The organism is Mesorhizobium sp. WSM3860 (genome assembly GCF_002294995.1).
Lineage (GTDB): Bacteria > Pseudomonadota > Alphaproteobacteria > Rhizobiales > Rhizobiaceae > Mesorhizobium.
In genome coordinates this window covers 335918-447873 of sequence record NZ_NSGF01000001.1, presented here as the reverse complement: position 1 = coordinate 447873, position 111956 = coordinate 335918, and the positions used below count along the sequence as shown (strand labels likewise).

Below are 111956 nucleotides of genomic sequence, written 5' to 3'. Positions count from 1 at the left end.
AATGGCAGCTAGCCTCTCTCGTCTTTGACCATTCACAATTCACCATCGACCATTCACCAGAGGAGGAACTTCATGAGCAAGGTAGCAATCGTCACGGGCGGATCGCGCGGCATCGGTGCGGCAATATCGGTGGCCCTGAAGAATGCCGGCTATTCGGTCGCCGCGAACTATGCTGGCAATGACGAGGCGGCCCAGAAATTCAAGGCCGAGACCGGCATCCCCGTCTACAAATGGTCGGTCGCCGATTATGACGCTTGCGCCGCCGGCATCGCTCAAGTCGAGGCCGATCTCGGCCCGGTCTCGGTGCTGGTCAACAATGCCGGCATCACCCGCGACACCATGTTTCACAAGATGACCCGCGAACAGTGGAAGGAGGTCATCGACACCAATCTTTCCGGTGTCTTTAATATGACGCATCCGCTGTGGAACGGCATGCGCGACCGCAAGTTCGGCCGCGTCATCACCATCTCCTCGATCAACGGCCAGAAGGGCCAGATGGGGCAGGTCAACTATTCGGCATCGAAAGCCGGCGACATCGGCTTCACCAAGGCGCTTGCCCAGGAAGGCGCCCGCGCCGGCATCACCGTCAACGTTGTCTGCCCCGGCTACATCGCCACCGACATGGTTATGGCCGTGCCGGAAAAAGTTCGGGAATCGATCATCGCTCAGATCCCGGTCGGCCGTCTCGGCGAGCCGGAGGAGATTGCGCGCTGCGTCGTCTTCCTCGCCTCGGAGGAGGCAGGCTTTATCACCGGCTCGACGATAAGCGCCAATGGCGGCCAGTATTTCGCCTGAGCTCTTATTCGCCTGAACGGCACCGATGGCAGGCGGCCCGCCCAAACGGGCCGCCTGTTTTTGTCTGCGCTCCCGACGGCACCGAGTGAGGCATGCCTCATTTCGGCACGCAAAAGTTAACGGCTCCCCGCGCGCTGTGCGAAACCCGGTTCACAAGCTGTGAATTTTCGGTGCACAAGCTGTGGACCACACCATATCTAGGGGTGAACAAAACAGGAAATTTTGTAGATCGCTGATTCGTCGCCGATTCGTTCCGGCTTTGGCCGAAAAGTTAACGCGCCAAGCCGGAAATAGCGCCAAAAAGATTAACGGCGATTAGGAAAGATCAACCATTTCATAATGTTGGCGGCCGCGCTCGAGTCCGTCGCGGTCGCTCTCCCGCAAAGGTTAACGACGCTCCAAAGCCAGTGCGAGCCAAGCACGAAACGGGCCAGTTCACAGATTCAGCATGTGGTGAGACTCATCGTCAAAAAATCCACATATAGCCGTGAACAAAACCTGAATCAGAGCGAGTCAGTGATTCGTCGCCGATTCGTTCCAGACTCGTTCCAACGGTTAATCGACAGCGGATTTTGACCTTGCCTGTCCGTCGCGCCATCTCTTGACGGGAACATTCCGCTTTCGCTTCGCGTCTGAAATCCCTATGTGTCGCTAGTCACACGCGACGGCACCGCCGCGTCCCCGACAACAAGCGGCAGAAAGCCTCATTTCCGAGCCGATGAATATCCAGCCGAAACCCTCCCAGCCGCTAATCCTTTCCGGCCGCGACGTGACGGCCGTGCTCGGCCCCACCAACACCGGCAAGACCCATCTCGCCATCGAGCGCATGGTGGCGCACGAGACCGGCATCATCGGTCTGCCGCTGAGGCTCCTTGCGCGCGAGGTCTATACCCGCGTCTGCGAGAAGGTCGGCGCCAACAAGGTGGCGCTGGTCACCGGCGAAGAGAAGATCGTGCCGGCGAGCGCGAGATACTCCGTCTGCACCGTGGAGGCGATGCCGCGAGAGACCGATGCCGCCTTCGTCGCCATCGACGAGGTGCAGCTCGCGGGCGACCTCGAACGCGGCCACATCTTCACCGACCGCATCCTGCATCTGCGCGGCCGCCAGGAGACGCTGCTGCTGGGCGCCGCCACCATGCACGGCATTCTGCAGCGCCTGCTGAAGGGCGTCTCGGTCGTGACGCGGCCGCGGCTGTCGCATCTTGCCTATGCCGGCTCGAAGAAGCTCACCCGCCTGCCGCGACGCACGGCGATCGTCGCCTTCTCCGCCGACGAGGTTTATGCGATCGCCGAGTTGATCCGCCGCCAGCAGGGGGGTGCTGCCGTCGTCCTCGGCGCGCTTAGCCCCCGCACCCGCAATGCCCAGGTCGAGATCTTCCAGTCTGGTGACGTCGACTATCTCGTCGCCACCGACGCCATCGGCATGGGCTTGAACCTCGACCTCGAGCATGTCGCCTTCGCCCAGAACCGCAAGTTCGACGGCTACCAATACCGCAACCTGACCGCCGCCGAGCTCGGTCAGATCGCGGGGCGTGCCGGACGACACCTGCGCGACGGCACCTTCGGCGTCACCGGCCAGGTCGATCCGTTCGACGAGGATCTGGTCAAGAAGATCGAGGGGCACGATTTCGACCCGGTGAAGGTGCTGCAGTGGCGCACCGCCGATTTCGATTTTGCCAGCCTCGATGCCCTGAAACGCTCGATCGAGACCAACGCGCCGGTCGAAGGGCTGACCCGGGCATTGCCGGCGGTCGACGCCCAGGCGTTGGAACATTTGTCGCGCGACGCGGACATCAGGACGCTCGCCACCGGCAGGGAGCGCGTGGCGCTGCTGTGGGAGGCTTGCGCGCTGCCGGACTACCGCAAGATCGCGCCCGCCCAGCATGCCGACCTCATCGCCTCGATCTACATGGACCTTGCACGCCATGGCCATGTCGATGAGAATTACATGGCCGAGCAGGTGCGGCGGGCCGACACCACGGATGGTGATATCGACACGCTGTCGCACCGCATCGCCCAGATCCGCACCTGGACCTTCGTCTCCAACCGACCGGGCTGGCTGGCCGATCAGCTACACTGGCAGGAAAAGACGCGCGAAATCGAAGACAGATTGTCGGATGCGCTGCATGAGCGGTTGACGAAACGCTTCGTAGACCGCAGGACTTCCGTCCTCATGCGGCGGCTTAGAGAAAATACCATGCCTGAAGCTGAAATCAGCCCAACCGGAACCGTGCTCGTCGAAGGCCACCACGTCGGCGAGCTGCAGGGATTCCGCTTCACCGCCGACCAGAGCGCCGGCGGCGAGGATGCCAAGGCGGTGCGCACCGCTGCCCAGAAGGCGCTCGCCGCCGAATTCGAAGCGCGCGCCGAGCGCTTCGCCGCCTGCGCGAACGGCGATCTGGCATTGGGCTCGGACGGTGTCCTGCGCTGGATCGGCGTGCCGATCGGCACGCTGGTTGCCGGCGACGAGGCCTTGAAGCCGCGCCTTGTGCTGCTTGCCGACGAGCAGCTCACCGGCCCCGCCCGCGACAAGGTCGCGGCGCGCGCCGAGCGTTTCGTCAATTTCCAGATCGAGTCGCTTTTGAAGCCGCTGGCCGATTTGAAGAACGCCGAGCAGCTCGCCGGCATCGCGCGCGGCATCGCCTTCCAGCTCGTCGAGCATTTCGGCCTCATGAACCGCCGCGACATCGCCGAGGAAATGAAGTCGCTCGACCAGGAAGGCCGGGCGGCCCTGCGGCGCCTGGGCGTGCGCTTCGGTGCCTACCACGTCTTCGTGCCGGCGCTGATCAAGCCGGCGCCGGCCGGGCTGGTGACGCTGCTCTGGGCGCTTCAGAGCGACGGCAAGGACAAGCCAGGCTTCGGCGACGTGGTGCATGCGCTGGCATCGGGCCGCACCTCGGTGGTCATCGACCCGGCTTTCGACAAGACGTTCTACAAGCTCGCCGGCTATCGCAATCTCGGCCGCCGCGCCGTTCGGGTCGATATCCTCGAGCGGCTGGCCGATCTCATCCGCCCCGCGACCAACTGGAAGCCCGGCCTCGGCCAGCGACCCGACGGCGCCTATGACGGCCACGCCTTCATGGTGACGCCGCCGATGATGTCGATCCTCGGCGCCACCGCCGACGACATGGAAGAGATCCTCAAAGGCCTTGGCTATCGCGCCGAACCGAAGCCGGCGGCGGAGGTGAAGGCCAAGCTCGACGCGCTGGACAATGCCGCCCGCGAGGCCGCCGCTGCGAAGCTTGCGGCGGAAGAGGCCGCGCGTGCTGCACAGGCGGCAGAGGCGGAAGCTGTGGCAACAGACACGGTTGCAGAGGCAACGATCGAGGGATCCGAGCCGGCTGCCGCTGTAGTTCCTGCCGAGGCCGTCGCGGAAGCCGCGACGGAGCCTGACGCGAAAGATCCGGCGGAAGCTTCGGCTGCGGGCGCGGAAGAGACTCCGCCTGTCGAGGCCGCCGCAGCAGGGGACACTGCAGCAGTGCTTGAGTCGGCTGAAAGCGCCGACGCCTCCACCTCCCGCCCGATGGGGGAGGTCGCGGCGCGAAGCGACGCGGGTGGGGGTGACGCTGCCGACGATGGCGACGGCACCAACACCGCCGAAGCCGGCGCTCCCCACGAGGGCGAAAGCGGCGAAGGCGCGGAGCCCCCCGCCGAGCCGGAAGAGCCGAAGCCGATCCTGCTGTGGCGGCAGGCGCGCTTCGACCACCAGCGCCCGCGCCACCGCCATGACAATCGCCGCGACAATCGTCCGCGCAACGGCCAGGCGGCACGCGATGGCCAGGCAGGTGCCACGGGTGGCCAAGTCGGCGATCGGCCAGCCCAAGAGGGCCGCCGCGACCAGCGCGACGGAGCCGGCAAGCCGCGCTTCGACCGCTCGAAGTTCAAGCCGAGACCGGAACGCGAAGGCGGCGAACGGCGCGAAGGCAGGCCGCAGGGCGAGCGTGCCGACCGGCGCGAGGGTCGGCCGGACTGGAAAGGCAACAGGCAGGACGGCAAAGGCAATGCCGCGGGCGGCAACAAGCCGGCCTTCCAGGGCAAGCCGCGCGAGGAGCGTCCGCAGCGCTTCGATCCGGATTCGCCCTTTGCCAAGCTCGCCGCCTTGCGCGACCAGCTGAAGAAATAGCATCGGCCGGTCGCGATGGTTGGAGAAGGCCGCCAGCGCATCGACAAATGGTTGTTCTTCTCGCGTGCGGTGAAATCCCGGTCGTTGGCGGCGAAGCTCGTCGTTGCCGGCCGCGTCCGCATCAATCGCGACAAAGCAGCGCAGGCCTCCGATCTGGTCAAGGCCGACGATGTTCTGACCATCACGCTCGACCGCCGTATCATGGTCTGGAAAGTGCTGAGCACCGGAACCCGGCGAGGTCCGGCCGAGGAAGCGCGCTTGCTTTACGAGGACATGTCTCCGCCGCCGACGCCTAAGGGCGAAGCCGTTCCCGACGCCATTCCGGCGCTGCGCGAGGCCGGCACCGGCCGTCCGACCAAGCGGCAGCGGCGGCAGACCGACCGGCTGCTCGGCGAGGACTAGAAGCTACGACAGAACCTCGTCGCGGCAGGCGCGCATAATTCCATTCCGCGATGCCGGCTCAGGCGGCAAGTCCTGCCCTTGCAAGCGGCGGGCAAAGGCGTTACCTCACCAAAAAAGCCCAGCAAAATACGGGACGTCCCGGAGCCTGCGATGACCTATGTCGTGACCGACAATTGCATAAAATGCAAATACATGGACTGCATCGAGGTCTGTCCGGTCGACTGTTTCTACGAAGGCGAGAACATGCTCGTCATCCATCCTGACGAGTGCATCGACTGCGGCGTCTGCGAGCCTGAATGCCCGGCCGACGCGATCAAGCCGGACACCGAGTCCGGTCTCGACAAATGGTTGCAGGTCAATTCCGAATACGCGGATAAATGGCCCAACATCACTGCCAAGAAAGAGCCGCCGGCCGACGCTAAGAACTTCGACGGTGAGACCGGGAAGTTCGAGAAATATTTCTCGCCGGAGCCCGGCGAAGGCGACTGACGGCTGGGCCGGGCAAGCCGGCATGACGCGACGTAACAGGGCCGATACGATTGCTGTCTTGACAGGCAGCGATGGCGCATGGCGTTAGCGAATGCAGCAAAACCTTGATTCTTCCGACTTTTTGTGTTATATCCGCGAAACATGCCGGTGACACAACGTCGATTTATGGCGCTAACGCCCCAAATCACTGAAAGGTGAACTTTTCAAATCCGGACCAGAGCGATCTGGGGCAGGCGATCGCATTCGTGCGGTTTGTCGGTCCCGGCTTATTCCGGTGAGTTCGCTTGTGTGCGGCTAAAGGTCGGCTCCGCCGATCGTCTGAGTTCAGCCGGCGCCGCCATGCCGGCGCTACAACTAAGGAGTTCAGGGCGTAATGGCAACGATCACCCCGCAGAAGAAGTCCACCGCGGCCCGTCACGGGTTCAAGACCGGTGAGTTTATCGTTTATCCGGCGCATGGCGTCGGCCAGATCGTGGCCATCGACGAGCAGGAAGTCGCGGGTCACAAGCTGGAGCTGTTTGTCATCGATTTCCAGAAGGACAAGATGCGGCTTAAGGTGCCGGTCGCCAAGGCGACTTCTATCGGCATGCGCAAGCTGTCGGAAGAGGACTATGTCGATCGGGCGCTGAAGGTCGTGCAGGGCCGCGCCCGGATCAAGCGCACCATGTGGTCGCGCCGCGCGCAGGAATACGATGCCAAGATCAATTCCGGCGACCTGATCTCGATCTCGGAAGTGGTGCGCGACCTCTATCGCGCCGACAACCAGCCGGAGCAGTCCTATTCCGAGCGTCAGCTCTACGAAGCCGCGCTCGACCGCATGGCTCGCGAGATTGCCGCCGTAAACCGCATGTCGGAAACCGAGGCGGTGCGCCTCATCGAGGTCAACCTCAACAAGGGTCCGAAGCGCGGCGCCAAGGCCGACAACGAGGAAGCCGAGCAGGAAGAAGCTGCCTGAGCTTTCGCCAGCCGAATAACGAAGAACCCGGCCATTGCGCCGGGTTCTTTGTTTCTTGGGACTTTACTTTCCCGTTGTTGGGGTGAAGCAGCGGGGGGAGGTACGGCGCCAACCCCACCGCACCCTCGATCCGAACTCTTCGATCCGAACTCCAAGGGGGAGGTAGAAGGCTCAGCCCCCGCCTTCCTTCCGCGCCTCCTCCTGCCGCAGCGAGGCGATGAAGCGCTTGGTCCGCTCGCGCTCGGGATTGTCGAACACGATCGAAGCCGGGCCCTTTTCGACGATCGAGCCGGCGTCGAGGAACACCACCTCCTGCGCGATCTTGGAGGCGAGTCTCAGATCATGCGTGGCCATCACCATGGTCGTGCCCTCCCGGGCCAGCTGACCCAGCACGTCGACCACTTCCTGCGCCAGCTCCGGATCGAGCGCCGAGGTCGGCTCGTCGCAAAGCAGCACGCGCGGCGACGGCGCCAGCGCCCGGGCGATCGCAACGCGCTGCTGCTGGCCGCCGGACAGGGTCGCCGGCCAGGCATCCGCCTTATGCGCCATGCCGACCTTCTCGAGCAGCGCCATCGCCCGCTCGCGCGCCCGCGCCTGCGGCCATTTCAGTACCGTCACCAGCCCTTCCATGACATTCTCGATCGCGGTGCGATGCGGAAAGAGCTGAAAATTCTGGAACACCATGCCGGTCTGCAGCCGCACGCGCTGGATGTCCGCTGCCGGCACCTTGGCGCCCGGCCGGAATTCCAGCGTCTCGTCGCCGATGCGCAAAGTGCCGGAGGTCGGAATCTCCAAGAGGTTGATGCAGCGCAAGAGCGTGCTTTTTCCCCCGCCCGAAGGCCCGACCAGCGCCGTGACGCTGGCTTCGTCGATGCTGACGGTGACACCTTTCAGGACAAGATTTTCGCCGAACCGCTTCTCGATGTTGGTGAGGCCGATCATGCATTGGCCTCCAGGAAGCCGCCATAGCGGTTGAGCCGCACCTCCAGCCGCGCCTGCAGCGCCGACAGCACCGAGCTCAGCGCCAGATAGAGCGCCGCCGCCTCGACATAGAGGATCAGCGGCTCGTAGGTGGTGGCGACGATGCGCTGCGCTGCCTGGAACATTTCGGGCACCGTTATTGCCGCCGCGAGCGAGGTGTCCTTGACCAGCGATATGAAGGTGTTGGAGAGCGGCGGCACCGCGACGCGGCCCGCTTGCGGAAGGATCGTGCGCCGCATCGCCTGGCTCCAGGTCATGCCGATCGAATAGGAGGCCTCCCACTGCCCTTTCGGCACCGAGCCGATGACGGCGCGGATGATCTCCGACGTGTAGGCGCCGATATTGAGCGTGAAGCCGATCAGCGCGGCGGGAAAGGCGTCGAGCAGGATGCCTACCGAGGGCAGGCCGTAGAAGATCAGGAAGAGCTGCACCAGGAGCGGCGTGCCGCGAAAGATCCAGACATAGAAGCGGACAAGCGCGACCAGCGGCTTTGGGCCGAACAGCCTGATCAGCGCCGTGACCAGTCCGGCGCAAAGCCCCAAGGCGAAGGACAGCAGCGTCAACGGCACGGTGAAGATCAGTGCCGCCCATAGCAGCGTCGGCAGCGACTCCAGCATCAATTGCAACCAGTGCGGCACGGAGCCCTTCTCCTTTCCGGACGCTGCGACCCTCTGGCCGCATTGCCGAACGACTTTCAGGTAAAAATCGGCGGGCCGTCAAAGACGGCCCGCCGGAACTCAAGCAAACGGGATGATTGGGCTTACTGCGAGACGTCCTGGCCGAAATATTTGTCGGCAATCTTCTTGTATGTGCCGTCGGCCTTGATGTCGGCCAGCGCCTTGTTGATCGCCGCGACCAGTTCCGGATCGCCTTTGCGCACGATCACGCCGGAATAATCGGCATTCTCTTCCTGCGCGGCGATCTTCACATTGGCGTCGGGCTTGTGCTTCTTGAAATCGAGGAAGGACAGGCTGTCGTTGATGGTGGCGTCGGCGCGGCCGGTGAGCAGCAGCTGGATCGACTGGTCGAAGCCGTCGGTGCCGACCAATTCGGCGCCATTGTTCTCGGCGAGCTTGCCGAAATTCGAGGTCAGCGACTGCGCCGCCTTCTTGCCCTTGAGATCCGCGAATGTCTTGATGTCGCTGTTGTCGCCGCGCACGATCAGCACCGCCTTGGAGGCGATATAGGGATCGGAGAAATCATACTTGGCCTTGCGCGCGTCGGTGATGCCGACCTCGTTGATGACGGCGTCGTAGCGGTTGGCGTCGAGGCCGGCGATCAGGCCGTCCCACTTGCCCTCGAGAAACTTCACCTTGACGCCGAGCTTCTCGGCGATCGCCTTGGCGATCTCCACGTCGAAGCCGACCAGCGCGCCGGATTCGTCATGATAGGTGAAGGGCGCGTAGGTGCCCTCCGTGCCGACCTTGATCACGCCTGCCTGCTTGATCTGGTCGAGATTGGCGCCGGCATGACCGGCTGTGACTGCCAGAAACTGCAGCGTTCCGGCGACGAGAAGCGATTTGAGCCATTTCATTTTTCTGTGATCCCGTTTTGACCGGTGCCCCGGCGCATTGTGAGAGCCGCAAACTGGCAGATGGAAGCTTGAGAAATAAGGAACCAGATTTCAAAAATCGACCGTTCTAGAAATCCAGTTCTCAGAACCGGCGAATAATCCGCGAAGCCAGGACTCACGGATCAATAACAGAAACGTTTTCGGCAGGGCATATGCACCGCCGGCACTACGGAACCATTCGCGCTTCTGGCACGTTGCTGGCTGTTGTAGGGCGCTGCGGCGTCATTTCAACCGTCATCAGTGCAGCGACCGCCAAAAGGAGCCGGCATGATCGAGGATGTGGCAGGACGGACACTGGTCCGGGCGGCGATGAAGGCTCCCTATCTCGAGCGCGACGAGGAGCATCTCCTGGCCATACGCTGGAGGGAAAAAAAGGATCAGGATGCGCTGCACCTGATCACCGTCGCCCATATGCGGCTGGTGATTTCGATGGCTTCCAAATTCCGCCACTACGGTTTGCCGCTCGGCGACCTCATTCAGGAAGGCCATGTCGGCCTGCTGGAGGCGGCTGCCCGCTTCGAGCCCGCCCGCGAAGTGCGTTTCTCGACCTATGCCACCTGGTGGATCCGCGCCTCGATGCAGGACTATATCCTGCGCAACTGGTCGATCGTGCGCGGCGGCACCAGTTCCGCGCAGAAGGCGCTGTTCTTCAATCTGAGGCGGCTGCGCGCACGGCTTGCCAACGGCGCCGAGCCGCTTTCCAATGCCTCGCTCTACCGCGAGGTTTCGGCCGCGCTCGGCGTGCCGGAAGCCGACGTGGCGATGATGGATTCGCGTCTTTCGGCCCCCGACAGCTCCCTCAACACCCCGCTTGCCGACGAGAACGGCGCCGCCGAACGGATGGATTTCCTGGTCTCGGAGGATCCGCTCCCCGACGAGGTCGTCGGCGAAACGATCGACGTCGAGCGCCGCGCGGTCTGGCTGAAGAGCGCGCTCGGCGCGCTCAATGCGCGCGAGCTGCGCATCATCGAGGAGCGCCGGCTGAGCGACGACGGCGCCACCCTGGAATCGCTCGGCGAGGCGCTCGGCATCTCCAAGGAACGCGTCCGCCAGATCGAAGCCCGCGCCATGGAGAAGCTACGGGCAGCGCTGGTGAAGCAAAACCCCGAATTCCTGGCGGAAGCCGCCTGAAAGCCGAGGCAGCGACTTGAAGTCGTCAGGAGGCCATCAGCCAGCCATCCCGGCGGCTTTTCTGCATCCATAGCCATGGATTGTGAATTCTTTAACAGACCCTCGCGGCGTAAACTGTCTTCCTGACCGCACCAACTTTAGCGGATGGGGGTTTGCCATGCTGCGATGCTGCGCGTTCCTTGCAGCCCTGGTTCTCGTGTGCTTCACCGCGTTCGAGGCTCACGCCGATCGAAGGGTTGCCTTGGTCATCGGCAATGCCGAATACCGAAATATTCCGGCTCTCAAAAACCCGGACAGAGATGCTCAGGACGTCGCCAACACGTTCCGGCTGGCCGGCTTCGACGTGTTCGTGGCCCAGGACTTGACCAAGCTTCAGTTCGAGGAGCGGTTCCGCAACTATCTCGCCGCGGCGGACGGTGCGGATCTGGCCGTCGTCTACTATTCCGGCCATGGCTTTCAGATCGGCGGCGAAAATTTCCTGATCCCCGTCGATGCCTCGCTGAAGGACGCCGCCGACGTCGAGGTCCAGGCGATCAAGCTCGACGACGTGCTGGAGCAATTGCGCTCGAAAGCGAAGATCCAGGTCATCATCCTCGACGCCTGCCGCAACAATCCTTTCCCCCGCCAGGATTACTGGCTGAGGGACCAGCTGATCGTCGCGGGCGACGCCGGCCTTGCGCAGGTGAAGAGCTCGCTGAACACGCTGATTGCCTTCGCCACAGAGCCGGGCGCGGTCGCTTATGACGGGCGCGGTGCCCTCAGCCCGTTCTCATCCGCCTTTTCGCGCCACGCGTTGACGCCCAACCAGGAGATCCGCACGGTGATGGCGGCCGTTCGCCGCGACGTAGTCAAAGCCACCAACGGCAAGCAGGTTCCGTGGGAAAACTCCTCGCTGGTCGACGAGGTGGTGCTGCTGCGCCACGATGGAGCCGAGGGTCAACAGGCCATGGCCGATCAGAAGCAGCCGGATCCGGAGAGCGGCATCCACGTAACCGGCGCCGCAGAGGCGATCGAAAACCGCGATATCAGCATCCCGGTTGGCGTCGGCCCGGTTCCGCTGAAGCTCGATTTCCCGAGCAACGACCCCGCGGTGAGCCTGAAGCTTGCAAGCTATCCGGCAACGGGAACGCTGTCGCTGCCGGACAGGACCTTGTCTCCGGATTCCAGCCTGACGGCCGGTGAAGTCGACAATTTGCGTTACGAGCCGCAGATCGGCTCGGCAGCTCCGGTCCAGATCGGCTTCCAAATCCGCGGCGGCAACGCGTCCAAGGCAGCGACGATGAAGCTGTCGCCAAGCGTCGACCCCTGCGACCAGGCGGCGGGCGCGCCGCTCGACCTGCAGGGCGTCGCCCCCGGCCGTTTGCAGAACGAGATCGCCGGCGAGGCCGCCGAAGCCTGCGAGGCGGCGGTGAGGGCCTACCCCGATGTCGCCCGGTTTCGCTACGAGCTTGGGCGGGCGCTCCTGGCATCCGGCAAGGTCGACGAGGCCAGGAAAGCTATCCAGGAAGCTGCCGACAGGGGCCATGTCCGGGCCATGTTCGAGCTCGGCCATATCGCTTCGTCCGGAATAGGACCGGCCGCGGACTCCGCGAAAGCGATCAGCTTCTATTCAGAAGCATCCGACAAGGGAGACCCCTATGCGATGGCCGCTTGGGGGCGAGCCCTGTTCAATGGTGTCGACGTCGAGCGCAATACCGGCAAGGGATTGGACCTGCTGCTCAAGGCGGCGGCGATGGGGCACGTCAACGCGATGAACGATCTCGCCGTGATCTTCAAGGATGGCCGCAACGGCGTGCCCGCCGACGAGGCCCGCGCCTTGGCTTTTCTAAAAGCCGGCATCGAGCGGCAAGAGGCGTATTCGATGAGCATTCTCGGCCTTCCTGCGCGCAGCGCCTTAACGGTCGCAGTGTGCAAGCCCAAGGTCGTGACGAAAATAGTCACCAAGGTAAAGGTTGTCCGCATACCCGCGCCAAAGACGCCAACGGTGACAGTCCCGACAGTGGTCAGACCACTGCAGACCGATACCGGACCGGCGCCCTGGCGCGGCAGTAGCGGCGATCATTCCGGGCCCCGCGGCGGCGGCCAAAGTGGTGAGGGCAGCGGGGGCAGCACCGGCGGCGAGAGCAGCCCTGAAGGCGGCAGCAGTGACGGGCTCTGATAGCAGCGGCAGGGGCCGGGCGCCCGGGTTGACCGAATAGAAGCGCGGGGCCGATTCCTGGCGAGGCACTAAACGCGGATGCCGACACTACTTGTCGGTGACGATCTTGACCTTGTCGCCGGCCGACACGCTCGCGCCCGGCGACATTGCGTTGAGCACCCGGAACAGGTCGAGCTTGCGGTCGACGCCGACCATCTGAGCGGCAAGCGTGCCCATGTTCTGGCCGGGCTGCACAGTGACCACCCGGATATGCAGCGGCTTCAGCGCCGCCTTCTCGGCCGCGCTCAACGTGCGGAATGAGCCGCTGACGGAGCGCGCGACCGGCTCCAGCGCGGTGCTGGCCGAGGGTGCTGCGGTCAGAAGCCGGTAGACCTGTCCGCCGGCCCGGATGACCGCGATATCGAACTGCCACCCTTGCGCGCTGGCATGCGCCATCGCCGCCTCGTTGCCGTTGACCGTTTCCTGGCGCACGCTGGCATCGTCCAGTCCGGCGACCCAGCCGCTGCGGATGTAGTCTGTGAGCGACGCCGACTTGTCGATCGCCACGCCATCGAAGCGGATGGCGATATCGCCCGGACCGGTCGCGGTCACCGCCGCGGCCGAATTGTCGATGACGAAGCCGTCAGGCACCGAGAACGACACGCCGAGACCGGGATGCAGGAAGGTCTGGCCGCGCACATAGCCCTCTTCCGGCGTGTCGCCGTAAAGCAGGCCGTCTATGCCGGCGAGGAAGGCATCGCGGTCGCGCGTGCCGACGCCGGGCGGCCCGAAGTTACGGGCGAGCCGCTGCGCCAGCTCGATGCGCTGCGGCGTGTTGGGATGCGTGGCCAGGAAATCGAGGCTGGCATCCGTGGCGCCGCTGACGGACCGGAAATCGGTATAGGCCGACATAGACTGCAGGAAGCGGCCGGCCGCGTAGGGGTCATAGCCCGCCTCGCCGATCGACTTGATGCCGATCGCGTCTGCCTGCAGTTCCTGGTTGCGCGAAAACTGCGCAAGCCTCAGCTTGCCGCGGATGAGCGCGGCCTTGGCGGTCGGGCTGTCGCCGAGCACGTCGGAGACGACCTTGGTCGCCAAACCTTCTTCGGCCTCGAGCTGCTGCCGCTGCAGCCCGTGATTGGCGGTGACGTGACCCATCTCATGCGCAATGACGGCCGCGAGCTCGGAGGAATCGTTGGCGAGGGCCAAAAGCCCGCGCGTGACATAGAGATAGCCGCCCGGGAGCGCGAAGGCGTTGACATTGGGCGAGTTGAGAATGGTGATGCGATAGGTCTGGCTCGGATTGGCCGAGACCACCGTCAGGTTGCCCACCACCTTGGCCACCATGCGCTCGAGCTTCGGATCGGAATACTCGCCGCCATAGGTGGCGAGAATCCGCGGATGCTGCGCTTTGGCCATTTCGGCCAGCTTGGCGTTGGCGGCGACATTGTCGACGGTGATCGGCTTGTCGGAGGGTTGGAAGCCGGACTCCTGCACGTCCGGCGGCGTGAACATCTGGCAGCTCGCCAGCGCCACGGCAAAGCCGGCCATCGCGAAAAATCGCGCCAGCGGCTTAGTCCACACTCTCTCGATGCCGGCCGTCAGATCGGCTTCCTTTCGTTATCTTTCGGCAAATCACGGCCCACCCGGACCAGCATGGCCGGACCTAGCCACACTCCCTCGGACAAGGCAAGCAAACGCCTGATCACCCGCAGCCGGTTTGGCCGTAAATTATGTCCGCTTCCGGGCAATGTGTTGTCATCCGGCAACGCTGCCGCCTCGATCGCCGATATAGCGCCGGAAGGCGTCGGGTCCAGCACGGTCGAAGAAATCGGCGGCCGACCCTGTTGCCGCGACCCTACCCTCGTCCACAAACGCGATCTGCTGGCCGATGCGGCGCGCGTCCTGCGGCTGGTGCGTGACGAAAAGCACGGTCATCCGTCGCTCGGTGTGGATGCCGGCCATGAGATCGAGCATGTCTTCGCGCAGCGCCGGGCCGAGCGAGGCGAAAGGCTCGTCGAGCAGAAGCACAGGACGGTCACGTATGAGCACCCGCGCCAGCGCGACGCGCTGCCGCTCGCCGCCGGAAAGCTCGCGGGGCAGCCGCTTTTCCTTGCCGGCAAGACCGACACGCCCCAGCGCTTTCGCAACCGCGTGTTGGTCGTCGGCGGTGAGCTTGAGCGATGGCGAGCGGCCAAGCCCGACATTGTCTTCGACCGAAAGATGGGCGAACAGGTTGTTTTCCTGGAAAACCATCGACACCGGCCGCGCCGAAGGCGGCGCGTTGCCGACATCGATCCCGCCGATCAGCACCTTGCCGGCGCCGGGTGATTCGAAGCCGGCCACCAGATTGAGCAGCGTCGACTTGCCTGAACCGCTCGGCCCCATGATAGCGGTGATCCTGCCGGCGGCGAATTCGACATCGAACCGGAAGGATGCCTCGCCATAGCTGAACGATACGCCGTCCAACGTGACGGCCAAGGCCTTCGTGGCCGCGATGCCATTGTTCGCCGTCGTCATGCCTTTACCTCCCGCCCCAGCCAGTCGGCGGCGATAACCAGCATCAGGCAGACGAGGCCGAGCAGCAAGGCCAGCCCCGCGGCGTCGGCGGTCCGATAGCTGCCCATGCGCGCGAGCAGAAGATAGGGCAAGGTCTGGACGGAATCGCTGCCGAACAGTGCGATCACGCCGAGATCGCCGAGCGACAGCGCCATGGCGAACGCAAAGCCGGTGGCCAAGGGCCGCCGGAGCGACGGCCAGTCGACCAGCCGCAGCCGGTTCCAACCGGAAATGCCGAGCGCCCGGCAGAGCCGCTCATGGCGCTCGCTCGCCGCATCGTAGGCAGGGCGAACGGCGCGAATGGCGAAAGGCATCGCCATCACCGCATTGACGGCGACGACCATGACGGGTGCGATGGCGAACACATCGGTGATCTTGCGAAGAACCAGGAACCAGCCGGCGCCGATAACGATGGGCGGCACGACCAGGACGAAACCGGCGCCGGTGTCGGCGGCATGTTCGAGCAGCGACATGGCGCTGCCCGCGCGGCGATGCAAGGCCAGCGCCCGTCGGGCGGCGATCAGCGAGAGCGAGAGCATCACACAAAGCAGCGCCGAGAGAAAGGAGAGCCCGGCGCTGGTGAGCGTCGCGCGGCGCACGGCGCCCTCGCCGGCCAGTCGAGCGAGATCCGCCTCCAGCCCGGCGAGCACCGTCGCCGCCATCGGTCCGGCGACGAACAGCAGCGCAAGCACGATCAGGCCGGCATTGAACACCGCCTCGGTCGTGCTGGTCGCAAGATAGCGGCGTGGCGGCACGGGCAGATTGGCGTCGCCAACCGTGTTGGCGCCGAGCCGCGTCAGCATGGCGACCACGACGAAGGTCAGCACGATCTGCAGAAACGTTAGTATTACGGCCCGCGCTGGATCGAAATCGAAGCGCAGCGCCTGGTAGATCGCAACCTCCAGCGTCGTCGCCGCCGGCCCGCCGCCCAGCGTCAGTACGATGGTGAAGGAGGTGATGCAGAGCATGAAGACCAGCCCGGCGACCCCCGGCAGCGCCGCGCGCAGCGCCGGCCATTCGATCAGCCGGAAAGCCGACCGACTGTCCATGCCGAGCTGGCTCGCCAGCCGCCACTGGTCGACCGGCACGGTGCCGAGCGCCTCGAGGAATAGGCGCGTGGCCAAGGGCAGGTTGAAGAAGACATGCGCGACCAGTATGCCGGAGAGGCCGTAAATGCCCGGCCACTCCCCACCGCCGAACTTGCCGAGGATGTTGGCAAGATAACCGGCGCGGCCGTAGAGCGCCAATATGCCGAGCGCGGCGACGATCGCCGGCAGCGCCAGCGGCACAGTGAAGAGCTGCAGGATAAGACGGCGGCCGGGAAAGTCGGGATGCCGGGACAGCGCCCGCGCCACGAAGAGCGCCGGCACGACCGACAGCAGCGTCGAGAGAGCCGCCTGCCACAGCGTGAAGCGGGCAACGCGGAAGAGATAGCTGTCGAACGCCGAGGCGACACCGGAAAGGTCGTGCGCGCCCTCCAGAGCAAGGCTGGCAAAGGCGCCGCCGATAAGCAGGGTTATGGCGGCGAGGACGACGACCCCAGCGGTGATGCGGGAGTCACGCGCCGAGTGCACGCTGCACATGCAAGGTTCGAGTTAACGCATGCCGCGTTCCTTCGCGCCCCCCTCTGTCCTGCCGGACATCTCCCCCACAAGGGGGGAGATTGGCTCGGGCGCCCCGCTCGATCCTACAACGTCGGCGATTGGCGAAAGCCGGCGTGACGGCCAATCTCCCCCCTAGAGGGGGAGATGTCCGGCAGGACAGAGGGGGGCGCCGTAGAGCGATCATCTTCGACGAATAGCCAAACCTACTTGCTCATCGCCGCCAGCCACTCATCCACCCAGGCCTTGCGGTTGGCCGCCACCTCTTCCGGGCTGAACAGCAGGGTTTTGGTCGGCTTCACCAGCTTGTCGAAGGCCGGGTTGAGCGGCTTGTCGGTCTTGCCGGCCGGGAACATCCAGTTGGTCTCCGGGATGACGTCCTGGAACTTGGGCCCGGTCATGAAGGCTATGAATTTTTCTGCCAGCGGGTTCTTCTCGCCGGTTTTGGTGATGCCGGCGACCTCGATCTGCAGATATTCGCCCTCCTCGAAGGACGCCGCCTGATAGCGCTCGGTGTTCTCGGCCACCATGTGGTAGGCCGGCGAGGTGGTATAGGAGAGAACCATCGGCGCCTCGCCCTTGGTGAACAGACCATAGGCCTCGCTCCAGCCCGGCGTCACGGTCAGCACCTTCGGCTTCAGCTTGGCCCAGGCTTCCGGCGCCTTGTCGCCATAGACCGACTTCACCCACAGCAGCAGCCCGAGGCCCGGCGTCGAAGTGCGCGGATCCTGGATGACGATCTTGTCGGGGCCGGCACCCTCGACCAGTTCCTTCAAGCTCTTCGGCGGCGTCTTCAGCTTTTCGGTGTCGTAGACGACGGCGAAATAGCCGTAGTCGAAAGGCACGAAGGTGTCGTCTTTCCAGCCGCCGGGCACATTCAAATCGGGCACCGCGCCATGCGGCGCGAATAAGCCGCTCGCCTTGGCATCCGCGGTCAGGTTGGTATCGAGACCGAGCACGATATCGGCCTTGGTGCCGGTGCCCTCCAGCTTGACGCGGTTGAGCAATGCCACGCCGTCGGCAACCGAGACGAATTCGAGATCGCAGCCGCATTCGGCCTCGAATTCCTTCTTCACCGCGGGGCCGGGACCCCAGTCGGCGGTGAAGCTTTCGTAAGTGTAGACGGTAAGCTTGTCTTTCGCCTCGGCAGGCCCGCCTGCCAAAAGCGAAACAAGCCCGGTTGCAAGAACAAGCTTGGACAATAGCGAGCGCATCGGCGCCTCCTTCGTTCGCGTTAAGGAATTGAGGCGTCGGATGGTCCGAAACGTCTAATCCCTCCGCCGGTACAAACCGGATCAGGTTCAGCGGGTTGGCCTTCTTTTGCCTCTCAGCCGGTTCGCAAAAATTCAGCGTCCGGCACCCCGTTAGAGCGTTCCGAGACATAGGCCCGGCCGATGCGGCGCGCAAGCGGAAGTTTGCCGGGCTTCCATCATGGTTCACCGCGGTAACGAAGCGCGATTCCGTTTGGACGCGCCCGCTTCCGTTTCGTGGGCCGGGCTGGTAAGGGCGACGGCCATGGGCACATTCACCATCCTGCTTGGCGGCGATCTCGTCCGCACGCCTCGCCTCGATCGCCAGATCGAAGGCTCCCGCATCATCGCCGCCGATGCCGGTATCGGCCATGCCGATATGCTTGGCCTGTTGCCGGAGCTCTGGGTCGGAGATTTCGACTCGGTACCGGTGAACCTGCCGGAGAATCTGGCCGCCGTGCCGCGCAAGATTTTCCCTGCCGAGAAGGACATGACCGACGGCGAGCTCGCCATTGCCGAGGCGCTGGCGCGTGGCGCCACCAGCCTGGTGCTGGCCGGCGCCTTCGGCGGCAAGCGCGCCGATCATGCCTTTCTGCATTTGGCCCTAAGCGTGCGGCTGGCCGAGGCAGGCACGACCGTGCTGCTGACCAGCGGCGCGCAGGAGGGCGTGCCCATCCTGCCGGGCAAAGCCGGCTTCGACTACGCCGACGGCATGCTGTTCTCGGTGCTCGGCTTCTCCGACCTCGCCGGCCTGACGGTCTCAGGCGCCAAATGGCCGCTGGTCAGTGTCGAGGTGGCGTTCGGCTCCTCGCTCACTATATCAAATGAGGTCAAGGGCCGGCTCGAGATCGCGCTCGAGCGTGGCCGGGCGCTGCTGCTCGCCCACCCTTATCCTCTTCCCGAAAGCTGACATGGCCCCGCCTCTTCTCAATCTGGATGGCATAAAACTGACTTTTGGCGGCACGCCGCTGCTCGACGGCGCGGCACTGAGCGCCTCCGCCAGCGAGAAGATCGCGCTTGTCGGCCGCAACGGTTCAGGCAAGTCGACGCTGCTCAAGATCGTCGCGGGGCTGATCGAACCGCAGGACGGCGAAGTATTCCGCCAGCCCTCGGCAACGGTGCGCTACCTGCCGCAAATGCCCGATATGGATGGCTTCGCCAGCGTGCGCGCCTATGTCGAGGCCGGCCTCGGGCCGGCCGACGATCCGCATCGCGCCACCTATCTGATGGAGCATCTCGGCCTGACCGGCGAGGAACGGCCGAACGACCTTTCCGGCGGCGAGGCGCGCCGCGCAGCACTCGCCCGCGTCATGGCGCCGGAGCCCGATATCCTGCTCCTCGACGAGCCGACCAACCATCTCGACCTCTCGGTCATCGAATGGCTGGAAGAAGAGCTTGCCCGCACCTCCTCGGCCGTGATCCTGATCTCGCACGACCGCCGCTTTCTCGAGCGCGTCTCGCGCGCCACCGTATGGCTCGATCGCGGCCAGACTCGCCGGCTGGAGAAGGGGTTCGCGCATTTCGAGGAATGGCGCGACCAGGTGCTTGAAGAGGAAGAGCGCGAACAGCATAAGCTCGGCCGCCAGATCGTGCGCGAGGAACATTGGCTGCGCTATGGCGTGACCGCCAGGCGCAAGCGCAATATGCGCCGCCTCGGCGAGTTGCAGGCCATGCGCCAGCGTTTTCGCAGCCATCGCGGCGCCGAGGGCTCGGCGACGATGGTGGCAAGCGACGCCGCCGAATCCGGCAAGCTGGTGATCGAGGCCAAGGGCATCGAGAAGAGTTTTGGCGACCTCATCGTGGTGAAGGGTTTTTCGACCCGTATCCAGCGCGGCGACCGTGTCGGCCTTGTCGGGCCGAACGGCGCCGGCAAGACGACGCTTCTTAAGATGCTGACCGGCGAGCTGGCGCCGGATGCGGGCACAGCGCGGCTTGGCGTCAATCTGGAAATCGCAACGCTCGACCAGAAGCGCGAGGCCGTCGACCCGCAGGAGACGCTGGCGAATTACCTGACCGACGGGCGCGGCGAGAACCTTGTGGTCAATGGCGAGCAGCGTCACGTCGTCTCCTATATGAAGGATTTTCTTTTCAAGCCGGTGCAGGCGCGCACGCCGGTGCGCGAGCTTTCGGGCGGCGAGCGGGCGCGACTGCTGCTGGCCCGGGTGCTGGCTCGGCCGGCGAACCTTTTGGTGCTCGACGAGCCGACCAACGACCTCGACATGGAGACGCTCGAGCTGCTGCAGGAACTGGTCGCCGGCTTTGCCGGAACGGTGATCCTGGTCAGCCACGACCGCGATTTCCTCGACCGCACCGTCACCAGCGTGATCGCGCCGGACGGCGGCGGCCGCTGGATCGAATATGCCGGCGGCTATTCCGACATGCTGGCGCAACGCGGCGGCTCCAGGCTAGAGGACCGCAAGGCAAGGCCGAAGGCGGAAGCTGCGGATGCGATGGCGACAGCCAAAGGGGATCAGCCGGTCGCCAAAGGCCCGGCGAAGAAACTCTCGTTCAAGCAGAAATTCGCGCTGGAATCCCTGCCCAAGAAGATCGAGGCGGTGACCGCGTCGATCCAGAGGCTTGAGAACAATATCGCGGATCCGTCCTTCTACGAGCGCGATCCGGTCTCGTTCCAGAAGACCATTGCGGCGTTGGACAAGGAACGCACGACGCTGGCCGCGCTCGAGGAAGAGTGGCTGGAACTGGAGATGCTGCGCGAGGAAATGGAGGGCTAGCGCCTTTCAGCCACTCCTCACAAACAGGCCTCGCAGATCGCGGCGATATGGCGCCTGTCGGTGCCGCAGCAACCGCCAAGCACGGCGATGTGGCCGAAACGGTCGCGCATGGCGCGATAGCGCCGGCCGAGGTCGACCGGGTCGCCGGGATCGAGTTCGGTCGCCGCGTCCAGCTCGGCATGGCTTTTGGCGGAAGCGTTGGCCCGCACGCCGCGAATGCGCCTGATCCAGGCTCCCTCGCCGGCAAGGACAGCGTCAAAATGGGTCGGATGAGCGCAGTTGATCATGAAGTAGGCGGGCGCTCCGTCGGTTTCGTCATCGACGGTCTCGATCGCTTCTCTAATGCTTTCCCCGGAAGGCAAGCGCCCGTCTGTCTCGACGGTGAAGGAAATTACCGACTGCAGCCCCGCGCCCATGGCGGCGCAGGCTATTCCGGCAGCCTCCTGCGAATAGGTCATGGTAATAGCGCTGACCAGATCGGCGCCCGCATCGCGGAACGCCTTGGTCTGGTCGCCATGATACTCCTCGGCTTCGGCGGACGTCATCGCCGCATCCACCCGGTAGCCGTCACCGCGCGGCCCGACCACGCCATTCACCAGGACGGCCATGCCCCGCGCCACGTAAGGCGCCGACAGCGCCCGCGCCCATGAGACTGCCTGCCGGTTTGCGGCCGACAGCGCCTGGGTAGAGAAGCCGAGCTTTTCGCCCCAATCGGCATTGGCGCGCCATGTCGGCGTGTCGAGCACGAAGCCGACGCCGTGCTGTTCGGCGATGTCCAGATACTGGCGGAAATAGCGGGCGAGCCTCTGCCGCCCCTGCTCCTCGCCGACCAGGGGAAAAGCGGCAAAGCATGGCAGATCGAGGCCATCCAGGAAGACGAGCGACGTTTCGAGGCCGCCATCCGTCAGGAGAACGGTTTCACCCAGCTCACGAAGATCGATCTTCGTCATAGTCATCGCCACGTGCCCGGTTTCGACCTGCTGTTTACGCGGTTGTAGCGCCTGAGGGCGGCTTCATCATGTCGCCGGGAAGCGAACCCTGTAACGCGGTCGTTTCCAATGCCATCCTTGCGATCGCCGTGAATACGCATATTCTATACGCATATTGCGGAGCCCATCATGCGCAAGATAGCAGCAAACGCGGTCCGTCAGCCGGCGAATCTGTCGATCGATTCACAACTCATGAAGGAAGCAAAAGGGCTCAATGTGAACGTATCCCGCGCCGCCGAGGCCGGAATCGCCGAAGCCGTGGCTGCCGAGAAAACGCGCCTATGGAAGCTCGAAAACCGCGCCACGATGGAGTCCTGGAATGATTATGTCGAAAAGCATGGCGTTCCACTCAAGGAACATCGGCAGTTCTGATGGCGCGCTATGACGTCTTCGCTGCTGGCGGCATTGAAGGCGGCTACCTTCTCGACGTTCAGTCCGATCTGCTGGACCAGTTCGAGACACGCGTGGTCGTTCCGCTTCTGCCGCTCTCGTCAGCGCCGCCGCCAATGCGGAAGCTACACCCCGTCTTCGAAATCAACGGGCGCAAGCTGGTCATGGCCACCCATTTGATCGCGACCGTGCCGGCGAGAGAACTCGCCGAGAACAGAACCAGTCTCACGAACCATCACGACGAAATCGCCGCGGCGCTCGACATGCTGTTTCAAGGCTTCTGAACTGCTAACGACGCCTCGGCATCAACCGGACGTCTTTGCCGCCCAGGCTTTCAGCGCCTCATCGAAGACCTTCTCGCCGGGGATGCCCTTTTCCATGGTGAGCAGGGCACGGCGTCCGGTCTTGTAGACCACCGGCACGTCGATCCAGGCCTGCCCTCTGAGCAGCGTCAGGTTGGCGTCCTCGTCGGCCTTGGTGTCGTTGAGCGCGACGAGGAAGAAGCCGTCGGCGATCTTGGCCGGGATGCCGATCAGCGGGCTGCCGGCGTCCTGTTCCGAGCTCTTCATGGCGATGCGCAGGATGTTGTCGACGCCGCCGCCGTCAAACCCTTCCGGCGTCAGGAAGATCATCTCGATGATGTGGCTGGCCGGCAGCGTCTGGTCGGTGTTGCGCCGGATGGTCATGCGCAGCTGGATGTCCTTGCCGGGGATCGTCGCCTCGGCGCGGATCGCCGGCTCCGGCGGCAGGTCGCCGCCCGGCGATTCCTGCACCAGCGACCAGACGATGCTGCCGGGCTCGGCGGTGCCCTGCTGCGTGCTGGTGCGCTCCTCATAGAAGATCGCTTTCTGGCCGACTGGCACGGTCGCTTGGGCCGTCGCAGGCGCAGTACCGGAAGCGGTTGGCGTCGTCGTGCCAGCGGCAGGCGGAGTGGCCGCCGCGGCGGGAGGCGTGGTCCCGGCGGCCGGCGCAGGCGGATTGGCGGCGGCATCGGCGGGCGCCGGCGGCGTCGTCCCGGCGGAGGGAGTCGCGGCCGGCGTTTGCGCAGCCGGCGGCGTGCCGGCGGCGGGCGGGGTCGCGGCCGGAGTTTGCGCAGCCGGCGGCGCGCCAGCGGCGGGCGCAGGCGTCATCGCAGGCGCGGCTGGCGGCGGCGTGGTCAGCGCGGCGACGGATTCGCCCTCGCCGATGGTGCTCTGGCCGCCGGCGGGACCAGGATCGACTTCCTTGCCCTCGGACGTCAGGCGCTGGGTGAATTTCGCTGTTTCGGCTGGCTCATTGGCTCCAGTCGCGTTGTTGCCCGCGGCCGGCGGCGCGGCTGCCGTCTCGGCGGTCGGCTTTGTCGGAGCAGGCTTGACCAGAGGCTCGGTCGAGACGGTCTGGCTGCTGCCGCCCTTCAAGCCGAGCATAGTGCTGAACGCATCCTTGTTCAGCCAAACGCCGTAACCGCCGCCGGCCAACACCAGCAATGCGACAACGGCGGCAATCAAGCCGCCATAGCTGCGCTTGCGTGGAGCAGGCCGCAGCCGCTGGAAAGTATCGGCCGGCTGCTCGTCATTGGCAAAGACATCGCTGTCGTCGTCCGGTTCGGCGGCGTTCCTGCCGGGCAGGCCGACATCGTCCTCGCGCGGCGAGGGCATGGGCGGCGGTGCCGCGGGCACCTTGTGCCAGCCGCCGGGCTCAGTCTTCGTTGCCCCTTGCCAGCTTGGTTCCGTCTTTGATGCGCTTTGCCAGCTCGGTTCCGACTTCACCGGCGCCGGTGCGGGAGCCGTCTTCAAGGGCTCTGGTTTGGCAGGTTCGGGCTTCGCCACCAACGGCTGCCGGACGTGGCTCGGCTGGTTCTTGTTGCGGTCGATCGATGAGAAAATATGTTCCAGCTCCGCCAGCGGATCTTCCGCTGGAGCGGGCTTGGGCGCCGGAGCGGGCTTGGCATACTCCCTCTCGACGCTGGCAACGGCATCTTCGAGCGAACGTTTCTGCTTGCTGATGACGTCGGCCGACAACGGCGGAGAATAGTCCGCGAGTTTCTTCGCCAGCATCTCACGAGCATTCTCGTAAATCCGCTTGCGCAACTCGGGCGAGGGCTCGCTGTGCTTCGCAAGCTGTTTTTTCAGAACACCAACGAAATCTGCCATGCGTCAGTCGACCTGCAATTCTTTCCCGGGCCGGCCGCAAATCAGCCGTAGCCCCTGGAACGGCTGTGAAACTAGTCTTGAAACGGATCGGTCACAAGTATCGTGTCGTCCCGCTCCGGGCTGGTGGAAAGCAGCGCAACCGGGGCGCCGATCAGCTCCTCGATGTGGCGGACATATTTGACGGCTTGCGCCGGCAGATCGTTCCAGCTCCTGGCGCCGGCCGTCGTTCCCTTCCAGCCTTCGAGCGTCTCGTAGACCGGCTCGACGCGCGACTGGGCGCCTTGGCTGGCCGGCAGATAGTCGATCAACTCGCCATCGAGGCGGTAGCCGGTGCAGACCTTGATCTCGTCCAGCCCGTCGAGCACGTCGAGCTTGGTGAGCGCGATGCCCTTGATGCCGTTGACGGCCACCGCCTGGCGCACCAGCACAGCGTCGAACCAGCCGCAGCGGCGCTTGCGGCCGGTGACGACGCCGAATTCGTGGCCGCGCGTGCCGAGGAACTCGCCGACCTCGTTCTGCTGCTCGGTCGGGAACGGCCCCTCCCCGACGCGCGTCGTATAGGCCTTGGTGATGCCGAGCACATAGCCGATGGCGCCGGGGCCGGTGCCGGAGCCGGCGGCCGCTTGCCCTGCCACGGTGTTGGATGAGGTGACGAAGGGATAGGTGCCGTGGTCGATATCGAGCAGCGTGCCTTGCGCGCCCTCGAACAGGATGCGCTCGCCCGCGCGGCGCTTGTCGTCGAGCACCTTCCAGACGCGGTCCATGTAAGGCAGGATCTCGCCGGCCACCGAGGTCAGCTCCTGCATGATCGCCTCATGCGTCGCCTCGGCATGGCCGAGCCCGCGGCGCAGCGCATTGTGGTGCGTGAGCAGCCTGTCGACCTTCAAGGGAAGCGTTTCCAAATCCGCCAGATCCATCACCCGCACCGCGCGCCGGCCCACCTTGTCCTCATAAGCGGGACCGATGCCGCGGCGGGTCGTGCCAATCTTGGTTCCGGAATTCGAGGCGGCGTCCTCGCGGAACCCGTCCAGCTCCCGGTGCAGCGATAGGATAAGCGCGGTGTTTTCGGCGATTTTCAGGCGCTCGGGCGTCACCTCCACGCCCTGCTCCTTGAGCTTCTTGACTTCCGCGACGAAGGCATGCGGATCGAAGACCACGCCGTTGCCGATGATCGACAGCTTGCCCTCTCTGACCACGCCGGACGGCAAGAGCGAAAGCTTGTAGACCTTGCCGTCGACGACCAGGGTATGACCTGCATTGTGACCGCCCTGGAAGCGCACGACCACGTCGGCGCGTTCCGACAGCCAGTCGACGATCTTGCCCTTGCCTTCGTCGCCCCACTGCGAGCCGACGACCACCACATTGGCCATGTTCTTTTCCCTTGAGATGCCGCTATTGGCGGCTTGAAACGACAGGCCTCTATAGCCTCATGTGCAGGCCGATGCGACCCTTTCTTTGTCCCCGAAACCACCCAGGGCACAACAAACCAGGCACAACAAATTCCGGCTTTCGCATCATTTACTTGGCCTCGCCATCGCAATAGGCCGGCATCCTTCTTCCCTCGCGCCTGCGCGCCCCGGATCAAGCGATGCATCGAGCCGCCTATCTGTTCCTTCTCTCCACCATGCTGCTGTGGGGCGGCAATTCCGTGGCCGGCAAGCTTGCCGTCGGCCATGTATCGCCGATGACGCTGGTCTTCCTGCGCTGGGTGATGGCGGTGCTGATCTTGCTGCCGGTCGGCTGGCGGACGTTTCGCGAGGACTGGCCTGAACTTCGCCGGCATTGGCTGCTGGTCGCCGGCCTCGGCGCCTGCGGCTTCACGATCTTCAACGTCATCTTCTACACGGCGCTGAACTACACGACCGCCATCAATGTCTCGATCGAGCAGGCCGCCATACCGATCGTCATCATCCTTGCCAATTTCGTGCTGTTTAGGCTGCACGTGCACCGCCTGCAGATCGTCGGCGTCGCGCTGACCATCCTCGGGGTCGCCCTCACCGCGAGCCACGGCGACCTCGGTCAGTTGCTGAAGATCGAGCTCAATTTCGGCGACGCCATCATGCTGGTCGCGGTCCTCTGCTACAGCCTCTATTCGGTGGGGCTGCGCCTGAAGCCGGCCATCCGCTGGCAAAGCTTCATGCTGGCTCTGTCGCTCGCCGCGCTTTTGACCTCGGTGCCGTTCTTTGTTTGGGAAGTGGCGGCGGGCCGCGTCATCGTCCCGGACGCGCGCGGATGGGCGGTCGCGTTCTACACCGCGCTCGGCGCGTCCGTCGTCTCGCAGATCTTCTACATCAAGGGCAATGAGCTGATCGGCGCCAATCGCGCCGGACTGTTCATCAATCTGGTACCCATCTTCGGCACGCTGCTTTCAGTGCTGATCGTCGGCGAGCAGTTCCAATTCTATCAGGGCCTTGCGCTTGCGCTCGTGCTCGGAGGCATCGCGCTGGCCGAATACAGCGGCAGCAGGGCCGTTCTGTAGGCGAGATGCCCCGCACGCCGAAGCACGCGGGACATGAGCTTTCAGGCGGCGCCGACATCGAAGTGCAGCGGTTTGGCCGAATCGATCGATTGGTGCGCCCGCAGCTGATCGAGCACCTTTTCCGGGAAGGGTGCGTCGAGGTAGAGCAGCGCGATCGCATCGCCGCCCGGCCGGTTGCGGCCGAGCTGGAAGTTGGCGATGTTGACGCCGTTCTCGCCGCAGACGGTGCCGAGCAGGCCGATGATGCCGGGCGCGTCGGCATTGGTCGTGTAGAGCATGTGCTGGCCGACTTCGGCATCGAGGTTGATGCCCTTGATCTGGATGAAGCGCGGCTTGCCGTCCGAGAAGCAGGTGCCGGCGATCGAGCGCGTCATGTGCTCGGTCTTGACCGTGAGCTTGATATAGCCGTCGAAGACGCCCGATTTGTCGCGCTTGACCTCGGCGACGATGATGCCGCGCTCCTTCACCATGATCGGCGCCGACACCATGTTGACGTCGGAGACCTGCGGCCGGATCAGGCCGGCAAGGGTGGCACTCACCAGCGCGCGTGTGTTCATCGTCGCGGTCGAGCCGTCGAACAGGATCTCGACCTCCTTGATCGGATCTTCTGTGACCTGGCCGACAAAGGCGCCGAGCACCTCGGCCAGCTTGACGAAGGGTTTCAGTCGGGGCGCTTCCTCGGCGGTGATCGAGGGCATGTTGATGGCGTTGGAAACGGCGCCCTTGATCAGGTAATCGGCCATCTGCTCGGCCACTTGCAACGCAACATTCTCCTGCGCCTCGGTGGTCGAGGCGCCGAGATGCGGGGTTGCCACGACATTCTCCATGCCGAACAGCGGATTGTCCTCCGCCGGCTCGGCCTCGAAAACATCGACGCCGGCGCCGGCCACCTTGCCGCTCTTCAGCGCCGCGACCAGGTCGGCTTCGACGACCAGCCCACCGCGCGCGCAATTGATGATGCGCACGCCGTCCTTCATCTTGGCGATCGCGGCCGCATCGATGATGTTGCGCGTCTTGTCGGTCAGCGGCGTGTGCAAGGTGATGAAGTCGGCGCGCGCGAAAAGCTCGTCGAGTTCGACCTTCTCGACGCCGAGCTCTTCAGCGCGGCTGTCCGACAGGAACGGATCAAATGCCACGACATGCATCTTCAGGCCGACGCCGCGCGTCGCGACGATCGAGCCGATATTGCCGCAGCCGATCACGCCCAGCGTCTTGCCGGTGATCTCGACGCCCATGAAGCGGTTCTTCTCCCATTTTCCCGCATGCGTCGAGGCGTTGGCCTCCGGGATTTGGCGCGCCAGCGCAAAGATCATCGCAACGGCATGTTCGGCCGTGGTGATCGAATTGCCGAAGGGCGTGTTCATCACGATGATGCCCTTGCGGCTCGCCGCCGGAATGTCGACATTGTCGACGCCGATGCCGGCGCGGCCGACGACCTTGAGCCTGGGGGCGGCATTGATCAGCTTCTCGGTGACCTTGGTAGCCGAGCGGATGGCGAGGCCATCATAATGGCCGATCACTTCGAGAAGCTTTTCCTTGTCCTTGCCGAGATCGGGCAGGTAGTCGACCTCGATGCCGCGGTCCTTGAAGATCTGCACGGCGGTGGTTGAAAGTTTGTCCGAGACGAGAACGCGGGGCGCCATGGCGGCCTCCTTGAAGAATGGGATTGATCCGTTTGGGATCGGCGGCCCGAAGGCCGCCGCGAATGAGTCAGGCGGCCGCTTTCAGCGACGCCTTCTGCGTGGCGAAGGCCCAGTCGAGCCAGGGCAGTAGTGCTTCGAGATCGAAGGTCTCGACGGTCGCGCCGCACCAGATACGCAGGCCGGGCGGCGCATCGCGATAGGAGCCGATGTCGTAGGCGACACCTTCCTTGTCGAGCGTCGAGACGATGCCCTTGGCGAAAGCCACCTGACCATCGGCACCAAGCGCCGCCACGTCCGGATCGGTGAAGGACAGGCAAACGGAAGTATTCGAGCGCGTCGCCGGATCGACGGCCAGATGGCCGAGCCACGACGACCTGTCCACGAACCGGTCTAGCACGGCGGCGTTGGCGTTGGCGCGGGCGATCAGCGCTTCCAGGCCGCCGATCGACTTCGCCCATTGAAGCGCATCGAGGTAGTCCTCGACGCACAGCATCGACGGGGTGTTAATGGTCTCGCCCTTGAAGATGCCCTCGATCAGCTTGCCGCCCGAGGTCAGCCGGAAGATCTTCGGCAGCGGCCAGGCCGGCTTGTAGGTCTCCAGCCGCTCGACGGCGCGCGGGCTGAGGACCAGCATGCCATGCGCGCCCTCGCCGCCCAGCACCTTCTGCCAGGAGAAGGTGACGACGTCGAGTTTTTCGAAGTCGAGCCGCTGCGCGAACGCCGCCGAAGTGGCGTCGCAGATGGTGAGACCCTTGCGGTCGGTCGGAATGAAATCGCCGTTCGGCACGCGCACGCCGGAGGTGGTGCCGTTCCAGGTGAAGACCACGTCGCGGTCGAAATCGATCTGCGTCAGATCGGGCAACACGCCGTAACCGGCCTCGAACTTGCGCACGTCGGCGAGCTTGAGCTGCTTGACGACATCGGTCACCCAGCCGGAACCGAAACTTTCCCAGGCGACCATGTCGACGCCGCGCTCGCCAAGCAGCGACCACAGGGCCATCTCGACCGCGCCGGTATCGGATGCCGGCACGATGCCGATCCGGTAGCCGGCCGGAACCTTGAGGATTTCGCGCGTCAGCTCGATCGCCTGCTCGAGCTTGCCCTTGCCGATCTTGGCGCGGTGGGAGCGTCCGAGCGCGGCAGCTTTCAGCGCCTCGGCCGACCAGCCGGGGCGTTTTGCACAGGGACCTGAGGAGAAATTGGGGTTTGCCGGACGGAGTCCGGGCTTGGTAAGCGTCGTCATTGTGGTCTATCCTTCCAGATAGTGGCCCCTCGTTGGGGAGGGGTGGCCCACGGACGGCGATATGCTTTCAACCTTCCGGCGTCAAGAGCAAAGTTTTTGTCGCTGTCGGGATATTTGTCTCACGGCACCAAGCGCCGGAAACGAAAAGGAACGGCGGACCGCTCGATCCGCCGGCTGCAATTTCCGAATTCTCTCGCTCACCAAAGATCGTAGCGCAGACCGAGCTTGACCGTCTGATAGTCAATGCCCTTGCGGATATTGAAAGCGCCACCGTCATAGGCGACGTATTTCGCCGCTGGGACCGAAAAGTACTCGTAGCCGAGATCGACCGAAACATTTTTCGTGACCTGGTAGGACAGGCCTGCGCCGATTGAATAGGCCAGGTTGAACTTCGCCGCAGTATCAGTCTGCCCTTCATAGCCGGCCGGATCGTCGCAGAAAAATCCTCCGGTGCCGGCACTGTTCGTCGGAACCTCCACGCAGTCGCGCGCGCCGATGCTTCTGTAGTATTTGTTGTAAGCGAGACCGACACCGCCGCCGATATAGGGCGTGAGCCCGACATAGGTGCCCAGGTCCATATAGCCATTGGCCATGATGCTGTAGCCCTTGTTGGAGGCGTTGTCGGAAAGGTCGCAGGCCTGGCTGGTCGCGACGGAATTGATCGTTCCGAAACCGTCGTCCACAAGCGTGTGCCCGTCGCAGGTCGCTCCCAGTCTGTCATGGGCGGCGAATTTGTCGGTCGGCAGGATTCCACCGTTCAACTCGACCCGCAGGTAGTCGTTGACGTGATAGCCCATGCCGATGCTGCCGCTGAACAAGCTGGCCTCATCGCTGAAGCTGTTGAGCGGTCCCGACGAGGTTTCCTCATGCTTGAACGGGTGGCTGAAAGCGTAGCCGACGTCGCCGCGAAGGTACCATCCGGAGCCCACCTCGACCGGCTGATAGTCCGGCGCCTGGTCGACATAGATCGGCGGATCGTAGTCGGCCGACACCGCCTGTGTCGCCGGCGTCAGCACGATTGCTGCGAGCGCCAGTGCGATACGCGATTTTGAAGTCATGGTCCCCGGCTCCTGAGATTGGCACCAGTCGCAAACGCGAGCACAGCTGCCGTTTCAGGAGCATTGTTAACCATAGTGGTTAAGTGCCGGTTAAGGATAACAGGCGGTTACCGATTTGATTTCGATGCGATTTTACCGGCCAACGGGCCAAAAGAAAACCGCCCGGCGGGCGCCGGGGCGGTTGGTAACTTTCAGGATCTTCGAAGCGACTACTTGGTGTAGATTGGCTCCGGCTCCGGCTGGTAAGCCACCGGTGTGGTGCACCCGTTGTTGCCGCCGAACTGGTAGCGCAGACCGCCACGCACCTCATGCGTGTTGATGCCGTGGTCGAACCCCGGCCCGGAACTGGTCGAATCGAACTCGAACATGCGCCCGCCTTGGATATGAGTGAAGCGGTAGCCCGCGTCGAGGATCAGCCTGTCGGTCAGGCAGTAGGAAGCGCCGGCCATGAGCGCGTAGGCGAAGCGCCAGTTGGATGAGCCAGGGTTGGTTTCGGGGGTGTTCGGATCGTGGACCGTGTCCCACTTGACGTGCGCGCCACCGATGCCGGCGCCGACGTAAGGCGTGATGCCGTGATAGGTGCCGATGTCGACATAGGCATTGGCCAACAGCAGCAGCGCGCTCATCCTCGACACCTCGGTTGATGTCGTGACGAGGTCCGAGGTCTGGCCGTTGAAGTCCGACTTGAACCAATAGTCGGCCGTCAGATCGGTACGGAAGTAATCGTTGATCTTGTAGCCGACGCCGCCGCCGAGCGAGAAGCCGCCCTTCAGCTTGCCGAAATCGAAGTCGTTGGTACCGGGCGGTGGGCCGTATGTAATGTAGTCGATACCGCGCAAAGTCGACTTGTGGTAGTCGATGTCGCCGCGAATATACCAGCCGCCGAGGTCGATCGGCTGAGCCTCGACCACCGGCGGTGGAGCTTCCTCCACCGGTGGTGGTTCCCCGAGGTCGGCCGCGAGGGCCGGTCCGGCCACTCCCGCCAACAGCGCGGCAAACAGTGCCATTCTTGCTGTATCGAACATGCTGTCACCCCTAAGAAGCCTCGGGACGACCTCGCCCGAAGATGAACCTCGGCGTGGATAATGAATTGCAAAGGTTAAAAGCCGTTTAACCGTACCGATTAACCACGAATCTCTACAATTTTAGAGGGTATGTCGTTGTCTGGGGTGTTGGGTGCGAAAAAGCCCGCCTGGCGGCGGGCTTGCAGAGGCGATTGGCCGGTTTGCGGCGGCGATCAGGCGGCGCTGCGGGTATCCGAGATGATGCCGACGATCTCGTTGACGACTGCCTCGACCAGCTGCGGATCGTCGCCTTCGGCCATGACGCGGATCAGCGGCTCGGTGCCGGACGGCCGGATAACCAGACGGCCGGCCTTGCCCAGGCGGTTGCGCCCTTCCTCGATGGCTGCCTTGACCGGCGCCTCCTCCAGCGGCTTGCCGCCGGAGATGCGGACGTTCTTCAGAAGCTGAGGCACCGGCTCGAACTTCTTCGACAGCTCGCTGACCGGCCGGTTCTGCCGCTTGATGCAGGCCAGCACCTGCAGCGCCGAAACCAGGCCGTCGCCGGTGGTCGAGAAATCGGACAGCACGATATGGCCGGATTGCTCCCCGCCGACATTGAGGCCGTGCGCGCGCATGTGCTCGACGACATAGCGGTCGCCGACCTTGGTGCGGTGCAGCTGCAGCTTCATGTCGCCGAGGAAACGCTCGAGACCGAGATTGGACATCACTGTCGAGACGACGCCGCCGCCGGCCAGCCGCCCGCTCTGGTGCCAGGACTCGGCGATCAGCGCCATGATCTGGTCGCCGTCGACGATGGCGCCGTTCTCGTCGACGATGACGACACGGTCGGCGTCGCCGTCGAGCGCGATCCCGATATCGGCGCGCACCTCATGCACCTTTTTCTGCAGGCCCGCAGGATGAGTCGAGCCGCACTCCTTGTTGATGTTGAAGCCGTTCGGCTCGACATTGATGGCGACCACCTCGGCGCCGAGCTCCCACAGCGCCTCCGGCGCCACCTTGTAGGAGGCGCCGTTCGCGCAATCGACGACGATCCGAAGCCCGGAAAGCGACATCGAGCGCGGCAGCGTGCGCTTGGCGAATTCGATATAGCGGTCGTGGACGCCGTCGACGCGCTTGGCGCGCCCCAGTCCGTCGGAATCGGCAAGCGACAACTCGATGTCCTTGTCGAGCATGCCTTCGATGCGCTCCTCGATCTCGTCGGAGAGCTTGTAGCCGTCGGGGCCGAACAGCTTGATGCCGTTGTCGTAATAGGGGTTATGCGAGGCCGAGATCATCACCCCGATGTCGGCGCGCAGCGAGCGCACCAGCATGGCGACCGCCGGTGTCGGAATCGGTCCGAGCAGGAACACGTCCATGCCGGCGGCGCACAGCCCCGACACCATCGCGTTCTCGATCATGTAGCCGGAAAGCCGCGTGTCCTTGCCGAGCACGACACGGTGCCGATGGTTGCCGCGCTGGAAGGAAAGGCCGGCGGCCATGCCCACTCGCATGGCGACCTCGGCCGTCATGGGAAACTTGTTGGCCCGTCCGCGGATGCCGTCGGTGCCGAAATACTGCCCTGCCATACCTGCCAAATCCCCGTCGGTTTCAGCCGCCCGTATTGCCACAATTGGGCCGCACCCGATGATCACGTTTCGTGATTATATATTACCGTTCCTTAGAAAATCATTGTCGCAGGCGGGTCAAGTGATTCGGCAGCCGTCACGACCTCTCGTTGTAGTGGCAATATAGAAGCCGAGACAGCTTTTCCGCCCGACACGCTTGAGAAAAACCTTATTCGCTCGCAATGAGCGCAAGCATTTTATCACCATTGTCGGCAGGAACACACTTTGTGAGGGCATCCGCACGGGAAGCATCTGGCGCAGCCCGAAGTTGAGAGCTATTGATTTGGCATAGGGACCATTTGGCGGCAGCAAGGGAGAAAAACGCCATGCTTATTCATAGACTTGCAACATTGACGGGCATCGCCGTCGCAACCCTGTTCCTGGCGGCGCCGGCCAACGCGCTGACCATGGCCGAGTGCAGCACCAAGTACAACGCGGCCAAGGACGCCGGAACACTCAATGGCCAGACATGGAACCAGTTCCGCAAGGCCCAGTGCGGCAGCGACGCTTCCGCCGCGACCGACACCAAGGCGACCGACACCAAGGCGACGACTGAGACCAAGGCTGCGACCGAAACCAAGGCCGCTGACACCAAGAAGGCAAAGACGGCAGCTGCCTCCGACGACACTGCCAAGGGCCTGACCGCAAAGGAATGCAGCACCAAGTATCAGGCCGCGAAGGCCGCCGGCACGCTGAACGGCATGAAGTGGAACGATTTCCGCAAGGCTGAATGCGGCCCCGGCGCCACCGCCGCTGCGACCGGCGCCAAACCTGCCACCACCAAGACTTCCACCGTTGCCGGCGGTTCGGCCAAGGGCCTGACCATGGCCGAATGCAGCACCAAGTACCAGGCGGCCAAGACCGCCAACAAGCTGAACGGCATGAAGTGGAACGATTTCCGCAAGACCGAATGCGGCGTCGGCGACGACGACGAGACCGTGCCCGCTCCGACCGAGGCGACTTTCACGAAGGAGCCGGCAAAGCCCAGCGTCGCTGCGCCGAAGGGCGTGACCTTCCCGACCGCCATCTCGCCGAAATTCGCCAACGAGACCCCGGCCAAGGCCCGCATGCATACCTGCCTCGAGCAGTACTATGCCAACAAGGATGCCAACACGCTGAACGGCCTGAAGTGGATCCAGAAGGGCGGCGGCTTTTACAGCCTGTGCAACGCCAAGCTGAAGAGCTGATCACTTCTCAATATTTCCCGGACAAGGGCCCGCGCATCGCAAGATGCGCGGGCTTTTTGTTGCGGGCGAAGACGCCCGCGGCCTTGCTCGCATCTGCATATCGCGGACTGTCGGCATCATCGATTCGCCCACACACTGCTCGCCGCCAGACCTATCGGCAGTTTGCAAAGATTCTGATTGAACATATGGGGAACAAACAGTATACAAAAAGACGTCGAGGTTACTATCAATCAGGAGGGTCTTATGTTCAATTTGAAATTGGCGGCGTTGGCTGTCACGGCACTGGTCGCTTGGAGCACCACGCCTGCGAGCGCACTGACGATGAGGGAATGCGGCGAGACCTATCGGGCAGCCAAGGAAGGCGGCACTCTGAACGGCATGGACTGGGCCGCTTACCGCAAGGAGAAATGCGCGACGTCCGCCGCGGAGAGTGTCAGCGCGGATGCGGTCAAAACGGCGGAGCCAGCAGAAAAGGACACCAGCGCGGCGGTCGCCCCTACTGTAGCGCCGGCGGGCGTGACATTCCCGACCACCCTCGCCGCCGAGTTCAAGACCGAAAAGCCCGCGAAGGCCCGGATGAAGACTTGCCTGCAGGGTTACCACGACAACAAGAACGCGGGTACGTTGAACGGCCTTCGCTGGATCCAGAAGGGCGGCGGCTACTACAGCCTCTGCAATGCGCGGCTGAAAGCTGAATCATAAAAATCGAATGCGCGGATAAAGCGGTTCATCGCTTTTCCCGCAGACGTTGAGCCATCATCCTCGGGAGTGTCCGAGGATCTGCCGTCGGGCGATATCTGGACGCCGGGACGAGGGAAGCCTTGCCTTGTCTCCAATTCCCAAACAAAAACGCCGCGGACCAAGCCGCGGCGTTTCTCGATCGGTCTTTCGCGCACCAACCTCAGCTTGACGGCTGCGGCTCCATGCCGCCTTCGGGTTCGGGGCCCTTCTTGCGGCGGCCGCCGGTGCCGGCCTTCGGCACGGCCGAGCCGCGGCTGGGCGGCGTGTCGTCGCCAAGGTCGCGGGCGGGCTTGTGGCCGGCGATCAGCTGCTTGATCTCGTCGCCGGTCAGCGTCTCGTATTCGAGCAGCCCTTCGGCCAGCGCGATCCAGTCCTTCTTCTTCTTGGTGAGGATGGCCTTGGCCGTCGAGTAGGCGTCGTCGATCAGACGGCGCACCTCGGCGTCGATGATCTGTGCGGTCTCTTCCGAGATGTTCTGGGTGCGCGCCACCGAATGGCCTAGGAAGACCTCTTCCTGGTTGTCGCCATAGGCGACATGGCCGAGCTTGTCGGAGAAGCCCCAGCGCGTGACCATGGCGCGCGCGAGCTTGGTCGCCTGCTCGATGTCGGAGGAGGCGCCGGAAGTGATGTTCTCCTTGCCGAACTTGAACTCCTCGGCGACGCGGCCGCCCATCATGATCGCGAGCCGCGAGATCATGTATTTGTAGCTCATCGAATAGCGGTCGCCTTCCGGCAGCTGCATGACCATGCCGAGCGCGCGGCCGCGCGGAATGATGGTCGCCTTGTGCAGCGGATCGGCCGTCGGCACGTTGAGCGCCAGGATGGCATGGCCGGCCTCGTGATAGGCGGTCAGCTCCTTCTCGGCCTGCGTCATCGCCGACGAGCGGCGCTCGGCGCCCATCATGATCTTGTCCTTGGCGTCCTCGAACTCGGCCATGGTGACGAGCCGCTTGTTGCGGCGCGCCGCCATCAGCGCGGATTCGTTGACCAGGTTCATCAGGTCGGCGCCGGAGAAGCCCGGCGTGCCGCGCGCGATGACCTTGAGGTCGACATTGGGCGCCAGCGGCACGTTGCGCACATGCACCTTGAGGATCTTCTCGCGGCCGACGATGTCGGGGTTCGGCACCACCACCTGGCGGTCGAAACGGCCGGGCCTGAGCAGCGCCGGGTCGAGCACGTCGGGCCGGTTGGTGGCGGCGATCAGGATGATGCTTTCGTTGGACTCGAAGCCGTCCATCTCGACCAGCAGCTGGTTCAGCGTCTGCTCGCGCTCGTCATTGCCGCCGCCGAGGCCGGCGCCGCGATGGCGGCCGACCGCGTCGATTTCGTCGATGAATATGATGCAGGGCGCGTTCTTCTTGGCCTGGTCGAACATGTCGCGCACGCGGCTTGCGCCGACGCCGACGAACATCTCGACGAAATCCGAGCCGGAGATGGTGAAGAACGGCACGTTGGCCTCGCCTGCGACGGAGCGGGCGAGCAGCGTCTTGCCGGTTCCGGGAGGGCCGACCAGCAGCACGCCGCGCGGGATCTTGCCGCCGAGCCGCTGGAACTTCTGCGGATCGCGCAGGAACTCGACGATCTCCTCCAGGTCCTCCTTGGCCTCGTCGACGCCGGCGACGTCCTGGAAGGTGACGCGGCCATGCGCCTCGGTGAGCAACTTCGCCTTCGACTTGCCGAAGCCCATGGCGCGGCCGGAGCCGGACTGCATCTGGCGCATGAAGAATATCCACACACCGAGGATCAGGATCATCGGCAGCCACGAGATCAGATAGCCGAACAGCGAGTTCGAACCGTCGGTTTCAGGCCGCGCATTGATGGTGACGTTCTTGTCCTGCAGCCTGGAGACCAGCGACGGATCGCCAGGCGAATAGGTCTGGAAGCCGTTGGCGTTGTCCGTGTAGTTGCCCGAGATACGGGCGCCGGCGATCGTCACGCTCTTGACCCGGCCGGAAGAGACATCCTGCAGGAACTGCGAATAGGCAATCTCGCTCGAAGCGCCGCGCGTCTGCGGCGTCTGGAAAAGATTGAACAGGGCGATGAGCAGGACCGCTATGATCGCCCAGAGCGCGAGGTTGCGATAATTCGGATTCATCTATTGTCCTGTTGGTGTCCGCGCGCGGACCCACGATGGTGATGGAGGCTTGGGCCTAACATAGGGAGAGCGCCTCCCCTTGCCAAGCATAACAGCGCGCCTCGGTTAAGCTTTCGCCCATGCTCCGTCGCGATCATGGCCGCTAAAAGGCGACGGCGGCAACGGCGGCGCGCCGATCAGCGCGGCGACGGCGGCAGCGGGCCGGAGATCGAAGGACGGCAGGAAGCGGGCGAAAGGCGACACCGCAGGAACGATTGCCGTCGCCGGCGGCGCGGCATCACGGCCAGCGAAATCAAGGCGTTCGCCGCCCTGCCACAGCGCGGGTTCAGCGGCCAGCGCCTTGCGCAGCAAGCTCGCCGGAACGTCGCCTTTCGCGGTAAATCGTTTAGCGGCGGCGGGGCCTGCTGGCGCGATCACCAACCCGCTCGGCCTGTCGCTCAATGTGATCCTGCGCCGACCGTCCCAAAGGACCTGCTCCTCCGCCGGAACCGCGGGCAGATTGCGGCCCTCGCGGTGAAGGAAGATGCCGGCGCGGCGCGCTTCGACCACCGTCCGCGACAATGTGGCGCAAAGCGTCCCGGACCGCAGACGCACGAACAACGCTCGGCAACGCGCCTCGTCGACGAGGAACGGGACGCCCCCGACCGTGGCGAGCAGGATGCGAAATGCATAGACGGCGGCTTCGCTGTCTTCACCATTGACGAAATCGCCATCGAGGCGGACGAGCCCCGAGGCCGGCTGGCTAGCGAAGGCACCGATCAGCGCCGCCGCGCGCCGGCCGAGGCTCTCGCGCTCGGCGGCCGCCTGTCCGGCCTTCGCGATTGCTTCCATGAAGCGCGCTTCTCCGTCCCCGCCCGTGAGCGAGATGCGCAGGCGCGGCCGCTCGAAGCGCCGGTCGACATTGGTCGGATCCTCGGTCCAGCCGATGCCGCGCCGCTTCAGCATCTCGCGCAATGCCGCGCGGCGCGTGCCGAGCAGGGGCCGGGCGATCCATACCCGCCAATCGTAGAGCGTCGCGGGTGCCATGCCGGCGAGACCGCGGCCGTCGCGTGGATCCTCGTCGCGGGCCTCCGCTTCACGAGCTTGCCGCATCAGCACTGTCTCGGCCTGATCATCGGCGGTATGGCCGGTCACCACCGCGCGGATGCCTTCCGCTTCGGCCGCCTCGGCCAGCAGCCGATAGCGCGCCTCGCGCGCGGCGGCCGGCAAGCCCGTCGACGGCTTGCGGCCGGACCAGACGAGCGTGCGATGCGCGATGCCGTGCTCGGCGCAGAGCCGAGCCACGGCCTGCGCTTCAGCTGCCGAGCTTGGTCTGAGGTCATGATCGATTGTTACCGCAAGCAGCCTTGCCGCGGGCAGGGTTCGGTCGAGGTGGCGCTTGAGGAGTATGAGAAGGGCGGTCGAGTCGCTGCCGCCGGACACGGCCGCAACGGCGCCGTGGGAGAAGTCGAAATCTTGGAAAAGGCGATCCGAAAGGTCAGTCTCGGTATCGAACATCACTGCACGTCGTCCAAAAGCGGGCCCGGTTCTGGGACAACGACATGCAAGCTAGCACGACGCCAGCGCCTTTTCCTGCTTGATGCGTTCCTTCAACGTGCCGGAAACATCCGGGTAGCGCTTGCCGATCTCGTTGAAAGTGGCGCAGGCCACGTCGTTCTGCTTGAGGCCAACCAGCGATACGCCGAGCTTGAGCAGCATGTCGGGCGCCTTCTTGGCCTTCGGATAATCCTTGCTGGCGGCCAGGAAAACCTCCGCCGCGTCGCGATATTTCTGCTGGCCGAGCAGGGATTCGCCCAGCCAGTAATGCGCGTCCGCCGCCTTGGTGTCCTTGGGGAAGCGCGAGATATGGTCGCGGAAACCCTGCTCGGCGGTGGGATAGTCGCCCGACAGGATGAACTGGTAGGAGTTGCGGTAGAGCTCGTCCGGATCGTTGGTCGAGGGCAGCGAGGCCATGACCGTGCCGCCGGACTTATTCTTGCCGCTTTTGGCGCCGGTCTCGGCGGCAGGCGCATTTGCCGTAGCTGCGGGAGCTTCCGTTTGCGAGCCCGCCTGCGGGGCGGGATCGGCGTTGACGACATTGCCGTTCTTGTCGACGGTAATGGTGCCGAAGGTTTTCGGCGGCGCGCCGGTGATCAACTTGCCCGGCTCGCCGGTCTGAGACTCGACGATGACGTCGCCGACGCTCTTGCCGCCGCCGTCCTGCGCAGCCGTGCCGGCCGGAGCTTGCGTCGCCGGAGCTGTGGCGACGTTGGTGTCGGCGCCGCTCTCGCCGGCGCCAGCATCCCCCATGTTCGTGTTGCCGTTGCTGCCGTCCTGCGGCGGGGCCTCCGACTTCTTCTGGCCGGTTGGCTTCGCGCCCTGCGAGCCGCCTTCGAGCTGCTGGAAGCGGAACTCGTTGTCCTCCTGCTGCTTGCGCATCTGCTCCTGCATTTGCAGGATCTGGAAATTGAGCTCCTCGAGCTTGCCGTTCATCTGCCGGATTTGATCCTCCAGACCGGTCATGCCGGCGCCGTCCTGCTGGGCGACTTGCGCCTGCTCGGACTTCTTCTTGTCGCCGAAAATGCCGAGCGTCGGCAGATGGAACGTGAACCCGCTGTCCGAGGATTGCCCGCTGTCCGCCGGGGCGGCGACGCCTGCGATGCTTGATACGAGCAGCAGCGCAAGCGTGCCGCTCAGGACCGTTCTGAAATGCATTATGTCTCTCGCCGTGAAATCTGTTGGCCCGATGCGCCTTTCCAAATCGGAGGGGGAGAAAGCGCCCTCGCGCTCTTAGCAGGACGCGAGACTTCGGCCAAATTTTGTTTCAAGCTGTCGCATATGAAAAAGGCGGCCCGGAGACCGCCCTTTCGTTCCGCGATGTTGTATTTTTGCCGCCCGCAGCGCCGCGCGTCGTCAGACGCGCAAAGGAAGCTGTGGCGCTTATGATCGTGTCCGAAAATCGATATCGATTTTCGGCGCGGCGCGTCAGGAACCGGCGCCCGAGAGCGTGGTGACGGCGCGGCGGTTCTGCGACCAGCACGAGATATCGTCGCAGACCGCGACCGGGCGTTCCTTGCCGTAGGAGATCGTCTTCAGGCGGTTGGCCGCGACGCCCTTCGAAACCAGGAAGTCGCGGGTGGCGGCGGCGCGGCGGGCGCCCAGCGCCAGATTGTATTCGCGCGTGCCGCGCTCGTCGGCATGGCCTTCGATGACGATGGCATACTGCCTGTACTGGTTGAGCCACTGCGCCTGGCGCGAGAGCGTGGTCTGCGCGTCGGCGCGGATCGACGAGGAGTCGGTGTCGAAGAAGATGCGGTCGCCTATGTTGACGGTGAAGTCCTGCGCCGAGCCCGGCGTGGCGGAGCCGGCGCCGTTCAGGCCGAGATCAGCCGCGCTGTTCGGCGTTTTCTTCGAGGCGCAGCCGGTGATGGCCAGAGCCGCCACCAGCGCGATCATCGCCGGATTTCTGGTAAGTGCTGCGATACGGCCCATGCCGCCTCTCCTTCGCATTCGAGTGATTTCGTTGATCACCCAGTAACCACGTTTGGGTTAACCGGCATTCAAGAAACACGGTTAATTTTTCGTTTCGAGCCGCCGTCCTCGGCCGATTTCGCTGGGCTCACAATGCGCGGGGACCGTAGGCGGAAATGCGGCTAAAACGCGACGAGGGGTGGAAAAGAGGGAGCTGAAGCGACAAGGAACCCGTCTTTTCCTCAGTTCCTCACTTCTTCAGTTCCTCTACCTACTCCAGCAGCGGCGACCAGGCCGGATCCGAGGCGAAGTTCGACGTCGGGATCTGCTGCTCGTTGCGGCCCGTCAGATCGACCGTGACCAGCTTCGGCCCGCCGGCGGAGTCGCGGAAGAACATCAGCACGCGGCCGTTCGGCGCCCAGGTCGGCCCCTCCTGCTGGAAGCCGGAGGAAAGGATGCGCTCGCCCGAACCATCGGTCTTCATGACGCCGATCTGGAACTCGCCGCCCGACTGCTTGGTGAAGGCGATGAGATCGCCGCGCGGCGACCACACCGGCGTGGAATAGACGCCGTCGCCGAACGAGATGCGGTGCGGATTGGAGCCGTCCGCGCCCATGACGTAGATCTGCGAGCGGCCGCTGCCGCCGCCGCGGTCGGAGGTGAAGACGATCTGCGAGCCGTCGGGCGAATAGGAGGGCGACGTGTCGATCGCGGTCGAGTCGGTGAGCCGCGTGGTCGAGCGGCTTCTCAGATCCATGGCGAAGATGTTGGAATTGCCGTCATCGCGCAGCAGGCTCATGATCACCTTCTGACCATCGGGCGAGAAGCGCGGCGCGAACGTCATGCCCGGGAAGTTGCCGACCAGCTCGCGCTGTCCGGTCTCGATCTGCAGCAGATAGACCTTGGGCTGTCCGCTCTCATAGGACATGTAGGTGATTTCCTGCCGGTTCGGCGAGAAGCGCGGCGTCAGCACGATCGAGCGGCCGTCCGACAGGTAGCGGACGTTGGCGCCGTCCTGGTCCATGATGGCGAGACGCTTCTTGCGCGCATTCTTGGCGCCGGATTCGTCGACGAAGACGACGCGCGTATCGAAATAACCCTTCTCGCCGGTCAGCCGCTCGTAGATCGCGTCGGCGATGATATGGGCGACGCGCCTGGTATTGGCGTCATTGGCGAAGAACTGCTCCCCGGCCATCTGCTGGCCGGCAAAGGTGTCCCATAGTCGGTACTGGGCGCGGATGCGGCCGTCGGCTTCCTTGCCGACGCTGCCGGTGACCAGCGCCTGCGCATTGATCACCTTCCAGTCGTCGAAGCGCGGCGTGGCGTCCGGGCCGGAGATCTTCTCGATGAAGGCGCTCTTGTCGATGGGCGCGAACAGGCCGGAGCGCTTGAGGTCGGCCGTGACGATCTCCGTGATCTGAGCGCCGAGCTCACCATTGGACTGGAAGTCAGTGATGGCGATCGGCAGCGGCTCGACATTGCCCTTGTTGACGTTGAGCTCGACGAGCGCCCACGCCGGCAAGCTGGCGGCGATCGTCATGCCCAGCGCCATGGCTGCAATCGTCAGGAGCGGCTTGAGGAAAGATCTCATGTCTTCTCGCTTCTCTTCTTTGATGGTTCAGACGCAAGGCCTATAGGCCAAGCATCTCCCTTGGGTCGAAGGTGACCCGGATGTCGTTCCAAATATCCTGCTTGCCGGCGGGAACCTGCAGGCCGGCCACGTCGCATTTTTGAACCGCGCGCACGGCGCTTTCGTCGAACTGCCGGTTGCCGCTCGACTGCTCGACCGCCGGGCGGCCGTCGAGCTTACCATTGGTATCGAGATTGAACCGGACCACGACGACGAAGTTCTCCGAACCTTCCAGTCCTACGGGCAAGGTCCAGCAGCCGCCGAGCTGAGCTTCGAGCGCGCCTTGCTCCGACTTGGACAGCTTCTGGCCCTGATCCTTCTCGCCGCCGAGCGACGACTGCTGCGTCGAGCGCTTGGCGCCGCCGCCGGACGGCTTCTGCTTGTCCAGAAGTGCTGAAATCTCATCGGCGTTGAACTGCTTATCGTCCGACTTCGGCTTCGAGGAAGCTTCCGTCACCGGCTTTTCAGCGTCCTTGCGTTCCGGCGCCTTGGCGCTCTCGGCGGGAGCGGGCTGCGGCTTCGGCCGCGCTGCAGGGGCGGGTGCCGAGTCCGGAAGCTTTGCCTCCTCGGTCGGCTGCTCCTTGGCGATCGCCTCGGCGACGGCGTCCGGCTTGACCTCTTCCTTCTGGATGGCGGCGGTTGTCTCTTTCGGCGGCGTTGGCGTCGGCTCCTTGGCGGGCGCCGGCTTGGGATCCGTCTGCTTGACCGGCTCGGGCTTGACCTCTTCCTTAGGTGTCGGCGTCGGCGCGACTTCCGTCGCCGGCGTCGGCTTCGGCTTTTCCTGCGGCTTCGGCACGTCCTCGACGGCTGGCTTCTCGGTCGGCGTCGGCGCCGGCGGCGGCGCGGATGTCTTCTCGACCGGCTTCGGCTTGGCCTCGTCCGTCACCGGCTTGTCGGTGTCGACGCTGTTCTCGCCGACCTTCTGGGCGTCGGGGACGATATCCGGGCGCTTGGTCGGCAGCGGCGCCGGCTTGTCATGCATGACCGCTTTCTTGTCGCCCTGCTGCGTCTGCGCGATCGCTTCCGTCGGCACGATGTCGACCGCCACCGACTCCACGTCGGAAGCCGGCATGGCGGGCGGCGAGGACAGCGTGAACAGCCCGAAGGCCAGAGCCACCGCATGCAAAATGACCGATGAGGTGAGGCCGGTCCGCATTTGGCGACTACTGATCCTGTTCCTGCAGGGAGATCAGGCCGATATTCTTGTAGCCAGCGGCCTGGATGAGGCCCATCACCTTCAGCGCGGTGCCGTAGTTTGTCGCTTTGTCACCGCGGATGAAGATGCGCTCGTCGTAGCCGGTCTTGGAAATCGCCTGCAGCTTGGCGACCAGCTCTTCCTGTGGGATTTCGGTCTCCTGCAGGTGAATCTTGCCGGCGGCGTCGATCGAGACTTGGATCGGCTGCGTGTCGGCATTCATCGCCTTGGCTTTTGTTTCCGGCAGATCGACCGGCACGCCGACGGTAAGCAGCGGCGCCGCGACCATGAAGATGATCAGCAGCACCAGCATCACGTCGACCATTGGCGTGACGTTGATTTCCGACATCAGCGCGTGATGACGGCCACGCCGCCGGTGGCCGCGTCCGCCTCGCCCTATGCCACCTGCGCTAGCAGCAGACATACCCATGATCGTACCTCAGGCCTTCTGCGCGACTTTTTCATCGATTTGGCGCGAGAGTATGGCGGAGAACTCATCCGCAAACCCTTCCATGCGCACGGCGAGCTTGTTCGCATCCGATGACAGCTTGTTGTAGGCGATGACGGCCGGAATGGCTGCGAGCAGGCCGATCGCCGTCGCCAGCAGCGCTTCCGCGATGCCGGGCGCCACGACCGACAGGCTGGTGTTCTTCGAGGCGGCGATCGCCTGGAAGGAGGTCATGATGCCGATGACGGTGCCGAACAGGCCGATGAAGGGCGCGGCCGAACCCGTGGTGGCGAGGAAGCCGAGCCGGCCCTCCAGCCTTTCCATCTCGCGGGTCAGCGCGAGATCCATCGCTTTGTCGATGCGGGTCTGCAATGCCAGCGCCGATTTGGCGCCCTTCTCGAAGCTCTTCTTCCATTCGCGCATGGCGGCAACGAAGATCGCGCCCATGCCCGTGGTCTTGCGGTCGGCGAGCGTGCGGTAGAGCTCCTCGAGCGACTGTCCCGACCAGAACACCTGCTCGAAGCGGTTGAGCGCCATCCGCATGCGGCTATAGGCGACGAGCTTGTCGATGATGATCGCCCAGGTCCAGATCGAGGCGCAGAGCAAGCCGATCATGACCAGCTTGACCACCCAGCCGGCCTGCATGAACAAGGCCCATATCGACAAATGCGCGCCCGGGTCGGCGAGTGCGATGTTTTCCATGACTACGTCCTTAAGATTTTTCCGGGCATCGCTGGCGGCTGGCCCATGGGCATCCCTTTGGTCCGATCGCGCGAAGCTTGAAGCTCGCGGGACAAGCCCCGAATGCACCGTTTCGCGGCCTTTTCGGGGCAAATATTGGTGAAAGGAAGGCACACGAATTGCGCCAATCTTCACCAATTCCTTCATGAACCGTTATGGTTAAGGATGGGTTAGGATATGAAGCGCGGCGCATTGCCGCGCCTCGGTTGGATCGCAGTCGGCAAGGGCATGCTGAGATCCAGGTCAGGCCGCGCCGAGAATGGTGGCTTCCGAGAACCGGCCTACGCCGACCGTAGCCTTCACAGGGCGAAGACGCTTATGAGGGCTTCGGCCGGCGAAGGCCGGAGCGGAGCGTACTCAAGTACGTGAGCACCGGAAGCGCAGGAAGCCGCCGGTCGCAGGCCGGCCTCACCTGGATATCAGCTTGCCAGGGGCATGAAGGCCGCGATCCATTCCTTGGGAAATCTGCGCGGCCGGCCGTTCTCGCCGATGATCGCCGCCTCGACCTTTGCTTCGACCAGCACCTCGCCGCCACGCTTCAACTGCTGCGCCATGAAGATGCGGGCACCCGAAATGTCCTCGGTGCGCGTGTCGATGGTGAGGATGTCGTCCATGCGGGCCGGCGAACGGAAGTCGATCTCCATGTGCCGCACCACCCAGACGATGCGCTCGCCATGCTTGCCATCGGCAAGCTCGGTGTGATGGACACCGGCGAGCCTGAGATAATCCGAGCGCCCGCGTTCGAGGAATTCGAGATAGCGCGCATGGTAGACGACGCCGGAGAAATCGGTGTCGGCATAGTAGACGCGGGCCATCAGGCGATGGCCGGATTGCGTCAGCGCCCCCGAAAGCCCGGCGCTGAGCGCTGCGGATTCACCATGATCGTCCATCGCGCTTTCCTTTTCAGGCCCGAACAGGCAGGTGTTTGGCGCGGGAACCGGATGGCACTGTTAGGCGCGATGATCAAGACCTTGATGGCGGGGCTGCTGGCGCTTGGCGCCTCCATATTACCGTGCCAGGCGGCGACATTCTCCATGAAGCGCGGCCTCAATCTCGACCAGTGGACGACCTGGACCGGCGAGGAGAAGTGGAACGACCCGAGCGCCATCCTTCCCTATCCCGAATGGCGGAAATTCCTGAAAGCGGATGACCTTAAGGCGCTGAAGGATGCCGGTTTCGATTTCCTTCGCATGCCGGTCGATCCCTCACCCTTCCTATCCGACGAGACGATTTCGCTGCGCGATGACCTCTACGCCAGCGTGCTGGACTCGGCGCGCATGATCAACCGGGCCGGGCTGAAAGTGATCGTCGATCTGCACCTGATCCCGGCCGGCGGCAACCGCAAGATCGGCATGCGCGAGGTGATGGACAATCCAGCGACCTTCGACGCCTATGTCGCGGTCGTGCGCAAGATGGCGCATACGTTGTCGGGAGAAGACCCGGGCCAGGTTGCCTTCGAGCTGATGAACGAGCCGATCGTCGATTGCGACGAGAACGGCACGAATCTCTGGCCGGTCCGCCAGAAGAAATTGTTCGCGGCGGCGCGTTCCTCCGCCACCAGGCTGACGCTCATCCTCACCGGTGGCTGCTACTCCAACGCGGCCTCGCTGGCGAAGATCGATCCGAAGGCGATCCCCGACGACAACATCATCTGGGCTTTCCATTCCTACGATCCGTTCCTTTTGACGCATCAGGGCGCGACCTGGGCCGGCGACTTCATCCGCTATGTCACAGGCCTGCCGTATCCGCTGACCGCGCTGCCGCGCGTCAGGCTCGATGTGGCGCTGGAGACGATCCGCGACAGGATAAGGGCCGAGGCGCCGTGGACGCGCCGCGGCGGCATGCTTGCCTATCTCGACCAGCAGGTCGCCGGCATGGACAGCCCAGAAAAGCTCGTTGGCCTGATGGATGCGCCTTTCAATATCGCCGAGGGCTGGGCCAAGGCCAACGGCATCAAGCCGCAAAACATCACGCTCGGCGAGTTCGGCATGATCCGCCAGGAATACGGCAATGCCTATGTCATGCCCGCCGACTACCGCGCCGCCTATGTCAAGGACATGATCGCGCGCGCCGAGGCGCACGGCTTTTCCTGGTCGGTATGGGGCTATGGCGGTGCCTTCGGCATCGTCGACGCCTTCGACGGCGCCAAGGCCGAACCCAATGTGATGGACGCGATCAGGTCGCTTCACTGAGCAATTGCGGGAAAACTGCGCGGTTTTCCGTGCGCGAAAAAGATACCCGGAGCTACCCGAGGTCGATCTGCAGGATCTCTGGCGGCATGCCGAAACGCACCGGCATGATGCTGAAGCCAAGCCCGCCCGAGACGATCAGGTTGCGATCGTTCTCGACGACATGGCCATAGGCGTAGCGGTTGCCGAAGTCGGACGGCACGACCGGCGAATAGCCGAACAGCCGCACCTGTCCGCCATGCGTGTGTCCGGAAAGCGTCAGCGAAACCCGCCAAGGCACTTTCGGAAAGATGTCGGGCTCATGCGCGAGCAGGATGATCGGCTCGTCGCCTTGCACCTTGGCAAGCGTCCCGCCGAGGTCGTCCAGGCCCTTGAAGCCGTGGCGGCCCAGGGCTTTGCTCGGCCGGATTGCCAGCTGGTCCGCAAGTCCGGCGATCCAGAAGCCATGCCCGTCCTTCTCCAGCCGCACCACGTCGTTTTCCAGCACCGGGATGCCGACGCTCTCCAGTGCCTTGCGCGCGGCCGTAGGCCCTGCCATGGCCAGTTGCGCCACATGATCGTGCCACCAGTCGTGATTGCCGAGGATCGAGAGCACGCCAAGCGGCGCCTTCAGCCCTGACAGGGCGGCGGCCCACTCCGGTGCAGACACTTCGGCCGTGACGAGGCGCATTCCATCGACATAGTCGCCAAGCAGCACGATCAGGTCTGGCTGCAAGGCATTCGTCCTCTCGACGAGCGAGGCGATCCGCTCCGACGTCATCCAGGGGTGGCAGGCATGAATGTCGGCCAGTGCAGCGACGCGCAGCTTGAGGCCTGCAGGCCAGCGCGGCGGCGTCAGAGAATAGCGTTTCACATGAGCGAGCAGCATCGGCTCGATGCCGACCGCATAGGCGCTCAGCGACATCATGGACAGGAACGAGCCGCCGATGAGGCGCAGAAAGCCACGTCTGGTGATCATCGGTCAGCCCCGACCCCTGGGAATGCGTCAAGCTTGCCTTAGAGGCTGCAATTGTGCCTTCAGCTTGGCAGAGCCGGGGAGATTTTGCGCAGGCAAACCGTTCCTCGCGCGTCCGACGAACAAATGTCCGTTACTCTTCCTGGAACAGGCCGATCTGCTGTTGCGCCAGGTCTTTTGGCGCTTCAAGGCCGAGATGCCGCCAGGCATTGGCGGTCAGCATGCGGCCGCGCGGTGTGCGCTGGATGAAGCCCTGCTGGATGAGATAGGGCTCGATGATGTCCTCGATGGCGTCACGCGGTTCCGACAGCCCAGCCGCGATCGTCTCGATGCCGACCGGTCCGCCGCCGAAGTTGCGGGCGATCATCGAGAGATACCGGCGGTCGAGCGCGTCGAGGCCGAGCCCGTCGACTTCCAGCCTGGTCAGCGCCTCGTCGGCGATGCGTTTGTCGACATGGCCGTTCCCGGCGACGGAGGCGAAGTCGCGCACCCGGCGCAACAGGCGTCCAGCGATGCGCGGTGTGCCGCGGGCGCGGCGCGCGATCTCCAGCGCGCCGTCGTCGCCGAGCGGCATCGAGAGGATGCGGGCGCCGCGGCGCACGATCTGCTCCAGTTCCTCGACCGTGTAGAAATTGAGCCTGACCGGGATGCCGAAACGGTCGCGCAGAGGATTCGTCAAAAGTCCGAGCCGGGTTGTCGCCGCAACCAGCGTGAAGCGGGCGAGATCGATCTTGACCGAGCGCGCCGCCGGCCCCTCGCCGATGATGAGATCAAGCTGGAAATCCTCCATCGCCGGGTAGAGGATTTCTTCCACCGCCGGATTGAGCCGGTGGATTTCGTCGATGAAGAGCACGTCGCGCTCCTCGAGATTGGTGAGCAGCGCCGCAAGGTCGCCGGCCTTGGCGATGACCGGCCCCGACGTCGAGCGGAAATTGACGCCGAGCTCACGCGCCATGATCTGCGCCAGCGTCGTCTTGCCGAGCCCCGGCGGGCCGACGAACAGCACATGGTCGAGCGCCTCGCCGCGGCTCTTGGCGGCATCGACGAAGACCTTGAGATTGGCACGCGCCGCAGCTTGGCCGACGAACTCGTCAAGCGATTGCGGCCGCAAGCTCTGGTCGGCATCCTCGCCGCGCTTGTCGGGGGCAATGAGACGGGGCGAAAGGCTCATGCGGCCTTCCTTGCATACGGCAAGGACCGGGACAAGCGGCACCTCACCGCGCCAGCTCCTTCAGGCCGAAACGGATCAGCTTCGAGGCATCCGCCCCGTCGCCGGCCGACTTTAGGGCCGCGGCCACCGCATTGGCCGCGATGTCGCGCGAATAGCCGAGATTGACCAGCGCCGAGACCGCGTCGGTGATGGGTGCTGCCGCCACGCCTTCGCCAAGCTCCTGCTTGAGGCCGATCGTGCCGGTGGCGGCGCCCGCATAGGCCGGCGCCTTGCTGCGCAATTCGGTGACGATGCGCTCGGCCACCTTCTTGCCGACGCCCGGTGCGCGGGAAACCATGGCGATGTCGCGCAACGCGATCGCATTGGCGAGGTCGGGCGGCGCCAGCGTCGACAGCACCGCCAGCGCCACCTTGGCGCCGACGCCCTGCACATTGTTCATCAAAAGGCGGAACCACTCGCGCTCGAGCGGGGTCTGAAAGCCGTATAGCCGGATCATGTCCTCGCGCACATAGGTCTCGATGAACAGCACCACCGCCTCGCCGGGCGACGGCAGCGATGCCAGTGTGCGAGCCGAGCAATGGGCGACATAGCCGACGCCGTGCACGTCCACGATGCAGGAATCCTCGTCGATCTCATCCAGCGTGCCCTTCAGCTTGCCGATCATGTCCGAGAGCTTTCTTAAGGATGAGTGTCAGGCGCGATAAGCTCGACGTCAGGAAAGTATTTTCTAAAGCCCGCCGGATCGCGCGTCAGGATGGGATAGCCCCGAATGACGGCGTGCGCCCCGATCAAAAAATCGGGCATGATCTTTTCCCGTGGACCTCCTTGCCGACGATAGACCAAGAATGCCCTCGACGCCGCGAAGGCAGCTTCGAACGGCAAACCTTCGCGCCGGTACTCATCCTCGGGCAACACGTCGTCGACTTCATCGATTGCGTCGTAGCGCATCGAAAACTCAGCATAGATGATCTGGTTGATGACCAGACTACCTTGCCTGCGTGCAGCTTCTATTTTCGGCCGCGACCATGTCAACCAGACAGGGTCGCGAACGGCGACATCGATAAGCACATTGGTATCGACAAGCGTCGCCAAGATCAGCGATCCCGTGTCAAGGCCATGACGTCGTCAGCATTCATCGTCTGGTCCCCGCTACCCTCCAGGCGGTCAAGCGCCGCGAGAAACCGATTGAGTCTTTCGCGATCCGCCTGCCGTCCTCTGTCGTGCCGGGGCGTGATCGTGATCTTGCCGCCTTCGATGCCGAAGATGACTTCGCTGTTTGCATCGATGCCGAACGTCTCCCGCAGGTCACGCGGAATAGTCACCTGGCCCTTGCTCGTCACGCGCATTGGATTTTCTCCATTCTTACCAGTAAGAAATATTCCAACCGTGAGAACAAGTCAAGAACACTACCCGGCCAGCGCCGCCATTCGGTAGGCGACGCTTTGACGGTGATGCGCATGACATATGGCTATGGCCAGGGCGTCGGCGGCATCGTCGGTCTCGAACACCGCTTTCGGCATCAGCACTTTCACCATCATATGGATCTGCTTCTTCTCGCCGTGACCGACGCCGATCACCGCCTTCTTGACCGCGTTGGGAGCGTATTCCGCGACCGCCAGCCCGGCGCGCGCCGGCACCAGCATGGCGATGCCGCGCGCCTGGCCGAGCTTCAGCGTCGCTGTGGCATCCTTGTTGACGAAGGTCTGCTCGATCGCCGCCTCGTGCGGCATGGCCTGGTGCAGCACTTCGGCCAGTCCATCATGCAATTGGCAGAGCCTCGTTGCGAGCGGCGCCTTGTCGTCGGAACGCACGGTGCCGGAGGCGATGAAGCGCAGCGAATTGCCGAGGCTCTCGACGATGCCCCAGCCGGTGCGCCTCAGGCCCGGATCGATGCCGATGATGCGAATCGCTTCCCCCATGCGCCAAGTCTAACCGCGGCGCATGGCGAAGCCAGCGAATTGTGAACAAACCAGAAACGGCCTGTGCAGGGATGGAGTGCTTCAGAATTCGGTCTGATGAGTCATATGGCGTCGTTTTCAAGAACCGGTGCGGAGGGTGCTTTAAGTACGCGAGCACCGGAAGCGCAGAAAACGCCGCCAGATAACCATCAGAGCGAATTGTGGAGCGGCCTGTTAGCCGCGGGCGAAGGCCGTGTTCAGCAGGCTGATCTGATCGGAGACCGGGTTGGAGCGGCGGCCGGCAGCCGGCATTTCGTTCATGGCGCCGCCGTAGATCTCCTCGTCCATGCGCTTCACCAGCGCCTGCAGGCGCAGTGACCGGCTCACCAGATCCAGGAAGTCCCTTGGCAGTTCGCTCCAGCCCAGCGCCTCGTCATGCGCGGAAGCGGTATCGAGCCGCACCTTGGATTTTTCCGAGGCGACCTGGTCGCGCGTCATCTCGCCGGAATTCGCCGCCCGCTGCAACAGCAGCCAGGAGGCGACCTGCATCAGCCTCGTGGTAAGGCGCATCGATTCGGCCGCATAGAGCGTCGCCGCCGTGCGCGACAGCTTCTTGGCTTCGAGCCTTCCCTTGCCGTCAAGATACTCGGCCGCCTGTTCGACCAGGCCCATGCCCTCCTGGTAAAGCGGCTTGAAGGATTGGGAGAAAACCCGGCGTTCCGCGAGCTTAATGGTTTTCGCGCTGCCCTTCGAAGGCTCGTTCATCGATACGCCCCTGCACTGCCGCAAGCCGATTCGGCATCCTTGCCGATACGTCCTGCACCCTTAAACGACTGAGGCTTGAAAATGCGCTTCGCTGCCCATGAAGGCAAGCGCATGTTTAACAAACGGTTAACGCCGAGGCGCGCTGCCCGCCGGCGGCCAACGGGCAAAAAAAGAGCCGCGGATAAGGCGGCTCTCAGGAGTTTAACAGGGAGGCGTCAAACAAAGTGGCTCCAACCACTCGGTAAGAATCCAGACAAACTGGATGGTCCTAGTAAACGCCTGTAAAGCTTAATGAAGCCTTAACGCCGCGTGGAATTTTTAAGCGAACGGACTTTTCCTGTGCCGGAACGGGACGGCCCGACTCCCTCCGAGCCATCAAGTCCTTGGACGCATATTGTGGCACCGAAACATCGGCCCCGCCGCCGCGACATCGTTTCGAAACACGCTCCGCGCTAAACGCCCGCTCCTCTCAATGGCTGGCGCAGTCGACGCCGCCACCAACAAGAAATGCAGGAGCACACCATGGACTGGTATTCGATCGTCAAATTCCTTCACGTCGTCTCGGCCATCCTATGGGTCGGCGGCGGCTTCGTCCTGTTCCTGCTCGGCGTGCTTGCCGAGCGCGCCGGCAACATCGAGCACAAGCTGCAGGCGATGCGGGCGAGCGGCGAGCTCGGCAGCCGCTTCTTCGCGCCGATGTCGATGCTCACCCTGATCTTCGGCCTCCTCATGTGCGGCTTCTGGGTCGGTTTTTCCGACCTGTGGATCGTCATCGGCCTTGTCGGCTACGCCACGACCTTCTCGATCGGCATGCTCGTCTTCAAGCCGACCGGCGAGCGGATGGGCGCCATGGTCGCCAAGGAAGGCGTGACGCCGGCGGTTCTCGCCATCGGCCAGCGCATGATGCGCTGGGCGCGTTTCGACTATGCGGTGATGCTGGTGATCATCGCCGACATGGTGCTGAAGCCAACGCTTCACGACGTCGGCATCCTCTCCTGCATGGTGCTGGTGATCGCGGCCGGCGCAGCGCTTGCGCTAGGCGGCAGCCGCGAGCTGGTGCCGAGCGCCGCTTGATGCTTCTGTGGCGGGCGGCCGGTGCGCCCGCCATCACATCAGGCCGGCGATACCGTCCCAGAGCAGCTTGAGCGCCACCACCGCCACCGTCGCATATGTGAACGGATAAAACACCTCCGGCCGCATGCGGCGCACCAGCCAGGCGCCGGCGATGGTGGAAAGCGGCGCCAGTGGCATCAGCGCGAACGATGCGGTGAGATTGGTGCTGTCGAACTGGCCAAGCGCGAAATAGGGAATAAGTTTCAGAGCGTTGGTGGTGGCGAAGAAGATCGCCGCCGTCCCGGACAGCACCTTCGGGTCGAGCCGGATCGGCAGCGCGTAAACCTGGAAGGGCGGACCGCCGACATGGGCGACGAAGCTGGTGAAGCCCGCAACCGTGCCCCAGAACGCCGCCGCGATGCGGTTCGGCTCTACCTCGTGGTCGGCGCCGTGGCGGAACTGCAGATAGATCCAGCGCAGGACGAAGACCAGCGCGATCGCGCCGACGATCAGCCGCACCATTTCCTCCGTCACCAGGGCCGCCGTCAGCCAGCCGAGGCCGATGCCGATGACGGCGCCGGGCATCATGTCGACCAGCATCTTGCGGTCATAGACGCCCCACCAGGTCCACACTGAAACGGTGTCCATCAGGCAAAGGATCGGCAGCAGGATGGCCGCCGCCTGCACCGGCGGGATGGCCAGCGCCATCAGCGGCACGCCGACGAAGCCCACGGCGCCGCCGAAGCCGCCCTTCGACAGACCGACGAGGATGACCGCCGGAATGGCGGCAGCATAGAACCACGGATCGCTGAGCAGGCCTGACATGGGAGAAACGGGGACAAGAAACGGCTGGGGGATGGCGGGAGACCTGCAATAGACCACAAAGCGAAAGACCGCGATAGCCGAAGCGCCCCGCCAGCCGGCCGGCGCGATCAACTGTCCGTAATCTGCTGGCGCGGCCAGATCGAGGCGGTGCGCGTCGCGGCGAGCCGGGCGCGGAGACGGCTGGGGCAGCGCGTGCTGGAATCGGCAATCGAAAGATACTGCGAGCGCGGCTCGTTCGGAAATTCGCGAACGACCTCGTGGTCTCCGGCTCTCGATCCCGTTCCCCAGTTCCTTGGCGTCGAAGGCCCGCAGCGCCTCTTCGACCCCATAACGAAGGCCAGCCGGGACAACCGTTCGGACAATCGATCCCCGTCCGCCGCATAGCCTCCTGTTCAAGCCGGACGCTTTGCTCTATGCCGCAATGCAACCATGTTCGCCCGGCATAGGCGAAAACCGGGATCGAAGACCGATGAATGAAGCAACCCCGCCCAATCGCTGCCGAATCGTGCTGATCGCGCCACCGCTTGTGACGCCCGAGCACATCTGCACCGCGTTCGACGGTGGCGACGTCGCCTCGCTGATCCTGCCCGAAAACGGCATGGATGACGCCGCCTTCCAGGCCTTCGCCGAGAAGATCGTGCCGATCGCGCAAGCCGCCGGCGTCGCCGTCATCATCGTCGGCGACAGCCGCATCGCCGGCCGCGTCCACGCCGACGGCATCCATGTCGAGGCAAACCGCCGGGAACTGGCCGAGACGATCGAGCGCTTGGCCGGCAAAATGATGGTCGGCGCCGGCGGCGCCAAGACCCGCGACGACGCGCTGGAACTCGGCGAGGAGCGGCCCGACTATATGTTCTTCGGCCGTTTCGGCTATGACAACAAGCCGGAGCCCCACCACCGCAATCTCGCTCTCGGCGAATGGTGGGCGCAGATGATCCAGATTCCTTGCATCGTGATGGCCGGATCCGAGCTTGCCTCGGTGGAAACGGTAGCGGCCACCGGAGCCGAATTCGTAGCGCTCTCCAGCGCCGTCTTCGCCGACGGGCTCGATCCGCGCGCGGCGGTCGCCGCCGCCAACGCGCTGCTCGACCAAACCGCGCCGCGCTTCGAGGTCTGACGTGCGCTGGTCCCGGCTTTCCTTCGCGGCGTTCGCCGCTGCCTTGGCGATCCAGCCGGCCGCCGCGGTGGCCGCCGAGACCGTCCCGGTGCCGCAGCCTAGACCGGACACGACCACACCCGACACGAGCGCGCCGGATAAAAACGCCCCTGCTACCGGCGCCCCGAACACAAGCATTCCGAATACAAGCGCCCCGAATTCGAGCGGCCCGAATATTGGCGCCCCGAATACTGGCGCGGCCCATGCCGATAAGCCGATCGAAACACCGCTGCCACAGCCGGCAACTCTTCAACCGCCATCGGCCGATACCATCAATCCCGATCGCTTCGGCGCCAAGCTGCCGGATGCCGCCTACGGCGCGTTCCAGCGCGGCCTCTATAAGACCGCCTACAACCTTGCCATGGTGCGGGCCAACAATGGCGACCCCGCGGCGCAGACACTGGTCGCCGAAATCCTGTCGCGCGGGCTGGGCGTGCCGCTCAACGCGGCAGAGGCCGCGAAATGGTATGGGCTCGCCGCCGAGCAGGGCGTGCCGGAGGCGCAGTTCCAATATGCGCTGATGCTGCTCGACGGCCGCTATGTGAAGAAGGACGACAAGGAAGCCTATGCGCTGATGCAGGCGGCCGCCGAGGCAGGCAACCGCCTGGCCCAGTTCAACTTCGCCCAATTGCTCGTCCAGCAGGATCCGGGCGCTGCCGGCATCGCCAAGGCCGCTGTGTATTATGAGCGCGCCGCCAGTACCGGCCTTGCCGACGCCGAGTATGCGATGGCGCAAATCTACGCCAACGGCGCCGGCGGCAAACCGCGCGACGACGCCAAGGCACGCACCCTGCTGGCGCAGGCCGCCCGGCAGAACTACGACACCGCGCAACTTGATCTCGCCGCCTGGATGATCGAAGGGCGCGGCGGCGATCGCGATCTGAAATCGGGCTTTGCCTGGATGAGGCGCGCAGCCGAAGGCGGCAATGTCGCCGCCCAGAACCGCCTCGCCAAACTCTATATGGGCGGCATCGGTACGGACCCCGATCTGATCCTGGCCGGAGCCTGGTATATCGTCGCCCGGCGCGCCGGCCTCATCGACCCGCAGATGGACGATTTCCTGCAGGGCCTGGACGACGGTCAGACCAAGCAGGCGCTGCAGAAGGCGAACCGGCTGCCCTGAAAAGACGGGTCACGGCAGCGGCCATCTCCATGAGCGTCCGCGACGACCTCCCTTGCCACTCAATGCGATTTGTGGTCTTGGAGGCGCCAAAGCGCGCCCCGCGCCAAAAATCTCATTCCGGATCAGTTCAACATGGCCAAGATCAGTGGCAGCGAAATCCGTCCCGGCTATGTCATCGAGCATGATGGTGGCCTCTGGGTCGCGGTCAAGACCAACACCGTGAAACCCGGCAAGGGCGGCGCCTACAATCAGGTCGAGCTGAAGAACCTGATCAACGGCACCAAGCTCAACGAGCGCTTCCGCTCGGCCGAGACCGTCGAGCAGATCCGGCTGGAGATGAAGGATTTCTCCTTCCTCTACGAGCAGGGCGACGCGCTGGTTTTCATGGACACCGAAAGCTACGAGCAGCTCGAACTGAACAAGGATTTCGTCGGCGAGCGCGCCGCCTTCCTGCAGGACGGCATGATGGTCACGGTCCAGCTTTATGAGGAGCGGCCGATCGGCATCTCGTTGCCCGACCAGGTGACGCTGACCATCACCGAGGCCGACCCCGTGGTGAAGGGCCAGACGGCGGCGTCCTCTTACAAGCCTGCAGTGCTGGAAAACGGTGTTCGCGTCCTGGTGCCGCCCTTCATCTCGGCCGGCGAGCGCATCATCGTCGACACCAACGAGATCACTTACGTGCGTCGCGCAGAATAAAACGGCCAACACAGGAAGAAGACGAATGGCGCGTTCCGCTCTCCTCAATGTCATGGTCCAGGCCGCGATGAAGGCCGGCCGGTCGCTGTCGCGCGATTTCGGCGAGGTGCAGAACCTGCAGGTCTCGATGAAGGGGCCTGGCGACTATGTCAGCCAGGCCGACCGCAAGGCCGAAGAGATCGTCTTTGCCGAACTGTCGAAGGCGCGGCCGGGCTACGCCTTCCTGATGGAGGAGCGCGGCGCCGTCGAAGGCGAGGACGGCCAGCATCGCTGGATCGTCGACCCGCTCGACGGCACCACCAACTTCCTCCACGGCATACCGCTCTTCGGGGTCTCGATCGCGCTCGAGCGCCAGGGCCAGATCGTCGCCGGTGTCGTCTACAATCCGGCTATGGACGAGCTCTATACCGCCGAGCGCGGCGGCGGCGCCTTCATGAACGATCGCCGGCTGCGCGTCGCCGGACGCGCCAAGCTCACCGATGCCGTGATCGGCTGCGGCGTGCCGCATCTCGGGCGCGGCCAGCACGGCAATTTCCTGATCGAGTTGCGCAACGTCATGGCCGAGGTCTCCGGCGTCCGCCGCCTTGGCTCCGCCTCGCTCGACCTCGCCTATGTCGCGGCAGGCCGCATGGACGGCTTCTGGGAAACGGGCCTTTCGGCCTGGGACATTGCCGCCGGCGCCCTGCTCATCCGTGAAGCGGGCGGCTTCGTTTCGGATATGGATGGCGGGCAGGACATGCTGGAGGCCGGCTCCATCGTCGCCGGCAACGAGCTTATCCAACGCGCGCTCTTGAAGACGGTGAAGAAGCCGCTGGCTGCGCGCTGAAGCGCCCCTATCGCATTGCCCCAAAATCGGAATCGATTTCGCTGACCTCCGGTTCGGAACAGATAACTGCCAATCAAAGGGCTGCAGCCTCCTTTGCGCGTCGAAAGGACGCGCGCCGCTCTCGTCGCAAAACCGCAACCGAAGCTTGAAATACTGATCCGCGACTGCCCAGATTATGGTTGCAGGATCATTCATGAACGACGCTCGCGCAAATACAACGATCGAAATTCCCTTTGTCGGCCGCTGGCACTATTCGCGCGCCGAGATGATCGCCGATGGCATCGTCCATGCGGTGGGCATCGTGCTGGCGATCGCCGCCGGCTCGGCCTTCCTGGCTTTGGCCGCTTTCCATTCCGGCCCAGGTGAGTATGTCGCCGCCGTCTTCTACGTTGTGTCGCTGCTCACCGTGCTGTCGGTATCGCTGGCCTATAATTTGTGGCCGATATCGTGGCCGGCGAAGTGGATCCTGCGCCGCTTCGACCATGCCGCGATCTATCTGCTCATCGCCGCCACCTACACGCCTTTTCTAGCCCAGCTTCACACGTCCGCGCTTGCCGTGCCGATGATCGTTATCGTGTGGAGCGCGGCGGCAATGGGCATCGCGATCAAGATGTTCCTGCCCGGGCGCTACGACCGGGTGGCGATCCTGTTCTATCTCGCCATCGGCTGGAGCGGCGTCGGGCTCGCCGGACCGCTGGTCGCGACGCTGCCCACAGCCTCCATCATGCTGCTGGTTGCGGGCGGCATCGTCTATTCATTGGGCGTCATCTTCTTTGCCTGGAAAGGCCTGCGCTTTCACAATGCCGTCTGGCATGGCTTTGTCGTCACCGGCGCCGGGCTGCACCTGGCCGCCATGGTCGACTGTCTGGTCATCAGCCGGTTTTGAAACGACCCGCGCGGGGCGATATTGCCAAGCACCATTCAATTTGGTCACAATTCCGTTTAGAGTCGCGGCAATTCTGCGGCGGGTGGCATCGGAAACGGGGCACGGATGGCTTTTCTCAGATCCTTCGGCAGGCGCTCGGATGTCCTGGTCTACGATCCGCACAAACTGTCGAGCCCGCAGGTCTTCCTGCTCACCATGGTGATCTTCCTGGTCATCGTCGCCTTCATCGCCGCCATCCTCACCCGCCAGATCTCCACCGCCTTCTCGAGCAATCCCGGCCTCAACGGGCTGATCATCGGCGTGCTCGCCGTCGGCATCTTGCTCGCCTTCGCCCAGGTCGGCCGGCTGTTCAGAGAGGTGCGCTGGGTCAATTCCTTCCGCGCCGGCTCCGAGACCACCGAGCCGGTCCTCCTGGCGCCGATGAAGGCGATGATCGGCCGCTCGTCGACGATCGCCTTCTCGACCTCTTCGATGCGCACCATGCTCGATTCCATCGCCACGCGCCTCGATGAAAGCCGCGACACCTCGCGTTATCTCGTCGGACTGCTGGTGTTTCTCGGCCTGCTCGGCACCTTCTGGGGCCTGCTCAACACCATCGCCTCCATCCGCGAGACGATCGAGGCGCTCGACCCCGGCAGCGGCGATGCCGCCGCCGTGCTCGACGCGCTGAAGCAGGGCCTGTCTGCGCCGCTCGCCGGCATGGGCACGGCCTTCTCGTCCTCGCTGTTCGGCCTCTCCGGCTCGCTGGTGCTCGGCTTCCTCGACCTGCAGGCCGGCCGCGCCCAGACCCGCTTCTACACCGAGCTCGAGAACTGGCTGTCCTCGGTCACCGATCTCTCGTCCGATATCGTCGTGTCGGATTCGGTGCGCGCCGAGCCGTCGGAGGAGATCCGCCTGCTGTCGGAACGGCTGCGCAGCCTGCAGGAGAATGGCGGCGGCTCCAACCCGCGCGTCGCCACCGCCATGGCCAACCTGGCGGACGGCATTTCCGGGCTGGTCAAGAACATGCGCTCCGAACAGCAGATCATGCGCGACTGGGTTGAGGCGCAGTCGGACGAACAGAAGGCGATGCGCAACACGCTGGAAAAGATCGCTGACGCCCTGAAGAAGACCGGAGTGCACTGACGTGGCGCTGGCAAGGCGGCGCGCCGATCGCCGCATCGACTATTGGCCGGGCTTCGTCGACGCGCTGTCGACGCTTCTGCTCGCCATCATGTTCCTGCTGACGGTGTTCGTGCTGGCGCAATTCCTGCTCAGCCGCGAAATCTCCGGCAAGGACACGGTGCTCAGCCGCCTCAACTCGCAGATCAACGAGCTGACGCAGTTGCTGGCACTGGAGCGCTCGAACAGCCAGGACAAGGAAGATACGCTCGCCAATCTGCAGGCCTCGCTATCGGCGGCGGAGGCGGAAAAGAGCCGTCTTCAGCAATTGCTGGAGCGGGGCGCCGGCGCCGGCGACGCGGCCAACAAGCGGGCAGACGCGCTGTCCGGCGAACTCAGCAGCCAGCGCCAGATCAGCCAGCAAGCGCTAAGCCAGGTCGAGATCCTCAACCAGCAGATCGCGGCACTTCGCAAGCAGATCGCAGCACTCGAGGATGCGCTCAACGTGTCCGAGCAGCGCGACCGCGAGTCCAACACCAAGATTGCCGATCTCGGCCGCCGTCTGAACGTGGCGCTGGCACAGCGCGTTCAGGAGCTCAACCGCTACCGTTCCGACTTCTTCGGTCGGCTGCGCGAGATCCTCGCCGACCGCGAGAACATCCGCATAGTCGGCGACCGCTTCGTCTTCCAGTCGGAGGTGCTGTTCCCGACCGGCTCCGACGAGATCAACGATGCCGGCAAGGTCGAGATGAAGAAGCTCGCCGACGCCGTCATCGAGCTGCAGAAAGAAATCCCGCCCGAGATCAGCTGGGTACTGCGCGTCGACGGCCACACCGACAACAAGCCGTTGTCCGGCACCGGCCGCTATCGCGACAACTGGGAACTGTCGACGGCTCGCGCGACCTCGGTGGTGAAGTTCCTGATCGAGAACGGCGTGCCGGCGAACCGGCTGGTAGCCGCCGGCTTCGGCGAATTCCAGCCGCTCGATCCGGCCGACACGGATGAGGCGCGCAGCAAGAACCGCCGAATTGAACTGAAGCTCACCGAACGTTGATCCGGCATCACGCGAACTCACGCGAATTTGTTCGCCGGCTCAACTCTAGCGCGCAGCGGCCCGTCGGCAAGGCCTGAAAACATTATCTTTTTTTAATTACACTCGGCGACTTGGCGGCCCTAATTTGCTGCGCAGGGCCGGGAACCGCCGGCGATGCCTCCCATCGCGACGCGACGGAACCGGACGGCCCACTAGCTCGGAAGCAGAGCGGGATGGCCGCTCCTTCCCCAGCAGGAGGATGCGCCGTCATGCGCGCTTTAACATCTCTCAAGACTGCAACTCTCGCCGCGGTTCTGATCGCCGCTCCGCTCGCCGGCGCCTACGCCGCCGGACATCACAAGGGCGCTCTCGACGCAACCGATCCAACCGACTTCACCGGACCGCGGGTGACCAGCCTCATCGAGCAGGTCCAGGGTGTGGATCAGGGCATCGCCGACGCGCGGCAAGCAAACGACATCTCGGCCTCAGAAGCGCAGCAACTGCATATGCGCGCCGCGCATATCAGCCAGGTGGCCGAGCACGTAGCCGCTTCGGATCACGGCAGGATTCCCGCCGCGCAATATCACGACCTGCTGCGCCGTCTCGACAATGTTGACCAGAAGCTGAGACTCGATACCGGCAGCGGCTTCCTGATGGGCGACGGCGCCGACGGCGGTCACTATCCGAACGGCTGAGCGGTTTCGGTCCGCGATAGCCGTTCGAGACATGGAAGGGACGATCTGGCGCCCGAGGGACCTGGCCCGAGGGCGTCCTTTTTTCAGTCACCGGCCGAGCCAAAGCGCGATAATGGCAAGCACCGCAGGCAGCGTCTGGACGAACAGGATCTTCCGGCCGACGCTCGCCCCGCCATAGAGGCCGGCTACGGCAACGCAAAGCAGGAAGAACATCTTGATCTGGAACCCCCCGGTGCCGAGATAAAGGCCCCAAATCAGGCCTGCCGCAAGGAAGCCGTTATAGAGTCCCTGGTTGGCGGCGAGCACTTTCGAGGCGCTGGCGAAGTCCGGCTTGAGGTTGAACGCCTTGTGGCCGCGCGGCGTGTCCCACAGCACCATCTCCAGATAGACGATGTAGCAGTGGATCAGCGCCACCAGCCCCGTCAGGATATTGCCGATCATTGTCCCCTCCGCTCGTTGGCCCCAAGCATTGATCACGCAGCGCTGTTGCAAGGCAAGATGGGCTGATCCGGAACGGGCGGATCAGGGTTGCCAAGCTGCGCGCCTTGGTATCTTTTCGCGCCAACCCACTTGCAGCCGGAAATTATCCATGTCCTTCCAAGAACTCGATCAACTCGGCCACAGGCTCGAAGCGCTGGAGCATGCGCTGGCCATCCTCGGCGCCGATGAGGCGACCCACATGGCGGTTGGCGGCGGCGAGAAGCGCGCCGAGGCGATGTCGGCGCTGGCCGGGATGCTGCACGCCCAGGCTACCGCGCCGGAGATCGGCGACTGGATCGCCGCCGCCGAAGCCGAACCGCTGAACGACGAGCAGCAGGCTGCGGTCAAGGAACTGCGCCGGCAATATACCAATCTCACCTGCCTGCCGGTCGAGTTTGTCGAGCGCCAGACCACGGCGCGCATGCGCTCCGAGCAGCTTTGGCGCGACCTGCGCGCCAAGAATGACTGGGCGGGTTTCCTGCCGGCGTTGGAAGGCGTCGTGGCGCTGGTGCGGGAAGAGGCGGCGCTGCGCGCCGAGGCGCTCGGCCTCGCCCCCTATGACGCGCTGATGGAGCAGTACGATCCCGGCAACCGCGCCGCCGACATCACGCCGGTGTTTGTCGTGCTGAAGGCTTTCCTCAAGGATTTCCTGCCGCATGCGCTGGCCGTGCAGGATGCGCGGCTGGCGAAGCATGCGCTCAAGCCGCTCTCCGGCAGCTACGCCGTCGAGAAGCAGCGCGAGCTTGGTCTTGCCATGATGGCGGCGGTCGGCTTCGATCTCACCCATGGCTCGCTGTCGGTGTCGCACCATCCCTTCTGCGGCGGCGTGCCGACCGATGTGCGCATCACCACCCGCTACAAGACTTCCGATTTCCTGTCGGCGCTGATGGGGGTGCTGCACGAGACCGGCCACGCGCTTTACGAACAGAATCTGCCGAAAGCCTGGTCGCACTGGCCGCTCGGCAAGGCACGCGGCATGGCCGTGCATGAGAGCCAGAGCCTGTTCGTCGAAAAGCAGATCGGCCGCAACCCCGCCTTCTGGCGCTGGGCGCTGTCGGTTGTCGAGAAGCATCTCGGCGAACCCTGGTCGCTCGACGACATCCTGCCGCATGTCCATCATGTGGAACGCGGCTTCATCCGCGTCGACGCCGACGAGGTCACCTATCCGCTGCATGTCATCCTGCGCTACGAGCTCGAGCAGGAGCTTGTCTCAGGCCGGCTGGAAGCCGCCGACCTGCCCGAGGCCTGGGACGCCAAGATGCGCGATTATCTCGGCCTGTCGACCATCGACAACCCGGCCGACGGGCCGATGCAGGACGTGCACTGGCCCAGTGCCGCGTTCGGCTATTTCCCGTCCTATACGCTGGGCGCCATGATGGCGGCGCAGCAATGGGCCGCCTTGGGGAGAGAACATCCATTTGCGGACGAAGACCTCGCCAAAGGCGATTTCAGTGCGATCAATAACTGGCGACGCGACAATATCTGGTCGCAGGGCTCGCGCTGGTCGACGCCGGAGCTGCTCGAGCGCGCCACCGGCGAGAAGCTCAACGCCGCCTATTTCACCGAGCATCTGCGCAGGCGTTATGGATAACGCCGACAGAGCACGATTTGATCTTCATACTCCAAAAGCATACATTTTCGTATGAATTGGGCGAGTGCACCGTGGGAATCTCAGTCTCGAAAGAACGCGCCACCTTTTCCATCGCCGCGGACGTAAAAGGTCGGCTTGAGGATGAAGTGCCGAAAAGCGAGAGGTCTCGTTTCGTCGAAAAAGCGATCGATCAGGCGTTGCGTGCAGTCGCTGTGAACCGCCTTAAAAGAATGCTGGATGAATTGCCGCGCAATTCCAGCGCCAAAGGCGAAAGCACCACTGACTTCCTTCGCACCCGGCGCATGAAATGGGATGGCCGTCCGCTTGGCGTTTTCAAAGGCAGCAAGGAATGATCGTCGTCGATGCTTCGGTTTTCGTGAAGCTTTCAAGCAAGTAGACGACAGCGAGGCCGCGCACAACTTGGTCGATCGCATGCTGGAGCAGGGACGGGGCTTTCTCGCTCCATCGGTAGTGCTGTACGAGGCTCTTTCGGCCGCTTTGCATGTCGAATTGCCGCTCACCGTGGTCGGCCAGCTTTTCGATCAATCTCGAGAACTGGGGCTGGCGATCGAAGAACCGACCATGCAGGACTTGGCAACAGCCGAGAAAATCGCGACGTCAGCCGCACCAGGCAATGGTTATCCCACGCTATTCGACGGTATCCATCACGCGATGGCGCTTGAACGTGGCGGCACTTTTGTCACCGCTGACCAGCGCCACATTGCCAAGGGCCGCGCAGTTTGGCGGCGTTGTGCTGCTGGCGGATTGGCAAGCCGGCTGAGGTCTCATTACTCCGCCGCGCCGCGGAAGGCGCTGGCGCCGGTCTCGAACTGCAGCTTGGCGAGCCGCGCATAGGTGCCGCCCTTGGCGACCAGGCTCTGATGCGTGCCTTCCTCGACGATACGACCGCCTTCCATGACGAGAATCCGGTCTGCCTTGAGCACCGTCGCCAGCCGGTGGGCAATGACGATGGTGGTGCGGCCGCGCATCAGCCGCTCCAGCGCCGTCTGCACCAGCGTCTCGCTTTCGGCATCGAGCGCTGAGGTCGCCTCGTCGAGCAAAAGAATCGGCGCGTCGCGCAGAATGGCGCGGGCGATCGCCACGCGCTGGCGCTGGCCGCCCGAAAGCGTCACGCCGCGCTCGCCGACCTGGCTGTCATACCCCTTTTCGAGCTTGCCGATGAATTCGTCGGCAAGCGCCGCCTTTGCCGCCGCCTCGATCTCGGCATCGCTGGCGCCCGGCCGGCCGAAGCCGATATTGTCGGCAGCACTTGCCGCGAAGATGGTCACGTCCTGCGGCACGATGGCGATGCGCTGGCGGATTGCGGCCGGATCGGCCTGGCGCAGGTCGACGCCGTCGATGACGACACGGCCGCTCTCCGGATCGTAGAAGCGCAGGATCAGCGAGAAGACGGTGCTTTTTCCTGCGCCCGAAGGACCGACGATCGCCACCGTCTCGCCGGGCTTCACCTGGAAGCTCAGCCCATGCACGGCGGCCCGGTCGGGCCGCGCCGGATAGGAGAAGGAAACATCGTCGAAGCTGATGGCGCCCTTGGCCTTGGCCGGCAGTGGCTGCGGATTGGCGGGCGACTGGATGGCGGGCTTCTCGGCCAGGATCTCGGTCAGACGCTCGGCGGCGCCGGCCGCCTGCGACAGCTCACTCCAGACTTCCGACAGCGCGCCGAGCGCGCCGGCGGCGAACACCGAATAGAGCAGGAACTGGCCGAGCGTGCCGGCCGACATCGTGCCGGCAAGCACGTCGCGCGAGCCGAACCAGAGCACCGCCACCACCGATGAAAAGATCATGAAGATGGCGAAGAAGGTGAGAAAGGAGCGGGCGAAGACCGACGTGCGCGCCGCCTCGAAGGCGGCCTCGACGGCGGCCGAGAAGCGCCCTGTCACCAGCTTCTCGTTGGTGAAGGCCTGCAGCGTGCGCACGGCGCCGATCTGCTCGCTGGCATAGGCGGTGGCTTCCGCCAGCGTGTCCTGCGCCAGCCGCGACTTGCGCCGCACCGAACGGCCGAAGGCGACCAGCGGCAAGACGATCAGCGGGATGGCGGCCAGCACCAGGCCGGAAAGTTTCGGGCTGGTGAAGACCATCATCGCCACGGCGCCGAGGCCAAGGATGAGATTGCGCAGCGCCACCGACGCCGTGGCGCCGACCGCCGACTTCACCTGCGTGGTATCCGCGGCAAGCCGCGAGACGATCTCGCCCGACTGCGCGCGATCGAAAAAGGCCGGCGAAAGCGTCGTGACATGGGAAAAGACATCGCGGCGGATGTCGGCGACGACCCGCTCGCCGAGCGTGATGACGAAGTAGTAGCGGCTGGCGGACGCTGCCGCCAGCACGGCAGCCATCAGAACCAGTGCGGCGAAATACTCGGCAATGAAGGTGGAGCCCGCCGCCTGGAAGCCGTGGTCGATCATGCGCCGCACGGCCATCGGCAGGGCCAGCGTCGTTCCTGCCGCGACGATCAGCGATATGATCGCGCCGACCGCCAGTTTGCGGTACTGCATGATGTACGGAAAAAGGTTCCTGAGCGGCCGGACCGAGCGCCTGCGCTCGTCACCACTGCCACCGATATCCGCCATGAGCGTTTCCTCTGGCCGTGTGTTGGTCATGCGCTTCAATATGCGCCTGCCGCGGCCTTGTGATTCAATTCCGGCTGATGTATAGGCTCGCCGACCGTTTTAGAAGCCGTGGCTTTTCATTAGCTGCGGCTTCGAGTTTTAAAAAGGGGCGCATCGACGCAGGCCATCGGCCCGTCACCAGCGCCGGCAAGCCAGGAACACGACAATGAAGGCCGATATCCATCCCGACTACCACACCATCAAGGTCGTCATGACCGACGGCACCGAATACCTGACCCGCTCGACCTGGGGCAAGGAAGGCGACACGATGAACCTCGACATCGACCCGACCACGCACCCGGCCTGGACCGGCGGCCAGCAGACCCTGCTCGACCGCGGCGGCCGCCTGTCGAAGTTCAAGAAGCGTTTCGAAGGTTTCGGCCTCTAAACCTCTACGCGTCGTCGCAGATCAAAAACCCGCCTTCGAGGCGGGTTTTTTGTTGGTTTCAGCTCCCTTCTCCCCGTCACTATACCGGAGAAGGTGCCGGCAGGCCGGCGCTCCCACCGCCGGTTTCGCCAATCGCCGACGCTGCGGGAAAACCGGCCAGGTTGTACCTACCCTTCCACCAGTTGCCTCAGCGCCATGCACTTGTAGGCCGCAACCAGCCTGTCGCCTTCCTCCCGGTCGACGGAGATCGCCAGCCGCATGACCGCCTCGCCCATCTGCCAGACGAGGAAAGCCGACGTTTCCAGCGCGACCGGATCGGCACGGGGCCTCAGCCGCTTCAGCACCGCGACCAGGAATCGGGCATTGGCCCGGCTGTCGGCCAGTTCGAGTTCGCGCAGCGCCTTGTCGGCCTGCGTGCCCGACCAGATGTCGCGCATCACCGGTTCGGCCAGGAACATCCCGTAATAGATATCGACCAGCTCGGAAAACGCCCGCTTCAGTCCTTCGGCGTCGCTGACGTCCTTCAGCGCTGACGCGATGCAAGCCTGGCTTTCGGCGGTGTAGCGCTCGGCCAGCGCCCAGACGATCGCCCGCTTGTCGGGAAAGAACTGGTAGAGCGAGCCGATCGACACCCCTGCTCTTTCCGCCACCTCGCCCATGCGCATGGCATCGCTGCCTTGCTCGGCAATCAGCGCCGAGGCGGCGGCAAGCATCCGCTCGACGCGCTCGCGGCTGCGCTGCTGCGTCGGCGCTCGCCGGGCCACGGCGATCTCCTGGTCGGGCTTCGCGGCAACGCTGCCTTCCATGGCTTCCTCCGAAAGATCCTTGAGAACTGGCTTGACTCGCAAAATACGAGGGTTTATCACGTTTTGCAAATGTGAGGATTACTCATGTTAGGAAAAGAGGAAATCGAGATGACTGAGACGACAGGGAAACCGATTTTGATCCTGGGCGGCACTGGCAAGACCGGCCGCCGTCTGGCCGAGCGGCTGACCGCCCGCAACGTCACTGTGCGGATTGGCTCCCGCGCAGGCAAACCGTCCTTCGACTGGCTGGACAGAAGCACTTGGGATGCAGCCTTGGACGGCATCGGCGCCGTCTACATCAGCTACTATCCTGACATCGCGGTGCCGGGCGCCGCAGAAACGGTCGAGGCGTTCGCCAGACTTGCCGTCGAGCGCGGCATCAAGCGGCTCGTGCTGCTGTCCGGCCGCGGCGAGACTGAGGCTCAGCGCGCCGAGGAAATGGTGAAGACCTCCGGCGCCGATTGGACGATCCTGCGCTGCGCATGGTTCTCGCAGAATTTCAGCGAGGGCTTTCTCATCGAATCCATCCTCGAAGGCGAAGTCGCCCTGCCGGTCGGCGCTGTCGGCGAACCCTTCGTCGATGTCGACGATATCGCCGATGTCGCCGAAACCGTGCTGACGGAGCCGGGCCATGTCGGCCAGCTTTATGAGCTCACCGGCCCGAGGCTGCTGAGCTTTGCAGCGGCGGTCGCCGAAATCGGCAAAGCCACTGGCCGCGACATCCGCTATCGGCAGATCTCGCATGCCCAATTCACCGAAACGATGGCTGCGCACAACCTGCCGCCGGAATTCGCCTGGCTGCTCAACGAGCTCTTCACCGAGGTGCTCGACGGCCGCAACGAGACGCTGACCGACGGCGTGCAGCGCGCGCTCGGCCGCCGGCCGAAGGACTTTTCCGCCTACGCAACCGAAACCGCCGCCAGCGGCGTCTGGAGCAACTGAGATGATGAAACTTCTTCCCGCCCTCACCTTTATTGCCGCGATCGGCTCCGGCGTGCTTGGCGGCGTCTTCTTCGCCTTTTCCAATTTCGTCATGGCGGCGCTTGCCAGGCTGCCCGTCCCAGCCGGCATCGCAGCGATGAATTCGATCAACATCACGGTGATTACGCCCGCCTTCATGACAGCGCTTTTCGGCACCGGCCTCATCTGCCTGGTGCTGATTGCCGCCGGCATCATGGGCTGGAGCCAATCGGGCTCGTACTGGCTGCTTGCCGGCGCCGTAATTTATCTCGTCGGCAACCCGATCGTGACCATGGTCTTCAACGTACCGCTCAACAACGCGCTGGCCGCCGTCGACCCGGCCAGCAGCACCGGCGCCGCCGTGTGGGCGAACCATCTGAGCCAATGGGTGATGTGGAACCACGTCCGCACCATCACCGCGATCGTGGCGATGGCCTGCTTCATTCTGGCGCTGACTTGAAGAGAACGGCCAGCGAGTACAAAGAACCCCGCCTCAGGCAGGGTCTGTCTTCTTGTGCGTTTTGCGGTCGGCGTGTCCCAGGTCACGCTCCGGGTCGATGATATCGCGGACCAGCTGCTTGAGCTTCGCCGCGTCCGGAAAACCGCCGTCGCGCTTGCGCTCCCAGATAAGCTGGTCGTTGCAGGAGATCGTGAAGATGCCGCCGGTGCCTGGCACCAGCGTCACCTCGCCGAGATCGGTGCCGAAGGTCGACAGAAGCTCTTGCGCCATCCAGCCGGCGCGCAGCAGCCATTGGCATTGCGTGCAGTAGGTGATGCGGATGGCAGGCAGCGGCTTCTCGCTCATGTCGGATTGAGCTTCGCTCATATGTCAGCGATCAGGCCGCGCTGAGCTTGGCCATCGTTTCGTCGTCGACCTCGAAATTGGCGTACACGCTCTGCACGTCGTCGTCGTCCTCGAGGGTGGCGACTAGCTTCATCAGCGACTGCGCCCGTTCTTCATCGACCGGGACGTTGTTCTGCGGCTGCCAGATCGGCTTGACCGACTCCGCCTCGCCGAGCGCGGCTTCGAGCGACTTCGATACCTCGCCGAGATTTTCGAAGCTGCAATAGACGGTGTGGCCTTCCTCGTCCGACTCCACATCGTCGGCACCGGCCTCGATCGCGGCTTCCATGACCTTGTCGGCGCTGCCGGCCGAAGCGGGGTAATAGATCTCGCCGACACGGTTCCACATGAACGACACCGAGCCGGTTTCGCCGAGCGCCCCGCCGGCCTTGGTGAAGGCGGCGCGCACATTGGACGCCGAGCGGTTGCGATTGTCCGTCAGCACCTCGACGATCAGCGCTACGCCGCCGGGACCGTAGCCTTCGTAGCGCACGGCTTCGTAGTTCTCGGCATCGCCGGCAGACGCCTTGTTGATGGCGCGCTGGATGTTGTCCTTCGGCATCGACACGGCCTTGGCGTTCTGCACCGCAAGGCGCAGCCGCGGGTTCATCGCCGGGTCCGGCGTGCCGGTCTTGGCGGCGACGGTGATTTCGCGTGCCAGCTTGGAAAACATTTTCGACCGCACCGCGTCCTGGCGGCCCTTGCGGTGCATGATGTTCTTGAACTGCGAATGGCCAGCCATGGCACCCCTGTCGTGTTCGGCTAGAGCATTTTTCTGCCGGGCGCGATCACCCGGCATCGGCAAATGCTCGAATCTAAAATTTCAGAACGCTGCAAGCATGCCCTGCGAAGGCCGGCGGCGCTCTCTGTCGGAATGGCCGGCTTATAGTTAAATCGGCTCAATTCGTCCAGCCGGACCGTCGACCCTGACGGCGGGCAGACGAGATTACCCTTGCAACGCGGCATCATCCCTCCAGATCCGATTTCAGCCGGTCGAGGATGCTGATCGCGTGGCCGGCATATTGGCTGATCCAGCGGTCGTGGATCTGCTTGATCGGCAGCGCGTTGAGATGGTTCCAGCGCTCGCGCCCCTCGCGCCTCGCCACGACCAGATCGGCCTCTTCCAGCACCTTCAGATGCATCATGACCGTGCAGCGGTCCATGTCTGGGAAAGCCTCGCAGAGCGCCCCGGTGGTCTGCGGCTGATCCTTGAGCCGATCGAGCAGCTCGCGCCGGCGCGAGTGCGCCAAGGCCTTGAAAATACGATCTTCCGAGGTTTGGCTTGACATGTTATATTCCTATAACATATCGTTTCGGGCGGCAAGGAAGGAGCTGTGGATATGTCTCTTGGATTCAGGATTTCCGGACGCATCGGCAAGCCGGTCGCCGAGGTCTTCGACGCCGTGATCAACCCGACGAAGCTCAGCGGCTATTTCACCACCATTGGCGGCGCCTCCGCTCCACTGGTCGCCGGCACCACCGTCACCTGGTGGAAAACGGTGCCGGTCGAGGTCGACGAGGTGATCAAGGACAAGCGCATCGTGCTGCGCTGGGACGCGACCGACACTGAAGGCAAGCCGGCCTACAAGACGCGCATCGAGATGAATTTCGAGCCGTTGGACGACGGCGGCACCTTCGTCACCATCGCCGAGGCCGGCTGGCACGAAGGCGAGATCGGCCTTAAGAAATCCTACCTCAATTGCGAGGGCTGGTCGCAGATGCTCGCCTGCATGAAGGCCTATCTCGAATACGGCATCAATTTGCGCGACGGCTACTATCGCGCCGAGATGAAAGGCGAGCCGGCCAACGAGACCAACATTTGACCCCCTCTGAGCAAGGAGGCCGGCCGTGAAAGTAACGCCGTTTCTGATGTTCGAAGATGGGGCCGAGGAGGCCATGACCCTCTATTGCGACACCGTTCCGGAAAGCCGCGTCGTCGACCTCACACGCTATGGCGCCGGTGAGGACGGACCCGAAGGGACGCTCAAGCTGGCCCGCGTCTTGATCGGCGGCACGGAGGTCATGGTCTTCAACAGCCCCGTGCATCACGCCTTCACCTTCACGCCGTCGTTCTCGCTCTTCGTCGACTGTTCCTCCGAGGAGGAGCTCGATCGCATTGTCGGGGTGCTGGCCAAGGACGGCGCGTTTCTGATGCCGACCGGCAATTACGGCTTCAGCCGCCGTTTCGCTTGGCTCAACGACCGCTTCGGCGTTTCCTGGCAGATCAACCTGCCCTAGCTTAGTGCCCGCCGCCGGACCGCTGCTTCTTTCGACGCCGCGCCAGCATGTTGAGGCCCTCGACCAGCGCGGAAAAACCCATGGCGGCGTAGATGTAGCCCTTGGGCACGTGATAGCCCATGCCGTCGGCAATCAGCGTCATGCCGATCATCAGCAGGAAGCCGAGCGCCAGCATGACGATTGTGGGGTTCTTGGCGATGAAGTTGGCGAGCGGCGTCGCGGCCAGCATCATCACGCTCACCGCTACGATGACAGCGATGTACATGATGGCGATCTCGTCGGTCATGCCGACGGCGGTGATGATGGAATCGATCGAGAAGACGAGATCAAGCAGCAGGATCTGGAAGATCGCGCCGGCCAGGCTCATCTGCAGTGTGCCGCCCACCATCGAGTCCTGATGATCCTGCGGATCGACCGTGTGGTGGATTTCCTTGGTCGCCTTCCAGACAAGGAACAGGCCGCCGGCGATCAGGATCAGGTCGCGCCAGGAAAAGCCATGCCCGAACGCCGTGAACACCGGCGTCGTCAATTGCACGATGATCGAGATCGTGGCGAGCAGCACCAGCCGCATGCCCAGTGCCGCCGAGATGCCGAGTTTGCGGGCGCGGGCGCGCTGCGCTTCCGGCAGCTTGTTGGTCAGGATCGAGATGAAGATCAGATTGTCGATGCCGAGCACCACCTCCAGCACCACCAGCGTGAGCAGTGCGATCCACGCTGTGGGATCGGAGACAAAGGCAAAGTGCGGCGCCAGGAACTCGACAAGCTGCATGGAGGTCGTCCCCTCTACGATCTAGAGCAGTTTTCACGGGTTTCGTCGCCAGTTAGGTACGACCGGTGCTCATATCAATGTCACGACCAGAAGGACGGCGCGGTTTCCTCCAGTCTCGGCCCGCGGCGAAACGGCGCGATCTTCTCGGCGAGCCCGGTGCGGTCGGAGAGTTCCACGCCGACGCCGCAGAGCGTCGCCGGTCCATTCGCCGCCTCGAAGCGGCCCTTCGGCACTTTCGACAGGAAGCGGTTGAGCGGCTCTTCCTTGTCCATGCCGAGCGAGGAATCATAGTCGCCGCACATGCCGGCGTCCGAAATATAGGCGGTGCCGCCGTTGAGTATCTGATGATCGGCGGTCGGCTGGTGCGTGTGGGTGCCGACCACAAGGCTGGCGCGGCCGTCGACGAAATGCGCGAAGCACATCTTTTCCGAAGTCGCCTCGGCATGGAAATCGATCACCGCCGCGTCGGCCTGCTCGCCAAGCGGACAGGCGGCAAGCTCGCGCTCGCCGGCCTGGAACGGGTCGTCGAGCTCGGGATGCATGAAGACGCGGCCCATGATGTTGGCGACCAGCACGCGCGCTCCGTTCCTGGCGATATAGACGCCGGAACCGCGCCCCGGCGTGCCCTTCGGAAAATTGGAGGGGCGCAGGAAGCGCTCCTCGCGCGGCGCGAAGACCAGCGCGTCGCGCTGGTCCCAGACATGGTTGCCGGTGGTGACGACATCCGCGCCCGCCGCGATCGTCTCGCGAAATATCTCTTCGGTGATGCCGAAGCCGCCGGCGGCGTTCTCGCCGTTGACGATGACGAAGTCGAGCTTGAAGTCGGAGATCAAGCCCGGCAGCTGTTCCCACACCGCCGTGCGCCCAGTTTTTCCGACCATGTCGCCGAGGAAGAGAAGTCTCATACGATCCCGCGTCGAAAGTCCGCCAAGCAAAAGCTGCATGACTTTCCGCAAAAGATCATGCGTTTCTCAACCGCTTTTCTACAATTGCGGCGTGAACCGGCGCAACCCGCTCTCGGTGAGTATTTCCGGGATGATCACGTCGTGGTTTTCATCCGGCACCATCGAAACCTCCTGGCAGTCGAAGGCGATGCCGACCAGCCGTGGCGTCAGCCCCTTGTCGGCCAGCCTGGCGATCGCCCGGTCGTAATAGCCGGCGCCGTAGCCGATGCGGTGGCCGCGCGCGTCGAAAGCCGCGAGCGGAACAAACATGAGCGAGGGGTCGAGCTCTTCGGCCTCCTCGTGCGGTCCGACCGTGCCGAAACCCATCTCGACCATTGGCGCGCCGCGCACCAGCTCGCGGAAGACGATGGTTGTCTTGTCGAGGATCGCCGGGAGGCAAAGCCTGGCGCCTTTCTCGCGCAGCGCGAACATCAGCGGCCGCACATCGACCTCGGAGCGCATCGGCCAGAAGCCGGAGACGATCTGGCCCGGTTCGACGGCGATCTGGTCACGCGCCGTCTCGGCCATTTCGAGCGCGATCTCGACCCGCCAGAATTCGTCCAGCGCATCCCGCCGCGCCAGAGCTTCCTTGCGAAGCTGTTTTTTCAGGTCTTTTGTTGAGGTCATGCGCAGACGTTAGAAAAGGTCGTATCCGGACGAAGTTGCAGGAGCGACGCTTTCTACCGCATCAATTTCAAAAACGGGAGAGTGGCGATCCACACAACCGGTGGAGAGGTCGATCCCGGGTGCCTACAAAGTAGGTGGGCGCCGTGTGAGAAAACCCACGGGTCTTCCCAGGGACAGCTCCCTAAGGATCGATAAGGCCCCGGGGATAAGTTTCTCCGGCCGGGAAGCGCAGACCGCCAAAACCAATATAGGCCGATGGTTGAGCGAGCGCCAGAAGGACACCGGTCCAAGCGCCGGCAAAATTTGCGTCGTGGGCCTTGCGGCGTTGCTACGCCTTGCACAGCCTGGGCAGCGTCCTTACGGTCGCGGCCGAACGATCAGGAGAAGAAATGCGTTTCGAAGGCACCGCGGCTTACGTCGCCGACAAGGATTTGATGGTGGCGGTCAACGCCGCGATCGCACTGGAGCGACCGTTGCTGGTCAAGGGCGAGCCAGGCACCGGCAAGACTGAACTCGCCCGCCAGGTGGCGGCGGCGCTCGGCCTCGATTTCATCGAATGGAACGTCAAATCGACCACCAAGGCGCAGCAGGGCCTCTACGAGTATGACGCCGTCTCGCGGCTGCGCGACAGCCAGCTCGGCGACGACCGGTTCAGCGACATCAGGAATTACATCAAGCGCGGCAAGCTGTGGGACGCCTTCGCGGCACCGAAAAAGGTCGTTCTCCTGATCGACGAGATCGACAAGGCCGACATCGAATTCCCGAATGATCTCCTGCAGGAACTCGACCGGATGGAGTTCTTCGTCTACGAGACCGGCGAGACCATCCGCGCCGAATTTCGGCCCATCGTCATCATCACCTCCAACAACGAGAAGGAGCTGCCGGACGCCTTTCTGCGCCGCTGCTTTTTCCACTATATCCGCTTCCCCGATATCGAGACGCTGCACCGGATCGTCGACGTGCATTATCCCGGCATCAAGCAGAATCTCGTGCGGGCCGCACTCACCCAGTTCTACGAGATCCGCGACGTGCCCGGGCTGAAGAAGAAACCATCCACCTCCGAGGCGCTCGACTGGATCCGCTTGCTGGTCGCCGACGACATCGCGCCGGAGGATCTCCGCGCCGATCCGAAGAACATGTTGCCGAAGCTGCATGGCGCGCTGCTCAAGAACGAGCAGGACGTGCACCTCTTCGAACGCCTGGCCTTCATGGCCAGGCGCCAGTAATAGCGCTTTCTCCTGCTGTGGACCGTTGCCGGCAAGCGGCCGCCGTCGCAGCTTCGGACCCAAAGCATTGGAGGAAAAAATGCCCGAGACCACTGTTCGCCCGCTTGCCGAGTCCGATCACGCCGACTGGCGCCGCCTGTGGACCGCCTACCTCACCTTTTATGAGACCAAGCTGCCGGACGCGGTTTATGACGTCACGTGGAAACGCTTGTTCACGCCTGGTGAGTTCGAGCCGAAGGGTTTCATCGCCACGCTCGACGGCAAGGCCGTAGGCCTGACGCACTATCTCTATCACCGGTCCTGCTGGTCAGAGGTCAACAACTGCTATCTGCAGGATTTGTTCGCCGACCCTGAGATGCGCGGCAAGGGTGTTGGCGCGGCGTTGATCAAAGCTGTGCAGGACGAGGCCGGCAAGATCGGCGTCAAGAACGTCTACTGGATGACGCACGAAACCAACGCCACCGCACGCCGGCTGTATGACCGTGTCGCGCGGCGGACGGGCTTCATCGAATACGATTTGCTATAAAGCGCAAATGTTCATCCCCTTCTTCCTCGAATTGAAGGCCGCGCGGGTTCCCGTTTCGCTCAGGGAATATCTGTCGCTGCTGGAAGGCCTGGAAGCTGGGTTGGTCGACTATGACGTCGAGGGTTTTTACTACCTCGCCCGCTCTGCCCTGGTGAAAGACGAGCGCCATATCGACCGTTTCGATCAGGTGTTCGCGCATGTCTTCAAGGGCGTCGAAGCGCTCGCCGGCCCGGACGCCGTCGATGTCGCCAATATTCCCGAGGAATGGCTGCGCCGGCTTGCCGCAAAGCACCTAAGCGAAGAGGAGAAAAAGCTGGTCGAGGCGCTGGGCGGCTTTGAGAAGCTGATGGCGACGCTGAAGCAGCGCCTGGAGGAGCAAAAGGGTCGCCACCAGGGCGGTTCGAAATGGATCGGCACAGGCGGCACCTCGCCCTTCGGCGCCTATGGCTATAATCCAGAAGGCGTGCGTGTCGGTCAGCACGAAAGCCGTCACCGCCGTGCCGTGAAGGTGTGGGACAAGCGCGAGTTCAAGAACTTCGACGACGCGGTCGAGCTTGGCACCCGCAACATCAAGGTGGCGCTGAAGCGGCTGCGCCGCTGGGTGCGGGAGGGCGCCGAGAAGGAGTTCGACCTGCCCGGCACCATCCATGCCACAGCCGAACACGGCTATCTCGACGTCAAGACGCGACCCGAGCGGCGCAATGCGGTGAAGCTTTTGATGTTCTTCGATGTCGGCGGCTCGATGGACGATCACATCAGGAGCGTCGAGGAGCTTTTCTCGGCCGCCCGCGCCGAGTTCCGGCAGCTCGAGTATTTCTACTTCCACAACTGCCTTTACGAGCGCGTCTGGAAGGACAACCGCCGCCGCCTCGCCGAGACGATCCCGACCTTCGACCTGCTCCACAAATACGGCCCGGACTATAAGGTGATCGTGGTCGGCGACGCATCGATGAGCCCTTACGAGATCGCGCATCCCGGCGGCTCGGTCGAGCACTGGAACCCGGAAGCCGGCAGCGTCTGGCTCGCACGGCTGTTGCAGCAATGGCCGAACGCCGTCTGGCTGAACCCTGAAGCTGAGAAGAACTGGCGCTACACCCATTCCATCGCGATGATCAGCGACATCTTCAGCGGCCGCATGTTCCCGCTCACGCTTGCCGGGCTCGAAGCGGCAACGAAGCAGCTTTCGAGGAAGCACTAGCGCCCTTCCGCTGGCAGCGCCTGTAACAAAGGCCTATGTTTGCACGAATACAGGCTGCCAACCAACAACGAGCCGCCAAGGCCGAGGAGATTCAATGGACACCCACGCCTATCCCGTCACCCGCACCGATGCCGAGTGGCGCGCCCGGCTGACGCCGGAGCAGTACGCCGTCATGCGCAACCACGGCACCGAGCGTCCCGGCAGTTGCGCCCTGCTTTACGAGAAACGCGCGGGCACTTTCTTCTGCGTCGGCTGCGACCAGCCTTTGTTCGAATCCAAGCTGAAGTTCGAAAGCGGCACCGGCTGGCCGAGTTTCAACGATCCGGTCCCGGGCTCGATCGAGACGACCGTCGACCGCAGCTACGGCATGGTTCGCACCGAGTGCCATTGCTCGCGTTGCGGCAGCCATCTCGGCCATGTCTTCGAGGACGGCCCGCCACCCACCGGCCTGCGCTATTGCATCAATGGTGTGGCCCTGCGCTTCGAGCCGGCGGCCTGAAAGGCAGTTCGTCATAGCTTTGTAAGGGCGGCTTCGGCCGCCCTTTTTCGATTCAGACAACGACCGTCGCGATCAGCCAGAGCGCCGAGCCCAGCATCATCAGCTGCGCCTTGAACCCGCCGGGCTTTTCCGCCGTCCGCCAGACGGCCAGGGCGAGAAAGATATTGTAGGGAACGGGGAGGAAATGCACCGTGAGCACCAGCCAGAGCGGCAGCTTCAGCCCAAGCAGGACAAGCGCCAGCGCGGACGAAGCGATATTGATCGCCGTGCCGGCGACCAGCATGTCGCGCCAGAACAGCCGGTCGAGCGGAACGCCTCTCCGCCAACGTGCGCTGAAGAAGCCGGCCAGGCCAGCGACCTTGCCGGAAGCCGTCGCGGCCGGATGTGTATCGTCCATCGGTTGAGCCTCGCTTGTGCTCATTTCGCGTCCGAAGATGCCGGACCCCCTTCGGAAAGCAAGGCCCCGCGAAATCTCACGCGAATGTGACAGGAAAATCTGCCATCAATATTTGGCGGCCCGCAATGCGCGACGCGCGCCACCGGTCAGTTATTTCGCGGCGCCGGAAGGAGGGGTTCAAAATGAGCGATCATGTCTACAACGTACTCTTTCTCTGCAACGCCAACTCGGCCCGCTCGATCATGGGCGAAGCCATTCTCAATCGGCTCGGGGCCCGCCGCTTCAAGGCCTATTCCGCCGGCGCCAACCCCACGGGCACCGTCAACCCCTATGCCATCCAGCTGCTTCAAAGCCTGAGCTACGATACTTCCTTCGCTCGCTCGAAGAGCTGGGATGAGTTCTCAGGGCCCGACGCACCGGAAATGAACTTCGTCTTCACGCTCTGCGACAGCGCGGCGAATGAAAGCTGTCCGGTCTGGGCCGGTCATCCGATGACGGCCCTTTGGGCAGTTCCCGATCCATCCAAAGCCAAAGGCATGGATGCCGAGCAGCATTTTGCATTCGCCGACGCCTACCGCATGTTGAGCAACCGCATTGGCCTGTTCACGAATCTGCCGATCCATTCGCTCGACCAGATGGCGCTGCAGCAGCATTTGGAGGAGATCGGCCGCCACCAGGCCCGGGCACGCTGAAACGGCCGCTCCGCGGGCGAAACTGGCGGCTTTACGGCCGGGCTTCATCGCCCAGCGCCTCGATAACGGCGCGCTCGAAGCGCGAGCATTCCGTCGCCAGCCAGTCGGCCATGGCCGGCCAATTGTCCTCGGCAAAACAGTTGACCCGCCACTGCGAATTGATGCCGAGATTCTGTGCGCTCTGCTCCGGCCTGAGCTTCAGCCGCGCCTCGATCGCCGGTTGAAACGGCATCAGCCGAGTCCAGACCTCCGTGGCACCGAGCTTCTCGTTGCGGCCGAAGAAGACGCCGACCACGTTCTCGCTGGGCGCAACATACATGGACAGCACCAGGGCGAACTCCGGCATTCCGCGCTGCCAGAACCATGGCCCGCGTCGCGCCAGCCGCTGCCTTTCTTCCGGGTGCCGTTCGGCAAACAGCGCCCAGAACCCGCGATGGCGGAACTCCGAAGCGCGATGGCCGCCGAAGTCGAACTCACTCATGGCGAAATGCTCGCACATCCTGGCCGACACTGTTTCGAAATTCGCTCCGGCGAGTCATATGGTGGTGGTTTCGAGAACCGTAGCGCAGCGGACTTTCGGTCCGTGAGCAACGGAAGCGCAGAAAACGCCATCAGATGGCCGCCGGAGTAGGATTTCCAAACAGTCTCTTACACCATGCCGAGCGCGGCCTTGTACAGATCGAGGATCGACTCCTCCTCCTGGCGCTCGGCCTGGTCCTTCTTGCGCAGCCGGACGATGGTGCGGACCGCCTTGGTATCGAAGCCGGTGCCCTTGGCCTCGGCATAGACGTCCTTGATGTCGTCGGAAATCGTCTTCTTTTCTTCCTCGAGCCGCTCGATGCGCTCGATGATGGCGCGCAGCTGGCCGGCGGCTACAGTCTGGCTGGTCTCGGTGATCTCGTCGGCCATTTTTCTCTCCGCGTTTTTTTGCGCCACGGCGATTCCCGCCCGGCAAAATTGGAGCGGGTTCGATGCCCGAGCAGGCGCGGCGGGTCAAGACATTATCGATGCGGCATGACGGCCCCGGGTGGGTGTTGAGATTCTGGTCAGGCCGAGCCGGAGTCGAAGACGGGCGCGAAGCGACCAGAACGGTGGTTTCCGAGAACCGGCCTACGCCGGCCGTAGCCTTCGTAGAGCGGAGACACTTGTGAAGGCTTCGGCCGGCGAAGGCCGGAGCCGAGCGTGCTTGAATCGTGGGCACCGGCCTACGCCGGCCGTAGCTGTAACTGCGACGTGCCTCGTGAGTGCTTCGGCGGCGGAGGTCGGAAGCAGGAAGCCGGGGTTTGCAGGCCGGCCTCACCTGGAAGATCGGCACACCTTAGCCGAAGGCGATGAGCAGATCCTTCGCATCGATCTGGTCGCCGGCCTTGACCAGCACTTCGGCCACCACCCCGTCGCGCTCGGCGTGCAACGCGGTCTCCATCTTCATCGCCTCGATCGAGAGCAGCACGTCGCCCGCCTTGACCGCCTGGCTTGGCGCCACAGCAAGAGCCGACACCACGCCCGGCATCGGCGCGCCGACATGCGCCTCGTTGCCCGGCTCGGCCTTGCGCCGCGCCTTGGCGGCCGAGGCGCCGTGCGCGCGGTCCGGCACCTTCACGCGGCGCGGCTGGCCGTTGAGTTCGAAGAAGACGGTGACCATGCCTTTTTCGTCGACGTCGCCGAACGCCTGGCAGCGTATCACCAGCGTCTTGCCCTTCTCGATGTCGACGAAGATCTCGTCTTCGGACTTCATGCCGTAGAAATAGGTCGGGGTCGGCAACACGCTGACCGGGCCATAGGTCTCCTGAGCGGCGGCGAAGTCGGTGAAGACCTTCGGATACATCAGCCAGGAGGCGAATTCGAACTCTGTGAGCTTGCGCTCGAGCCTCTCCTCGATCTCCTTGCGGCTGGCCTTGAGGTTCGCCGGCTTGAGCAGCGAGCCCGGCCGGACGGTGATCGGCTTTTCGCCTTTGAGCGCCTTCTTCTGCAGCGCTTGCGGCCATCCGCCGGGCGACTGGCCGAGATCGCCGCGCAGCATCGAGACAACCGAGTCCGGGAAGGCGATGTCCTTCGCCGGGTTCTCGACATCGGTGACGGTGAGGTCCTGGCTCACCATCATCAGCGCCATGTCGCCGACCACTTTCGACGACGGCGTCACCTTGACGATGTCGCCGAACATCAGGTTGACGTCGTGATAGGCCTGCGCCACCTCGTGCCAGCGCGTTTCCAGTCCAAGCGAGCGCGCCTGTTCCTTGAGATTGGTGAACTGGCCGCCCGGCATCTCGTGCAGATAGACTTCCGAGGCCGGTCCCTTGAGGTCGCTTTCGAAGGCGGCGTACTGATTGCGCACCGCTTCCCAGTAGAAGGAGATGTGGCGTATCCATTGCGGGTCGAGGCCGGGATCGCGCTCCGTGCCTTTGAGCGCCTCGACGATCGAGCCGAGGCAAGGCTGCGAGGTGTTGCCGGAGAACGAATCCATCGCCGCGTCGATGGCGTCGACGCCCGTCTCCACCGCTGCCAGCACCGTAGCCGCCGACAGGCCGGAGGTGTCATGTGTGTGGAAGTGGATCGGCAGATCGGTCTCTTCGCGCAACGCCTTGAACAGCACGCGCGCCGCCGAGGGCTTCAGGAGTCCCGCCATGTCCTTGACGGCGATGATATGCGCGCCCGCCGCTTCCAGTTCCTTCGCCAGCCCGACATAATATTTCAGGTCGTATTTGGCGCGCGCCGGATCGAGTATGTCGCCGGTGTAGCACATCGCCGCTTCGATCAGCTTGCCTTCGGCGCCCACCGCGTCCATGGCGACGCGCATGTTCTCGACCCAGTTCAAGCAGTCGAAGACGCGGAACAGGTCGACGCCGCCTGCGGCTGCCTGTTTGACGAAATGCTGCACGACATTGTCGGGATAGTTGGTGTAGCCGACGCCGTTGGCGCCGCGCAGAAGCATCTGCAGCAGAAGATTGGGTGCTGCCTCGCGCACTCTGCTCAGACGCTCCCACGGATCCTCGGTGAGGAAGCGCATGGCGACATCGAAAGTCGCGCCGCCCCAGCATTCCAGTGAGAGCAGTTGCGGCAGCGCCCGCGCATAGGTGCCGGCGATGCCGGCGATGTCATAGGTGCGCATGCGGGTGGCGAGCAGCGACTGGTGTCCGTCGCGCATCGTCGTGTCGGTAACGAGCACTTGGGCTTGCTCGCGCATCCATGCCGCGAACTTCTGAGGCCCAAGCGCGTCGAGCCGCTGCTTGCTGCCGTCCGGCACCTTGCCGTTGAGATAGGGCACCACAGGCGCCGCCGCATCGGCTTTCGGCACCGGCCGTCCGCGCGTCTCTGGATGGCCGTTGACGCTGACGTCGGCGAGATAATTGAGCAGCTTGGTGGCGCGGTCCTGCCGCTTGACCTGCTGGAACAGCTCCGGCGTCGTGTCGATGAACTTGGTGGTGTAGGAATTGTCGGCGAAGCTCGGGTGGTTGATGATCGCTTCGAGGAAGGTGAGGTTGGTGGCGACGCCGCGGATCCGGAACTCTCGCAACGCCCGGTTCATGCGCGCGATCGTCTCGGCCGGCGTCGGCGCCCAGGCTGTCACCTTTTCCAGCAGGGGATCGTAGAACCGAGTGATGACCGCGCCCGAATAGGCGGTGCCGCCGTCGAGGCGGATGCCGAAGCCGGTCGCGCCGCGATATGCGGTGATGCGTCCATAATCGGGGATGAAATTGTGTTCCGGATCCTCGGTAGTGATGCGGCACTGCAGCGCGTGGCCGTTGAGCTTGATGTCCTTCTGCGCCGGCACGCCGGATTCGGGCATGCCGATGGCGAAGCCGTCGAGGATGTGGATCTGCGCCTTCACGATATCGATGCCCGTCACCATCTCGGTGACCGTATGCTCGACCTGGATGCGCGGGTTGACCTCGATGAAATAGAACTTGCCGGTGTCGGCGTCCTGCAGGAACTCGACCGTGCCGGCGCCGATATAGCTGGTCTCGCGCGCAATCTTCAGTGCATAGCCGCAGAGTTCCTCGCGCAGCGCCTCGCTGAGATAGGGCGCCGGTGCCCGTTCGACGACCTTCTGGTTGCGGCGCTGGATCGAGCAGTCGCGCTCGAACAGATGCACGGCGTTGCCTTGGCGGTCGCCCAGTACCTGCACCTCGACATGGCGGGCGCGCTCGACGAGCTTTTCGAGATAGACCTCATCCTTGCCGAAGGCGGCTTTCGCCTCGCGCTTGCCTTCCATGACCTCGCGCGCGAGGTCGGCTTCCGCGCGGATGGCGCGCATGCCGCGGCCGCCGCCACCCCACGACGCCTTGAGCATCACCGGATAGCCTATTTCCGCGGCGAGCTTCTTCACCTCGTCCATATCGTCGGGCAGCGGATCGGTGGCGGGCACGACCGGCACGCCGACCTCGATCGCCAGGTTGCGCGCCGCGACCTTGTTGCCGAGCCGGCGCATCGTCTCGGGCTTGGGCCCAATGAAGGTGATGCCGGCGGCAGCGCAGGCCTCGGCGAATTCCGGGCTCTCCGACAACAGGCCGTAGCCGGGATGGATCGCGTCGGCGCCCGAGAGGCGCGCGACGCGGATCACCTCGTCGATCGACAGGTAGCTCTCGATCGGACCCATGTCCTTGGTGAGATGCGGACCGCGCCCGACCTGGTAGCTTTCGTCGGCCTTGAAGCGGTGCAGCGAATATTTGTCCTCTTCCGCCCAGATCGCCACGGTCTTGAGCCCGAGTTCATTCGCCGCGCGAAAGACGCGGATTGCGATTTCGGATCGGTTGGCGACGAGGATCTTCGTGATTGCCAAGGACTGGGCTCCAGTAGCGGAAGGTGAAGTGAACCGGCGCAATGATTAGCGTGAAAATGCTGCAGCGCAAACAAAATAGCGCGACACTTCAATCGATTTAAATCGTTTGTTTACGCCAACGTTGGAGGACCTCCGAGCGGCTGGACGACAAATGCCGTCGGACTTGGCGGCGGGACACGAAGGGAGGCTTGATGCCCGGCCAACAAAAAATGCCCGGCGCTCAGCGCCGGGCATCTCGGAAACGTCGGCTCTTGCTTGCCGGCTTATTGCTCGAAGTAGGAGTACTTGCCGTCCTCGCCCTTCTTCCAAGTGTACATGACGTAGTCCGGACGAGTGATGTCGCCCTTGGCGTCATAACCAATGTCGCCGATGGCAGTCTTCCAGGGGCCGCCCGATTTGATCGTCTCGGCGACTTTCTGCGAATCGTCGGCGGAGCCGGTCTTCGTGATGGCCGCAGCGATAATCTGGATCGCGGCGTAGGAGTAGAGCGTGTAGGCCTCCGGTTCGAAGCCGGCAGCGCGGAACTTCTCCACGAGCTCCTTGGCGTTCGGGTTCTTGCGCGGATCCGGCGCGAACGTCATCAGCGTGCCTTGGACGGCGTCGCCGGCGATCGAGGCGAGCTCGTTCGACACGATGCCGTCGCCCGACATGAACTGGGCCTTGAGGCCCTGGTCGGCGAGCTGGCGGATGATGAGGCCGGCCTCCGTATGCAGGCCGCCATAGTAGACGACGGAGATACCGGCTTCCTTCATCTTGGCGATGAGCGCCGAGAAGTCCTTGTCGCCGACATTGATGCCTTCATACATGGCTTCGTTGACGCCATTGGCGTTGAGCGCCTTCTTGGTTTCGTCGGCAAGGCCCTGGCCATATGGGGTCTTGTCATGGATGAGCGCGATCTTGGCGTCCTTGAAGTTCTTGGCGACATAGTCGCCGGCAACCTTGCCCTGCTGGTCGTCGCGTCCGCAGGTGCGGAACGTATTCCACATGCCGCGTTCAGTGAACTTTGGATTGGTCGCGGCGGGCGTGATTTCGAGGATGCCATTCTCGGCATAGACTTCCGACGCAGGAATTGAGACGCCCGAATTGAAGTGACCATCGACGAACTTGATGCCGTCGGCGACAAACTTGTTGGCGACCGAGATGCCCTGCTTCGGATCCGACACGTCGTCACCTACGCTCAGCTTAAGTTGCTGGCCGAGGACTCCGCCGGCCGCGTTGATGTCGGCGACCGCCTGTTCCGCGCCCTTCTGCAGCTGCGCGCCGAAGGCCGCGTTCGGACCGGTGATCGGACCGGCGACGCCGATCAGAATGTCGGCCCACGCGCTGCCGCTGAACGCGATGAACGCGGTCAGCGCCACGGCGGACAAGAGTGATTTTTTCATTGAAACGCTCCCATTTACGGAGTGGGCGTGGATGATACTTTCATGCGATGCCCACCCTTATCGCAGAAAGCATAGAATGCCGATTTTCAGGCACTTGTCACGCCAAATTCATTCCCCGGAACGGCGTTGATCATGAACGTCAACCCTTCGGTTTCCAGCTCAACAAGGAGGCTCTTTCGTAGAGCCAATTATACTGAGTGACCATCTGGTTCGTACGCGTGTATTGATAACCGAGGAAGCCCAGTATCATCAGCACGATGGTGTCGACGATATAGTAACGCAGCGAAAACATCGTGCCGTCGAACAGCGCGTGATGGATGAACCTTATGCCGATGCCGAGTCCGAGCATATAAAGGAATAGCTGAAAGAAGCTGCGCCAAGTCTGCGCGCTCGCCTTGCCGGTCATCCACGCCGCCCATCCGCCGAGCAGGCAGGTGACGAACAGGAACTGCCAGATCGAGGCTTCCTCGTAGAGAATGCCCTGCATGATGAAGTCTCCTGAACTCAGTGGTGGCCGCCCTCGAGATAGGCGGCGCGCACTTCCGGATTGGCGAGCAGCTCCTTGCCGGTGCCGCTCATCGTCACATTGCCGTTGACCATGACATAACCGCGATTGGCGAGCTTCAGCGCGCCGAAGGCGTTCTGCTCGACCAGGAACACGGTCAGCCCTTGGGTCCGGTTCAATTCGCGGATGGCATCGAAGATCTGCTTGACGATCAGCGGCGCCAGGCCCAGCGACGGCTCGTCGAGCAGAAGCAGCTTCGGCCGCGCCATCAGCGCACGCCCGATCGACAGCATCTGCTGCTCGCCGCCCGACAGCGTGCCACCGCGCTGGCTGATGCGCTCCTTCAGCCGCGGGAACAGCGCAAACACCTTCTCGGCATCCTCGTCAAAATGCTTGAGGTTGTCGAGGCTGGCGCCCATCTGCAGGTTTTCCATCACCGTCATGCGCGGAAAGATGCGGCGTCCTTCCGGCGACTGGGCGATGCGCAGCCGCGCAATCTCATGCGTTGCCATCTGCGTGATGTTGGCGCCGGCGAAAGTGATGGTGCCCGTGCGAGCCCGTGGAGCTCCAAAAATGGTCATCATCAACGTCGACTTGCCGGCCCCGTTGGCGCCGATCAGCGCCACGATCTCACCTTGGTTGACGGTGACGTCGACACCGTTCAGCGCGCGGATGTTGCCGTAATAGGTCTGCACGCCCTTGATATCGAGCAGCGTTGTGCCGGCCATTACTTACGCCCTCCACGCTTGCCCGTTGTGGGCTTGGCCGCGGCTTCCTGCGTCGAAGCGCTGTCTGCCTTTGCTGTCGGAGCCTTGACGGCCGTTTTCTTCGGCACCGCCTTCGCGGTGCTCGACTCCGCATCCGGCTTGGCCGCCGGAGCGCGCTTTGCCGGCGCCGGAGCGACACGCTTGCCGGCTACTGATGTCGCGCGAGCGTCGACTTGGGCCGCTTTCGAGGCGCCCTTCGACACCGTGACCCGCTCGCCTTCGTCCGCGTGTTCGACGCTATCGGAAATCGGCCCCGCCATCATGGAAGCGGAATTGCCGGGGCCGTGTGCGGAATCAGGACCGGTGTCGAGCTGCTCGATGACATCCTCGTCGCCGACTTCGGTCAGCACGGTTTCGACCTCCTCGTCGTCGACGCCGAGATAGGCGGCAATCACGCGCGGGTCGGTGCGAACCGACTGCGGATTGCCATCGGAGATCTTGCGGCCGTATTCGAGCACCACGACATGGTCGGAGATCTGCATGACCACCGACATGTCGTGCTCGATGAGCAGGATCGATGTGCCGGTGTTGTCCTTGATGTCCATCAGGAGCGCGTTGAGCGAGGCCGATTCCTTCGGGTTGAGACCGGCGGCCGGCTCGTCGAGGCAAAGCAGTTCGGGTCCGGTGCACATGGCGCGCGCGATCTCGAGACGGCGCTGCGCGCCATAGGGCAGATCGCCGGCCGGATCGTCGGCGCGATCGACGAGGTCGGCCTTCTCCAGCCAATGCCTGGCGAGGTCGATCGATTCGGCCGAGGCCTGGCGGTAGCTCGGAAAGCCGAACAGGCCGAGCAAGGTGTAGCCTGAGGCCTTCATCAGCTTGTTGTGCTGCGCGACCAAAAGGTTTTCCAAGAGCGTCATGCCCGAGAACAGGCGGATGTTCTGGAAGGTGCGCGCCACCTTGGCGCGCGCCGGGATCTCGTGGTTGGGCAGCCGCTCGAGCAGATAGGTCGAGCCGTCACGCCGATTGAGCGTGATCATGCCTTCCGTCGGCTTGTAAAAGCCCGTGATGCAGTTGAACACCGTCGTCTTGCCGGCGCCGTTCGGCCCGATCAGCGCGGTAATCTCGCCGCGCCTGGCCTGGAAGGACAGGTCGCCGATGGCGACGAGGCCGCCAAACTTCATCGACAGGTGCTCGACCTGCAGGATGAGCTCGCTTGCGGAAGCTTGCGCGTCCATCAGCCGTGGCCCTCCTTGGTAAAGGAGCCCGAGACCGCTTTTCGCTCCTTGAGGAAGGCTGTCGGCTCTCGACTGCCGACGAAGCCGCGCGGCTTCCACAGCATGACGATCACCATCGCAACGCCGAACAATAGCATGCGGTAAAGCTCCGGCGTGAAGTCCGGACCGAAGATCACTTTCAGGAAGCCCAGCTCGCGCAGGATCTCGGTGCCGCCGATCATCACCAGTGCCGCCACCGCGATACCGCCCAACGAGCCCATGCCGCCGAGCACGACGATGGCCAGGATGATCGCCGATTCCAGGAAGACGAAGGATTCCGGGCTGACGAAGCCCTGGCGCGCGGCGAAGAACGAGCCGGCGAAGCCGCCGAACATGGCGCCGGTGGCGAACGCCGTGAGCTTGGTGGTGGTGGTGTTGATGCCGAGCGAGCGGCACGCGATCTCGTCCTCCCGCAACGCTTCCCAGGCGCGGCCCACCGGCAGGCGGCGCAGCCTGATGGTGACGAAGGCGGTGAGGAAGCAGAGCGCCAGGATGAGATAATAGAGGAAGATCTTGTAGTAAGCGCCCGATTGGGCGATGCCCAGCACCTTGGCGATGTAGTTCGGGTCCGAGACGTTGAACGACATCAGCCCGAAGAAAGAGACCTTCGGAATGCCGGAAATGCCGGCCGAGCCGTTGGTCACCTCACGCCAGTTGATCAGCACCAGGCGGATGATCTCGCCGAAGGCGAGCGTGACGATCGCCAGATAGTCGCCGCGCAGCCGCAGCACCGGGAAGCCGAGCATGACGCCCCAGAAGGCGGCCATGGCGCCGGCGGCAGGCAGCAGGATCCAGAACGACAGGCCAAAATGCGTGCCCAGCAGCGCATAGGCATAGGCGCCAACGGCGTAAAAAGCCACATACCCGAGGTCGAGCAGGCCGGCTAGCCCGATGACGATGTTTAGCCCCCAGGCCAGCATCACATAGATCAGGATCTGGATGCCGAAATTGTCGACCCATTTCAGCGAGCCCTGGAAGCCGAACAGAAGCACCATTGCCACCGGATAGAGGATCAGCACCGTGACGCCGATCTTGTTGAAGTTTCGCCGCACGAAGCCGGGCTCCACAGCGATCGCGGGCGCCTTGGGCCTTTCAGCCCTTGATCGTTCGAGCGCCGGAACCGCATAGGCAACATAGAGGAAGCGCCCGACCGCTACGGCGATGACCACCAGGGCGAGCAGGCGCCAGCGCTGCACCAGGATCAGCTCGTTGTTGATGTTCTGGTCGGTCCTGAGACCGATGAAAAGCACGAACAGGCCGAGCGCGATGGCCCCGGCGTAGAGCGCTTCGCGGAATGCGCGCTGGATGGGAGTAGCGACGACGTCGCGCTCCGGAGATACGGTAACGGCCATGAGGATCAGACCTTTTCGACTTCAGGCCGGCCCAGGATGCCGGAGGGCAGGAAGATGAGCACGATCGCCAGGATCGAGAAGGCCGCGACGTCCTTGTAGTCGATCGAGAAATAGGCCGACCACATGCTCTCGATGAAGCCGATCAAAAGCCCGCCGAGCACTGCGCCCGGCAGCGAGCCGATGCCGCCAAGCACCGCCGCCGTGAAGGCCTTCACGCCCGGCACGAAGCCGTCGGAGAAGACCACCACGCCATAATACATCAAGAAAAGCGTCCCGGCGACCGCGGCAAGCGCTGCGCCCATGATGAAGGTGATGGATATTGTGCGGTCAACGTCGACGCCGAGCAGCGCCGCCATCTTGCGGTCCTGCTCGCAGGCGCGCTGCGCCCGCCCCAATGCCGTCCTGTTGACGAGATACCAGAAGATCGCCAGCAGCGCGGCGGTGACCAGCACGATGATGATCTGCTTCAGCGAGACGCTGATGCCGTCGATCGTATAGACCTGGCTGACCAGCGGCGGGATCGGCTTGTTGCGCGGCCCTTGCGTGACCTGCACGAAGTTGGACAGCGCGATCGACATGCCGATGGCGGTGATCAGCGGCGCCAGCCGGAACGATCCGCGCAGCGGCCTGTAGGCCACCTTCTCGATCGTCCAGTTGTAGAGGCTGGTGAGCAGCATGCCCACGATCATCATGATCAGGAGCGCCACCACAACCGGCACCGAATAGAACATCGCGCCGAGGATCAGGAAGACGATGAGGGCCGTGAAGGCGCCCACCATGAAGATATCGCCATGGGCGAAATTGATCATGCCGATGATGCCGTAGACCATCGTGTAGCCGATTGCGATCAGCCCGTAGATAGATCCCAGCGTCAGCCCATTGATAAGCTGCTGGACGAAATACTGCATATTTAAGCGGCTCCCCTGGAATGTCGCCTTCGAGGACGCATTCCTTTTCGTATTGCCCCTAGTCGTAAAGTTTCGAGCCCGGATTGCAACGTGATTTTTCAATCGCCGAGCGTGGTTTGGAAGCACGCTGCCCGATTGCCCCGCTGTTTCGCACCCGGCCCCTGGACTATCGCGGACCCTATCATTGGCACAACGCAATGTCTTTGACGATTCAGCCGTATCATGCGCGTCATTTCGAACAAATCGCCGTCAAAATAAATTGATGAGAAGATTCCTTGCGTCAACGGCAGCGCTCGATTTTCCGGTTCCGCGTATTCCGTCAGGTCAGGATTCTGCCCAATATGATGGTCATGTGACAGCGAGGCGACGTCGCGAACTCCGCCTCGCCAACGAAGCATCTCTCCCAGCCCGCAGTTTCAGTAAGCAGAGCCTCCTTCCCCGCTGAGGGTATGCCGTTCTGTACCGTGGAGCGGCGGATTGAAGACGCTGACCAGCACCATGTCGCCGGCCGCATCGGCGCGCAGGTAGTGATCGTCATGCGCATCGAGAACGTAGATCGTGCCGGGTTCGATGCGATGGACCGCGCCCGTCATGTCCTCGACTTCGCCGCTGCCGGAAATGCAGTAGCAGGCCTCCAGGTGCCGGCGGTACTGAAGCCGCGACTCGCTGCCGGCACGCACGACCGTATGACAGACTGTGAACCCCATGCCGTCCCTCTGGGTGAGCAGCCGGTGGCTCGTGCCGTTGCCCCAATCGACGAAGAAGTCAGTTTTTTCTACAGCAGCCAATTGCCTGGTGAACATGGCATCTCTTCCTGTGAGTTACAGCGAAAGCGACAATGCTCTCAGATTGATCCTAGTTTTTGCGGGTTCGACGCGTTAGATTCCCGAAACCAAGTCAAGGAATGTCGTAAGTGGTCGGGAAGTTCAAATGACCGATTTTCGCTCGACGCATTAAAAAAATTTACAGATGGATTATCTGCCGCTGAACGCCATTCGCGCCTTCGAAGCCGCCGCGCGCCATCTCAGCTTCTCAGCCGCCGGCGAGGAGCTGCACGTCACCCATCCAGCGATCAGCCATCAGATCAGGCGACTGGAAGAGTGGCTCGGTGTGCCCTTGTTCCACAGGGATGCCCGCAAGGTTCGCCTGACCGACGCCGGGCTGGCTCTCCAGGCCTCGGCGAACGCAGCGCTCTCCGACCTCACCGCCGCCTGCCGGCGTATCCGCAGGAACGCAGTTCTGGCATCGATCTCGGTGGGCTGCATTCCATCCATTGCCAGCCGCTGGCTGGTCCCGCGCCTGCCGGACTTCACTGCCCGTCACCCTGAGATTGCGATCCGCGTCGCCTATGCGAAAGCCGAAGACCGGCTCGAGGACGACGACAACGACATCCTGATCACGCTCGGCGCGGATCCGTCTCCGAGGGCCACCAGCCTGAAGCTCTTTTCCCGTGTCAGCCAGCCCGCCTGCAGCCCGCATTACCTGGCCCGCAAGGGCCGGCTCGGCACGCCGACGGACATTGCCGCGGCGGACCTTTTGCATGACGAGACACGGCAGGGCTGGCGCGAGTGGTTCTCGCAAGCCGGCATGGCCGGAGCCGATGTCGGCAACGGCCCTGTCTTTGCCGATTTCAACATACTGGCGACCGCCGTCATCGCCGGCCACGGCGTCGCGCTTTGCCCGATCGAGGTTTTCCGCGAGGAGTTGCGACGCGGCGACCTCGTCGTCGTCTCCGACATCGCGACCGACAAGGACAAGGGCTACTACCTCACCATGTCGGCGCAGCCCTCCGCCGCCGAAATCACCTTTGCCGATTGGTTCCGGAGTCAGGTTTCGACGAACGACGAAGCGGCCTGACGCCTCGGCCGGGAGCGATCAGGTGACGATGAACCCGTGCGCGAACGGATCGCGGTCGTCGATGAAGATGGTGTTCAGCCCGGTCATGCGCGCCCAGCCGCCGATCGAGGGGACGATGGCTGGCTTGCCGGCCACGCTCACCTCCTTTTCGACCTTGCCCTTGAACAGTGAGCCGATGATCGACTCATGGACAAAACTGTCGCCAACCTTGAGCCTGCCCTTGGCATGGAGCTGCGCCATGCGCGCCGAGGTGCCGGTGCCGCAAGGCGAGCGGTCGATCGCCTTGTCGCCATAGAACACGGCATTGCGCGCATCGGCCTCGGCATCCCTGGGCTTGCCGGTCCACAGCATGTGCGACAGCCGGTTGATGCCCGGGTTCTCCGGGTGGACGAACGAGTATTTCTCGTTCAGGCGCTGGCGCACCACCGGGCTCCAGGCGATGAGGTCGGCGGCCGAATGGTCGGCCATGTCGCGGTAGTTCTCCTGCGGCTCGACGATGGCATAGAAGTTGCCGCCATAGGCGACGTCGACGCTGATCTCGCCAAGCACCGGGCACTCCACCGACAGCCTTTCGGCGTAGAGGAAGGACGGCACGTTGGTGATGCGCACCTCCTCGACATATTCGCCGACCTGCTTGTATTCGGCGACGACCAGGCCGGCCGGCGTGTCGAGTCTGAGCACGCCCGGCGTCTTCGGCTTCACCAGCCCGTGCTCGATCGCCATCGTCACGGTGCCGATCGTGCCGTGGCCGCACATCGGCAGGCAGCCAGAGGTCTCGATGAAGAGGATCGCGATGTCGCAGTCCTCGCGCGTCGGCGGATAGAGGATCGAGCCCGACATCACGTCATGACCGCGCGGCTCGAACATCAGTCCGGTACGGATCCAATCATATTCGGCGAGGAAATGCGCCCGCCGTTCCATCATCGTCGCGCCTTCAAGCAGCGGGCCGCCGCCGGCGACCAGCCTCACCGGATTGCCGCAAGTGTGGCCGTCGATGCAGAAGAAGGATTTCTTGGCCATGATGGCTCCCTGAAATATCAGAATTCCGGCGACTTGTCAGAACCGTTGCGGGCGGAACGGGGTGAGATCGAGCGGCGGCGCCTGCCCGAGAACAAGATCTCGGATCAAACGGCCGGTCGCGGCCGCCTGGGTCAGGCCGAGATGCCCGTGGCCGAAAGCGTAGACGACGTTCGCCGCCCGCGCCCGGCCGATGACCGGCAGCGAATCCGGCAGCGACGGCCGGAAGCCCATCCATTCGCGGCCGCCCGACGGATCGAGCCCGGGCAGGAAACGCTTGGCTTTTTCCAGCATCGCCTTCGAGCGCGCGAAATTAGGCGGTCGTTCGATGCCGCCGAGCTCGACGGCGCCGCCGACGCGCAAGCCCGTTTCCAGCGGCGTGATGACGAAACCGTGCCCGGAAAAGATCAGCTGCCGCTTCACGTCGAAGGCCGATACCGGCAGCGTGGTGTTGTAGCCGCGCTCGGTCTCCAGCGGAATGCGGTCGCCGAGATCTTTGGCCAGCAGATGCGACCAGGCGCCGGCGGCGATCACGAGCTGCTTCGCCTTCCGGGCCGTGCCGTCGGTAAGCATGAGCATGGCTCCGTCTGTTCCGGTTCCGATACGTTCGATGCGCGTATGCTCGAAGCGGGCGCCGAGCCGCTCCGCATAGGCCCAGAGCGCCTTGCCGAGCAGTTTCGGATCGGCGACCGTCTTCCAGCCCGGCACGAAGGTGCCCTTGACGAAGCGCGGCGAAAGACCCGGCTGCAGCCTCGCCATCTCCGCAGCCTCGACATGGCGGAAGCCTATGCCGAAGCGTTCGCGCGCGCTCCAGCCGGATAGCGAGGCGCGGAACTCGGCCTCGCTTTCGTAAAGTTCGAGCGAGCCGTCCTCACGCAGCATCGGCCGCGTCCCGGAGCGATCGAGCAAGCCCATCCATTCGGCTTCGGCGAGCTTCATCATGCCGGCCTGCGCCGCGAGGCTCGCCTCGAAATGCCTGGCGGCGCCCGCGCGCCAGAAGCGGAAAAGCCAAGGAAGAAGTTTAGGCAGATAGGCCGGTGGAATGGCGAGCGGCCCCAGCGGATCGGCAAGCCATCTCGGCAACTGCCTGATCATGCCCTTATGCGCCAGCGGCAGCACGTCGGAGAAGGCGAAGGCAGCGGCGTTGCCGGAGCTCGTCTCCTCGCAAATGCCGGTGCGATCGAAAATGGTGACGCTGCGTCCCGCCTCGGCGAGCAAGGTGGCGGCGCAAATGCCGATGATGCCGCCGCCGATGATGGCGATATCTTCCCCTTCTCCCCGTTCACGGGGAAAAGGCGCCCGAAGGACGGATGAAGGACGGGGCCCCTGTTCGGTCGGCTTGGCATTTTCTTGCACGCTGGCGCTGCCCCTCATCTGGCTGCCGCCATCTGCTCCCCGTGAACGGGGAGGAGAAAGCTATCAGAACGCCGGCAGTTCCGGCCGCGCGGCCAGCGCATCCCCGACGATCTTTTCCACCGCCTTGCGGCGCTCGCCCGACAGCGGCTGACGCGGCATGCGAACGCGGTCATTGGTACCGATCGCCAGCACTTCGGCAAGCTTGATGTTTTGGACCAGGTAGGTCGAGACATCGAGGTCGAGCAACGGCCGGAACCAGCGGTAGATCTTCAGCGCCTCCTCGCGGCGACCTTTTCTCATCAACTGGTAGATGGCGACGGTCTCTCGCGGAAAGGCGGTGACAAGCCCCGCCACCCAGCCGATGGCGCCGACCGACAGCGCCTCGAAGGCGAGGTTATCGACGCCGGTGAAGAGGTCGTAGCGGTCACCGAGGCGATTGATGATTTCGGTCGAGCGGCGGATGTCGTCCGACGATTCCTTGATCGCGACGAAGCGTTTGTCGGACGCCAGCTCCCCCATCAGGTCGACAGTGACGTCGACGCGATAGGCGAGCCGGTTGGAGTAGATCATAACCGGCAGGTCGCCGGCCTCCGTGACGGCGCGAAGTGCGGCGACCGTCTCTTCAGGATTGGTGTGGTAGATCGGGCTCGGCACCACCATCAGGCCGTTGGCGCCTTCCTTGGCGGCGCGGCGTGCGATGCTTGCCGCCTCGCGGGTGCCGGGTTCGTTGACGGTCAGAAGCACCGGCTTTGTCCCGGCGATCTTCTGCGCCGTTTTCAGCACTTCGATCTTCTCGTCATGCGACAGCATAGGCCCTTCGCCGAGCGAGCCACAGACGATGATGCCGTCGCAGCCGGCCTCCATCTGCAGGGAAAAACAACGCTCCATCTCGGCATGGTCGAGGCGATCGTCGGTGGTGAATTTGGTCGTGACTGCAGGGAAAACTCCGGCCCACATGGCTATCTCTCCGTCTGATATATCAGCGGTATATTTATTAACACACGGGCTGTCAATGCTGAATCCGCTATGATATATGAAAAATATATCAGGAGCTGCCCTTTGATATCCGCATTGATATCCAACGACACGAGCGCGGCCTTTGAGCCGGTTGCGACCAAGGCCTATCGTGTGCTGGAGCACATGATCGTGACCCTCGAACTGGCGCCTTCAAGCTTCGTCACCGAAGGTGCGCTGATCGAGCGGCTCGGCTTCGGCCGTACCCCGGTGCGCGAGGCGATCCAGAGGCTGGCCTGGGAAGGCTTGCTCGACGTCAGACCACGCGCCGGCATCGCGGTCGCGCCGCTCCACCCCGGCGACTGGCTGCGCGTCATCGATGCCAGGCGCGGCGTCGAGGTGGTGCTTGCCCGCTCGGCCGCTCGCTTCGTCACCCGCGAGGCGGCCGACCTGTTTCACGAGGCGGCCCTTGCCATGCAGAAGGCAGTGATCTCCGGCAACGTGCTTTCCTTCGTTCAGGCCGACAAGCAACTCGACGAGGCGCTGGCGATCGCCGCCGACAATCCATTCGCGGCGCGCGTGGCGGCGCCCTTGCAGACGCACAGCCGGCGTTTCTGGTTCCGCTACAAGGCGGATACCGGGCTCGCCGAATCGGCCGAGCACCACGTCGCGCTGATCCGCTCGATCCTCGACGGCGACGAGGAAGCCGCCGCCAAGGACGCCAAAAAATTGATGGCGCTGCTGCGCGGCCACGCCGAGGCGGCCGCGACGCGCTGACCGCAGCCGTTCCGCTTTCGCTGAACCGTCCCGGTAACGCGCTTCACCCGCCCGGGTGCCCGACCGCGGTGGCCAGCGTGTCTTCCCATCCCTCGCCGGCCGCCAGGATGCAGCTCTGGCCCTTAACGTCGGTCATCAGGATGGTCCAGGTTCCGCTTGCCGACACAAACACCTCGAAGATGGCGACATCTCCGCCCACGCCATAGCCCAGCCGCTTCTCCTCGAATACCTCTGCCAGCCCCGCGACCAGATCGTCATGGCCGCCGCAGAGGACTTGCGCCTGCACGGGGACTGCCGGCAAAGCCATCATGGCGCCGGCGACCGCCAGCTTGAGCACTCGGAACGAAAATTTGCGTGCCATGGGCACCTCCTTCGCCGTGGCATTCCGGCAAAAGGAGGCATATTCGGCCGCCTCAGTATGCCGGAACGCTCCAGGCCGGACTCGACGGCGCCATCACGTCACTCCTTCTGGCTTCCGGTCTGTCGCAGGGAGATTTGTCACTCCCTGCATTCGATATGGTGAAGCTGCGCCCGGTCGACAAGCGGGCGTTAACGCGGGCGCCGGGGCGGCTTTCGTTGCATAAGCCGTGGCGCCAGTGAGGGTTAGGCCCCTGGCAAGGCTGCCGTGATCGTCGGGCTGTCCCAGCCTTCGCCAACGGACAGGATGCAGCTCTGCCCCTTGGTGTCGGAGGCAAGAACGGTCCAACTGCCTTGGTCGGAGACAAATATCTCGAGCACGACGTTGGGATTGATCAGCCCGCGCCCTGCCTCGCTTTCGTGGAACTTGTCGCCGAGCGCCTTGATGATGTCGGCGCGTGGTGCGCATTGTGCTGCCGCACTGGCCTGGCCGGCGGACAGCGCTGCCGCCGCAAGGCACATCGTCGCCATAAGAAATCGGGTCATCCGACACCTCCTCGCGCCAGACGAGAACCCCGGCTGCCACCGGCGCTGTTTGATTGGCCTGCACGCATGGCAGGAATACAGCCTAAGGCGGATAGCGGCCTGTTGGTTCCATCACACGGCGACTGAATTATTAGGATGTGCGGATGCTCCCTTGACGTGTCTCGTCGCAAATCATTCATCTGGAGTTGCAAGCGAGGGCAGGCGAGACGACAAGCTTGCCCAATGTCGATGAGGTGAAGGACAAACAAAAAGAAAACGCGGTTTGCACCGCGCTTTCCCACTGATGGCTCTCGAAGGACCGTCCGATCAGTTCATCGCCGGGATGACGAACTCGGCGCCGTCCTTGATGCCCGCCGCGCGCCCGCAGCCGCAACGCGGCGAGGACGCGCGACCGAAAAACCGTCCGGTCAGTTCATCGTCGGGATGACGAACTCGGCGCCGTCCTTGATGCCGGACGGCCAGCGCGAGGTGACCGTCTTGGTCTTGGTGTAGAAGCGGAACGCGTCCGGGCCGTGCTGGTTGAGGTCGCCGAAGGACGATGCCTTCCAGCCGCCGAAGGTGTAATAGGCGATCGGCACCGGGATCGGCACGTTGATGCCGACCATGCCGACCTGGACCCTGGAAGCAAAGTCACGCGCGGCGTCGCCGTCGCGGGTGAAGATGGCGACGCCATTGCCCATCTCGTGATCGTTGGCGAGCTTGATGGCGTTCTCATAGGTCGGCGCGCGCACCACCGAAAGCACCGGCCCGAAAATTTCTTCCTTGTAGATGCGCATCTCCGGCGTCACGTCGTCGAACAGGCAGCCGCCCATGTAGTAGCCGTTCTCGTAGCCCTGCATCTTGAAGCCGCGGCCGTCGACGACCAGCTTGGCGCCTTCGTTGACGCCGATGTCGACATAGCCCTTCACGCGCTCCAGCGCTTGGCGCGTCACCAGCGGGCCGAAATCGGCCGAGGAGTCGGTCGACGGACCGACCTTCAGGCTTTCAACTCGCGGCACCAGCTTTTCCATCAGCCGGTTCGCGGTGTCGTTGCCGACCGGCACGGCCACCGAGATCGCCATGCAGCGCTCACCGGCCGAGCCGTAGCCGGCGCCGACCAGCGCGTCGACCGTCTGATCCATGTCGGCGTCGGGCATGATGATCATGTGGTTCTTGGCGCCGCCGAAGCACTGCACGCGCTTGCCCGCCGCGCAGCCGCGCGCGTAGATGTACTGAGCGATTGGCGTCGAGCCGACGAAGCCGACGGCCTTGATGTCCGGATCGTCGAGGATGGCGTCGACCACTTCCTTGTCGCCGTTGACCACGTTCAAGACGCCTTCCGGCAGGCCGGCCTCGATGAACAGCTCGGCGATGCGGATCGGCACGCCCGGGTCGCGCTCCGAAGGCTTCAGGATGAAAGCGTTGCCGCAGGCGATTGCCGGCGCGATCTTCCACAGCGGGATCATTGCCGGGAAATTGAACGGCGTGATGCCGGCGACGACGCCGAGCGGCTGGCGCATCGAATAGGTGTCGATGCCCGGACCGGCACCGTCGGTGAACTCGCCCTTCATCATATGCGGCGCGCCGATGCAGACCTCGACCACTTCGAGGCCACGCTGGATGTCGCCGCGCGCGTCGGCAATGGTCTTGCCATGCTCGCGCGCCAGGATATCGGCTAGCTCGTCATAGTCGCGCTGGACCAGTTCGAGAAACTTCATCAGCACGCGCACGCGGCGCTGCGGGTTGGTGGCGCCCCACTTGATCTGCGCGGCCTTGGCGTTCTCGACCGCGGCGCGCAGCTCCTGCGCCGAGGCCAGCGCCACCGTGGCGCGCACCGAGCCGTCCATCGGCTGCATCACGTCCTGCTTGCGGCCGCTGGTTCCGGCGACACGCTTGCCGCCGATGAAATGACCGTATTCGATCATGGTTTCTCTCCCTGTTTGGTGATGAGGCATTGTCCCCCTTTGCGGCGGCGATGGCAACGCGAGCCAAAACGCAACCGTTGTGCGTAAAATAGACAACAGCGGGAAGCCGTGCATTAATTGCCGCAAATGGCACCCTGTCGTCAGGATCATCTAGGTTGAGTTCCTTCGCGCCCCCCTCTGTCCTGCCGGACATCTCCCCCACAAGGGGAGAGATCAGCGGTTTCGCCGCCGGGTCTTTCTTTTCAGCATTGAAGATTGGCGAAAGCAAATATGAGAGCGCAATCTCCCCCCAAGTGGGGGAGATGTCCGGCAGGACAGAGGGGGGCGCGAAGGAACGCAACGTTGATAATCACAGCGTGGACCACCCTCATGAACTGGGATGATGTCCGCATCTTCCTCGCCGTGGCGCGCGCCGGACAGATCCTCGGCGCGGCAAAACGTCTGGAACTCAACCACGCCACCGTGTCGCGCCGCCTCGCGGCGCTCGAGGAAGCGCTGCGGACGAAACTCTTCCGCCGCTTGACCACCGGCAGCGAGCTGACGCCGGCCGGCGAGCGCTTCCTCGACATCGCCGAGCGCATGGAGAGCGACATGATCGCCGCCCGTTCGACCATTGCAGGCGAAGGCGACGACGTCTCCGGCACGGTGCGCATCGGTGCTCCCGACGGTTTTGGTGTCGCGTTCCTCGCCAAGCGTTTGGGCGAGCTGACGGCGCTTCATCGCGAGCTCACCATCCAGCTCGTGCCTGTGCCGCGCTCCTTCTCGCTGTCACGGCGCGAGGCCGACATTGCGATTACCGTCGAGCGGCCCACCGAGGGCCGATTGGTGGCGGGAAAGCTGGTCGACTATACGCTCGGCCTGTTCGCCTCCCGCGCCTATGCGGAAGCCAACGGCCTGCCGAAAACAGCGGCCGATCTCGGCCGGCACTCGCTGATCGGCTACGTACCCGACCTCATTGTCAGCCCTTCGCTCGACTACGCCGCGGAGTTCAGCCCGGACTGGCGCACCAGCTTCGCCATCTCGTCAGCACTTGGCCAGGCGGAGGCGGTCCGCTCGGGCGCCGGCATCGGCATCCTCCACACCTTCGTCGCCCGCTCGATGCCGGAGCTGGTGCCGGTCGACATCGTCGCGCCCATCCGCCGCGCCTATTGGCTGGTCTATCACGAATCGGTAAGGCCGCTGCGCCGGGTCCAGCTCGTCGCCAATTTCATCACCAGGGCCGTCGAGCGGGAAAAAGGGTTGTTCGTCTGATGCCGCCCAAAAAGGGCGACGCGCTTTGAACCGCCTTCAAGGCGCATCGAGGACGAAAGAATTCACAACCTTGTCGGCCTCACCGGCGAACGGCGCCCACATCCGGCCGGCTTCCTCGGCGCTGTTGCCCATGACCCGCAGGTGACGAAGCCATAATGGCCGTCGCGTATCGAAATCGCGATCCTGGCGTGGCCGTAGAAGCTGACATCGCCGTCGCCGAGGTGGAAATCCATGTCGGTCATCCGCAGGGGATAGCCGTCCGGGAATCGCGCCAGCCTGTCGTTGCTGAAACTCGCCGAACCGAAGGCGGAGCCGACCATTTCCTGCCAACTTCCCACTGACCAGTCCTTCTCGATGAAGGTTCTGAAATCGGGCGGATTGTCCGGAGCGGTCGGATCGTAGGGATTCTCCGACACCCTGCAGGTCAGGCCTTTCTCGCCGGATTTGACCTTGAGCCGTATGGAATCGCTGGACGTGCTTTCGCTCGTCCACTCCTCGGGATAGGTCAGTGAGAAGCCATGCTCCTCGTCGTGGACGGTTTTATCCGCGGCAAGCGCGGCCGAGGCGCAGACCAGATATCCGGCCGCTGCAATCGAAAGAAATGGGCGCATCGAAACGTCCCCCGCCATAGCCGACGATAGCACAACCGGCGCGCCATGCCGCCTTGCGCTTGCCACAAAGTCGGCCAGTGTGGCACCAGCGCTTCGCCATGCCATGCCAGGCGAGGGGGAATCTCGGAAAGCCGTCGCAGACATGCGAGCCACTCTTGCCATCCTGCCGCTGCTTTGCCTCTCCGGCTGCGCCAATCCGTGGGCCAGGGTTCCCGAAGCGGAACTGCCGAAGCCGATCCGCTATGCGATGGCCCGCCCCTCGCCTTTCGTCTTCGGCAATTATTGCGGTCCCGGAACCCGTACCGGCGATCTCTCGGCCACACCGGTCGACCGGCTCGATGCCGCCTGCCGGATCCACGACGCCTGCTACATTGCACGCCACAACCATTGCGATTGCGACGGCGCGCTGATCGCTTCGGCAAGGACGATCCGCGACGACAAGACGGCGCCAAGGAAGATGCGCGGCGGGGCCGAGCTCTTGATAGCCACCTTTGCGCTTCCGGTTTGCATGGTCTTTCCGCAGGGCTTCATGCCGCCGCGCGACCCCACCCAGCTCAGGGCCATGAACGGGGCGACCGGGTGAGACCAGGGGCCGTCCTGACAGGGCTGCTGCTTGGCCTGGCGCTGACCGCGCTCGCCGGTTGCGCCGGCATGCCGGGCCGTTCCGCCTGCGCCTTCTTTCCGGCAGACGAGGCCTGCGCGCGTCCGCCCATCTCGGCGGATCGAAGCGGCGCCGAAGTCGCCACCGCCCGCTACTTCGCCGACAATGGCAATGCCGCCTATGACAGGCGGTTCGAGGCGTTGCTTGCGCAAAACCGTATCGATGCGCTCGACCGCACCAACGGCACCGGCCGCTTCGGCCGCGACTGGCGCGACGTCCATAACGATCGTTTCCGGGCGACCTACCGAGCGCTGCAACAGCTGGCGAAGCCGCTCGACAGCACGGTGATGCCACCGGGCCGGGCCAAGCCGGGCGAGGGCCATTTCACCGGACGGTGGCGCATGTCGCGCCAGACGCTCTATCTCGACGCCGCCGCCAGGCCGTCCGCGCCGAAGACCTTCAGCTTCTCCGGTTTGCAGGCGCGCTCGGTCGAGATCGTGCTCCGCCAGGCCGGCCGGCAGCCGGTCGTGATCGGCGGCAGCTGCGACGGACCGCTGGCGATGCGCGTCTCAGGCCGGTCGCGCACAATTGCCAAAGGTGCTGCGTTTCATCTCAGTCTGCCGGCCGAGACATCCGACAGCCTGTTTCCGAGCGGAACGCTCACCCGCTGCGACCTCACCGTCAGCTCCAGCCTCGCGTCGGCCGGGGCGAAGCTGACCATCCTGCGCGAGGAGGCTGCCGACCCATGGATCGCAGCGCTCGACAGCCGCTACGATCGCTGCCCGGTGCCCGATCCGGCCGGGCTCGAAGCGCTCGACCGCGCCTTCTATGCCGGCCGCTGGCTGTCGCAGACCTGCGCGCTGCCGCTCGGGTCGCCGACCCTGCTGCGCAAATCGCGCGACGGCTTCAACGCCAAGGTCGAGGCGCTGCTCGGCAAGACGCTGGCCGACAACGCCTTCGACAAGGCCGATCCCGAACTGCCGCTCGATTTCTCCGACGCGCCGAGACTCAAGCTGATCTACCTGTCGTCGCTGGAATTCAAGGCGGACTTCTCCGGCCGCATCATGGAGCGGCTGATCCGCCACCACGCGGCGCTCGGGACCAAGGTACGCATCCTGGTCACCGACGTGCTGGAGCGCGACAAGGACGACGCCCTGCTGCATCGGCTGGCGGCGGAGTTTCCCAATGTCCAATTGCAGGAATATCGCTGGCAGGCCGATCACGGCGCGCCGATCGACGAGCAGCTCTCACAGCTGCACAAGACCCATCACATCAAGATGCTGGCGACCCTGGCCGAGGAGCCCGGCCGCTCGCGCGTCATCATCGGCGGCCGCAACATCCATGACGGCTTCCTGTTTCATAAGCCGGTCGACCTGTCGCGCTACCCTCAGCTGCAGCAATACGGCAAGACCGACGGCTTCTCGCTCAACTACTATTCCAACTGGAGCGACTTCGACATCGAGATCGCCGACCAGGCGGCGGTCGAAACGCTGGCCGCGCATTTCTCGACCGTCTGGCTGCGCGATGCCGACACCAACCTGTCGCGGCCGTTTTCCATTCCGGTTCGTTCCGGCGGTCACCCGCAAGGCGTGGCGCGGCACTTCATTTCCGTGCCCTACGAGGACGGGCATGCACTGGAAAACTACTTCGTCGAACTGATCGACACCGCCGAGCACCGCATCGAGATCGTCAATCCCTATCTCAACCTGACGCCCAGTCTCGCGAGGGCGTTCGATCGGGCGCTGGCTCGCGGCGTCAGGATCGACGTCGTCGGCCGCATCGATCTCAAGGGCGACATAGGCGGCCGCTTCCTCACCGCGCTCAACAAGCTGTTCGTCGAGAAATATGGCGACCGCATCAACATCCGCGAATTCAAGGCGCCCGACGTGGTGCTGCATTCCAAGATCATGATGATCGATCAACGCCTGGTGACGATCTCCTCGGTCAACCTCAACAATCGCAGTTTCTTCCACGACTCGGAAAACGGCATGATGGTGCTCGATCCGGCCTTCTACCGCCGCATGAAGGCGGTCTATGACGACTATCTCGCCCATTCGCAGCCGGTCGCCGCCAATGTCACCATCGGCTGGGCTTACCGGCTGCTGTTCAGCAATGGGTGGGTGAAACAGGCCTTCTAAATCAAGCCTTGATGTAGCGGTCCGGGCTGAGGTCGAGCGCGTTGATCTCCGGCACCCGGTTGGAGACGATGTCGGCAAGCACTTTCGCCGAGCCGCAGGCCATGGTCCAGCCCAGCGTGCCGTGGCCGGTGTTGAGATAGAGGTTGGACAATTCGCTGCGCCCGACCAGCGGCGGCCCGTCCGGCGTCATCGGCCGCAAGCCGCACCAGAAACTCGCCGCCTTGAGGTCGCCGCCGGCCGGAAACAGGTCGCCGACGGAGTGCTCGAGCGTGCGGCGGCGCGATTCATGCAGACGAAGGTCGAAGCCCGAAATCTCCGCGGTGCCGCCGACGCGGATGCGGTCGCCGAGCCTTGTGATCGCCACCTTGTAGGTCTCGTCCATGATGGTCGATACCGGCGCCGCCGCCGGGTCCGTGATCGGCACCGTGATGGAATAGCCCTTGACCGGATAGACGGGGATCGGCCGCTTCATCTTGCGCATGAAGGGAGCCGAATAGCTGCCCAGCGCCATCACATAGGCGTCCGCCGTCCGCCAGCCCTTGTCGGTGCCGACCTGGACGACGCGGTTGCGGTTCCTGACGACGCGCCGGATGCTCGTGCCGTATTCGAACTTGACGCCGCGCGCCACGCAAAGCTCGGCCAGCTTGTCGGTGAACATCTTGCAGTCGCCGGTCTCGTCGCCGGGCAGCCTCAGCCCGCCGACGAATTTTTCCCGCACGCCGGCCAGCGCCGGCTCGGCCGCGATGCAGCCGTCCCGGTCGAGGAGCTCATAGGGAACGCCGTATTTCTTCAGCACCTCGACGTCGCCGCCGGTGCCGTCGAGCTGCTTCTGCCTGCGGAACAGCTGCAGCGTGCCCTTGGCTCGCTCGTCATAGCTGATGCCGATCGTAGCGCGCAGCGCCTTCAGCGTGTCGCGGCTGTACTCGGCCAAGGGCACCATGCGCGACTTGTTGAGCGCATAGCGCTCGGCCGTGCAGTTGCGCAGCATCTTCAAGAGCCATGTCCACATATGCGGATCGAAGGCCGGTCGCACCACCAGCGGTCCGTATTTCATCAACAGCCATTTGACGGCTTTCATGGGGATGCCGGGCCCGGCCCATGGCGAGGCGTAGCCCGGCGACACTTCGCCGGCATTGGCGAAGCTGGTCTCCAGCGCCGGGCCCTGCTGCCGGTCGATCACCGTGACTTCATGGCCGGCCTCGGCAAGGAAGTAGGCGGTGGTGATCCCGATCACACCGCCGCCCAGCACCAGGACTTTCATTCTATGCTCCCTCAAACCGATCATGCCGCCGAAGGGCCCGGATCGTCGCCTTCTGTCTGCCGGATTTTGCCGGCCCCGCCAAGGGGCCAACGGTCCGCTGTGGCGCTGTACACCAGCCTGGGGCCGCGGGGTCGCTGTCCGGCAGTCGGAGTGGCCTGACGCGCGGCGTCGGGCTGGTAGGCCACGTCCTCGAGAAGGATGCGCTCGCCGCTGCCGTCGGGGCGCTTGGCCAAGACCGACTGGCCTGCTCTCATGCCGAGCAGGCAGAGGCCGCGCCAGGTGCCGACCGGCAGGCCGGATCCGACAGGAGCGAAGGCGTCGCCCAGCATCAACGTCCGCGTCTCCGGAGCTCCCTCGTCGACCCGGAAGACTACCCGGCTATTCAGCGTGGCGACGTCGGGCTCGAGCATGCCGACCGGGACGATGCTGCTCTCGGCGAGCTTGCGTTCGAGCATCGGCACGATCGCGTCGGCAAAGCCGCGCCGTCGTATCAGCATCGCTTCGAGAATCGCGAGATCCTTCGTTGTGAGACGATAGATGGTCCTGGTCATGGCGCTCTCCGCGACGCGGATTGCTCGACCGCGTGGATGGTCGCCGAAAGCACTCGGCCGTCGCGGCTTCGCCAGGAGACTGTCCGGCCGGCACGCGCGCCGATAAGCGCCGTTCCGAGCGGCGTCAGCACCGAGATGCGTTTGTCGGCGATGTCGGCCTCGGCGGGATAGACCAGCGTGACGCGCTGAACGCTTCCTTCCCCGTCGTGAAGCGTCACCGTCGTGCCCATCCGCACGACATCCGCTGGCATCGCCGCTTCGGCGGCGATCCGCGCGCGGTCCATCTCGGCGAGCAGGCCCTCGGCCATCTCGGGCGTCCGCTCGAGAAAGGCTCTGGCAAGGCTGCTCAGCCGGTCGTGATCCGCGTCGCTGACGAGGATCGTGTTTCGGGAACGCGATTGGATTGTTGCATTCATGGCAAACCTCCTGGATTGGCGCATCAACGGACCGACGCGCGCTGCCGCCCGCTCAAAGGCGGTGAACAAGAGCCGGCAGCCGCGAAAGGCTGGCTGGCTCGATGACGATGTCAGGAATTCAAATGCCCCGGCTCGGCGGTCGCCAACACGACCGCGCCGGGGCTACGCTCCCGCGATAGGGCAAACCCTGAAAAAGGTTCTGCTATGGGCGAGGTTGCTCATGCCTCGACCCTTGCCGAGATGCGCTGGCTTGTCAAGCAAGCCGCCCCTTTCACCCTCCGATGTAGCGGCGGTGAAAGCGCGCACCCAGGCTTGTCAGCACCTCGTAACCGATGGTGCCGGCATGCGCGGCCGCATCGTCGAGGCTTTGCGACGGGCCGATGAGCTCGACGAGGTCGCCCTCGCCAAGCCGGCCAGCCTCAAGTGCTGAAATGTCGAGGATGATGGAATCCATCGATACCCGCCCGACGAAAGGCAGCCGCACGCCCTCGAACCAGGCGGCCGAGGTCGCGCGCCGGTGCCAGCCATCGCCATAGCCGAGCGAGATTGTCGCCAGCCTGAGCGGTCCGCGCGCATGACGGGTGTGGCCGTAGCCGATGCCGGCGCCGTCCTCGACACTGCGCGTCTGCGCCACCTTCGCCTGCAGCCGCACCACCGGCAGCATCGGGTTGGCCTCGCCCGGCGTTGGGTTGATGCCGTAGAGCGCGGCGCCCGGCCGCGCGAGATCGTAGTGGCAAGCCGATCCGAGAAAGATACCGGACGAATTGGCGAGCGACGCCGGCGCCTTGGGCAGCATCCCGCGCAGCCGCTCGAACGCCAGTCGCTGCGCTTCGTTGGCGGGGTTGAATGGCTCGTCGGCGCAGGCGAGATGGCTCATCACCAAGCGGATGTCGAGGCCGTCGAAAGCACCCGCCGCGAGCGCCTCGACGTCAGCCGGCGACATGCCGAGCCGTGACATGCCGCTGTCGACCTGAACAGCGGCCGGCAGCTTTCGACCGGCGGCAAGCGCCGCTTCACGCCACGCTCTCAACTGAGCGGTGCTGTTGATGACAGGATGAAGCCCCGCCGCGAGCCCTTCCGGCTCGGAGCCCGGCGGCAGGCCGTTGAGGACAAAGATGTCATGTCCAGCTCCAAGCGCCTTGCGCAGCGCGATGCCCTCGCCGAGCAGCGCGACGAAGAAGATCTCGCAGCCTTCCTTCATCAGCGCCGATGCCACCTGCGCCGCGCCCAGGCCATAGCCGTCGGCCTTGAGCACGCCGGCGCAGCGCACGTCCCGCAATCGCGCCTTCAGCCGCCGATAATTCTCGCGGATGGCGCCAAGATCGATGGTCAGGATCGCGCCGGCCGCCACTTCGCTGACCGTCGCATCGTAGGCGCCGCCAGGAGCCTGAAAACCGTGCCCGCGTCCGGTGTCGTCATTCATGGCGACCCCCTCGTTACATCAAAGCAATCATTAGGACGCCGATGCCGGGACGGCAACGTGGCAAGTTCGGTCTGTCTCTAGCCGGCGAGATGCTGGAACGCGGCCACCACCTGCTCGTAGACCTGACGCTTGAACGGCACGATCAGGTCGGGCAGCTCCCGCATCGGCCGCCACGCCCATTGATCGAACTCTGCCTTGTGGCCGCCCGGCGGCGGATTGATCTCAATCTCTCGCTCATCGCCCTCGAAGCGATAGGCGAACCATTTCTGTGTTTGGCCGCGATAGCGCCCCTTGAAGGCGACGCCGACCAGATGCGGCGGCAGGTCGTAGTTGATCCAGTGCGGCGCTTCGGCAAGCAGCGACACACTGCGCATGCCGGTCTCCTCGTAAAGCTCCCGCTCCGCCGCCGGGAGCGGCTCCTCGCCCTCGTCGATGCCGCCCTGCGGCATCTGCCAGAGTTTCGTGGTGCCGGAGAATTCGCTATCGGGCTCGGCGATGCGATGCCCGACCCAGACCAGCCCGGCCGGGTTGAGGATCATCAGCCCGACGCAAGGGCGATAGGGCAGCGTTTCTGGATCGATCATTTTCTTGGGCATCAGTCAGAGGTTCCAGCGTGTTGAGAATTCGCTCCCGCGTTCCGTTGCCGTCATTGCGGTCGAATGTCAAAATGCATCCTATGAGAAACATCCAAATCATCGACGGCGCTCTGAACGCTACCTTCAGCATATTCCAGGCGACAGAGGAGGAGTTCGCCGCCATCTTCCCCGACGGACAAGATATGGAATTGGCGGAAGACCTTTTCGAACGGCTAGGCGACGAGGAGGCTGGCCGCGTGCTGGCCCAGCTTTGGAACCGTCCTATCCTTAAGCGCGATGCGCTCGGAATCCATGGGACGCTGTTCTACAATAATGAACGTCGACAAATCCCGCGATCTAAGCGCGAGGTCGATTGGGATAGTGCGCTCAACGAAGCCCAGAGAAACCTCTTCTCTCGCCATCGCTGAATCGTCAAAAGCCGATTTGTCTGCGTTAGCCTTTTTGCGGATCGATCGCCACCGCCGAAATCGGCACGATCTCGATGCCTCGCTTCTTTGCTTCCGCCACCCAGGACGTCACCGTGTCGACGGTGATGTCGAAGGCCGAGCCGATGCCGACGGCGCTGCCCTTGGCGCGCGCCGTTGCCTCGAGGCTGTCCAGCTTCTTGAGGATTTCGCCGCGGTCCTGCACCGTGTCGATCGCCATGTCGCCGGCGACGAAGGGGACGCCATCCTTCAGCGCGAGGTCGGGCGCCAGGCTCCGCGCGGACGAGCCGTCGTCGACATAGGCAAGGCCGCGCTTGCCGAGCTCGGCCATGAACGGTCCCATCGCGTTTGCATCGGCCGAGAAGCGCGCGCCCATATAGTTCATGACGCCGGTATAGTTGGTCGTCCTCGACAGCGCCCAGCGCAGGCTCTTCAGGTTCTCGTCAGGACTCGCAGCGACCGTCAGCGTGTTGCGCCCCGGATTGACGCTCGGATAGTCGAACGGCTCGAGCGGTATCTGCATGACGATCTCATGTCCGCTCTGGCGTGCCGCCTTCATCCAGCGGTCGATGCTGTTGCCCTGCGGGGCGAAAGCCAGCGTCACCTCGGCCGGCAGTTTGGCGATCGCAGCCTGCGTGCCGGTCTGGGAGACGGCTAGCCCGCCGATGACGATAGCCACGCGTGCGCCGCGCGCCCCGGACCAGGGCCGCGCATAGACGTCGAACGGTCGTCGGCCATCGGCGGAGCGCACCGGCAGCGGACCGCTGTCGCTCGCCTCGATCAGCGCCCTGTCGGGAATATGCGCGACCTTGAGATTCTGGCCTAGCGTCGAGGGATCGCGGATGACGATACCGGCCTTCGGCGGGCCATCGCCCTCTTCAGACTGGACATGGATGATTTGCGGACCGCCGCTCTTCATCGGCGTGCTCGCATTGGGCTTCGTCGCCGCCACCTCGGCCGGTGCCGGCGTCGGCGCCGGTGCCGGCGCGGGGCTTGGCGCCACGACTACCTTCGGCGTCGAAACCGCCGTCTCTTGCGGCTTGCGGAAAGGTTTTTCACGCAACGCGATCGCACCGGAAATGCCGACCACGGCGAGGATGGCGACCGCCGCGCCAAGCGTGCCGGCGCCGAGGTTGCGCGAGGCAGGGCGCTGAGGCCGGAGCGTCTGTCCGAGCGAGCGTTCGATGTCCTTGCCGATGTCAGCCAAGCCGCATCCCCAGGCCCGTGACGCGGCTGATCGGATCAGCGCAGCTGATCGAACCGTCAGCGCTCACGCGCAAATTCAAAACCTTAGGCGCTGCAGCGCGCCGTTGCCGAACCAACCTGTCCCCGAATCAAACTGCCGGAACCTCGCGGTCCCGGCAGCATTGCATCGCTTCGGTCGGCCGGCCAGAGCGATCTGCCCCGGCCGTCCACGTCTTTACTGGTTCAGCACGGCCTTGTCCGGGTTCGGCGGGAAGGCCGGATCGGTCTTTTGGCCGCGCAGCAGCTGTTCGGCATAGATCAGCTGCAGGTCGTCCTTCGGCTCCGGCGGCACATAGGCGGCCGAGCCCGAGCCGGTCGAGCTCTCGTCGGCGCCCTTGATGTGGCCCTTGAGGTCCGATTCGCCGCGGGTCAGGTCCCTGCCCTGCAGGTCCGCCGGCAGCGGCTGCTCGACCTTGATGTCGGGCGTGATGCCCTTGCCCTGGATCGACTTGCCCGACGGCGTGTAATAGAGCGCCGTGGTGAGCCTGAGCGCGCCGTTCTCGCCGAGCGGAATGATGGTCTGCACCGAGCCCTTGCCGAAGGACTGCGTGCCGACAACGGTGGCGCGGCGCAGATCCTGCAGCGCGCCGGCGACGATCTCGGACGCGCTTGCCGAGCCGCCATTGACCAGCACGATCAGCGGCTTGCCGCCGATATCGTCGTTCTGCTTCGGCTTGGCGTCGAAGCGGGTGACGTCCTTCGGATCGCGGCCGCGGGTCGAGACGATCTCGCCGCGCTTGAGGAAGGCGTCCGACACGCTCACCGCCTGGTCGAGCAGGCCGCCCGGATTGAGGCGCAGGTCGAGCACATAGCCCTTCAGCTTGTCGTTGGGCACCTGCTTCTTGATGTTCTCGATCGCGTTCTCGAGATCGTCATAGGTCTTCTCGGTGAAGGAGGTGATCTTCATGTAGCCGATGTCGTTCTCCACCCGGTACTTCACCGCCTTGACCTTGATGATGTCGCGCACGACCGTCAGCTCGATCGGCTTGTCGGCGCCCTGGCGCAGGATGGTGAGCTTGATCGGCGTGTTGACCGGGCCGCGCATCTTCTCGACCGCGTCGTTGAGGGTGAGCCCGCGCACCTCCTCGCCGTCGATCTTGGCGATATAGTCGCCGGCAAGCACGCCCGCCTTGGCGGCCGGCGTGTCGTCGATCGGCGTGATCACCTTGACCAGGTCGTTCTCCATGGTGACCTCGATGCCGAGGCCGCCGAACTCGCCCTTGGTCTGTACGCGCATATCCTGCGCCTGCTCGGCATTCATGTAGGAGGAGTGCGGGTCGAGCGAAGCCAGCATGCCGTTGATGGCGTTCTCGACCAGCGACTTGTCGTCCGGGGGCGTCACATATTGCGCGCGCACCCGTTCGAAGATGTCGCCGAAGATCGCCAGCTGCTTGTAGGTCTCCGAACCCGCAGCATTCGCCGCCGAGCCGGGTGCGCCGTAGACCAGGCTCATTGCCGATGCGCCCATCAGCGCGCCGGCAAACAGAAGCGACAATTTCCGCATCATTTCACGTCCTTCCAGAAAATCGGTCCGCCCACCAGGGGTTCGGATCGACGGGTTTTCCATCCTTGCGGAACTCAACATAGAGTTCCGGCGTCGCATTTCCATTCTGCGAGGCCGAGGTGCTTGCCACCCGGGCCTCTCCCATCGCGCCGATCGGCTCTCCTGCGAGCACCGACTGTCCGGTCGCGACGCTGATTCTGCTCATCCCCGCCAGGACGACATGATACCCATCGCCCGCATTGAGGATCAAGAGTTGACCATAGGAGCGAAACGGCCCCGCATAAAGCACGTTTCCATCCGCCGGCGCGGTGACGATGGCCCCCGATTGTGTCGCAACCATGTCTCCCTGCATCATTGCGCCATTGCCGTCGTCGGCCCCGAAGCGCCGTTTGATCTTGCCGATGACCGGCAGCGCGATCTGGCCCTGGAGCGCCGCGAACGGGGCGGAAGCGGTCAAACGATTGCCCTCCGGCACCGGCGGCGCGGCGGGTTCGGCCGTGGATGCCGTCGTATCGGCATCCGCCGATTTCCGATCGGCCGCCTTGGCCTGCTCGGCCGCCTTGCGCGCCTTGTCGGCCTCGAGCGAGGCAATGAGGTCCTTGAGGCTGCTGGCCTTGTCCGCCAGCTGCTGCGAGCGCTGCCGCTCGGCTGCCAAGGCCGCTTCGGTATCGGCCTGCAGCTTCTGTTTGGCCTCGAGCAGCATGGTCAGCCGTTTCTTTTCCGCCGTCTGCTCGGTGACGGCAGCGGTAAGCCGCCCTCGTTCGGCCTCGATCGAGGCCGTCACCCGGGTCTGTTCCTTGAGATCGGCGAGCAGCCTGTCGGTCTGTTGGCGCAATTCCGGCACCACGGCGCCCAGCAGGATGGCGCTGCGCACCGAGGACAACGCGTCCTCAGGCTTGACCAGGATCGCCGGCGGCGGATTGAGCCCCATGCGCTGCAGCGCGCCGAGCACCTCGGCGAGCACGTCGCGCCGCGCCACCAGCGAAGCGTGCAGCTTTTCTTCCTCGGCCTTCAGCCCTTCCAGCTTGGCGCCGATGTCCTCGATGTCCTGGCCGAGCTTCTGCTCGGTCATCGCCGACTGGATCAGCGCCGCGCTGATCGAAGCATGGTCTTTCTTGACCGTCGCGACGTCGGCGGCAAGCTTGGCCAGCCGCTCGGAGGACAAGGTGATTTCCTTGGAGACCTGCTCGTATTCGACCCGGCTCTTGTCGGGGTCCGGCGCGACATCGAGCGTGTTCTCCGCGGCCATGGCCGGCCCGAGCGCGATCAGCGCGGCGACAAGTGTCAAGCCGCAGCGGCTGCGCCAGGCGCGCGTTCTCGAATTCCAGCCTTCAGACATCAGGCCTCGACTCTATCCGCCGCTTCGTTAACGAACCATCAACCATGTTGGAGCACCCGCAACAACCGTGATGTCGGGTCATTGAGGCGGAAATCCGTGCAAGCGGACGTGATCCCCAGCTTTCGGGGTCATAGCGCGAACGATGACTCACGAGCGATGATAGGGATGCCCGGACAGGATGGTGGCGATGCGATAGAGCTGTTCGCCGAGCATGACGCGCACCAGCTGATGCGGCCAGGTCAGCGCTCCGAACGAGAGCACCAGATCGGCCTCTTCGCGCAAGGATTTGTGATGGCCGTCCGCGCCGCCGATCGCGATGACCAGCGCCTTGCGGCCGCTGTCGCGCAACTGGCCGATGCGTGCCGCCAGGTCCTCCGATGACAGCGCCTTGCCGCGTTCGTCGAGCAGGAACAGCACGGTGCCTTGCTGCAGTTGACCCTGCAGCTTCTGGCTCTCCTCGCGGCGACGTTCGTCGGCGCTCTGGCCGCGGCTCTCGGGGGTCTCGACAATGCCGGCAAATTCCAGTCCGACCGGGTGCCCGCTCTTGGCGAAGCGCTCGAAATAGCGGTCGGCCAGTTCTCTCTCGGGGCCGGTCTTCATCCGGCCCACGGCATGAACGGTGATCTTCATCCTCGCCTCGGCGAGCCTCGATCGGCGCCGGACCGGAACGGTCACGGCACGCGATATGGCTCAGTGCAAGGTCTCTTCCTCGAGATCCGGCGCCTGCCACATCTTTTCGAGATTGTAGAATTCGCGGACTTCGGGACGGAAGACATGGACGATGATGTCGCCGGAATCGATCAGGACCCAGTCGGCGCTGGCCAGCCCTTCGACGCGCGCCATGCCGAGACCGGCATCCTTGAGCGCCTTGAGGAGATGATCGGCGACAGCCGAGACATGGCGGTGCGATCGGCCCGATGCGACGACCATATAGTCGCCGAGGCTCGATTT

111 protein-coding genes, 1 other RNA gene, 1 pseudogene and 1 riboswitch (1 of these 114 cut by a window edge) are annotated in these 111956 nt (G+C 64.0%); of the genes and pseudogenes, 43 read left to right on the top strand and 70 right to left on the bottom strand.

What is annotated here, in order from left to right:
* The first annotated feature begins 72 nt into the window (after nt 1–72).
* From CK220_RS02335 to CK220_RS02310, 5 genes are all read left to right on the top strand, one after another.
* Nucleotides 73–795: a beta-ketoacyl-ACP reductase gene (locus CK220_RS02335; protein ID WP_095809987.1), complete on the top strand. Its 723-nt coding sequence runs from the start codon at nt 73–75 to the stop codon at nt 793–795.
* 718 nt (nt 796–1513) lie between these two features.
* Nucleotides 1514–4918, top strand: coding sequence for a helicase-related protein (locus CK220_RS02325; protein ID WP_095809985.1), 3405 nt, complete (start codon nt 1514–1516; stop codon nt 4916–4918).
* A 15-nt stretch (nt 4919–4933) separates the two neighbouring features.
* The gene (locus tag CK220_RS02320) at nt 4934–5320 is read left to right on the top strand and encodes an RNA-binding S4 domain-containing protein (protein WP_095809984.1); all 387 of its coding nucleotides are present in this window, start codon (nt 4934–4936) and stop codon (nt 5318–5320) included.
* A gap of 150 nt (nt 5321–5470) precedes the next feature.
* Nucleotides 5471–5809 (top strand): ferredoxin FdxA, encoded by a 339-nt coding sequence (gene fdxA, locus CK220_RS02315; RefSeq protein ID WP_095809983.1) that lies wholly within the window; start codon nt 5471–5473, stop codon nt 5807–5809.
* A gap of 373 nt (nt 5810–6182) precedes the next feature.
* A complete protein-coding gene (locus CK220_RS02310) occupies nt 6183–6764 on the top strand; it encodes a CarD family transcriptional regulator (RefSeq protein ID WP_040974338.1) in 582 nt (193 codons plus the stop codon).
* A gap of 171 nt (nt 6765–6935) precedes the next feature.
* On the opposite strand, the gene CK220_RS02305 is transcribed toward CK220_RS02310, so the two are convergent.
* From CK220_RS02305 to CK220_RS02295, 3 genes are all read right to left on the bottom strand, one after another.
* Complete coding sequence (locus CK220_RS02305) at nt 6936–7706, bottom strand: amino acid ABC transporter ATP-binding protein (RefSeq protein WP_095809982.1); 771 nt, start codon at nt 7704–7706, stop codon at nt 6936–6938.
* A complete protein-coding gene (locus CK220_RS02300; protein WP_095809981.1) occupies nt 7703–8383 on the bottom strand; it encodes an ABC transporter permease subunit in 681 nt (226 codons plus the stop codon). Before CK220_RS02300 ends, CK220_RS02305 begins: the two co-directional genes overlap by 4 nt.
* Before the next feature lie 122 nt (nt 8384–8505).
* A complete protein-coding gene (locus CK220_RS02295; RefSeq protein WP_095809980.1) occupies nt 8506–9279 on the bottom strand; it encodes an amino acid ABC transporter substrate-binding protein in 774 nt (257 codons plus the stop codon).
* Between the two features lie 306 nt (nt 9280–9585).
* On the opposite strand from CK220_RS02295, the gene CK220_RS02290 reads away from it, so the two are divergent.
* Nucleotides 9586–10449, top strand: coding sequence for an RNA polymerase factor sigma-32 (locus CK220_RS02290; protein ID WP_067001865.1), 864 nt, complete (start codon nt 9586–9588; stop codon nt 10447–10449).
* Between the two features lie 241 nt (nt 10450–10690).
* Nucleotides 10691–12607 (top strand): caspase family protein, encoded by a 1917-nt coding sequence (locus tag CK220_RS02285; protein WP_245428924.1) that lies wholly within the window; start codon nt 10691–10693, stop codon nt 12605–12607.
* An 87-nt stretch (nt 12608–12694) separates the two neighbouring features.
* Here the strand turns inward: CK220_RS02285 and CK220_RS02280 are convergent, their stop codons facing one another.
* From CK220_RS02280 to thiB, 4 genes are all read right to left on the bottom strand, one after another.
* Nucleotides 12695–14137 (bottom strand): M48 family metalloprotease, encoded by a 1443-nt coding sequence (locus CK220_RS02280; RefSeq protein ID WP_095809978.1) that lies wholly within the window; start codon nt 14135–14137, stop codon nt 12695–12697.
* A 207-nt stretch (nt 14138–14344) separates the two neighbouring features.
* Nucleotides 14345–15106 carry a thiamine ABC transporter ATP-binding protein gene (gene thiQ / locus CK220_RS02275; RefSeq protein ID WP_095809977.1) on the bottom strand — a complete coding sequence of 254 codons (762 nt, stop codon included), beginning with the start codon at nt 15104–15106 and terminating at the stop codon, nt 14345–14347.
* The gene (thiP, locus tag CK220_RS02270) at nt 15103–16728 is read right to left on the bottom strand and encodes a thiamine/thiamine pyrophosphate ABC transporter permease (RefSeq protein ID WP_095809976.1); all 1626 of its coding nucleotides are present in this window, start codon (nt 16726–16728) and stop codon (nt 15103–15105) included. The genes thiQ and thiP overlap by 4 nt, the downstream gene beginning before the upstream one ends.
* Nucleotides 16729–16952: 224 nt before the next feature.
* The gene (gene thiB, locus CK220_RS02265; protein ID WP_095809975.1) at nt 16953–17960 is read right to left on the bottom strand and encodes a thiamine ABC transporter substrate binding subunit; all 1008 of its coding nucleotides are present in this window, start codon (nt 17958–17960) and stop codon (nt 16953–16955) included.
* Between the two features lie 41 nt (nt 17961–18001).
* Nucleotides 18002–18120, bottom strand: a riboswitch (TPP riboswitch).
* A gap of 141 nt (nt 18121–18261) precedes the next feature.
* Here thiB and CK220_RS02260 point away from each other — a divergent pair.
* On the top strand, nt 18262–18906 hold the full coding sequence (locus CK220_RS02260) for a thiamine diphosphokinase (RefSeq protein ID WP_095809974.1): 645 nt from the start codon (nt 18262–18264) through the stop codon (nt 18904–18906).
* Nucleotide 18907: 1 nt separating this feature from the next.
* Nucleotides 18908–20728 (top strand): ABC-F family ATP-binding cassette domain-containing protein, encoded by a 1821-nt coding sequence (locus tag CK220_RS02255; protein ID WP_095809973.1) that lies wholly within the window; start codon nt 18908–18910, stop codon nt 20726–20728.
* 17 nt (nt 20729–20745) lie between these two features.
* Here CK220_RS02255 and CK220_RS02250 read toward each other — a convergent pair whose 3' ends face one another.
* The gene (locus CK220_RS02250) at nt 20746–21684 is read right to left on the bottom strand and encodes a homocysteine S-methyltransferase family protein (protein ID WP_095809972.1); all 939 of its coding nucleotides are present in this window, start codon (nt 21682–21684) and stop codon (nt 20746–20748) included.
* A gap of 162 nt (nt 21685–21846) precedes the next feature.
* On the opposite strand from CK220_RS02250, the gene CK220_RS02245 reads away from it, so the two are divergent.
* Nucleotides 21847–22089 carry a type II toxin-antitoxin system CcdA family antitoxin gene (locus CK220_RS02245; RefSeq protein ID WP_095809971.1) on the top strand — a complete coding sequence of 81 codons (243 nt, stop codon included), beginning with the start codon at nt 21847–21849 and terminating at the stop codon, nt 22087–22089.
* Nucleotides 22089–22391: a CcdB family protein gene (locus CK220_RS02240; protein WP_095809970.1), complete on the top strand. Its 303-nt coding sequence runs from the start codon at nt 22089–22091 to the stop codon at nt 22389–22391. The genes CK220_RS02245 and CK220_RS02240 overlap by 1 nt, the downstream gene beginning before the upstream one ends.
* A 21-nt stretch (nt 22392–22412) precedes the next feature.
* Here the strand turns inward: CK220_RS02240 and CK220_RS02235 are convergent, their stop codons facing one another.
* Both CK220_RS02235 and CK220_RS02230 read right to left on the bottom strand, forming a co-directional pair.
* Nucleotides 22413–24239 (bottom strand): hypothetical protein, encoded by a 1827-nt coding sequence (locus CK220_RS02235; RefSeq protein ID WP_095809969.1) that lies wholly within the window; start codon nt 24237–24239, stop codon nt 22413–22415.
* A gap of 71 nt (nt 24240–24310) precedes the next feature.
* Nucleotides 24311–25609 (bottom strand): adenylosuccinate synthase, encoded by a 1299-nt coding sequence (locus CK220_RS02230; protein ID WP_095809968.1) that lies wholly within the window; start codon nt 25607–25609, stop codon nt 24311–24313.
* Between the two features lie 218 nt (nt 25610–25827).
* Between CK220_RS02230 and CK220_RS02225 the strand changes: the two genes are divergently transcribed.
* The gene (locus tag CK220_RS02225) at nt 25828–26718 is read left to right on the top strand and encodes a DMT family transporter (protein WP_095809967.1); all 891 of its coding nucleotides are present in this window, start codon (nt 25828–25830) and stop codon (nt 26716–26718) included.
* Nucleotides 26719–26759: 41 nt separating this feature from the next.
* Here the strand turns inward: CK220_RS02225 and serA are convergent, their stop codons facing one another.
* The 5 genes from serA to glmM all read right to left on the bottom strand — a co-directional run bounded on the left by serA (nt 26760) and on the right by glmM (nt 33252).
* Complete coding sequence (gene serA / locus CK220_RS02220; protein ID WP_095809966.1) at nt 26760–28361, bottom strand: phosphoglycerate dehydrogenase; 1602 nt, start codon at nt 28359–28361, stop codon at nt 26760–26762.
* A 67-nt stretch (nt 28362–28428) separates the two neighbouring features.
* Nucleotides 28429–29604, bottom strand: coding sequence for a phosphoserine transaminase (locus CK220_RS02215; RefSeq protein ID WP_095809965.1), 1176 nt, complete (start codon nt 29602–29604; stop codon nt 28429–28431).
* A gap of 197 nt (nt 29605–29801) precedes the next feature.
* Nucleotides 29802–30662, bottom strand: a complete 861-nt coding sequence (locus CK220_RS02210) for an outer membrane beta-barrel protein (protein WP_095809964.1) — start codon at nt 30660–30662, stop codon at nt 29802–29804.
* A 209-nt stretch (nt 30663–30871) separates the two neighbouring features.
* Nucleotides 30872–31687 (bottom strand): outer membrane protein, encoded by an 816-nt coding sequence (locus CK220_RS02205; protein ID WP_095809963.1) that lies wholly within the window; start codon nt 31685–31687, stop codon nt 30872–30874.
* 212 nt (nt 31688–31899) lie between these two features.
* Nucleotides 31900–33252, bottom strand: a complete 1353-nt coding sequence (glmM, locus tag CK220_RS02200; protein ID WP_067001816.1) for a phosphoglucosamine mutase — start codon at nt 33250–33252, stop codon at nt 31900–31902.
* 365 nt (nt 33253–33617) lie between these two features.
* Here glmM and CK220_RS02195 point away from each other — a divergent pair, with 365 nt between their 5' ends.
* Nucleotides 33618–34478: a hypothetical protein gene (locus CK220_RS02195; protein WP_095809962.1), complete on the top strand. Its 861-nt coding sequence runs from the start codon at nt 33618–33620 to the stop codon at nt 34476–34478.
* 243 nt (nt 34479–34721) lie between these two features.
* Nucleotides 34722–35180 (top strand): hypothetical protein, encoded by a 459-nt coding sequence (locus CK220_RS02190; RefSeq protein ID WP_095810265.1) that lies wholly within the window; start codon nt 34722–34724, stop codon nt 35178–35180.
* A 199-nt stretch (nt 35181–35379) separates the two neighbouring features.
* Here the strand turns inward: CK220_RS02190 and ftsH are convergent, their stop codons facing one another.
* The 9 genes from ftsH to ybgC all read right to left on the bottom strand — a co-directional run bounded on the left by ftsH (nt 35380) and on the right by ybgC (nt 45668).
* Nucleotides 35380–37314, bottom strand: a complete 1935-nt coding sequence (gene ftsH / locus CK220_RS02185) for an ATP-dependent zinc metalloprotease FtsH (protein ID WP_095809961.1) — start codon at nt 37312–37314, stop codon at nt 35380–35382.
* 105 nt (nt 37315–37419) lie between these two features.
* Nucleotides 37420–38811, bottom strand: coding sequence for a tRNA lysidine(34) synthetase TilS (tilS, locus tag CK220_RS02180; protein ID WP_095809960.1), 1392 nt, complete (start codon nt 38809–38811; stop codon nt 37420–37422).
* Nucleotides 38812–38862: 51 nt separating this feature from the next.
* On the bottom strand, nt 38863–40008 hold the full coding sequence (gene ybgF, locus CK220_RS02175) for a tol-pal system protein YbgF (RefSeq protein WP_095809959.1): 1146 nt from the start codon (nt 40006–40008) through the stop codon (nt 38863–38865).
* Between the two features lie 270 nt (nt 40009–40278).
* On the bottom strand, nt 40279–40785 hold the full coding sequence (gene pal / locus CK220_RS02170; RefSeq protein ID WP_067001802.1) for a peptidoglycan-associated lipoprotein Pal: 507 nt from the start codon (nt 40783–40785) through the stop codon (nt 40279–40281).
* Between the two features lie 250 nt (nt 40786–41035).
* Nucleotides 41036–42355, bottom strand: a complete 1320-nt coding sequence (gene tolB, locus CK220_RS02165; protein ID WP_095809958.1) for a Tol-Pal system beta propeller repeat protein TolB — start codon at nt 42353–42355, stop codon at nt 41036–41038.
* 40 nt (nt 42356–42395) lie between these two features.
* Nucleotides 42396–43550: a TonB family protein gene (locus tag CK220_RS02160; protein ID WP_095809957.1), complete on the bottom strand. Its 1155-nt coding sequence runs from the start codon at nt 43548–43550 to the stop codon at nt 42396–42398.
* A gap of 7 nt (nt 43551–43557) precedes the next feature.
* Nucleotides 43558–44019: a protein TolR gene (gene tolR / locus CK220_RS02155; protein ID WP_176478966.1), complete on the bottom strand. Its 462-nt coding sequence runs from the start codon at nt 44017–44019 to the stop codon at nt 43558–43560.
* A gap of 9 nt (nt 44020–44028) precedes the next feature.
* The gene (tolQ, locus tag CK220_RS02150; RefSeq protein WP_067001789.1) at nt 44029–44739 is read right to left on the bottom strand and encodes a protein TolQ; all 711 of its coding nucleotides are present in this window, start codon (nt 44737–44739) and stop codon (nt 44029–44031) included.
* A 458-nt stretch (nt 44740–45197) separates the two neighbouring features.
* Complete coding sequence (gene ybgC, locus CK220_RS02145; RefSeq protein WP_095809956.1) at nt 45198–45668, bottom strand: tol-pal system-associated acyl-CoA thioesterase; 471 nt, start codon at nt 45666–45668, stop codon at nt 45198–45200.
* Between the two features lie 51 nt (nt 45669–45719).
* On the opposite strand from ybgC, the gene CK220_RS02140 reads away from it, so the two are divergent.
* Nucleotides 45720–46970 carry a cellulase family glycosylhydrolase gene (locus CK220_RS02140; RefSeq protein ID WP_095809955.1) on the top strand — a complete coding sequence of 417 codons (1251 nt, stop codon included), beginning with the start codon at nt 45720–45722 and terminating at the stop codon, nt 46968–46970.
* Between the two features lie 52 nt (nt 46971–47022).
* Here the strand turns inward: CK220_RS02140 and CK220_RS02135 are convergent, their stop codons facing one another.
* The 7 genes from CK220_RS02135 to CK220_RS02105 form a co-directional block, all read right to left on the bottom strand.
* Nucleotides 47023–47925, bottom strand: a complete 903-nt coding sequence (locus tag CK220_RS02135; protein ID WP_095809954.1) for a metallophosphoesterase — start codon at nt 47923–47925, stop codon at nt 47023–47025.
* A gap of 130 nt (nt 47926–48055) precedes the next feature.
* Nucleotides 48056–49093: a Holliday junction branch migration DNA helicase RuvB gene (ruvB, locus tag CK220_RS02130; protein WP_095810263.1), complete on the bottom strand. Its 1038-nt coding sequence runs from the start codon at nt 49091–49093 to the stop codon at nt 48056–48058.
* A gap of 43 nt (nt 49094–49136) precedes the next feature.
* Nucleotides 49137–49757, bottom strand: a complete 621-nt coding sequence (gene ruvA, locus CK220_RS02125) for a Holliday junction branch migration protein RuvA (RefSeq protein ID WP_095809953.1) — start codon at nt 49755–49757, stop codon at nt 49137–49139.
* Between the two features lie 14 nt (nt 49758–49771).
* Nucleotides 49772–50185, bottom strand: coding sequence for a type II toxin-antitoxin system VapC family toxin (locus tag CK220_RS02120; protein WP_095809952.1), 414 nt, complete (start codon nt 50183–50185; stop codon nt 49772–49774).
* A 2-nt stretch (nt 50186–50187) separates the two neighbouring features.
* Entirely contained in the window at nt 50188–50439 is a 252-nt protein-coding gene (locus CK220_RS02115) for an AbrB/MazE/SpoVT family DNA-binding domain-containing protein (protein WP_059190009.1), read from the bottom strand.
* 60 nt (nt 50440–50499) lie between these two features.
* Nucleotides 50500–51012 (bottom strand): crossover junction endodeoxyribonuclease RuvC, encoded by a 513-nt coding sequence (gene ruvC / locus CK220_RS02110; RefSeq protein WP_095809951.1) that lies wholly within the window; start codon nt 51010–51012, stop codon nt 50500–50502.
* Between the two features lie 213 nt (nt 51013–51225).
* Entirely contained in the window at nt 51226–51756 is a 531-nt protein-coding gene (locus CK220_RS02105; RefSeq protein ID WP_095809950.1) for a DUF1465 family protein, read from the bottom strand.
* 522 nt (nt 51757–52278) lie between these two features.
* Here CK220_RS02105 and CK220_RS02100 point away from each other — a divergent pair.
* The gene (locus tag CK220_RS02100) at nt 52279–52830 is read left to right on the top strand and encodes a DUF2269 family protein (protein ID WP_095810262.1); all 552 of its coding nucleotides are present in this window, start codon (nt 52279–52281) and stop codon (nt 52828–52830) included.
* Between the two features lie 33 nt (nt 52831–52863).
* Here CK220_RS02100 and CK220_RS02095 read toward each other — a convergent pair whose 3' ends face one another.
* Entirely contained in the window at nt 52864–53634 is a 771-nt protein-coding gene (locus tag CK220_RS02095) for a sulfite exporter TauE/SafE family protein (RefSeq protein WP_095809949.1), read from the bottom strand.
* A 469-nt stretch (nt 53635–54103) separates the two neighbouring features.
* Here CK220_RS02095 and CK220_RS02090 point away from each other — a divergent pair, with 469 nt between their 5' ends.
* The 8 genes from CK220_RS02090 to CK220_RS02055 all read left to right on the top strand — a co-directional run bounded on the left by CK220_RS02090 (nt 54104) and on the right by CK220_RS02055 (nt 61153).
* Nucleotides 54104–54751: a thiamine phosphate synthase gene (locus tag CK220_RS02090; protein WP_095809948.1), complete on the top strand. Its 648-nt coding sequence runs from the start codon at nt 54104–54106 to the stop codon at nt 54749–54751.
* A 1-nt stretch (nt 54752) separates the two neighbouring features.
* Nucleotides 54753–55913, top strand: a complete 1161-nt coding sequence (locus CK220_RS02085) for a tetratricopeptide repeat protein (RefSeq protein ID WP_245428921.1) — start codon at nt 54753–54755, stop codon at nt 55911–55913.
* A gap of 132 nt (nt 55914–56045) precedes the next feature.
* Entirely contained in the window at nt 56046–56612 is a 567-nt protein-coding gene (gene efp / locus CK220_RS02080) for an elongation factor P (RefSeq protein ID WP_067001754.1), read from the top strand.
* Between the two features lie 25 nt (nt 56613–56637).
* Nucleotides 56638–57438, top strand: coding sequence for an inositol monophosphatase family protein (locus tag CK220_RS02075; protein ID WP_095809947.1), 801 nt, complete (start codon nt 56638–56640; stop codon nt 57436–57438).
* Nucleotides 57439–57631: 193 nt separating this feature from the next.
* On the top strand, nt 57632–58324 hold the full coding sequence (locus CK220_RS02070; RefSeq protein WP_176478965.1) for a hemolysin III family protein: 693 nt from the start codon (nt 57632–57634) through the stop codon (nt 58322–58324).
* Between the two features lie 105 nt (nt 58325–58429).
* Nucleotides 58430–59449, top strand: coding sequence for a MotA/TolQ/ExbB proton channel family protein (locus CK220_RS02065; RefSeq protein WP_095809945.1), 1020 nt, complete (start codon nt 58430–58432; stop codon nt 59447–59449).
* A 1-nt stretch (nt 59450) separates the two neighbouring features.
* Nucleotides 59451–60479 carry a peptidoglycan -binding protein gene (locus CK220_RS02060; protein WP_095809944.1) on the top strand — a complete coding sequence of 343 codons (1029 nt, stop codon included), beginning with the start codon at nt 59451–59453 and terminating at the stop codon, nt 60477–60479.
* Nucleotides 60480–60727: 248 nt separating this feature from the next.
* A complete protein-coding gene (locus CK220_RS02055) occupies nt 60728–61153 on the top strand; it encodes a hypothetical protein (RefSeq protein ID WP_095809943.1) in 426 nt (141 codons plus the stop codon).
* An 87-nt stretch (nt 61154–61240) separates the two neighbouring features.
* On the opposite strand, the gene CK220_RS02050 is transcribed toward CK220_RS02055, so the two are convergent.
* The gene (locus tag CK220_RS02050; protein ID WP_095809942.1) at nt 61241–61594 is read right to left on the bottom strand and encodes a DUF1304 domain-containing protein; all 354 of its coding nucleotides are present in this window, start codon (nt 61592–61594) and stop codon (nt 61241–61243) included.
* A 148-nt stretch (nt 61595–61742) separates the two neighbouring features.
* On the opposite strand from CK220_RS02050, the gene CK220_RS02045 reads away from it, so the two are divergent.
* From CK220_RS02045 to CK220_RS02035, 3 genes are read left to right on the top strand one after another with little or no spacing between them, the layout of a single operon-like run.
* Nucleotides 61743–63224, top strand: coding sequence for a carboxypeptidase M32 (locus tag CK220_RS02045; protein WP_095809941.1), 1482 nt, complete (start codon nt 61743–61745; stop codon nt 63222–63224).
* Between the two features lie 17 nt (nt 63225–63241).
* The gene (locus tag CK220_RS02040) at nt 63242–63577 is read left to right on the top strand and encodes a hypothetical protein (RefSeq protein WP_141245082.1); all 336 of its coding nucleotides are present in this window, start codon (nt 63242–63244) and stop codon (nt 63575–63577) included.
* A complete protein-coding gene (locus CK220_RS02035) occupies nt 63537–64079 on the top strand; it encodes a hypothetical protein (protein WP_245428919.1) in 543 nt (180 codons plus the stop codon). Before CK220_RS02040 ends, CK220_RS02035 begins: the two co-directional genes overlap by 41 nt.
* Here CK220_RS02035 and CK220_RS02030 read toward each other — a convergent pair.
* Nucleotides 64013–65815: an ABC transporter transmembrane domain-containing protein gene (locus tag CK220_RS02030; protein ID WP_095810260.1), complete on the bottom strand. Its 1803-nt coding sequence runs from the start codon at nt 65813–65815 to the stop codon at nt 64013–64015. The two genes, CK220_RS02035 and CK220_RS02030, sit on opposite strands and share 67 nt — an antisense overlap.
* A 205-nt stretch (nt 65816–66020) precedes the next feature.
* Here CK220_RS02030 and rpmE point away from each other — a divergent pair, with 205 nt between their 5' ends.
* Entirely contained in the window at nt 66021–66242 is a 222-nt protein-coding gene (rpmE, locus tag CK220_RS02025; protein WP_040974396.1) for a 50S ribosomal protein L31, read from the top strand.
* Between the two features lie 167 nt (nt 66243–66409).
* Here rpmE and CK220_RS02020 read toward each other — a convergent pair whose 3' ends face one another.
* Nucleotides 66410–67048, bottom strand: a complete 639-nt coding sequence (locus CK220_RS02020; RefSeq protein WP_095809939.1) for a TetR/AcrR family transcriptional regulator — start codon at nt 67046–67048, stop codon at nt 66410–66412.
* A 108-nt stretch (nt 67049–67156) separates the two neighbouring features.
* Between CK220_RS02020 and CK220_RS02015 the strand changes: the two genes are divergently transcribed.
* A complete protein-coding gene (locus CK220_RS02015; RefSeq protein ID WP_095810259.1) occupies nt 67157–67990 on the top strand; it encodes an NAD(P)H-binding protein in 834 nt (277 codons plus the stop codon).
* A 1-nt stretch (nt 67991) separates the two neighbouring features.
* The gene (locus CK220_RS02010; protein ID WP_095809938.1) at nt 67992–68468 is read left to right on the top strand and encodes a DUF1772 domain-containing protein; all 477 of its coding nucleotides are present in this window, start codon (nt 67992–67994) and stop codon (nt 68466–68468) included.
* Nucleotides 68469–68501: 33 nt separating this feature from the next.
* On the opposite strand, the gene CK220_RS02005 is transcribed toward CK220_RS02010, so the two are convergent.
* The 3 genes from CK220_RS02005 to CK220_RS01995 all read right to left on the bottom strand — a co-directional run bounded on the left by CK220_RS02005 (nt 68502) and on the right by CK220_RS01995 (nt 70141).
* Nucleotides 68502–68834, bottom strand: a complete 333-nt coding sequence (locus tag CK220_RS02005; protein WP_095809937.1) for a SelT/SelW/SelH family protein — start codon at nt 68832–68834, stop codon at nt 68502–68504.
* A 10-nt stretch (nt 68835–68844) separates the two neighbouring features.
* The gene (locus tag CK220_RS02000; protein WP_067001721.1) at nt 68845–69594 is read right to left on the bottom strand and encodes a YebC/PmpR family DNA-binding transcriptional regulator; all 750 of its coding nucleotides are present in this window, start codon (nt 69592–69594) and stop codon (nt 68845–68847) included.
* A gap of 223 nt (nt 69595–69817) precedes the next feature.
* A complete protein-coding gene (locus CK220_RS01995) occupies nt 69818–70141 on the bottom strand; it encodes a helix-turn-helix domain-containing protein (protein WP_095809936.1) in 324 nt (107 codons plus the stop codon).
* A 51-nt stretch (nt 70142–70192) separates the two neighbouring features.
* Between CK220_RS01995 and CK220_RS01990 the strand changes: the two genes are divergently transcribed.
* Together CK220_RS01990 and CK220_RS01985 are read left to right on the top strand one after the other, a co-directional pair.
* On the top strand, nt 70193–70675 hold the full coding sequence (locus tag CK220_RS01990; RefSeq protein WP_095809935.1) for an SRPBCC domain-containing protein: 483 nt from the start codon (nt 70193–70195) through the stop codon (nt 70673–70675).
* Between the two features lie 25 nt (nt 70676–70700).
* Nucleotides 70701–71090, top strand: a complete 390-nt coding sequence (locus tag CK220_RS01985) for a VOC family protein (protein WP_280952700.1) — start codon at nt 70701–70703, stop codon at nt 71088–71090.
* A 1-nt stretch (nt 71091) separates the two neighbouring features.
* Here CK220_RS01985 and CK220_RS01980 read toward each other — a convergent pair whose 3' ends face one another.
* From CK220_RS01980 to ssrS, 4 genes are all read right to left on the bottom strand, one after another.
* Nucleotides 71092–71859 (bottom strand): TerC family protein, encoded by a 768-nt coding sequence (locus CK220_RS01980; RefSeq protein WP_095809933.1) that lies wholly within the window; start codon nt 71857–71859, stop codon nt 71092–71094.
* Between the two features lie 80 nt (nt 71860–71939).
* Nucleotides 71940–72764 carry a YmdB family metallophosphoesterase gene (locus CK220_RS01975; RefSeq protein WP_095810258.1) on the bottom strand — a complete coding sequence of 275 codons (825 nt, stop codon included), beginning with the start codon at nt 72762–72764 and terminating at the stop codon, nt 71940–71942.
* A 78-nt stretch (nt 72765–72842) separates the two neighbouring features.
* Nucleotides 72843–73430, bottom strand: coding sequence for a 5-formyltetrahydrofolate cyclo-ligase (locus tag CK220_RS01970; protein WP_095809932.1), 588 nt, complete (start codon nt 73428–73430; stop codon nt 72843–72845).
* An 82-nt stretch (nt 73431–73512) separates the two neighbouring features.
* Nucleotides 73513–73668, bottom strand: a non-coding RNA gene (ssrS, locus tag CK220_RS01965) — 6S RNA.
* A gap of 151 nt (nt 73669–73819) precedes the next feature.
* Here ssrS and CK220_RS01960 point away from each other — a divergent pair.
* The 4 genes from CK220_RS01960 (at nt 73820) to msrB (ending at nt 76879) form a co-directional block, all read left to right on the top strand.
* Nucleotides 73820–74656 (top strand): MoxR family ATPase, encoded by an 837-nt coding sequence (locus CK220_RS01960; RefSeq protein WP_095809931.1) that lies wholly within the window; start codon nt 73820–73822, stop codon nt 74654–74656.
* Nucleotides 74657–74735: 79 nt separating this feature from the next.
* The gene (locus CK220_RS01955; RefSeq protein ID WP_095809930.1) at nt 74736–75182 is read left to right on the top strand and encodes a GNAT family N-acetyltransferase; all 447 of its coding nucleotides are present in this window, start codon (nt 74736–74738) and stop codon (nt 75180–75182) included.
* A 7-nt stretch (nt 75183–75189) separates the two neighbouring features.
* On the top strand, nt 75190–76380 hold the full coding sequence (locus tag CK220_RS01950) for a VWA domain-containing protein (RefSeq protein ID WP_095809929.1): 1191 nt from the start codon (nt 75190–75192) through the stop codon (nt 76378–76380).
* A 94-nt stretch (nt 76381–76474) separates the two neighbouring features.
* Complete coding sequence (gene msrB / locus CK220_RS01945) at nt 76475–76879, top strand: peptide-methionine (R)-S-oxide reductase MsrB (protein WP_095809928.1); 405 nt, start codon at nt 76475–76477, stop codon at nt 76877–76879.
* A gap of 52 nt (nt 76880–76931) precedes the next feature.
* Here msrB and CK220_RS01940 read toward each other — a convergent pair whose 3' ends face one another.
* Nucleotides 76932–77276, bottom strand: coding sequence for a hypothetical protein (locus CK220_RS01940; protein ID WP_095809927.1), 345 nt, complete (start codon nt 77274–77276; stop codon nt 76932–76934).
* 182 nt (nt 77277–77458) lie between these two features.
* Here CK220_RS01940 and CK220_RS01935 point away from each other — a divergent pair, with 182 nt between their 5' ends.
* A complete protein-coding gene (locus tag CK220_RS01935) occupies nt 77459–77968 on the top strand; it encodes an arsenate reductase ArsC (protein ID WP_095809926.1) in 510 nt (169 codons plus the stop codon).
* A 31-nt stretch (nt 77969–77999) separates the two neighbouring features.
* On the opposite strand, the gene CK220_RS01930 is transcribed toward CK220_RS01935, so the two are convergent.
* From CK220_RS01930 to CK220_RS01885, 10 genes and pseudogenes are all read right to left on the bottom strand, one after another.
* On the bottom strand, nt 78000–78449 hold the full coding sequence (locus tag CK220_RS01930; RefSeq protein WP_095810257.1) for a hypothetical protein: 450 nt from the start codon (nt 78447–78449) through the stop codon (nt 78000–78002).
* 167 nt (nt 78450–78616) lie between these two features.
* Complete coding sequence (locus tag CK220_RS01925; RefSeq protein WP_095809925.1) at nt 78617–78877, bottom strand: DUF2312 domain-containing protein; 261 nt, start codon at nt 78875–78877, stop codon at nt 78617–78619.
* 409 nt (nt 78878–79286) lie between these two features.
* Nucleotides 79287–82745 (bottom strand): pyruvate carboxylase, encoded by a 3459-nt coding sequence (gene pyc / locus CK220_RS01920; protein WP_095809924.1) that lies wholly within the window; start codon nt 82743–82745, stop codon nt 79287–79289.
* Nucleotides 82746–83008: 263 nt separating this feature from the next.
* The gene (locus CK220_RS01915) at nt 83009–84127 is read right to left on the bottom strand and encodes a branched-chain amino acid ABC transporter substrate-binding protein (protein ID WP_095809923.1); all 1119 of its coding nucleotides are present in this window, start codon (nt 84125–84127) and stop codon (nt 83009–83011) included.
* A 139-nt stretch (nt 84128–84266) separates the two neighbouring features.
* Nucleotides 84267–84614: a DUF6867 family protein gene (locus CK220_RS01910; protein WP_095809922.1), complete on the bottom strand. Its 348-nt coding sequence runs from the start codon at nt 84612–84614 to the stop codon at nt 84267–84269.
* 17 nt (nt 84615–84631) lie between these two features.
* Nucleotides 84632–85360 carry an ABC transporter ATP-binding protein gene (locus tag CK220_RS01905; protein WP_095809921.1) on the bottom strand — a complete coding sequence of 243 codons (729 nt, stop codon included), beginning with the start codon at nt 85358–85360 and terminating at the stop codon, nt 84632–84634.
* A gap of 77 nt (nt 85361–85437) precedes the next feature.
* A pseudogene (locus tag CK220_RS01900) lies at nt 85438–86577 on the bottom strand (ABC transporter ATP-binding protein); the annotation flags it as partial.
* A complete protein-coding gene (livM, locus tag CK220_RS01895) occupies nt 86577–87968 on the bottom strand; it encodes a high-affinity branched-chain amino acid ABC transporter permease LivM (RefSeq protein ID WP_095809920.1) in 1392 nt (463 codons plus the stop codon). The pseudogene CK220_RS01900 and the gene livM, both read right to left, overlap by 1 nt.
* Before the next feature lie 5 nt (nt 87969–87973).
* Nucleotides 87974–88876: a branched-chain amino acid ABC transporter permease LivH gene (locus tag CK220_RS01890; protein WP_095809919.1), complete on the bottom strand. Its 903-nt coding sequence runs from the start codon at nt 88874–88876 to the stop codon at nt 87974–87976.
* A 416-nt stretch (nt 88877–89292) separates the two neighbouring features.
* Complete coding sequence (locus tag CK220_RS01885) at nt 89293–89679, bottom strand: ectoine synthase (protein ID WP_095809918.1); 387 nt, start codon at nt 89677–89679, stop codon at nt 89293–89295.
* Between the two features lie 166 nt (nt 89680–89845).
* Between CK220_RS01885 and CK220_RS01880 the strand changes: the two genes are divergently transcribed.
* Complete coding sequence (locus tag CK220_RS01880; RefSeq protein ID WP_095809917.1) at nt 89846–90733, top strand: LysR substrate-binding domain-containing protein; 888 nt, start codon at nt 89846–89848, stop codon at nt 90731–90733.
* Between the two features lie 18 nt (nt 90734–90751).
* Here the strand turns inward: CK220_RS01880 and CK220_RS01875 are convergent, their stop codons facing one another.
* Genes CK220_RS01875 through CK220_RS01865 form a run of 3 tightly spaced genes read right to left on the bottom strand, consistent with a single transcriptional unit; the run spans nt 90752 to nt 94063 of the window.
* Nucleotides 90752–91753, bottom strand: a complete 1002-nt coding sequence (locus CK220_RS01875) for a 4-hydroxyproline epimerase (protein ID WP_095809916.1) — start codon at nt 91751–91753, stop codon at nt 90752–90754.
* Between the two features lie 36 nt (nt 91754–91789).
* Complete coding sequence (locus tag CK220_RS01870) at nt 91790–93124, bottom strand: FAD-dependent oxidoreductase (protein ID WP_095809915.1); 1335 nt, start codon at nt 93122–93124, stop codon at nt 91790–91792.
* A 45-nt stretch (nt 93125–93169) separates the two neighbouring features.
* Nucleotides 93170–94063 (bottom strand): dihydrodipicolinate synthase family protein, encoded by an 894-nt coding sequence (locus tag CK220_RS01865; protein ID WP_095809914.1) that lies wholly within the window; start codon nt 94061–94063, stop codon nt 93170–93172.
* Between the two features lie 114 nt (nt 94064–94177).
* Between CK220_RS01865 and CK220_RS01860 the strand changes: the two genes are divergently transcribed.
* Nucleotides 94178–94837: a GntR family transcriptional regulator gene (locus tag CK220_RS01860; RefSeq protein WP_095810256.1), complete on the top strand. Its 660-nt coding sequence runs from the start codon at nt 94178–94180 to the stop codon at nt 94835–94837.
* A 43-nt stretch (nt 94838–94880) separates the two neighbouring features.
* Here the strand turns inward: CK220_RS01860 and CK220_RS01855 are convergent, their stop codons facing one another.
* The 3 genes from CK220_RS01855 to CK220_RS01845 all read right to left on the bottom strand — a co-directional run bounded on the left by CK220_RS01855 (nt 94881) and on the right by CK220_RS01845 (nt 97644).
* Nucleotides 94881–95198, bottom strand: a complete 318-nt coding sequence (locus tag CK220_RS01855; RefSeq protein WP_176478964.1) for a hypothetical protein — start codon at nt 95196–95198, stop codon at nt 94881–94883.
* Between the two features lie 242 nt (nt 95199–95440).
* Nucleotides 95441–95740 carry a hypothetical protein gene (locus tag CK220_RS01850; protein ID WP_095809913.1) on the bottom strand — a complete coding sequence of 100 codons (300 nt, stop codon included), beginning with the start codon at nt 95738–95740 and terminating at the stop codon, nt 95441–95443.
* A gap of 407 nt (nt 95741–96147) precedes the next feature.
* Nucleotides 96148–97644: a CoA-acylating methylmalonate-semialdehyde dehydrogenase gene (locus CK220_RS01845; RefSeq protein ID WP_095809912.1), complete on the bottom strand. Its 1497-nt coding sequence runs from the start codon at nt 97642–97644 to the stop codon at nt 96148–96150.
* A gap of 369 nt (nt 97645–98013) precedes the next feature.
* Here CK220_RS01845 and CK220_RS01835 point away from each other — a divergent pair, with 369 nt between their 5' ends.
* Nucleotides 98014–98895 carry a LysR family transcriptional regulator gene (locus CK220_RS01835; protein WP_095809911.1) on the top strand — a complete coding sequence of 294 codons (882 nt, stop codon included), beginning with the start codon at nt 98014–98016 and terminating at the stop codon, nt 98893–98895.
* A gap of 62 nt (nt 98896–98957) precedes the next feature.
* Here the strand turns inward: CK220_RS01835 and CK220_RS01830 are convergent, their stop codons facing one another.
* Nucleotides 98958–99506 carry a hypothetical protein gene (locus tag CK220_RS01830; RefSeq protein ID WP_245428915.1) on the bottom strand — a complete coding sequence of 183 codons (549 nt, stop codon included), beginning with the start codon at nt 99504–99506 and terminating at the stop codon, nt 98958–98960.
* Between the two features lie 142 nt (nt 99507–99648).
* Here CK220_RS01830 and CK220_RS01825 point away from each other — a divergent pair, with 142 nt between their 5' ends.
* Both CK220_RS01825 and CK220_RS01820 read left to right on the top strand, forming a co-directional pair.
* Nucleotides 99649–100089, top strand: a complete 441-nt coding sequence (locus CK220_RS01825) for a hypothetical protein (protein ID WP_095809910.1) — start codon at nt 99649–99651, stop codon at nt 100087–100089.
* Between the two features lie 68 nt (nt 100090–100157).
* Nucleotides 100158–102245 carry a phosphatidylserine/phosphatidylglycerophosphate/cardiolipin synthase family protein gene (locus CK220_RS01820; RefSeq protein WP_095810254.1) on the top strand — a complete coding sequence of 696 codons (2088 nt, stop codon included), beginning with the start codon at nt 100158–100160 and terminating at the stop codon, nt 102243–102245.
* A 1-nt stretch (nt 102246) separates the two neighbouring features.
* Here the strand turns inward: CK220_RS01820 and CK220_RS01815 are convergent, their stop codons facing one another.
* From CK220_RS01815 to CK220_RS01795, 5 genes are all read right to left on the bottom strand, one after another.
* On the bottom strand, nt 102247–103506 hold the full coding sequence (locus CK220_RS01815) for a D-amino acid dehydrogenase (RefSeq protein WP_095809909.1): 1260 nt from the start codon (nt 103504–103506) through the stop codon (nt 102247–102249).
* A gap of 20 nt (nt 103507–103526) precedes the next feature.
* Nucleotides 103527–104057 (bottom strand): nucleoside-diphosphate kinase, encoded by a 531-nt coding sequence (locus CK220_RS01810; RefSeq protein WP_095809908.1) that lies wholly within the window; start codon nt 104055–104057, stop codon nt 103527–103529.
* Nucleotides 104054–104473, bottom strand: a complete 420-nt coding sequence (gene rnk, locus CK220_RS01805; RefSeq protein WP_095810253.1) for a nucleoside diphosphate kinase regulator — start codon at nt 104471–104473, stop codon at nt 104054–104056. The genes CK220_RS01810 and rnk overlap by 4 nt, the downstream gene beginning before the upstream one ends.
* A 271-nt stretch (nt 104474–104744) precedes the next feature.
* Complete coding sequence (alr, locus tag CK220_RS01800; RefSeq protein WP_095809907.1) at nt 104745–105896, bottom strand: alanine racemase; 1152 nt, start codon at nt 105894–105896, stop codon at nt 104745–104747.
* A 77-nt stretch (nt 105897–105973) separates the two neighbouring features.
* Nucleotides 105974–106492: an RNA pyrophosphohydrolase gene (locus CK220_RS01795; protein WP_095809906.1), complete on the bottom strand. Its 519-nt coding sequence runs from the start codon at nt 106490–106492 to the stop codon at nt 105974–105976.
* Nucleotides 106493–106563: 71 nt separating this feature from the next.
* On the opposite strand from CK220_RS01795, the gene CK220_RS01790 reads away from it, so the two are divergent.
* Nucleotides 106564–106899, top strand: a complete 336-nt coding sequence (locus CK220_RS01790; RefSeq protein WP_245428912.1) for a hypothetical protein — start codon at nt 106564–106566, stop codon at nt 106897–106899.
* 25 nt (nt 106900–106924) lie between these two features.
* On the opposite strand, the gene CK220_RS01785 is transcribed toward CK220_RS01790, so the two are convergent.
* The 5 genes from CK220_RS01785 to rsfS all read right to left on the bottom strand — a co-directional run.
* Nucleotides 106925–108124: a divergent polysaccharide deacetylase family protein gene (locus CK220_RS01785; RefSeq protein ID WP_095809904.1), complete on the bottom strand. Its 1200-nt coding sequence runs from the start codon at nt 108122–108124 to the stop codon at nt 106925–106927.
* 213 nt (nt 108125–108337) lie between these two features.
* Nucleotides 108338–109669, bottom strand: coding sequence for a S41 family peptidase (locus CK220_RS01780; protein ID WP_176478963.1), 1332 nt, complete (start codon nt 109667–109669; stop codon nt 108338–108340).
* 1 nt (nt 109670) lies between these two features.
* On the bottom strand, nt 109671–111005 hold the full coding sequence (locus CK220_RS01775) for a murein hydrolase activator EnvC (protein ID WP_095809903.1): 1335 nt from the start codon (nt 111003–111005) through the stop codon (nt 109671–109673).
* A gap of 147 nt (nt 111006–111152) precedes the next feature.
* Nucleotides 111153–111635: a 23S rRNA (pseudouridine(1915)-N(3))-methyltransferase RlmH gene (gene rlmH, locus CK220_RS01770; RefSeq protein ID WP_095809902.1), complete on the bottom strand. Its 483-nt coding sequence runs from the start codon at nt 111633–111635 to the stop codon at nt 111153–111155.
* Nucleotides 111636–111695: 60 nt separating this feature from the next.
* Nucleotides 111696–111956, bottom strand: partial view of a ribosome silencing factor gene (gene rsfS / locus CK220_RS01765; RefSeq protein ID WP_059189846.1) — the 3' portion only. Its footprint extends 117 nt past the window's final position; the window shows 261 of its 378 coding nt (coding positions 118–378); the start codon falls outside the window, past its right edge — the gene reads right to left on this strand; it ends in the stop codon at nt 111696–111698.

Coding starts and splice junctions, on each gene's coding strand:
- CK220_RS02205 (WP_095809963.1), bottom strand. CDS start 31,687: ATGTTCGATACAGCAAGAATGGCACTGTTTGCCGCGCTGTTGGCGGGA.
- ruvB (WP_095810263.1), bottom strand. CDS start 49,093: ATGAGCCTTTCGCCCCGTCTCATTGCCCCCGACAAGCGCGGCGAGGAT.
- CK220_RS01875 (WP_095809916.1), bottom strand. CDS start 91,753: ATGGCCAAGAAATCCTTCTTCTGCATCGACGGCCACACTTGCGGCAAT.
- CK220_RS01940 (WP_095809927.1), bottom strand. CDS start 77,276: ATGGACGATACACATCCGGCCGCGACGGCTTCCGGCAAGGTCGCTGGC.
- CK220_RS01970 (WP_095809932.1), bottom strand. CDS start 73,430: ATGACCTCAACAAAAGACCTGAAAAAACAGCTTCGCAAGGAAGCTCTG.
- CK220_RS02075 (WP_095809947.1), top strand. CDS start 56,638: ATGGCGCGTTCCGCTCTCCTCAATGTCATGGTCCAGGCCGCGATGAAG.
- serA (WP_095809966.1), bottom strand. CDS start 28,361: ATGGCGCCCCGCGTTCTCGTCTCGGACAAACTTTCAACCACCGCCGTG.
- CK220_RS02035 (WP_245428919.1), top strand. CDS start 63,537: ATGGCCGTCCGCTTGGCGTTTTCAAAGGCAGCAAGGAATGATCGTCGT.
- tilS (WP_095809960.1), bottom strand. CDS start 38,811: ATGTTCGATACCGAGACTGACCTTTCGGATCGCCTTTTCCAAGATTTC.
- ybgC (WP_095809956.1), bottom strand. CDS start 45,668: ATGGACGATCATGGTGAATCCGCAGCGCTCAGCGCCGGGCTTTCGGGG.
- pal (WP_067001802.1), bottom strand. CDS start 40,785: ATGGGCCGTATCGCAGCACTTACCAGAAATCCGGCGATGATCGCGCTG.
- CK220_RS02230 (WP_095809968.1), bottom strand. CDS start 25,609: ATGGCCAATGTGGTGGTCGTCGGCTCGCAGTGGGGCGACGAAGGCAAG.
- tolQ (WP_067001789.1), bottom strand. CDS start 44,739: ATGGAAAACATCGCACTCGCCGACCCGGGCGCGCATTTGTCGATATGG.
- ruvA (WP_095809953.1), bottom strand. CDS start 49,757: ATGATCGGCAAGCTGAAGGGCACGCTGGATGAGATCGACGAGGATTCC.
- CK220_RS01990 (WP_095809935.1), top strand. CDS start 70,193: ATGTCTCTTGGATTCAGGATTTCCGGACGCATCGGCAAGCCGGTCGCC.
- CK220_RS01810 (WP_095809908.1), bottom strand. CDS start 104,057: ATGACCAGGACCATCTATCGTCTCACAACGAAGGATCTCGCGATTCTC.
- CK220_RS02245 (WP_095809971.1), top strand. CDS start 21,847: ATGCGCAAGATAGCAGCAAACGCGGTCCGTCAGCCGGCGAATCTGTCG.
- CK220_RS01905 (WP_095809921.1), bottom strand. CDS start 85,360: ATGGCCGGCACAACGCTGCTCGATATCAAGGGCGTGCAGACCTATTAC.
- CK220_RS01825 (WP_095809910.1), top strand. CDS start 99,649: ATGCGAGCCACTCTTGCCATCCTGCCGCTGCTTTGCCTCTCCGGCTGC.
- ftsH (WP_095809961.1), bottom strand. CDS start 37,314: ATGAATCCGAATTATCGCAACCTCGCGCTCTGGGCGATCATAGCGGTC.
- CK220_RS02305 (WP_095809982.1), bottom strand. CDS start 7,706: ATGATCGGCCTCACCAACATCGAGAAGCGGTTCGGCGAAAATCTTGTC.
- CK220_RS02030 (WP_095810260.1), bottom strand. CDS start 65,815: ATGGCGGATATCGGTGGCAGTGGTGACGAGCGCAGGCGCTCGGTCCGG.
- CK220_RS01960 (WP_095809931.1), top strand. CDS start 73,820: ATGCGTTTCGAAGGCACCGCGGCTTACGTCGCCGACAAGGATTTGATG.
- CK220_RS02055 (WP_095809943.1), top strand. CDS start 60,728: ATGCGCGCTTTAACATCTCTCAAGACTGCAACTCTCGCCGCGGTTCTG.
- CK220_RS01975 (WP_095810258.1), bottom strand. CDS start 72,764: ATGAGACTTCTCTTCCTCGGCGACATGGTCGGAAAAACTGGGCGCACG.
- CK220_RS02090 (WP_095809948.1), top strand. CDS start 54,104: ATGAATGAAGCAACCCCGCCCAATCGCTGCCGAATCGTGCTGATCGCG.
- CK220_RS01835 (WP_095809911.1), top strand. CDS start 98,014: ATGAACTGGGATGATGTCCGCATCTTCCTCGCCGTGGCGCGCGCCGGA.
- CK220_RS01830 (WP_245428915.1), bottom strand. CDS start 99,506: ATGCGCCCATTTCTTTCGATTGCAGCGGCCGGATATCTGGTCTGCGCC.
- CK220_RS02255 (WP_095809973.1), top strand. CDS start 18,908: ATGGCCCCGCCTCTTCTCAATCTGGATGGCATAAAACTGACTTTTGGC.
- CK220_RS02225 (WP_095809967.1), top strand. CDS start 25,828: ATGCATCGAGCCGCCTATCTGTTCCTTCTCTCCACCATGCTGCTGTGG.
- CK220_RS02050 (WP_095809942.1), bottom strand. CDS start 61,594: ATGATCGGCAATATCCTGACGGGGCTGGTGGCGCTGATCCACTGCTAC.
- CK220_RS01790 (WP_245428912.1), top strand. CDS start 106,564: ATGCATCCTATGAGAAACATCCAAATCATCGACGGCGCTCTGAACGCT.
- CK220_RS01795 (WP_095809906.1), bottom strand. CDS start 106,492: ATGCCCAAGAAAATGATCGATCCAGAAACGCTGCCCTATCGCCCTTGC.
- CK220_RS01995 (WP_095809936.1), bottom strand. CDS start 70,141: ATGTCAAGCCAAACCTCGGAAGATCGTATTTTCAAGGCCTTGGCGCAC.
- CK220_RS01915 (WP_095809923.1), bottom strand. CDS start 84,127: ATGAAAAAATCACTCTTGTCCGCCGTGGCGCTGACCGCGTTCATCGCG.
- CK220_RS02335 (WP_095809987.1), top strand. CDS start 73: ATGAGCAAGGTAGCAATCGTCACGGGCGGATCGCGCGGCATCGGTGCG.
- CK220_RS02325 (WP_095809985.1), top strand. CDS start 1,514: ATGAATATCCAGCCGAAACCCTCCCAGCCGCTAATCCTTTCCGGCCGC.
- CK220_RS02195 (WP_095809962.1), top strand. CDS start 33,618: ATGCTTATTCATAGACTTGCAACATTGACGGGCATCGCCGTCGCAACC.
- CK220_RS02210 (WP_095809964.1), bottom strand. CDS start 30,662: ATGACTTCAAAATCGCGTATCGCACTGGCGCTCGCAGCAATCGTGCTG.
- CK220_RS01885 (WP_095809918.1), bottom strand. CDS start 89,679: ATGTTCACCAGGCAATTGGCTGCTGTAGAAAAAACTGACTTCTTCGTC.
- CK220_RS02320 (WP_095809984.1), top strand. CDS start 4,934: ATGGTTGGAGAAGGCCGCCAGCGCATCGACAAATGGTTGTTCTTCTCG.
- CK220_RS01980 (WP_095809933.1), bottom strand. CDS start 71,859: ATGCAGCTTGTCGAGTTCCTGGCGCCGCACTTTGCCTTTGTCTCCGAT.
- livM (WP_095809920.1), bottom strand. CDS start 87,968: ATGGCCGTTACCGTATCTCCGGAGCGCGACGTCGTCGCTACTCCCATC.
- CK220_RS02070 (WP_176478965.1), top strand. CDS start 57,632: ATGAACGACGCTCGCGCAAATACAACGATCGAAATTCCCTTTGTCGGC.
- CK220_RS02235 (WP_095809969.1), bottom strand. CDS start 24,239: ATGGCAGATTTCGTTGGTGTTCTGAAAAAACAGCTTGCGAAGCACAGC.
- glmM (WP_067001816.1), bottom strand. CDS start 33,252: ATGGCAGGGCAGTATTTCGGCACCGACGGCATCCGCGGACGGGCCAAC.
- CK220_RS02095 (WP_095809949.1), bottom strand. CDS start 53,634: ATGTCAGGCCTGCTCAGCGATCCGTGGTTCTATGCTGCCGCCATTCCG.
- CK220_RS01820 (WP_095810254.1), top strand. CDS start 100,158: ATGCCGGGCCGTTCCGCCTGCGCCTTCTTTCCGGCAGACGAGGCCTGC.
- CK220_RS02310 (WP_040974338.1), top strand. CDS start 6,183: ATGGCAACGATCACCCCGCAGAAGAAGTCCACCGCGGCCCGTCACGGG.
- thiP (WP_095809976.1), bottom strand. CDS start 16,728: ATGTGCAGCGTGCACTCGGCGCGTGACTCCCGCATCACCGCTGGGGTC.
- ruvC (WP_095809951.1), bottom strand. CDS start 51,012: ATGGGGGAAGCGATTCGCATCATCGGCATCGATCCGGGCCTGAGGCGC.
- CK220_RS02015 (WP_095810259.1), top strand. CDS start 67,157: ATGACTGAGACGACAGGGAAACCGATTTTGATCCTGGGCGGCACTGGC.
- CK220_RS02065 (WP_095809945.1), top strand. CDS start 58,430: ATGGCTTTTCTCAGATCCTTCGGCAGGCGCTCGGATGTCCTGGTCTAC.
- CK220_RS01775 (WP_095809903.1), bottom strand. CDS start 111,005: ATGTCTGAAGGCTGGAATTCGAGAACGCGCGCCTGGCGCAGCCGCTGC.
- CK220_RS02020 (WP_095809939.1), bottom strand. CDS start 67,048: ATGGAAGGCAGCGTTGCCGCGAAGCCCGACCAGGAGATCGCCGTGGCC.
- CK220_RS01855 (WP_176478964.1), bottom strand. CDS start 95,198: ATGGCACGCAAATTTTCGTTCCGAGTGCTCAAGCTGGCGGTCGCCGGC.
- tolB (WP_095809958.1), bottom strand. CDS start 42,355: ATGAGATCTTTCCTCAAGCCGCTCCTGACGATTGCAGCCATGGCGCTG.
- CK220_RS02280 (WP_095809978.1), bottom strand. CDS start 14,137: ATGGCCGGCTTTGCCGTGGCGCTGGCGAGCTGCCAGATGTTCACGCCG.
- CK220_RS02045 (WP_095809941.1), top strand. CDS start 61,743: ATGTCCTTCCAAGAACTCGATCAACTCGGCCACAGGCTCGAAGCGCTG.
- rnk (WP_095810253.1), bottom strand. CDS start 104,473: ATGAATGCAACAATCCAATCGCGTTCCCGAAACACGATCCTCGTCAGC.
- rlmH (WP_095809902.1), bottom strand. CDS start 111,635: ATGAAGATCACCGTTCATGCCGTGGGCCGGATGAAGACCGGCCCCGAG.
- CK220_RS02250 (WP_095809972.1), bottom strand. CDS start 21,684: ATGACTATGACGAAGATCGATCTTCGTGAGCTGGGTGAAACCGTTCTC.
- CK220_RS01955 (WP_095809930.1), top strand. CDS start 74,736: ATGCCCGAGACCACTGTTCGCCCGCTTGCCGAGTCCGATCACGCCGAC.
- CK220_RS01950 (WP_095809929.1), top strand. CDS start 75,190: ATGTTCATCCCCTTCTTCCTCGAATTGAAGGCCGCGCGGGTTCCCGTT.
- CK220_RS02215 (WP_095809965.1), bottom strand. CDS start 29,604: ATGACGACGCTTACCAAGCCCGGACTCCGTCCGGCAAACCCCAATTTC.
- CK220_RS02100 (WP_095810262.1), top strand. CDS start 52,279: ATGGACTGGTATTCGATCGTCAAATTCCTTCACGTCGTCTCGGCCATC.
- CK220_RS01890 (WP_095809919.1), bottom strand. CDS start 88,876: ATGCAGTATTTCGTCCAGCAGCTTATCAATGGGCTGACGCTGGGATCT.
- CK220_RS01925 (WP_095809925.1), bottom strand. CDS start 78,877: ATGGCCGACGAGATCACCGAGACCAGCCAGACTGTAGCCGCCGGCCAG.
- CK220_RS02295 (WP_095809980.1), bottom strand. CDS start 9,279: ATGAAATGGCTCAAATCGCTTCTCGTCGCCGGAACGCTGCAGTTTCTG.
- CK220_RS01815 (WP_095809909.1), bottom strand. CDS start 103,506: ATGAAAGTCCTGGTGCTGGGCGGCGGTGTGATCGGGATCACCACCGCC.
- CK220_RS01910 (WP_095809922.1), bottom strand. CDS start 84,614: ATGCAGGGCATTCTCTACGAGGAAGCCTCGATCTGGCAGTTCCTGTTC.
- CK220_RS02190 (WP_095810265.1), top strand. CDS start 34,722: ATGTTCAATTTGAAATTGGCGGCGTTGGCTGTCACGGCACTGGTCGCT.
- CK220_RS02005 (WP_095809937.1), bottom strand. CDS start 68,834: ATGAGCGAAGCTCAATCCGACATGAGCGAGAAGCCGCTGCCTGCCATC.
- ybgF (WP_095809959.1), bottom strand. CDS start 40,008: ATGCATTTCAGAACGGTCCTGAGCGGCACGCTTGCGCTGCTGCTCGTA.
- CK220_RS02240 (WP_095809970.1), top strand. CDS start 22,089: ATGGCGCGCTATGACGTCTTCGCTGCTGGCGGCATTGAAGGCGGCTAC.
- CK220_RS01845 (WP_095809912.1), bottom strand. CDS start 97,644: ATGATCGAATACGGTCATTTCATCGGCGGCAAGCGTGTCGCCGGAACC.
- CK220_RS02135 (WP_095809954.1), bottom strand. CDS start 47,925: ATGATCACCAGACGTGGCTTTCTGCGCCTCATCGGCGGCTCGTTCCTG.
- efp (WP_067001754.1), top strand. CDS start 56,046: ATGGCCAAGATCAGTGGCAGCGAAATCCGTCCCGGCTATGTCATCGAG.
- CK220_RS01850 (WP_095809913.1), bottom strand. CDS start 95,740: ATGACCCGATTTCTTATGGCGACGATGTGCCTTGCGGCGGCAGCGCTG.
- CK220_RS02290 (WP_067001865.1), top strand. CDS start 9,586: ATGATCGAGGATGTGGCAGGACGGACACTGGTCCGGGCGGCGATGAAG.
- fdxA (WP_095809983.1), top strand. CDS start 5,471: ATGACCTATGTCGTGACCGACAATTGCATAAAATGCAAATACATGGAC.
- CK220_RS01935 (WP_095809926.1), top strand. CDS start 77,459: ATGAGCGATCATGTCTACAACGTACTCTTTCTCTGCAACGCCAACTCG.
- rpmE (WP_040974396.1), top strand. CDS start 66,021: ATGAAGGCCGATATCCATCCCGACTACCACACCATCAAGGTCGTCATG.
- thiQ (WP_095809977.1), bottom strand. CDS start 15,106: ATGACGACGGCGAACAATGGCATCGCGGCCACGAAGGCCTTGGCCGTC.
- CK220_RS01880 (WP_095809917.1), top strand. CDS start 89,846: ATGGATTATCTGCCGCTGAACGCCATTCGCGCCTTCGAAGCCGCCGCG.
- CK220_RS01865 (WP_095809914.1), bottom strand. CDS start 94,063: ATGTGGGCCGGAGTTTTCCCTGCAGTCACGACCAAATTCACCACCGAC.
- CK220_RS02260 (WP_095809974.1), top strand. CDS start 18,262: ATGGGCACATTCACCATCCTGCTTGGCGGCGATCTCGTCCGCACGCCT.
- msrB (WP_095809928.1), top strand. CDS start 76,475: ATGGACACCCACGCCTATCCCGTCACCCGCACCGATGCCGAGTGGCGC.
- CK220_RS02140 (WP_095809955.1), top strand. CDS start 45,720: ATGGCACTGTTAGGCGCGATGATCAAGACCTTGATGGCGGGGCTGCTG.
- thiB (WP_095809975.1), bottom strand. CDS start 17,960: ATGCGCTCGCTATTGTCCAAGCTTGTTCTTGCAACCGGGCTTGTTTCG.
- CK220_RS01870 (WP_095809915.1), bottom strand. CDS start 93,124: ATGAGGGGCAGCGCCAGCGTGCAAGAAAATGCCAAGCCGACCGAACAG.
- alr (WP_095809907.1), bottom strand. CDS start 105,896: ATGAATGACGACACCGGACGCGGGCACGGTTTTCAGGCTCCTGGCGGC.
- CK220_RS02160 (WP_095809957.1), bottom strand. CDS start 43,550: ATGCGGACCGGCCTCACCTCATCGGTCATTTTGCATGCGGTGGCTCTG.
- CK220_RS01930 (WP_095810257.1), bottom strand. CDS start 78,449: ATGAGTGAGTTCGACTTCGGCGGCCATCGCGCTTCGGAGTTCCGCCAT.
- CK220_RS02115 (WP_059190009.1), bottom strand. CDS start 50,439: ATGCGCGTGACGAGCAAGGGCCAGGTGACTATTCCGCGTGACCTGCGG.
- CK220_RS02000 (WP_067001721.1), bottom strand. CDS start 69,594: ATGGCTGGCCATTCGCAGTTCAAGAACATCATGCACCGCAAGGGCCGC.
- CK220_RS02010 (WP_095809938.1), top strand. CDS start 67,992: ATGATGAAACTTCTTCCCGCCCTCACCTTTATTGCCGCGATCGGCTCC.
- tolR (WP_176478966.1), bottom strand. CDS start 44,019: ATGGGTATGTCTGCTGCTAGCGCAGGTGGCATAGGGCGAGGCGGACGC.
- CK220_RS01780 (WP_176478963.1), bottom strand. CDS start 109,669: ATGATGCGGAAATTGTCGCTTCTGTTTGCCGGCGCGCTGATGGGCGCA.
- CK220_RS02105 (WP_095809950.1), bottom strand. CDS start 51,756: ATGAACGAGCCTTCGAAGGGCAGCGCGAAAACCATTAAGCTCGCGGAA.